Below are 115,343 nucleotides of genomic sequence, written 5' to 3'. Positions count from 1 at the left end.
GAGGCGCCATTATATTTACACATTTAAATTTGTAAATGTGTAATCAGTGCTTTTTGTTTTAGTCGGGTTTATCAGAGTGTCTCATCATACTAAACAGCCTCATCGTAGCAATCCTGCCGACGCGACGCTCAGGATGGCTTTATTGTCACGAAAGAGCCGCCAGCCGCAGGTTCATCACCTTTTAAGCTATGTATTTATCAGCGAACGCCTGCCACTGCTGGCGACAAACCTCCAGCTGTTTAAGTGCGTCATCGATTGAGGGTTGCGATTTGTTGCCCGGATTCGGTGTGGAACGAATCACATCAGCAAACGCACTGAAAATGGCGTTCATGTCACTGCCCGATTTTGTCGCTTCGAACATCCTGGCCCGTTCATTCTGTGGCCGCGCGGTGCCGCTCTTTACCTGGTTGAGATAATCACGCGCAGCCGCCACGATTTCGCGGGTGCCATATTGATGCGCAATATCCAGCCTCTGCTGTGCTCCCAGCAGCGTGCGCTCTTCGCGTAATGCCACTTTACCGTCGATCATCTCATCAACAATGCCCGTCGCCTGCTCCCACTTGTCCTCCGGAACATATTTCTCAATAAGTTTGTGCAATTTCACCTGCGTTAACGTTATTGCCATCGCTTCAGAGGTATCGCTGTTATCGTACTGATTTTGTCCCACCTGACCTTCAGCGAGCACCTGATGAAGTGCGCCCGCAAACTCATCCATACTGGCCTGGGTGTTATCTGTCGTCATGTCCACCAGGGGCCGGAATGTCCTTGCATCCCAGTTAGTATAGGGATCATTGAAAAGCGCATAGCCGAGGTTAAACGTGGGTCCCTGATTAGCGGATCGACTTGTCAGCAGACCTTTCAGATTTATATCCTGCTGTTCAGCTGAGACAGGATCAGCTACGACCTGCATCAGGCGGTCTCTTGCCGCCTGAGAGATGTTAACTACAGCGTCAGGAAGCGTTTTTCCGGTAATTGACTCGGTATTGACGCCTGAAGATGGTTTGATTGCGCCGGAAGTAGCATAGCTATTTGCCACGCCGTCTGTAAGTCCATTGATTAACACCATAATGCCCTCTACGGTTTGATTAATTGAGTAATTAATCGGCAGGATGTAACAAACCTTTACCGTGACAAATACAACCCGTAAGGCGGGTGACTTCTTTGAAAATCAGATCATCAGGTTCGCTTTGACATGACTTTAATTCATAATGCCTTCAGAAACCCTTATTTGCGCCTCCTGCAGGTCAACACATTCCATATAAGATTAAAAACTTGCGAAATGCATAGAAAAGCATCATGTCAGCAGGCCGTTATTCCTTTCAGACAAGGCAAATTCAAAGGACATATTATGAATAGTGCACTGGCTTTAGAGGCGCTGGGACCACGTATTTGTATTATGGGTCCTTCAAACAGCGGTAAATCCACCTTAGCAGAGGCTATTTTCCGCAAAACGAATTTACCTGTTGTTCATCTTGATCAACTTCACCATCTTCCAGGTAGTCAATGGATTCCCAGAGCGCCGGAAGCATTTCGCCATTTGCATGCGGATGCAGTGAGTCAGGAAAAATGGGTGATGGAGGGAAATTATACAAAATGCATTGAGGAACGATTTGCTCATGCCACGGGATTGATTCTTCTGGATGTAAAAGTGACCGTGGCACTGCTGCGTTATATTCGCAGGTGTTATTCATCCACACCGCGAATAGGGGGTCTCGGCATCAGCAGAGAGTCCGTAAGCCTGGAGATGCTTAAATATATTGTTCGTACTGCCCCGCAGAATCGTAAGTACCATCAGACGCTTTACGATCAGGTCAGATTGCCAAAAGTTCTGCTTAATTCTCCGCACGAGATTAAAGCCTGTTCAGAATACTGGGGCTTACAGTTAAAAAAATAAGTAAACCCACACCGCTTCGATAAATCACCCATCTATAAGCTCGTCAGCAAGTCAGCGCGATAACCTGTTGGTTTACGCCATGACATTATCAGGGTTGCATCGCCTGCTGCCGCTCCGGCTCATCATCTGATCGTTCCTCGTAAGGAGTCAAAACGGATGACGCTCCGTCATCATTAGCCGTAATTAGTTACGGCTGAAGACCAGTTTCAATCCTGCCAGCGCAAAGCAACAGGCTAGCAGCGCATCCAGCCCGCGACGAATTCGACGGTAAAAAGCGCTCATTACAGCCGTCGAAAATAGCAAAGCATAACCACCGAATACAACCATGCAGATCGCCGCACAGCCGCAGATAATCATTGGTAACGTCGAGGTGACCGCTTGGGGTTTAAGGGCAAATGACATAATCGCCACCCAGGTCAGAATCGCTTTGGGGTTGCCGATATGCATCAGGATACCCTGACGGAACAGGCTGCCATAAGCGACCCGGGTATCGCTGGTTTTAAACTCTCCGGCTTCCGTACGGCGTAACGCAGATTTACCGGCTTTAAACGCCAGCCAGAGCAGATATAATCCGCCGCCAATTTTCAACGCAATCAGCAGTTGAGCAAAGGTTGTCAGTATGGTCAGCACACCGCAGGCTGCCAGCAGCGCCCAGATCATCGACCCACTCACGACACCCGCAGCCAGCGCCAGCGCGGCACCTCTGCCCTTTTTCATCGCTGTCCCCATTATCGCCATAATGCTCGGTCCGGGACTGGCCGTGGCAACAAAATAGGTTGTAAAGATCAGGATTAACTCGTGTGAAAGCGCCATATTTTTCTCTGCGATGCGGGATTATCAATATGTTATATCCGCTGGCAAAGAAATTTACTATTCATTAACACATTGCCGGTTTTTACGGAGGAGGCTTAATAAAAAGGGCAGGCATCAGGTACGGCAGCGATAAGCTGTATTCACTGAATGACAGGGGCGCGTTAACGGCTATACAGACCTTGTTTTCCGAAAAAGCGGGAGGAACATCGATCTGCCTGACATCCCTCGCGATTTGTGACCTAATTTCATAATGGTCACTTTAAGTCAATCAGGGTCAGCGACGTTAAGGGAACAGGATCTGCCGATACCCATCTGCGGCTGAATCATAGATCCACCTGGCTTGCCGCCCCAAAAATGCAAGGTGAACAGGAACCGTTTTCCATTGCCCGCAGCCTCGGATATTCTCCTGCTCAGCTGCCACAACCTTTTGTTATGACTCCTTTACAGTGACATGCCTTAATTTGTTGATGATAAAAATCCAGCCATAAGTGACCATTGACTTAATTAGTCACAAGAATGAGAATGCGCAAACTATCCTGTTACCGCTTTAAGGGAACTTATGCTCAGGCTTAAATCCGCCACCCTTGCTGTTTACGTGTTGCCGCTGGCTTTGGTGGCCTGCGGTGAACCTTCCACCCGCGACGATCCCCGAACGCAGGCTCCTCTGGTGCGGACTGCAACCGTGGTAAGCGCGATAGATCGATCCCACGCCTTTACCGGCGTTGTGGTCGCCCGGATTCAAAGCGATCTCAGTTTCAGAGTACAAGGCAAAATCCTTGAACGTCTGGTGGATACCGGTCAGGCGGTCAAACGCGGTCAGCCGCTGATGCGTCTGGATCCGATTGACCTGACACTGCAGTCTCAGGCTCAGCAACAGGTTGTGGAGGCAGCGCGGGCACGGGCTAAGCAAGCCACACAGGATGAAGCGCGCTATCGAGGCCTTGTCACGACGGGTGCCGTATCGGCATCAGCCTACGACCAGATAAAGGCCGCTGCCGATACGGCCAGAGCCGATCTCAGAGCCGCACAGGCACAGGCCAGCGTCGCGCAGAATGCAACGGGTTATGCCGTGCTGCTGGCCGACGCCGATGGCGTTGTCGTAGATACGCTGGCAGAACCGGGTCAGGTGGTCAGTGCCGGACAGGCGGTTATCCGGCTCGCCAGAGCCGGACATCGTGAGGCCATCGTACAGTTACCTGAGACGCTCAGGCCTGCGCCGGACAGTGATGCTCAGGCGACGCTTTACGGCTCCGGAGATAAACGGGTGCCCGCCAGGCTGCGCCTGCTATCAGATGCCGCTGATCCGGTGACGCGAACCTTTGAAGCGAGATATGTACTGGAAGGCGCGCTGGCTAATGCACCGCTGGGCTCGACCGTCACGCTTAACATCGCGGAAAACGCCAGCAAAGCTGCGGTAATGAACGTGCCCTTAGCCGCGCTCTACGATCCGGGTAAAGGGCCGGGCGTCTGGAGCATTTCAGGTCAGCCCGCAACCGTCTCATGGCGCCCGGTGCAGGTGATTAACCTTGGGGATGACAACGCCGGCGTTGTCGGAAAACTCAAGCCGGGTGAGCAGGTCGTTGCGCTTGGCGCGCATCTGCTCCATGAGGGTGAAAAAGTGCGCACGGCTTCGCACGGCAACGCGCACAGTGCGGGGAGTCATCCATGAGCAAGGGACGTTTCAATCTCTCGGCGCTGGCTGTACGTGAGCGATCGATTACCCTCTTCCTGATCATTCTGATTACTGTTGCCGGTATTCTGTCGTTCTTCGAACTTGGGCGAGCGGAAGACCCGCCTTTTACTGTCAAGCAGATGACCATTATCACAGCCTGGCCGGGTGCTACTGCCCGGGAGATGCAGGATCAGGTTGCTGAGCCGCTGGAGAAGCGTCTGCAGGAGCTTAAGTGGTACGACCGCAGTGAGACCTATACCCGTCCGGGTCTGGCGTTTACCATGCTGTCACTGCAGGACAGCACGCCGCCTTCACAGGTGCAGGAAGAGTTCTATCAGGCGCGCAAGAAAGTCCGTGATGAAGCCAGCAGCCTGCCCGCGGGTGTCATCGGACCGATGGTTAATGACGAGTTCTCTGATGTGACTTTTGCCTTATTTGCGCTTAAGGCCAGGGGGGAGCCGCAGCGTCTGCTGGCAAGGGATGCTGAATCGCTGCGCCAGCAGCTTCTGCATGTAGCCGGCGTAAAAAAGGTCAACATTATTGGTGAGCAGAGTGAGCGAATTTTTATCTCGTTCTCTCATGACAGGCTGGCCACGCTCGGCATTTCCCCCCAGGATATCTTTTCTGCCCTGAACAGTCAGAACGTGCTGACCCCGGCCGGTTCGATAGATGCCAGCGGCCCCCAAATCTTTATTCGTCTTGATGGCGCCTTCGACACACTGGAAAAAATCCGCCAGACGCCTGTCGTTGCCGGGGGCAGAACACTGCGCCTTTCAGACGTCGCGACGGTTGAGCGAGGCTATGAAGATCCGGCGACTTTTATCGTACGTAATCAGGGCGAGCAGGCGCTGTTGTTAGGCGTCGTTATGCGCGACGGCTGGAATGGCCTCGATCTCGGTAAGGCACTGGATGAGGAAACGGCCAGAATTAATGACGGCATGCCGTTGGGTATGACGCTGACGAAGGTCACCGATCAGGCCATCAACATCAGTTCAGCCGTAGACGAATTCATGATCAAGTTCTTTGTCGCCCTGCTGGTGGTCATGGTGGTCTGCTTTGTCAGTATGGGCTGGCGGGTTGGTGTGGTGGTCGCCGCAGCCGTGCCACTGACACTGGCTATCGTGTTTGTTGTGATGGAGGCTTCCGGCAAGAATTTTGATCGCATCACCCTGGGTTCGCTGATCCTTGCCCTGGGTTTGCTGGTCGATGACGCCATCATCGCGATTGAAATGATGGTGGTCAAAATGGAAGAAGGTTATGACCGCATCAAAGCCTCTGCCTATGCCTGGAGTCATACGGCGGCACCAATGCTGGCGGGTACGCTGGTTACCGCTGTGGGCTTTATGCCGAATGGTTTTGCACAATCTACCGCCGGCGAGTACACCAGCAATATGTTCTGGATTGTCGGCATCGCCCTGATCGCCTCGTGGATAGTGGCGGTGGTCTTTACGCCTTATCTTGGCGTGAAAATGCTGCCGGAGATCAAAACGGTGGCGGGAGGACATACCGCGATTTATAACACCCGCCATTACAACCGATTCCGTCATATTCTGGGCCGTGTCATCGCAGGCAAATGGCTGGTGGCCGGTTCGGTGGTTGCTCTATTTACGCTTGCCGTGCTCGGCATGGGGATTGTGAACGCACAATTTTTCCCCACCTCTGACCGCCCGGAAGTGCTGGCAGAAGTCCAGATGCCTTATGGAACGTCAATCGAGGAGACCAGCCAGGCGACTGCAAAAATCGAAGCCTGGCTGCAGAAGCAGCCAGAGGCAAAAATCGTCACATCTTATATCGGACAAGGGTCACCGCGTTTTTATCTGGCCATGGCTCCCGAACTGCCCGACCCCTCGTTTGCGAAAATTGTTGTGCTGACGGACAGCCAGGAAGCGCGTGAAGCACTCAAGCACAGGTTACGCGAAGCGGCGGCTCATGGACTTGCAGCAGAGGCGCGCATCCGCGTGACACAACTGGTGTTTGGCCCCTACTCGCCCTATCCGGTGGCGTATCGCGTCATGGGGCCGGATCCCGACACGTTGCGCGCCATCGCAGCCGACGTAGAGGCAGTGCTACAGGCCAGTCCGCTAATGAGAACAGTTAATATGGATTGGGGGCCAAAGGTGCCGACGCTGCATTTCACGCTTAATCAGGATCGTCTGCAGGCCGTGGGACTGACATCGAATGCGGTGGCAGAGCAGCTTCAGTTCCTGCTTTCTGGCGTTCCGATTACCTCAGTACGTGAAGATATCCGCTCCGTACAGGTTATGGGACGTGCGGCGGGTAACATCCGGCTCGATCCGGCCAGAATAGCGGGCTTTACCTTAGTCGGTTCCTCAGGTCAGCGTATTCCACTCTCTCAGATAGGCGACGTTGATGTACGCATGGAAGATCCGATTCTGCGCCGCCGCGATCGCACCCCGACGCTGACGGTGCGCGGTGATATTGCTGAGCATCTGCAGCCGCCGGATGTCTCAAAGCAGATGCTCAAAGCGTTACAGCCCATCATCGATTCACTGCCAGCGGGCTACCGCATTGAACAGGCAGGCTCGATTGAAGAATCTGGCAAAGCGACCAAAGCAATGGCACCGCTGTTCCCGATTATGATCGCCATGACGCTGCTGATTATCATTCTGCAGGTGCGTTCGATGTCGGCGATGGTGATGGTCTTTCTGACGTCGCCTCTGGGACTGATTGGTGTGGTGCCGACGCTACTTCTGTTTAACCAGCCGTTTGGCATCAATGCACTGGTTGGACTGATAGCGCTGTCGGGCATCCTGATGCGCAACACGCTAATCCTGATAGGGCAGATTCACCATAATGAGCATCAAGGACTCTCGCCTTTTGATGCGGTGGTAGAGGCAACGATACAGCGTGCGCGTCCGGTGCTGCTGACGGCAATGGCTGCCATTCTGGCCTTCATTCCGCTGACGCACTCCGTATTCTGGGGAACGCTGGCATATACCCTGATTGGCGGTACGTTAGGCGGCACCCTGATTACGCTGGTATTCCTGCCGGCGATGTACGCGATATGGTTCAGAATTCGTCCGGGTCAACTCCGCTCCGCTGACGCCCCCCTGAGCTGAACGTAACCTGAAACGGGCGTGAACGCTGAACCCGACAGCCTGGCGGATTACGTTACAAAGGTTTCAGACCAGGGAATTTGATCGTGATGTAAGAGGAGTGGGATGAAGAGAATAATAAAGAGACGGATGGCGGGAAAGATAAAGCAACACTAAGGGCAGTTCAGTCCGGTTTTAAATCGCCTTTCAGGCCTCTGAAACCGGACTGCGTCTGCTCAGGAAAAGATTATTTTCCCAGAATTTCCCGGCGGACAATCTCGGCACCCGCACTCAACGCATGCAGTTTGCCATTGGCAACCTGGCGCGGCAGAGGAATCATGCCGCAGTTGGTTGAAGGATAGAGATTTTCAGCATCCACAAACTGCAGCGCTTTACGCAGCGTGCTTGCCACTGCTTCCGGCGTCTCAATTTCATGAGTCGCTACGTCGATAGCACCGACCATGACTTTTTTACCGCGAATCAGCTCAATCAGATCCATCGGAACGCGCGAGTTCTGGCACTCCAGTGAGACGATGTCGATAGCCGAACGCTGCAATTTTGGGAAGACCTCTTCATACTGGCGCCACTCTGTGCCCAGCGTTTTCTTCCAGTCGGTATTGGCTTTGATACCGTAGCCGTAGCAGATGTGAACGGCGGTTTCACACTTCAGACCGTCAATAGCACGCTCCAGTGCGGCAATACCCCAGTCATTCACTTCATCAAAGAAGACGTTAAAGGCTGGTTCGTCGAACTGAATAATATCAACGCCTGCGGCTTCTAACTCTTTCGCTTCCTGATTCAGGATTTTTGCGAATTCCCAGGCCAGCTTTTCACGACTTTTATAGTGATTGTCATAAAGGGTATCGATCATCGTCATCGGACCCGGCAACGCCCACTTAATAGGACGATCGGTCAGCTTGCGCAGGATTTTTGCATCTTCAACAAACACCGGCTTCTGACGTGAGACTTCACCCACTACAGTCGGCACGCTGGCGTCATAACGATTACGGATGCGGACCACTTCACGCTTCTCAAAATCCACGCCGCTGAGGTGTTCAATAAACGTCGTTACAAAGTGCTGACGGGTCTGCTCACCATCACTGACGATATCAATGCCGGCGCGAACCTGGTCGTCCAGACAGAGACGCAGTGCATCTCTTTTACCGTCAACTAACTCTTCATCCTGCAGTTTCCAGGGTGACCACAGGACCTCTGGCTGCGCAATCCAGGACGGTTTAGGCAGGCTGCCCGCAGTGGATGTCGGTAATAAAGTTTTCATAGCAGGTGACCTTTTGTTTTTAATTAATCAAAGAACGGATTCAGCAGACCATTGTGCGAGAAGTGTCTGATTAGGCTTGATGAAATGCGCCTCAGTAAACTTACCCTGCTCAACGGCCAGACGGCTGCGCTCTTCGCGATCGTAAACGATGCGGGTTAATGAATAATCCTGATGGTGCAGCGTTGGCTGATAGCACTGTCCGGCTGCAGAATTCGCGTTATAAATTTCCGGGCGATAGATCTTCTGAAAAGTTTCCATGGTGCTGATAGTGCTGATCAGCTCCAGATTGGTGTAATCGCTGAGCAGGTCACCGTGGAAGTAGAAGGCCAGCGGCGCAACACTGCCCTGCGGCATAAAGAAACGCACTTTCAGGCCCATTTTTCCAAAATAAAAATCAGTCAGCGAAGGCGCATCCTGCTGGTATTCGATGCCCAGCACCGGATGCACATTACCGGTACGCACATAGGTATTTTTGCTCGACACACTCAGACAGATGACCGGAGACTTATTGAAGTTTTCTTTATAGGCCGCTGAGTTGACGAAGCTTTTAAAAATGTTGCCGTGCAGCTGGCCAAAATCATCCGGCAGACTGAATTCAGTCTGCCCTTTATTATGCTCTGTCAGCACCACGCTGAAATCATAATCACGTACGTAGGATGAGAAGTTATTGCCGACAATCCCTTCGAAACGTTCACCGGTTTTGTGATCGACGATATGGGTCTTCAGAATCTCAATCGCCGGGAACGATTCGTCGTTGCTGCCAGGACGAAGATTCAGCTCAGCAGAAATAATCTCAAGTTCGACAGAGTAACGATCGCTTTTTGGGTTGTCCCAGTGCGCCAGCGCGTTAAACCGGTTGTCGATCATCGCCAGCGCGTTATGCAGGTTTTCCTGGCGTTTTTCACCACGCGCCAGATTAGCGAAGTTAGTCGTCGCCCGCGTATTTTTCGAAGGGTTATAGTTTTCGTCGAAACGAATGCGCTTAAGGGTAAAGGCTACGTTGTTCATCGCTATCGGATATCCTGGTCGCTGATATGATTTGTTGCTTCAGGGTTATGCAACTTCGCTATCCCTTAACAAGCGTTCATATGACTCAAAGTTATTAACAATTCTTACTTTATGCCTCAACATCCGGTTGAAAAAAAGTGATTAAATTTCAACGAACATGAAGGAAATTCATGTTGAGGCGGGAAAGCGGGGAATTTTTCATGCGGCCAGCGTGCCTGAAAACATCTGGAGTGAAATCAGGATGTTTTAAGACGCTACGGAAATAAATAATTTTAATTTAAATCAATAAATTATTATCACCCCACCACATCTGCGAGGCTTTTGACGGTTTCGTACTCAGACACGCCGGACATCTTTTTATTCACCTTAGCGGAAATCAATCGATTCCAGCCTGCAGAAAATTGCTGCTAAGGGCACGGCCCTGACAGGGGATCACCTGTGCCCTACACATTTGCTAAATCTTATAAAAATTATCGCATGTCACTTTATGCGCGCCTGATTTAACTGAGAGCCGGCTGGCCGCTTCTTTCATCAGTTTCCCCAGTCCGCTCTCACACTTCGCCTGCGTCAGACGTGACGATGGCCCGGTGAGTGCCAGCGCAGCGAGCAGCCTGTCATCTTCCCCAAACACCGGTACGGAAAATGCCGCAATGTGCGGATCGCGCATCCCGGAGGTAAACAGCGGAAGTTCAGGTACAGCATCAAACAGGGGTTCGTGCTTGCCCCAGTAGCGAAGCACCTGCCCGATGGCAGAGTTATCCAGCGGCAGAAAGGTGCCGGGCAGACGCGTTTCACGCAGTCCTTCAGAAGGCTCAGCTCTGAACAGACAGAGTCGCTGATCATTTTCAATCACATACCATGAGGCGCTTTCACCCGTCGCGGTCGCCAGAGCGTGAAGCTCAGGCTGAACAATGCTGGCCAGATGGAAAGATTGTTCATAGAGCTTGCCCAGATAGAGCAGCCTCGGCCCCAGGGTATAGACGCCATTGTCACGGCGAATCACATAATTCATGCGCTCAAGTGAGTTCATCAGGCGATAGACCGTCGTTTTGTGATAACCCGACAGCTGCGCCAGCGCGGTAAGCGTCAGCGACTCCTCGCCAGGTTTGAAACAATCCAGCAGCGCCAGCGCTTTTTCTACGGCAATTACGCCTTCATTCCCCATGGGTACGTCCTCCTGTATGCGACGGCAGGCAGTTTACCGCGCAATTTGTGATTCACATCGTATTTACATCACAAATGAGTGCTTAACACTGGTGCGATGCGAATTAACATCGATATAGTAGTTTTATATTGTACAACTAAGTTGTATCTGGTAAACCGAAAGAGGAATAATCTATGCCACATGCAGAGAATACCTTCATCAATCGCGACATTATCCGTGTCGCACCAGAGCTTGTTCAACAGGCGGCTCAGTTCCAGGCTGCGATACTGGCTGATGTCGCCGGTCGACGCGGGACGCTGCATGGTCGCGTCAAACCAGTCGCCTCCACGATGAAAGTCGCTGGTCCCGCTATCACCGTCGAGGTCCGGCCCGGCGATAATCTGGCGATCCATGCTGCACTGGCTATCGCCCAGCCGGGCGACGTAATTGTGGTTGATGGCAAAGGCGATATCAGCTGTGCATTAATCGGCGAGATTATGTCGGCCCAGGCTAAAGCCTCCGGCATTGCGGGGATTATCATTGATGGCGCGGTGCGTGACGCCGATGCACTGAGTACGAACGGCTTCCCGGTGTTTGCTGCAGGTCTGAATCCCTGTGGCCCGACCAAGTCTGTTGCGGGACGGGTCAACTATCCGGTTTCTGTCGCGGGCGCTGCCATTCAGCCCGGCGATCTGGTCATCGGAGATAGTGATGGCGTGGTGATTCTGCCGCGTGAAGAGATCCCTGCCCTGCTCGAGCTGGCGCAGAAAAAACTGGATTTCGAAACCGGGCGTATTGCCGCCATTCGTGATGGCGACCTTCGCGCGCCGTGGCTGGAGAAAGCCCTTCTTACCGCTGGCATGCTGGCGGATGGGGAGACGCTCTGATGACAACCCAACTTCCCGTCATTCTGGTCACGGCCAGCGATCTGGCTCCGCAGGCAGTCAGCCTGCTGAACGCGTTCAGCCTGGTTTATGCAGGCAAACAGCCGGACGAAGATACCCTGTTCAGACTCTGCCAGCAGCATAATCCGGTAGCGATAATTGTTCGTTACGGAAAAATTAATGCCCGCATCATGGATGCTGCGCCTGCCCTGCGCGTGATTTCCAAACACGGCAGCGGTATTGACGTTATCGATCAACAGGCAGCCGCGGCACGCGATATTCGTGTGCAGTCTGCGCCGGGTGCCAACGCAGCCGCTGTAGCCGAGCATACCTGGGCGATGATTTTGGCCTGCGCCAAATCCGTGATAACGCTGGATCAGCGCATGCGTCATGGGCACTGGGACAAATCCACGCATAAATCTGTGGAGCTGGAAGGCAGAACCCTGGGTCTGGTCGGGCTTGGTGCAATTGGCGGTCGCGTTGCCCGCATTGGGCGGGCGTTTGGTATGAAGGTGCTCGCCTATGATCCTTTTGCAAAAACCTTTCCTGATGAGTGTGAGTCCGCCTCACTTGACGACCTGCTGCAACAGGCAGACATCATTTCGCTGCACTGCCCGCTGACCGGACAGACACGCCAGATGATTAATGCAGAGAAACTGGCGTTGTTTAAAAAAGGCGCCATTCTGGTAAACACGGCACGCGGCGGTCTTATTGATGATGACGCGCTTTTAGCTGCACTGAACAATGGCACCGTCGCCTGGGCCGCACTGGATAGTTTCCCCACTGAACCTCTGACGGCACCGCATATCTGGCAGCATGTTGAGAATGTGATTCTGTCGCCCCACATTGGCGGCGTCAGTGACAACTCCTACGTGAAGATGGGTACGGTGGCGGCCAGTAATATTCTGAACGTTCTGGAATCTCTGAAAAATGAAAGCGCGGTGTCCTGAGCCATCTCTGTAGCCGACTAACAGGCTTTATCGCTATGTAGTCGGCATTTTTACAGATTTGAGTCTCTGCAATCACTAAAAGCGTTAAGAAGCTATCATTGATGCCAGGGGGTTATAAATAATGCGTTTCTGCTTTTAGCGAACAGCTGAAGTCAGACTGATAACAAATCAGAATTGACTCCACCACCCTGGTATACGATCGGGATTTCATTTACACATTTTTCAGACTCATAAATCCTGATATAACCCGTTGACGTCAACTTCGCGGACTTTTTCCGAATGAGGGATTAAGTCGTCGAGCTGCTTGTAGCGCTCACTCAAGCGTATGAAGTCAATCACGTCACAAATTCCTTTTTAATGAGGTCTGCAGGCTGAGAGTTTGAACCATTAAGCATCCCCTGACTTTATGGCACGTGACAGTTTTAACGAAAATGCCTGTTGAAGTTGATGCTTAGCTATTAGATTCGATCCTGCCGCGAGCCATTCGCTCAGGGCAGGATAACCTCAGTACGGGTCCCTGTCGGCAATAACGATGAGAGGATGCCACATCCAGATGAAAAACAAAAAACCGCCTCATGACAGATAACTTTCAGAGCCTGAATTTATTTTCCACGCGACGAGCCATGGCCTTTAAGCTTGATATTAAGTTACGCTTAATTTAGCTGGTGAGCCAAAGCAATATGAGTTTGATGGAAACGTCGAAGGCCGCATTAAGGATGAATACCTGAAAGAAAAGGGGTTCAAAGATATTCTTCATGTGCGGAAAAAAATGAATAACTGTCAGCAGACTAATAATGCCTGCATAGTCAGGTGATCTCAGAATCACCATAAGCGCTCTTAAAATATGGAAAATTATATAAATTGAAAATAAGAAGTTAAAAAAACGATATTATTAACTCATCACTACTTATGATAACGCTGGCAGGCTAACCACTGAAGTGCTTTCAGACAGACTCACTGCAGTAGCTATCAAATGAAGAGCAATGTTGCTAGCTTAATGCGTATTTTTACATCCATTACTTGACTGGAGTAACTGAACAGGAAATTTTGCCCCTTAAAACACTAAGGGGCAATAAATTAATGATGGTTATTTGACTTATTTCGTATTCTGGTATTTTTATTATTTGAATGCTTTTTGCACTCTGTACGCAAGACTTTAAAAATCACATAATCTTGCGTGGTTTTCCCTGGTGTTGCATTGGTCTTTGACCGCCTGACCGCTATGCATTGAAAGTGCTAAGCAGTCAGGCACATTTTTATTATAAGACCTGTACGATATAATAAAAGCTGTCCTTAAGGGCAGGGGTGATAGTTTCATCATGTGATTATTTAGGGGGAGTTAATGAGTTCTGCTATTGATTTTTTTTTGCGTGATTATGATGAATTGTCGGTTGAACAAGCGAATGAGTTATACCGGCTGAGAAGAAAAACATTTCGGGATCGGCTCGACTGGGAGGTCGAATGCATTGACGGTATGGAAAAGGACCTTTTCGATAACAAAAACACAACTTACTTACTGGGTATGCACGCCGGTAAATTGCTATGCGGCGCACGATTCATAGACTCGACGCAGCCGACGATGATGAGCGAAATTTTCCATAAATATTTCTCAGGTGTATGTAGTCTCCCTACAGATATTCCCTGCTGTGAAATTACTCGCCTGTTTTTAGACAAAGAAAGACGTGATGCTGCAAAACTGGATGGTTTACCCGCCAGTAAAGCATTATTTCTTGCAATGATTATTTTTTGCATGAAGAAGAAATATTCAGGGATGTACGCAGTGGTCAGTCGCGGCATGTATGCCATATTTCGCCACGCCAACTGGAAAACAGAGGTCATTCAAAAAGGGATTTCTGAAAAAGGAGAAGTTATCTACTATATTTTTATGCCTGCTAACAGTAGCGTCATTGAGGATATCATCATTAAGGACAAACACTCTGAATGGCTTCGTGAGAAGCTACAGCACTTACGCCATCTTTAAATAAGTATCTGGCTCAGTTTTCCAGTAAGCGGAGTTCTGCGCCAAGTTTTATAGCGTGTCTTGCGTTATTAACACCGAGTTTTTTCATTACATTACCCATGTGGAATTTTACCGTGCGCTCTGCAATGGATAAAATAATAGCAATCTCAGCATAAGTTTTCCCGTCACTGACCCACTTAAGAATCTGTCGCTCTCGCGGTGATAAAAAGGCATTTTTTTTCTGCTGATGTTGACTATACAGATTGAGCGTCTTTTGGTGCAGATGAATAAGGAAACTCATGAATTTTGACCGATGTTTATCAATGTCAAACTCGAAATCCTTCTTCCCAATAACAGATAATACAACCAGGTTATTCAGGTAGTCATGCAGAGGAAATGTCTGCCCCCGATATATGTTATATTGAAAACTTTCGTTGAAAATCCTGGTGAGATTGTAACCTTCTGACAAAATAACTTCATTCTCCCAAAAGTAGTCTTCAACGCAGCGCAAGCCGCGGATAATGACGGGATCGATAAACTGATATTTTCTTTCAAGGTAAACATCAAACCACGCCGGATTGTTATTGATAATCTGCATCTGCGAAGGGTCTTTTTTATTCATAATAGCGTATGCATAGATAATACCCGGGTAATCCTCGAAGAACGCATCCAGTTCCTCCTGGATCAACGAATTTATCCTTTGGTCGTTATAGTATGTATCCTTCACGTCAGCTGTTACCTTCAGGTTGAGTGGTTTAGAAGTATAATCTGGTTCATGAACTGCTGTGAATCGTATTTTCACTCAACTCACATATCCGAAGGACAACATCATACAGTAATATCCCACTCATTTCTGCCTTAAGAAAGCGAGGACAGGAGTGGCTCATGAGATTGTTGATGGGTATCGGAACGTTGACATAACACCATGATCAACAGGAATAGCCGAATAGTTTTTGACGGTTATAGGTAATGCATGCCTGTCTGAAGCGACAACAGCAACGTTTCCTTGCAAATCCTTAGTAAGGAAAGGCTGGAGGATCGTGCAGGGGTATGGATCTGTCTTCAACGGGCGGGGAATCGTGATCATGAATTTTCATCAGGTATTGACGCCTGACAGACTTCTTTTAAGCGAAGTGCTTCTTAGATTGCATCCTGTTTTTCTGATCCTAAACTCTTGCTAAATTTCTCTTAGCGAATACTTCCCTGCTTGCTTTATGTCACCCGCATTTTAAAAATTACCTCATGGAATATATGTACTTCCTGATGGTTGTAATATGAATGTTTCAGCCCACCGGGGGTTTTCTCTTCACTCCTGCTCTGATGCAGGCTTTGAGCCATCGCTTTTAGAGGGTGCGAGGCTTTAAACCCACTTGTATGATGAGGTAATAGAACTTACCGTTCAAAGCGAAAGTCTGTGACAGAAAGCCTGATCTCGTCTCTGCTCAATTAATCCACTGACGTCTTAAAATCAAAAGATGAATATTCAAAGGCTATTCAAAACAGTGCTCTTGTGTCAGTAACGCTGAAAGGACTCACCTGCAGACGCAATGTTCAGCATCTGCAGATGATATTACGTTATTTACTGACTGGCGAAGCGTGCGTGTCAACTTCGATGTTTAACTGTTTTCTGCGACCCATAACCAGCACCGCAATACCGCCGATGCCACAGAGGATTGCCAGTGGCATCATTGCCAGCGTATGGCTGCCGGTCGCCTGATTAATGATGCCGTAAACGTTGACCATTAATCCTCCGCCAATCAGGTTCGCCATCGCACCGATAGCGGCCAGACCCGCAGCAGTGGTAGTGGATGACATCCATCCCGATGCCAGCGCCCAGAAAGGTCCTTTCATTGAGTAGGCACCCATTAATACCAATGACAGGATGACAACACTGCCGGTCAGGCTGTTAGTGATAAAGGCGGAGAGCAGACCACCCGCAATCAGGAACAGCGTTAATGCGGTATGCCAGCGACGCTCGCCGCTTCGGTCAGAACTTCTGCCCCATACAACCATCAGAATGGATGCCAGACCGTAAGGAATCGCATTGACTAAACCGGTGGAGAAGTTATCCAGCCCGAACGATTTCAGCAGTTGCGGAGACCAGACGCTCAGCGTTGATCCCGCCGCAGAAGCACCCGCATAAATCAGCGCCATCACCCAGATATGCTTGTGACGCAGTAACTGCCATAGCGAGATATGACCAATCGCTTTTTTCTTCTCGTTTTCTGCCTGAATAGTTGTACTCAGCCACGCTTTTTGTTCCTGATTTAACCAGCTGGCGTCAGTCGGACGATTACTGAGTAAAAAGAAGGCTGCAATCCCCAGAACCACCGCCGGAATACCTTCCAGGATGAATAACCAGTGCCAGCCACGCATGCCCAACCAGCCGTCGAGCGACAAAATCAGGCCGGAGATAGGCGACCCTATAAAGTTCGCTGCCGGGATTGCCACCATGAAGGTTGCAATCACACGCGCACGGTACTTGCCCGGGATCCAGTAAGTCAGATAAAGAATCACGCCAGGGAAAAAGCCTGCCTCGGCTGCACCCAGTAAAAAGCGCAGTACGTAGAGCGTATTGGCACTTTCAACAAAAGCAGTACAGACCGAAATAATGCCCCACGATACCATGATGCGAGAGATCCAAATCTTTGCGCCAATTTTCTGCATGGCGAGGTTACTGGGAACTTCAAACAGGAAGTAACCCACGAAAAACAGGCTGCTTGCAAAACCAAATACCGCTTTCGACAACCCTAAATCTTCGTTCATCTGTAATGAAGCCATTCCGATGTTGCCGCGGTCGATGATGGCAATCAGATAACAGACAATCAGAAAGGGCAAAATGCGCCAGACCACCTTCTTAACGGTCTGCTGCTCAATATCGGCAGAGAATGTCGTGATGTGCTGTTTCTCAGACATGATAATCCTCACAATTTTGTCATCGATTTAGGGCAGTGGAGAAACCGTGTTGTTGTACTATGTACAACAGAAATGTACGGAGTAAACTATTATCACGATAAAATCTTACCTCTGCCTGCCGATGTAATCAGGTTGTGTTAGTTGTCACAAAAAGTATTCATCTGTTTTCGTTTATGTGATGGGCATGTCGTTAACGGGTCGGATTCAGCGATCTTTCTCCGAGGTACCAATCAGAGAACAGGTATGGAGGAGAAAAAATAGGGTGTTTTGAGGTTCAGTGGCTAATGATTGCAACACGTGCGACGACCAAAGTTTTTGTCACTGATTCCCCGGACCGAAAACGGCGAGTTTTGCCCCAGGATATTCGATAACGTAATGACTCGCGGTGTAGCGATGGAAACCACAGGGGTCATTATGAAATACAAAATCTCCGGCCTGAAAGCCGAGCCGCTTGCTCATCTTTTTGAACAAAACGAAAGCTATCTGAAAAATCATAATGCTATACGACAAACGGTAGAGTGCTATCCGGGTTATCCTGACCGTATCTCATTGTGTGATATCCCCGTCGGTGAAACCGCTCTGCTGATCAATCACATCTATCAGCCTGCAGACTCCCCCTTTTTTGGCACTCATGCGATTTATGTCTGGGAGGGATGCACCCGACAAGGCATTTACCTGAATGCCTTACCCGAAGTGATGCAAAGCAGAATTCTGTCACTGCGGGCCTTTAACAAGGAACATTTTTTAATAGTGGCAGACATAGCTGAAGGGAAACTTGCTGAAAACCTCATAGGCCTTTTGTTTAGCGATTCACAGGTGAGTTATATCCAGATACATAATGCGAAACAAGGATGCTATTTATGTTGTGCTGAGCGTTGTGAATGACGAGTCAACTCAGATGCATCTGATGTGTTGCAGAATCCTCTTCTGGCCCTGAGGTGCTGGCTTTTACAAAGTCTTTATCACCATGCCGACTGCGGCCAGCATCATAATGAATCCGGCTGCACGGAAAATGCGTCGTTGCGCTTTTTCACTGGTGAGAAGGTGGCGTATTCTGAGCGCAGCAAGTATAAAAACCGCGCCTACACCCAAAAGGACAATCACGGTTAGCGGTACCAGAATTCCTCCCCACATCTTCAATGATGCATTATCCAGAGAGATTACCAGAGGCAATATTGCCAGATAAAAAGCGATGGTTTTAGGATTTCCCAGCGTGATGGTCAGCCCTGAAAACCAGGCTGAAGCCAGTTCTCGTTTTGTCGCTTTCCGGGCAATGTTTATAGTCTGAGGCTGGTGACACCAGAATTTCCATGCCAGCATACATAGATAGAGTGATGCAGCCCAGTTAATCAGAGCGAAGAGAGAAGTATAGGTATGAGCGATCACCGCCAGCCCAAATACCGCTATAGATAAATAGATTAAGTCTCCGAGAATAAGGCCGGCCAGCATCGTAAAGCCCGTCACCGCCCCACCACTTACACTGCGAGCGACTAATGCAGTCATACCCGGACCCGGAATTACGGCAGCTAAACCGAGCGCAGCCGTATAAGCTATTATCTGAGCGGCATCTGACATGATGATTCCTTTTAGTATCTAATTTCAGGAAGATCGGTTTGATATAATGTCTTAAACATATCTGGCCTGAGTGAAAACGGAGTAACTCAGGCAGTAATAGCCTTAGTTGTTTTTAATCCTTTTTTGCCCGTGGTGCGCGTATCTGGCTCCATTATTAAGCTTGCCTGTTTTAATGATATTAACTGCCATGCACCGTCCGTTATTTTATCGATGTAACACTGCGGGATGCACATGACTCAATCTGCATGGGTGCCTGAGAAATATGGCGTATCCCATGCGCCATTTAAAATAAAAATTCCAAAACAGATTAAATGCAGATTCATACTCCCCCCAAAACTGTGTGTAATAACTGTTTAGATAGTGAATTTATTATGCAGAAATGATGCGGAAAATTGTTACCTATATCATTTACTAAATGCCGCTTTTAAGGTAAAAACAACCCTTTAATGCTTATGAAAAGAAAGGAATTTCCTCATATGGCCCTTAGCCTGACAGATATGAAAATCCTTAAAATTTTACAGGATGATGCTCGCGTCACTAACCAGGTACTGGCAGAGAAAATAAACCTGTCAGCTTCTCCCTGCTGGCGCAAGGTCCGCAAGCTCGAAGAAGATGAAGTTATTCAGGGCTACCGTGCGGTTCTTGATCGCAAAAAAATTGGTCTGGGTGTGATGGTTTTCATTCGGGTCGTCATTGACAGTCATAGTGAGGCGGAGGCCAGAAAATTTGAAGAAGAAGTGACCGCGCTGGAGGATGTGGTTGCCTGTTATAGCATCGGAGGGGATGCCGACTTTCTGCTACAGGTTGTAGCATCAGATCTGGACTCTTATGCTGATTTTGCCATGTCAGTGGTACGCAGATTGCCAGGCATCAAAGAAATGCAGAGCATGTTTGTGCTTAAAGAAATCAAACCACTCGTCACTTATCCGATTAAGAAAACCCCTGAATAAATATCATTTCAGGATTTTCGCAAAGCACACCGCCTCTTTGCGATTAATGTAGGGTCCATAATTATCAATCCGTTCATAACCCTTTCTCAGATAAAAATTTACAGCCTTATGGTTAACAGAACGCGTTTCAAGCCAGATTTGGCTATAACCCACACTAAGGGCAGCGTTTTCCAGGAAAGTGAGCAAAGCACCACCAATAGCCGGGGAACTACGATCTGAGAACATCCTTTTAAGTTCGGCAATATGTCCGGTTAACGGTCTGATTGCACCACACCCTACTGCTCTGCCCTTGTCGTTTCTGGCAATTACCCAAAGCGATCTCATATCATTCAAAGAGTCCATGGTGAAGTTACTGTTGCCGCCATCACCAGTAATCGCCGCAAGCTTAGCTGACAGTTTACTTACCAGAAGTTGTGACTCTGCTGAGCGAGGATCTGCTTTTTCGACCGTTATCATGCTGATACCCTTTTTGATGATTACAGTCAGGATAAAAGGAGATGAACCCAAATGCATCCCGGTCATTTTCCGCCAATGCCGATACCGACCACAACATCAACCAACCCCGCACTTCGCATCTATAATTCAGTGTCCCAGGCCCATGCGCGCGATCCGGCCACCAGCTTTCTCATCGTATGGGTGTCTGAAAATCGTGGTGTCAGCGATACCTCGATTTTCAATGCCATGATGAAGCCCGCCGGATTTAACAAGCTCATCATTTACAGAATTAAGGAAGCCACATGATCTTATCACTCGAAAATCAGGTTGCACTGGTTACTGGCGCTAGCTCAGGTCTCGGCTATGCCTGCGCAGAAGCACTTGCCAAAGCAGGTGCTGGTGTGGTGGTTAACTACCATAGCCAGGCGGAACCTGCCGAAGAGCTGGTTGAAAAAATCCGTGCAGACGGTGGACGCGCCATTGCAGTAAAGGGAGACGTATCAAAAGAGGCTGATGTAGAAAATCTCTTTGCCCAGACGATTGCTGAATTCGGCAGGCTGGATATCCTGGTGGCTAACTCAGGGCTGCAGAAAGATGCGCCTTCCATTGAGATGTCGCTTGCAGACTGGAATACCGTTCTGGACGTGAACCTGACCGGGCAGTTCCTTTGCGCACGGGCTGCGCTGCGTCAGTTTCGTGACCAGGAGCACCGCCCGGAGATCAGTCGGGCTGTAGGTAAGATCATTCATATGAGCTCGGTTCATCAGCTCATTCCCTGGGCCGGACATGTTAATTACGCCGCCTCAAAAGGCGGGGTTGATTTGCTGATGAAAAGCCTGGCACAGGAAGTAGGCGAAGATCGCATACGCGTAAACTCAGTCGCACCCGGCGCTATCGCGACTGCCATTAACGAAGAAGCGACCCAGGGCGAAGCGGGTAAAGCGTTGTTAAAACTCATCCCTTATGGGCGTATCGGTGCGGCGGAAGATGTGGCGAATGCAGTGGTCTGGCTGGCCAGTGATCTTTCCGACTATGTTCATGGCACTACACTGTTTATCGATGGTGGGATGAGTCTTTATCCCGGATTTCGCGATAATGGTTAAGTGATGTGTCTGGAATGATATTAACTACCTGGCGGTAAGAGTGCTGCTCTTCCCGCCAGGTGCATTCAGCGATTGCTCGCGCCGCAAATATCGAACCAGACACTCAATCTCGTGATCCAACGCCGTTATCCGCACTGTGCTAATGTTGACGGACAACAGGTTCCGCTCTGAGGATTGCATCATGTCTCCCTTTTATCAACTCTCTGCCACCAGCCTGAATGGTCAGCCAATCCCGATGGCCGACTATGCTGGCAAGGTGGTTCTGGTGGTGAATACCGCCAGTCATTGTGGATTCACGCCACAATATGCAGGGCTTGAAACACTCTACAAAAAGTATGCCGCTCAGGGCCTGGTGATACTCGGTTTTCCCTGTAACCAGTTCGGTAAACAGGAACCGGGTAGTGCCGATGACATCGCGCAGACATGCCACATCAACTATGGTGTGAGTTTTCCTATGTCAGGAAAAGTAGACGTTAACGGCACCGGAACGCACCCGATTTTCCGTTACCTGAAAGAAGAATTACCCGGCGTGCTGGGTGGCCGTATTAAATGGAACTTCACTAAGTTCCTGATTGGGCGTGATGGCAAACCCATCAAACGATTTGCCCCGACCACTACGCCGGAAAAAATGGAAGCTGCCATTCTGGCTGCACTTTAAGAGGGTGAGAGTGGGGATGGGCCATTAATGTAGAAGATGAAATTAACGATGTTCAGAGCCCGACATTTATTATTCTTTGTGCTCTTGTCAATTTGGAACTTATCTGCCGATATCAGCGAATACTTAGCCTTTACTCGCTTCGCAACCTGATACCTGCGAAAGCTTCAATGGGCAAAGTGATTTTGCTGATGGTCAGAATGGCGTCACAGGCACGATAACCCGTGACGCTCTCAAGGGTATTTTATGCAATCATCCCGCCATCAATCACCAGCTCGGTGCCACTGATATAGCTGCTTTCATCTGAAGCCAGGAACAGTGCCGCAGCCGCCACCTCCTCAGGATTTCCCAGCCGCTTTGCCGGGATCCGGGCGGTCAGCGTCTGCCTGACTTCATCGCTGGCCCGGTCAAACATCGGGGTATTGGTCGGACCAGGACTCAGCGTGTTGACCCTGATGCCGCGCGGTGCCAGCTCACTATTCCAGGTGCGGGCATAAGACCGTACCGCGGCCTTGCTGGCGGAATAGCTGCCATAACCGGGATTCGCTATCGCGCCCGCAACGGAACCCACCAGCACGACACTGCTGCCCTCGCCCATCAGCCGCACTGCGTGCTGCACCGTCAGCACCATGGCTCGCACATTCAGATTAAAAGCGCGATCGATGTGTTCTTCCGTGGTCTCTTCCAGGCTGGCCGGTTCTGACACACCTGAAGCGTTGACGAGGATATCAAGGCGACCCGCTCTGGTGCCCAGGGTTTCGAACAGACGCGCAAGGTCATTTGAGCGGGTGATATCGCCCTGGATGGCCTCGACCTGACCGCCGATCAGTGCGACTGCCTCAGCCAGCTGCGCTTCCCGTCGGCCGATGATAAAAACGCGTGCACCTTCCTCTGCAAAACGGCGAGCGACAGCAAGACCGATACCGCTATTACCCCCGGTGACAAGGGCGATTTTTCCACTCAGTTTCATCATTGCGACTCCGGATAGAGGTTAGACACCTGATGGTATATTTATTATATTTAGTGTCAATTACGCACCTGATGTACACCAGATATCCTAAAGGAAACCTCATGGCAACTGATATCACCCAGCTACTGGCCGAGATCAACAGCACGCGCCCTGTCCTGGAACAGGTAGCGAATAAGTGGTCGGTCTTAATCCTGACTGTATTATGCTCTCAGCCCTCACGTTTTAATGCCATCAAACGCAGGCTCGACCCCATCACCCATAAATCTCTGACAGAGGCCTTACGCCGGCTGGAACGCAACGGACTGGTAAGCCGCCGTGTGATTGCTTCATCGCCAGTGGCGGTCGAATATGCGATTACGCCGCTGGGCCGGACATTGCAGGATCCTTTCGTCGCGCTGGTGAACTGGGCAAAGCAACATGGAGGTGCCATGGAGCAGGCGCAGGTGGATTATGATGAAGGGCGGGATAGCGAAGAATCTGCATGAACTTAGCCTGAGCGACGTTCCTGCATGTTGATAGCGTAGGGTGATGCGCAGATAAGTGCAGGATAACCACTTAAGGAGTGGAAGCGGAGACGCGCCATCATATACAACGGCTACTCCGCTGCTGGCTCAAAAAACTGATAAGAACCATCACGTCGTGCTTTAGCCTGATACATCGCCTTATCTGCATTCTCGAATAACATTTTAGCTGTTGCTGTCCCGAAGCGGGCAAGGCTGATACCAATCGCTGCGCCGATGCGTACATCCATGCTATTGATGGCGAAAGGTGCATGCAGACTGTCAATAATCCGCAGGGCAATAGCTGACGCGGCCTCGTGATTGCTGCATTTAGCAGCCACAACAAACTCATCACCACCCAGTCGGGCAACGGAGTCGCCCGGACGCATACAGTGCTGCAACCGTTCACTGACCTGCTGCAGCAGGGCATCGCCTGTTGCATGACCCATCAGATCGTTCACCGCCTTGAAGCCATTCAAATCGATAAACATCACTGTGGTGTAGGCCTGATCGTCTGCCTGCGCCAGCATGAATCCCACCTTCTCGTTAATCCAGGCACGATTGTGCAGCCCGGTCAGCGTGTCCAGGGTTGCCAGCCTCTCAAGATTACGCATCCGTTCTTTGTCCCGCGTGATGTCGCGCGACACCAGCACGGCACCAATATTTTTTCCTGAACTGGGATTGATGACGCCACAGGCTTTGGTACCCAGTGAGATGTAATGGCCGTCGCGATGCAGTTTACGCACCTCAACGACATCCGGCAGTACCCCGCCGCTGAAGATGCATCCCAGCGCTTCGGTAGCTAACTCGCGGTCATCGGGGTGCAGGAAATCCACGACCAGTTGCCCCACAACCTCTTCGGTTGTCCAGCCTATGATTTCGCTGTAAGAGGGAGAAATTGATACGTATCTGCCCTCCGCGTCGCAATGGGCGATCAGATCGGTACTGTTTTCAATCAGAAGACGATATTCCGCCGCCGTGCGCAGTGCATCTTCCAGCGCTTTACGCTGCCCGGTCACATCCAGAATAAAGCCGTTGTATTGCAGATGGGAGGTGCCAGGCTGGCAATCCGGCAGGCCGGAAACAAGAACCCGACGCGTCCTGCCATCCAGACAATGAATCGGCACTTCAATATGGAAAGGCCTCAGCAATTCCAGGGCTGCAGTCAGTTGCAGTGCGATCTTTGCATCGTCGTCAGCCTGCGCCAGTCTCAGCCATGAACTCAGCGTCACGCCTTTAAGCTCAGGTATCAGACCCGCAGGACTTTCCTGACTGGCGATGCAGATCCCCTGAGCATCCGTAGACCAAACAGCGGTAAAAGAAGGTTTGATCATTGGATTCATGGTGGCCGACTCCGACGTTGCTGACGATGTTAAATAAGTTCAATACACGTCGCTACAGACCTGATTATAACCGTTAATGCCTGCCTGTAGCTGAGGGAGGCTATGGATAAGGGTTCAGTATTGCGGGCCGTGATAAATGCTGGTGGAAACTGAGGCCTTACCGGCAGCAGTTTCTGAGGTGCCTTCTCCTGTGGCATTACGTAAAGCTGTCAGGTTGCAGTGTCAGAAGTATGAGTCTGTGTATATCGGCTCATCGGGACATAATCTTTAATCACGGCTTGTTGTCTGATGGCTGTGAACCCTGGAACCGGCAGAACATTGTTCCGACAGTAAATCCCTGCGGGTTTTGGGGCGTCACTCAGTCATGTCATTCCGGCTGGCTGAATGGCGGAGGGACTGATAGCCAGACTGACAAAGACTAAGCTGCTGACAATTAATTGCGCTTCACAATTTGTTAATTTTTTTACTCGCAGATAATGTGCTGTCAGAAAGAGCCATCTGAGCCATTCTGAAAAGCCCTTCAGGGCAGTGAGGATTTAACACCCCGCAAGACGTATAAAAAATCTTTTAATACAGAATCATAATAGCACCTGGCCTTTAAAAACTGCTTATCGTGGCGCATTTCCATCCTCAAGGCAGCAGTAAAAAGCCGGTCGAAAATTTCTCTCACCTCTTGTGCAGCTTAATCTTTCCTTAAGATTAATCCTATAACATCTCCGCTGTATTAGCCCATGCAGGGCTTATCCGGAGAATCACCCTATGCAAAATAACAACACAGCTTCTCACGCTCTGAGTAAAGTTCCGGCCGTTACCGCGGCTTTCTGGTTGACTAAAATCGCTGCAACCACCCTGGGTGAAACCGGCGGCGATGCGGTGACGATGTCGATGAATCTCGGTTACCTGACCGGAACACTGATTTTCGCCATCATCTTTCTGGTCGCTGTCGTAGTGCAGATCAATCGCACCAGCTTCAACAAATGGATCTACTGGTTCACCGTCGTGGCGACGACCACTGTCGGTACAACGATGGCGGACTTTGCCGATCGCTCACTGAACATGGGTTATCTGGGCGGTACGCTGCTGCTGAGCACTCTGCTGATCCTCTCTCTTTTTCTCTGGAAAATGACCTGTGGAACGGTCGCAGTGAGTTCGGTAAACAACGCTGTTACTGAGAGTTTTTACTGGGTCACCATTATGTTTTCTCAGACACTGGGAACAGCATTGGGTGACTGGACGGCAGACAGCGAAGGGCTGGGTTACGATGGCGGGATCCTGCTGTTTGTTGGCGCGCTGGCGATCATCTGGGCGGCAAGTCGCTTTACTTCCCTTTCACGCACCGCGCTGTTCTGGGCAGCCTTTATCCTGACCCGGCCACTGGGTGCCGTTGTCGGTGACTTCCTGGACAAACCCCTTGCTTCAGGCGGACTGGCGCTGAGTCGCTATGGCGCCTCGCTGACGCTGGCACTGATCATCATCGCTTTTCTGGTGGTGCTGCCACAGCGCGCGGCAATGAAGACCGCCCCCGCGAATTAAAAAGCACGACCGGAAGAATTAAAGGTAACGCTTCTTTTTAAACCTGGTCAGGGCCGCCAGTGATGGCGGCTATTTTTTATCTGATCTGTCGTCGTCCGTGCAGGTTGTTAAATCAGGCTGGCCGCTCCAGCGAGACGATAAGCCCTTCATGCGCAGCAGAGAGGACGGGCAGACTTTCTACTGGCTCCTGCATTTTCACCCGAAATGCTGTATTGCTGGCATCAAGAAAAACGGTTCTCAGATGCCGGTTGCAGATAAACCAGATTTCGTCACGGTCATTTGAAAGAATGTAGTAAGCATCTGAGGTTTCAGAGGGGTTAAAGCAGCCCAGTGCGCGATAAGCGGTCTGCGGGGTAAAGCCACTGGAAAGCGGCAGCGGCCTGGGGCCATGCGCTAACTCTTCGATCCTGAGGTAAAGTCCCTGTTCAAGCCACAGCATAGTGTAACATCCTGGATGTAGAGGAATCGGGCTGAGCATGCCGGCTGGCTTACAGGTAGTAAGAATGCCCGTTTACCGACCAGCTCAGGCAATAGGTAATTTTTCTGACATTCAGAAACGTTATCCTGATCTGAGCATAGCAGCGAGGTGTTGTTATGCTTTTTTATCTTTGCCTGGCTCCCCGCTACTCAAGCCGGCTGGCAATCAGCCGCAGTTGTTCCGCAATCTGCTTTAAATCACGCTGCTGCTGTCCGGCGATACCGGTCGAGCTGCGCACCACCAGCTTTGCCGGCAGAATCGAGGAGGAACGCTGCTCGTCCTGCTCACTGGCCAGCAACAGACGGGCAACCGCCTCTTTGCCCTGCAAATCGAGATCCAGCGACACCGTGGTCAGCGACGGATGGAAAAAGGCACTTTCATAAGTGTCATCGTAGCCAATCACCGAAATCTGCCCAGGCACGGCCACACCACGCTGATGCAGCGCACTCAGCACACCCAGCGCCATCTGATCGTTGCCCACCAGCAGTGCACTGAACTCTGGCGCTTCACGCAGCAGTTGCAGCACGCCATTGTAACCACTCTGCGCATCCCAGTTACCGTGGCTGATGCTGACCGGCCTCAGACGGTAGCTTTCCAGCGTGTCGAGCCAGCTCTTTAACCGCAGATTGGCGGAGACCGACTGCTCAGGACCCGCCAGCAGGGCAAACTCGCGATGCCCCTGCTCATAGAGGTATTTGACGCTGGCGCGGGTGCCGTCAGCCGGGTTAAACGAAACGTTAAACACTGCGCTGTAGGGATCAACATCAAGGAACAGACAGAGAATATCGTCGTTCTCCTGCACGACCTGCTCAGCAGCGCTGCTCTCCAGCGGGACATTGATGATCACTTTATCCACCCGCTGAGATTTAAGTTCATTGATGCAATCCTGCAGACTTTGATTGACGTTCTCATCAATCATGGCGATCAGCACCTGGTAGTCCGCAGCATTCGCATAACGTTTAACCGCAGCGGCCACCTGTGAGGGCGCATGCAACGCCAGCGAAGTCGTTACCAGACCCAGAGTTGTACTCTGCTTGCCCACCAGCTGCTGAGCCAGGCGGTTGGGTACGTAGCGCAGGGTTTCAATTGCGTGTTCCACCTTGCGCCGCGTTGACTCCGAGACGTTTGCCGACTTATTCAGAACCCTTGATACCGTCTGATACGACACGCCAGCATGACGGGCGACATCCTCTAAGGTGGCATTTTTTGATTTCATAATTCGCATCCCTGATTACCGATGGCGGAATGTTATCACAGCCCTGATGTCAGCCAGACTACCGCAGTCACATTGCGCGAATAAAAAATAAAAGTAATACCTTCACATCGTAAAATTTGGTGATCTGATTCACTAATCGTTACAGATTCCGCCATTTTATTTGCAGTAAATCACACATTATCGCGATTTTATTTGTCACTCATCTGACAAAAAGCGTTTACTGCCGCTGTCATGTGAACGTATTACAAATAAAAACTGAGGATAACATGGAAACAAGGTTACGTACTGCTGCTGTGACGCTTGCTGCGGCCCTGACCTCCCCGACGCTCTATGCCGCCATCGACAACATCGATTTCCATGGCTATCTGCGTGGTGGCGTTGGCGTATCACAGGATGGCGGTATTGAAGAGTATCAAAAGAACAAGGTTGGCCGTCTCGGCAATGAAGCCGACACTTATGGCGAGGTTGAGCTGGGCAGCGAAGTCTACAAAAAGGATGACGTCAGTTTTTACGTCGACACCATGGTCAGTATGTTCTCCGACGGCTCAAACGATAACGAAACTACCTTCGGCGACGATGCGCAATTTGGCCTGCGTCAGCTCAACCTGCAGATCAAAGGACTGGTGCCGGGTGATAAAGATGCGGTGATCTGGGGCGGTAAACGCTACTACCAGCGTCACGATCTGCACATCATTGATACCAAGTACTGGAACATCTCGGGTTCAGGTGCCGGTATCGAAAACTACACGCTGGGTCCGGGCGCTATCTCCTTTGCCTGGATTCGTGGCGATGCGAATGACGTGGATTACCGCGTCGATGGCGACAACGACGTCAACATTAACTACCTCGATCTTCGCTATGCCGGCTGGAAACCCTGGAACGGCGCCTGGACCGAATTTGGTATTGATTACGCCATGCCAAACACCACCAACAAACAGAAAGAATATGGTGGACTGTATGACGCAGATAACGGCGTCATGCTCACCAGTGAAATCAGTCAGGACATGTGGGGCGGCTACCAGAAGCTGGTGTTCCAGTACGCCAACAAAGGTCTGGCGCAGAACATGATTTCGCAGGGCGGCGGCTGGTATGACATGTGGAATGATACTCAAAACGCCACCGGCTACCGCGTGATTAACACCGGTCTGCTCCCGATCACCGACAAGTTCTCACTGAATCAGGTCTTTACCTGGGGATCGGCGGACGATGTCACCGCACAGAGCCGCAAAAGTACCCTGCTGTCGCTGGTGGGGCGTGGTCAGTATCAGTTTACGCAGTATGTCCGCGGCATCGGTGAAGTCGGTAGCTTCTGGCAGAAAGATGAAAACAAAGTGGGCAGCGATTATAAAGCGGCAGGACAGAAATATACGCTGGCGCTGGGTCTGGCAGCCGGTCCCGAATTTATGTCTCGTCCGGAACTTCGACTGTTTGCCTCTTACCTGAATGACTCAGAGGATGGACACAGCTTCAAAGACAACACCAGTAATAACACCTGGAACTTCGGCGTACAGGTTGAAGCCTGGTGGTAACCGCGCAATCTCCTCATTGTGATCATTATTGAGCTCTTATGCAGGGGCTTATTTGGATAACCGGCGACGGTTATCCATTTTTTTATTCATATTTCTCGGGCGTCTGTTACTCCGGTTTAAAGAAACGTTCTTCCAGCAGCTGACGCAGCTGGTCGGACTGCTTACCAAAGATCGCATGCACCTCATGCCCCAGAATCACCACGCCAATCGCCCCCGCCTTCTGCAATCCCGCCGTATCCACCGCTTTCAGCGATGTCACCTTCACCCGCAGCCGGGTTAAACAGGCATCCACCTGCTGAATATTGTCACGTCCGCCAAAACAGTTGACCAGACGCTCCAGTAGCGCGCTGTCTACCTCAAGCTCTTCCACCGTCAGCGGCTGCCGACTGAAATATTGCTTAAACGATTTGAGACTCAACATGTGGTTCTCCTTCAGATAATAAAAAGGCGGGCAACTGCCCGCCACTCACGAGTGATAAACGAAAACGCGGGGCAGAATGCCTGGGGCTGCTCACAGAATATACACGCTTCCTGCGCCTATCCTGCAATCAGCCTCTTAAAACCTGCTCTATATCAACAGTTATATGCAGACCTTCCAACAGACAGCTCCCAATCCATAAGCGATGGGGGCATATGCCTGTAGCAAAGCATCACACCGCCCGGATAAAAACGCCGGAAGCGTTTTTGAACAACGCGATGCGTTGGCCCGCTAACGGGCGCACCTCAGGGATGAGATGCGTAATTGCCCCTGCTGAGCGGACATGGATGCCGTCTTTTGCGTCTTTACGGAAGGCATATGCCCCCTGAGCCAGTGCTCAGACTGCCAGCAATCGCCAATGAATTAACTCCTGAGCCTGTACTCCCCCCCTACTCCATTGGCCCACTCAGAACCCGACATCCCCATGGCCCAAGCGTCAGCAATTCCCCCACACCCGAGCCATCAATCAAATCACTCACCCCGACAGGCAACGAGACCTGCTGCGTCTGAACGGTAAAGTTCTGCACAAACAGAAATGCTTGTTCACCATCAGTTCGCCGCTGAACGACAACGCCTGGCGGCAGCTCAGTCGCCAGCGCACGCGGTAACCCAAGCTGCTTAATCAGCGCACCATAAAAATCCCGATGGAACGGCAGATCATTACGTGACGCAATATACCAGGCTTTACCCTGACCAATCCGATTCACCGTCACCGCCGGGGTTCCGGCATAAAAATCACTCTCGTAACTGGCCAGCGCCGTGGCCCCTTCGAGATGAATATGCTCGCAAAGCTCCCGCGCCTGATATGGCCCGCTCAGACCCAGCTCATTGCCACGCACCCCGCGCACGCCGTTAAACTCCTCATCGGTCAGACTATCGATCTCTTCTGACCAGATGCCGAGCAGCGGCCGCAACGGCCCAGGGAATCCTCCCGGATAACAGAGATCGCTCTCATTCACGATGCCGCTCCAGTAACTGGCCACGAAATGCCCGCCCCGCTCAACATGCTGCTCAACCCGCGCCGCAAAACCGTCGCGTACCATATACAGCATTGGCGCTATCACCAGATCGTAACCGCTGAGATCGCTGTCGCCGTTAATCACATCTACCGCAACACCCTGCTCCCAGAACGCGCGGTAGTGCTCGTTTACCGTACGCTCATAGTGCAGACCAAGATTGCGTGGGCCCTGCGCGTTATCCATTGCCCAGCGACTCTCCCAGTCGAAAATAATCGCGACGCGCGCCTCAACCCGACTGCCCATTACCGGCGTCATGGCCGCCAGCATCCGGCCCAGCTCACTCACTTCACGCCCTGTTCGCGTATCAATATGGCCGACATGATCAACCACCGCGCCGTGAAACTTCTCGACCGATCCCCGACTCTTGCGCCACTGAAAATATTGCACCGCGTCCGCACCATGCGCCACTGCCTGCAGCGAAGAGAGAATATGCATCCCCGGCTTCTTCAGTTTACTGGTCGGCTGCCAGTTCGTTGAGCCAGGCGTCGACTCCATCAATACAAACGGCTTGCCCTGCTTCAGGGTGCGCATCAAATCATGGTACATCGCGGTATAACAGGCGAGCGTGGTCTCATCCTTCTCGTTATGCCACATCGGGTAGCTATCCCAGGAGATAAAATCGAGCGCCGGTGCAAGCTTCCAGTAATCGTAGTCGTAGAAATATTCCATGAAATTAGTGGTCGCGGGCAGATCGGGATTGGCCTGCTTCAGCGGTTTAATCTCCTCCCGACAGAAGTCAGTCACCTGATCGGTCATAAATCGCCGCCAGTCCAGATTCAGACCATGAATCGACATCTCGCCCTGCGGCGCAGGCGACACAATCTGTGACCAGTCTGTGTAGGTATGACTCCAGAAGTCACTCCACCAGGCGAGATTCAGCTTCTCCAGCGTCTCATAACGACGCTGCAGCCAGCCGCGAAAGGCCTGCTGACAGCGATCGCAATGACACTCGCCCCCATACTCATTAGAGATATGCCAGCCGACCACCGCCGGATGATGCGCGTAACGCGCGGCCAGGCGGCTATTCATCGCCTGCACTTTCTGGCGATAAACCGGCGAGGTCATACAGTGGTTATGACGGCCACCGTGCAGGGCAGGTACACGATCGCGCCCCACGCGCAACACCTCAGGATACGCCTGCGACATCCAGGCCGGCCTGGCCCCGCTCGGTGTGGCGAGAAACACGGAAATCCCCTGCAGCCAGAGCGTATCGATCACCTCATCCAGCCAGCCAAACTCATAGCGCCCCTCTTCCGGCTCCAGCTTCGCCCAGCTGAAAATACCCACCGACATCACGTTGCAGTTCGCCTGCTTCATCATCGCGACGTCGTCATCAATAATGCCCGGCTGGTGCGCCCACTGTTCCGGATTGTAGTCAGCACCATGCAGCAGCCGGTTAACCCGGGCGCTCAGCGGGGGAAATTTATTCATACCTGGTCCTCAGAGGAAGAGATCAGCGTTAGTGCTGATAGTTAATGAAAAACCTGTAGCGAAGGCAGCGCCTTGCCGTGACAGTCAAACAGCGCCTGGTTCTCGCGGGCGTTACCCTGTTTCCATTCGTCGTGGATATATTTCATGCCGGCGGGCGTAGCCCAGGTATTGCCGGGCGCGGGGATCCACGCCGGTTCCCAGTAGACCACACCCTTGCCGCGATGGTCCGGCACTGCCAGCACCGCTTTAATCAGGTCATGCAGATAGGCCGCCTGCCCCGCGACCGTGCCGGGATAGCCGCCTGCCTGCTCCTCTTTTGCCTGGAAACTGTTCTCAGCGTTGTCGCAGTTTTCCAGCGTGTAGCCATAGGCGGCTTCCACCACCATCACGTCTTTGTCATAGCGCCGGGAGATATCATCCATGTTGGCTTTCAGAGCGCTAATCGGGCCGTTCCAGTAGGTGTACATCGACAGACCGATCACATCGAACGGCACATCACGCTTAACGATTTCATCGAACCACCAGCGGAAGGTATCGTTTTTAGTACCCTCGGCCAGATGCAGCATGATCTTCACCTGATGCGGATCGCTGAGGTTCTCGCGCACCCCGCTGATCCCGGCTTTCAGCAGGCCGGCCAGCCGACCAAACTCGCCGCCGTTCTGGCCCCAGCTCTTGCCTTCCGGCCAGAGCATGCCGCCGTTAAGCTCGTTGCCAATCTGCACGATATCCGGCATGACGCCATCTGCTCTAAAGCGGGCGATGGTGTCGCGGGTGTAGTCATGCACCTGCGTTTCCAGCTGCGAAAAGGTCAGTGACTGCCAGGCTTTGGGCTTGAACTGCTTGCCCGGATCGGTCCAGAAGTCGCTGTAGTGAATATCCAGCAGCAGCTTCAGGCCCGCTGCTTTAACCCGCTTCGCCAGTGCCAGCGTAGTCGCCAGATCGTTGCCGCCACCACCGTAGGTGTGACCGCTGCCGTCAGTGGGATCGACCCACAACCGCAGCCGGATAGTGTTGATGCCGCTGGCTTTCAGAATGGCGATAGCATCCTGCTGCTGGTTGTCCGCGTTGTAGAATTTCGCGCCCTGCTTCTCCAGCTCTGCCAGTGAAGAGATGTCCGCACCTTTGATAAAATCGGCGGGCCACGGCCCGGCAGAGCCGATGGCAGGCTTATCGGCGGCGAGCAGCGGCGTCGCCCAGGCCAGCGCCAGGGCGAGAATCAATGTTTTGGGCGTCATGATTTATCCTTTAGTACTGCCTGAAGCCAGGCCAGAGACGAAGTATTTTTGCAGAGCCAGATAGAACACGGCTACCGGCACAGCGATCAGCACGGCTCCGGCCGCATAGGTGGTGTAACTGGCACCCATTTTTTGCGACACCAGATTGTAGAGTCCAATCGGCAGCGTGAACTGTTCCGGCGTGCGCAGAATGGTGCTGGAGAGAATGAAATCGCCCAGCGGCCCCGTGAACGAGAACAGCGCAACGACCGCCAGAATCGGCTTCGACAGCGGCATGATGATCTCAACAAAGATGCGGAAGTTGCCCGCGCCATCCATGCGCGCTGACTCATCGAGATCTTTGGGTATCGAATCGAGATAGCCCTTCATCAGATACGTGTTCATCGGGATCATCCCGCCAACGTAGATCAGCACCAGCGCCAGGTGGCTGTTGATTAATCCCAGCAGCTGCGACAGGACGAAGATCGCGATCAGCGCTGAAAACTGCGGGATCATCTGCAGCAGCAGAAACAGCATCAGTCCATTCTGCCGTCCCTTAAACCGAAAACGGGAAAAGGCGTAAGCGGTACAGCTGACGCTGATTAATGTCAGCACCATGGTCAGGAAACTGATTTTCATCGAATTCCAGTACCAGGTCAGGTAAGGCACCGTGCCGTTAAACAGGTCGCGATAATGCTGAAGCGATGCATTCTCCGGAATGATCGAACTGCTGAGCAGGCTGTTACCTGCATTCAGTGATGCTCCTACCGTCCAGACCAGCGGATAGATAATGATGGCCGAGACGGCCAGCACCACCAGCCAGGTCAGCGACAGGCGTATCCACCTTTCGCGTTTAATACTGCCGGACTTCGCCATAACTGCTCCCTTACGCCATCTCATCTTGTTTAAACGACCGGGTCGCGCGGAACTGCCACAGCGCCAGACCTACCACGAAAATCGACAGCAGAATGGTAATCGTGGCGGCGATAGCATATTGCGACGACGACATGGTGAGCTTGTAGATCCACGACACCAGAATATCGGTGCCTCCGGCATTCGACCCCGCCACCGCCGGACCGCCGTTGTTAAACAGATAGATGATGTTGAAATTATTAAAGTTGAAGGTGTATTGCGTGATGATGATCGGCGCAATGGCGTAGAGCACCAGCGGCAGCGTGATGGTTTTCAGCCGCGTCCAGGCGCTGGCACCGTCCATGATCGCCGCCTCATAGAGATCGTCCGGGATCGCCTGCAGCACCCCGGTGGTCATCGCAAACACAAACGGGAAGCCGAGCCAGGTCTGCATCATAATCAGCGCGGTTTTGGTCCAGAACGGATCGGTCATCCAGGCTTTCGGTGCAATGCCAAAGAAGTCGAGAATCGCGTTGTTGATCACTCCAAAACTGTCGTTGAACATCCCGGCGAAGACCAGAATGGTGACAAAACCCGGCACTGCCCACGGCAGGATAAAGATGGTGCGGATCAGCGGCTTAAAGCGCAGGTCCTTCTGATTGACCAGAATCGCCAGCATCACGCCGACGGTACACTGCAGTGTGGTCGCCAGCAGCGTCCAGACCACCGTCCACTGCAGCACATCGAAGAAGGTGGAACGCCAGATCGACAGCGTAAAAATGTTGATGAAGTTTTTGAATCCTACCCAGTCCACCAGCTTCGCCGGCGGCGTGTGATAGAGGTTGTAGTTTGTGAAGGCGATGGCAAAACCAAAAAGAATCGGAAACACCACCACGAAAACCAGCAGAATAAACCCCGGCGAAATCATCAGGTAGGGGAAGCCGTCGCGCAGCAGCAGCTGATACTGCTGACGCACGCTGTTAAGGGGTTGCCCCCTGTCGCGCTTAACGCCATTGACCCAGGCATCGCGCACCGACAATCCCCAGACCGCCACGCCAAAGGCGGCGATCAGCACGCTGATAATTCCCTCCGCCAGCAGGAAAATGGAGTTATCGCGCGGCACCGATTCACCCAGCGTGTATAGCCCCCAGAATCCTTCTCGCAGAAAATCGTGGAAGACGCCGGTAAAACTGCTGAGCAGAATCAGAAAGCACAGGCCTTTCGCCCACTGGCGGTGATAAAACTGGCCGAAGCCAGGCAGCAGTGCCAGCAACGCACCGGTCGTCGCATGACGACGCGGACGCTTAGCGGTCACCAGATGTTCATCGGAAGATATAGCCACACTCTGATCCTTATCCTGTACGGTTATCCCGTGAACCAGCATTACTGGTTGCTGGCCTGCATCGCTTCAATCTGCATGGTGATCTGTTTCACCGCGTTATCCAGCGCCGCTTTTGGCTCCTGCTTGCCGGAAACGCTCAGCTCCAGCGCCGCATTGGCCGGGCCCCACACTTCCTGCATCTCCGGCACGCCCGGCATGGCTGAGGCTCGCGCCGCCTGCACCGCAACCGCGTTGGCTTTCTCATCATCTTTGATAATCGGATCGTTCATCAGCGCAGTAACCGGTGGGATCTCCTGAGTTTTCTGATAGCGCTCTTTCACATACTGCGGCTGGTTGATAAAGGTCAGGAACTTCTGCGCCAGCGCCTGATCTTTACTCCATGTCGACACCACATAGCCTTTCACGCCCAGGAAAGAGCTCATCGGTTTGCCGTTAGGCAGCAATGGCAGGGGTGCCACGCCGTAGTTGATCCCGGCAGCCTGATAAGGCTGGAACGCCCATGGCCCGTTGATTACCGCCGCCGCTTTCTTCTCGGTAAACAGCGAGTCGATGGCATTCAGGCCGTTGTCGCCCATGATGCCGCCAGGCAACAATCCTTCGCTGAAGAAGCGCCTGAGATAGGTCACCGCTTCCACGCTACCAGGGGTGTTCAGCCCGATATCGTTGGTGTTAATCACGCCTTTTGCGTCTTTACCAAAAATGTAAGACCCCGTTGGTGCCATCACGCCCCAGCTGTAGTAAATCTGGTCAAACTTCGCCAGCAGGCCATACTGTTTTGCCTCGCGCTGCTTCTGCGAGAACGCGCGATACTCATCCAGCGTTTTCAGCGGCGCGGGCAGCAGATCTTTGTTGTAGATCAGCACCAGGGTTTCAACCGCCTTAGGCACGCCGTAGACCACGTTATTCTGTGTGAACGCGGCCATTGCCGAAGGCGTATAAGCGCTCTGCTCTGCCGCATCGATTTTCAGCGGAGCCAGCAAGCCCTGCACTACCGCGCTGCCGAGCTGGTCGTTAGGGATCACCAGCACATCCGGGCCAATTCCGGCCGGGCCATCCAGACGCAGCTTTTCAATCTGCTGCGCAAACGGCATCTCCTGCACTTTTACGTCAATGCCGAACTGTTTCTGAAAATCGGCGATCGCCGTTTTGATGCCGTCCGATTTCTTAATGTCTTCCCAGACGGTGAGTTGCTGAGCGGCCCAGACGGATTGATTAAGCATCAATGCTGAGAGGAGTAGCGTAACGCTGATTTTGATTTTCATTACCGGCCTCGTGTGAAGGTATGACATTTTTAGCTGCCATTTGCTGATGTTCTTTTTATAAACACATGCTGATTGTGCATATGAAGTATGAGTAACGTATCGCATTTGAGTCATACGCTACGCGGAACAGGTGCTGCGCTCCAGCCCGTTTGCACCAATGTGTGATCGGTATTACAGAAATCAAAAACAGCGATAGGGCGTGCCCGGACGGAACGTTATAGTCAATGCAGGCACCATCAGGCCTGACGTGGAATCTGACCCACTGTTATACGTCGTACATTTTAGCCACCAGACTCTTTGCCATGAGGTTCAGCATGTCCAGCATCAGATTGAGAAATGTCACCAAACGCTTTGGTAAAACAGAAACGCTAAAAAATATCGCACTCGATATTGAAGCTGGTGAGTTTGCAGTATTCGTCGGTCCATCAGGCTGCGGAAAATCCACGCTGCTGAGGCTGATTGCCGGACTGGAAGAGATCAGTGACGGTGAGATTCTGATTGGCGATGAGGTGATGAATGATGTCGCACCTTCGCATCGTGGGGTCGCGATGGTGTTTCAGTCTTACGCGCTCTATCCCCATATGACGGTAGCGGAGAATATCGGTTACGGCCTGAAGGTCAACGGGCTGCCAAAAGCGCAGATTCAGCATCAGGTTGAAATGGTGGCGAAGACGCTGCAGCTGGGGCAACTACTGGATCGTAAACCTAAGCAGCTTTCCGGCGGACAGCGTCAGCGTGTCGCCATTGGTCGCGCGATTGTGCGTAATCCCCGGGTGTTTATGTTTGATGAGCCACTGTCGAACCTGGATGCAGAGCTGCGTGTCGATATGCGGCTGCACATCGCTAAGCTTCATCAGGAGCTGAAAACCACCATGGTTTATGTGACGCACGATCAGACGGAGGCGATGACGCTGGCCGATAAGATTGTGGTGATGAACTACGGCAAGGTGGAACAGGTCGGTTCGCCGATGGAACTCTACTACAACCCGATCAACCGCTTCGTTGCGGGTTTTATCGGCTCGCCGAAGATGAACTTCCTGCCCGCGCGTGTAGAGCAGTGTGGCCCTGGCGGGCTGGTCGCCCTGATCAATGACGGCGAACACCGGCTGCAACTCCCCTCACCCATCCGCCAGCTGCAGTCAGGAGATGAGATCACCCTGGGTATCCGGCCGGAACAGTTGCAGATCAACGGCGATGCGCCTCTGAATATCGACTTCCACTGCGAGGTTGTGGAACGGCTCGGCAATAATACCTATCTGTTTGGTCAGAGCCACGGCCACGACGGCTTTAAGATGCTGCTGCCGGGCGATGTGCATTTCCGCCCTTATCAGACGCTGCGTCCCAGCTTCCATCCGCACCACTGCATGGTGTTTGATGCCGACGGCGCACGTATCAGCGCAGATATTGCGATGCCGCAGGTGCGTGCGGCCTGAGGTTTTATAAATCTGGCAGGCTGGATATGACATCGACAGCCTGCCCCTGGCAAACATAGGTCTGGTCTGCCGTTTCCTGCAAGATTATCCCGTTCACGCCAGCCTGCGGGTAGCTGGCTGGTATTACTGATGGCCAAAGCAAACACTGACATCCGGCTTTACCGGTTAACGGAGCAGACCTTTATTAAACGGAACCCTCTTTTTCAATGACCAACACGCGGGCGACACCTTGCGGACGCGCAATATGTTCTGTCCCTTCGCTGGCATAAAAAATATCACCTGTGTTGAGTATCCTGCTTTTGATATCACCGTTTTCTTTGTATTGCATCTCAACACACCCATCCATGACAGCAAAAACCTCCTGTCCGTCATTGATGTGCCATTTATAGGGCTGATCGGTCCAGTGAAGTTTCACGCTGATATTATCGAAGCTGGCAATGTGTTGAGCATCCCAGGCTTTAGAGCCGGTAAATGCTTTACTGCGATAAAAGTTCATCTTTTCTCCCTCAGTAGACGTGATTTAACGTCATGAATAGCTGAGAGCGTTGATGGGTTCCATACGCTGCCCGTATGTTGTCCTGATTTGTCCCTACGTTGTCCGTTTGAGGGTAAAGCCGGGATGCAGGATCAGAGAACGAGGCCGGGAAATCGAATGCGCTTAGAATCAGGGTGTTTCAAAGTCAGAACCCTGTTCTTTATCAGATGACTGCCCGATGGTCTCTGTGCGTGGCTAACGCTCTCTTACGGCATATCTCAGGCCCGGGAAGGAGCCGATGTCCGCTCAGTGCCAAAGGCGGACGTTTTTCCGGTCTGTTACAGCTGATTCAGACATCATGACACAACCTGCGGTAATTATCGGGTTCAATCCCGTAACGCTTCATTTTGTTATACAGCGCACCGCGTGAAAGATTCAGCGCGATGGCAACCTGACGCATATTGCCCTTTTTTTCCATCAGACAGAGTTCTATTAGCGTCTTCTCGCCATCCTTCAGACTAAAACTTTTCACGCTCTCGCCTGGTATATCGGAAATGGCACAGGCGGACAGACGAAGCTCCTCAGGTAGATCTTTATCACTGATATCGTCCGTTTCGGTCAGGTTGATGGTTCGTTCAACAATATTTTCCAGTTCACGCACATTTCCGGGCCAGTCATAGTTTTCCATCATCTGCAGCGCCGAACCGGAAAGTAATGCGCGTTCACGATTGAGTGCGCGGCATATTTTTTCGCAGAACCAGTCAGCCAGCTCTTTAATATCTTCTTTTCTGACCCGCAAAGGTGGAATGGGCAGACTGATCACGTTCAGGCGAAAATAGAGATCACGACGGAATGAGCCATTATCAATATCTCTTTTCAGATCGCGATTGGTTGCAGCAACAATACGCACATTGACTTTTAGTGGTTGCTTCCCGCCGATGCGCGTCACTTCACCTTCCTGCAGTACTCTCAACAAACTGGCTTGCGCATCGAGCGGCATATCACCGATTTCATCAAGGAACAGCGTTCCTCCATCTGCCAGTTCAAATTTACCCGCTGAGCCACCACGTCTTGAACCAGTGAACGCGCCATCCTCATAGCCAAACAGTTCGCTCAGCACAAGATCACGAGGAATTGCGCCACAGTTAACAGCAAGGAACGGACCGGTATTGCGATTACTGCCATTATGGATGGACTGAGCAAATAGCTCCTTGCCGGTACCGCTTTCGCCTGTAAGCAGTACAGTACTATCACTGCGTCCAGCGTTACGTGCTTTATTACGCGTATCCTGCATTATGCGTGACTGGCCGAGAATCATGTCAAAGGTATAGCTGGCACTACTGCCAATAACACGACGCGTCATATCACGTATACGGCGGTTATCACGCATAGAAATGACGCGGCCACCTTCAGGTGTGATAACAACGGAAATCACACATGTGATACGCGAAACAGGGCCAGGAGAAAGAGTAATGTTGCGATCTTTACAGGCTGGCAGCGCTCTGAATGAACAATCATCCGGCATGAATACTTCATCAGCATCACGGAAGCGGACATCTTCCTGTATACCTAATATCTGGCGGGCATAGCGGTTTAACTGCCGAATTGTGCCTCTCTCACTGACAACCAGAACGCCTTCATTCAGCGATTCCATTACTGATTCCTGCTCATTTACTAAATGACGCAAAATCAGCTGCTGTGAAATTGCCTCTGCAGCAGCCTGAACGGTTCCCAGAGTATGGTAGTGAAAATAGCCAGGATTGGCAGTTAATGTCAGCACGCCCAGCATAACGCCATTTTCATCCCGGATGGGAGCCGCAGCGCAGTGTTTGCCACGAATACGCAGCGCTTCTTTATAATTTTCTGCGCTCAGCATATAGACCAGTTTGTTCTCTTTAATGCAGCGACCGGTGCAGTTGGTACCGGATATTGCCTCGCTGAGAATACTGCCTACTGGCGTTAAATCCTGGCCACAATAGTGCATCGTTACACCATTAGCGTCAGTCAGATTGATGTGACCATCAGGATTATAGGCGAGCAGATTACGCATGATATCGCGCGCTATGGCGATTAATGCCGAGTTCCGTGTCATGACTCTGCGAAGTTCGTGCTCTGCGCATAACTGGTATTCGAAGCGATAGGCATCAATACCTTCTTCATGGCTACGTATCCATGATGCGTGAACAGCCGGGCGTAAGCCTTTCGGTACATTTCCCTGCTCGAAAGCTTTCCAGGCTATCCCCAGTTCTTCTATGTATTCGTCAAATTTCTGCGCATGGTTCAGCCTGGCGATCAGCTCCCATTCCTCGTCCCACGTTTTTTCGTTTTTATGGTTCATACGTTTCATTATCTAATATTTTGAATATGTCCATTCTATAGACATGTTATGGAGACATGTCCTTTTTATAAACACTTTGTGATCGTCATCTTTTTTTATTCCCATATAAAACAGCGATGTGTGAGTTGGCACATTCATTGCTAACCAGAAAGGTCTTACCTACAAATACAAATCATAAAAACCACCGTGGAGAAATATTGAAATGTCTACACGAAAGCATAATGTGCCTTACCTCATTTTCATCTGTGCCATCGCATCAGTCAGCGGGATCATTCTTGGCTATGACGCCTCTGTTATTTCAGGCGTTATCGAACCACTGACTGAACATTTATCGCTCACGCCTGCTGAAAGTGGATGGGCGGTTTCTAACGTTATTTTGGGATGTGTTATTGGTGCCTGGGGTGTCGGGCGCCTTACTGACCATATTGGCCGTAAAGCGACATTAATCATTACTGCAGTTCTGTTTGCCATTTCAGCAGTCGGCGCGGCTCTCGCCAATGACCTTACCTGGTTCGTTATCTATCGCATGATTGGCGGTCTGGCCGTGGGAATGGCCTCTGCCGTTACTCCACTCTACATCGCCGAGGTGTCTCCGAAAGATCTGCGTGGGCGCATGCTGGGTATGCAGCAGATGCTGATGGTGAGCGGCCAACTGGTGGTTTACGTGGTGAACTATCTGATTGCCAAAGGGGCGGCTCACGAATGGATTGTATCGATGGGCTGGCGCTGGATGCTGGCGTCAGCACTGGTTCCCTGCGTCCTGTTCCTGGTGATGGCCTTCTTTATGCCAGAATCGCCACGCTGGTATGCGATGCATAACAGAAAAGAGAAATCACTCAAGGTGCTGACCTCTCTTTCCAACGCAGCACATGCTGAACGCTTATACGCCGAGATCCGTAGTTCTATTGATGTTGATTCCGCCTCAACCAGTGCGCCATCGCAGCGCGGCATCCTTAAGGACAAAAAGGCATCTTATATTCTGTGGATCGGTTGTGCCGTTGCCGTGCTTCAGCAGGTTTCCGGCATCAATATCCTGATGTATTTCGCACCATCACTACTGCAGAACGTGACGGGTAATACACAGGACTCTCTGTTTCAAAGCATTTTTCTGGGTCTGGCTTTGTTAGCGGGTGTCAGTATTGCGTTGGTTGCGTTTGACCGCGTGGGCCGTATTCCGTTACTTCGCTGGGGTGCTTTAGGTTGCGCTGCCTTCCTGTTCTTCACTTCCTGGGCCTTCATGAACGAAGCCAAAGGTTACCTGCCGGTGGTTGGCTTAGTGGGATTTATCTTTGTATTCGGCTTGTCATGGAGCCTCGGTGCCTGGCTGCTGATATCAGAAATCTTCCCGAACCGTATGCGTGCTGTAGCGATGGGCTATGCCTTCTGTTCCCTGTGGATTTCAAACTTCATCGTTACTCAGAGCTTTCCAATGATGAACCGCAGTCCGGCACTGATGGAGCATTTCCACGGCGCCTTCCCGCTGCTGCTATGCGGCGGGTTCAGCGTCATCGCTTTCTGGTTCGTTGGCCGCTTCCTGCCTGAGACAAAAGGTGTATCGCTGGAGCACATCGAACCGCTGATGCTTTCTAAATCCCGTCGTTTTGGACATGAGCAGCAACCGCTCGTTACACCAGAATCGGTATCCCAAAAGTAAGCCTTAAATACCCTACATATTGAGGAGAGTCACATGTCTTTAAAAAATATTGTGCGCGTTGGTCTGATTGGCGCAGGTCGTATGGGCAGTTTTCATGGTGAAACGGTTGCTCAACGTATTCCAGGTGCCACTTTAGTAGCAGTTGCAGATCCTGTTCCAGGCGCCGCAGAGAAACTGGCCGCTAAACTGGGCGCACAAAAATCCTATACCGACCCGCAGGCAATGCTGAATGACCCTGACATCGACGCAGTCGTTATAGCATCGCCAGCGCGTACTCACGCTGAGCTGATTGTAGCAGCAGCAAAGGCGAGTAAAGGCGTTTTCTGTGAGAAGCCAATGGCTGTGACTCTGGAAGAGGCAGATAAGGCAATCAACGCCGCTGAAGAAGCCGGTGTTACGCTGCAGGTTGGCTTCAACCGTCGCTTCGTGAGCGGTTTTGCTGCTGCTTACGAAGAAATCAAAGCAGGTAAAATTGGTGTGCCGCAGCTGCTGCGTTCAACCACACGCGATCCAGGCCTGGGCGATCCTGCTCCAATCCCACACTGGACCATTTTCCTGGAAACCCTTATCCACGACTTCGACATCCTGCTTCACCTGAACCCGGGGGCGAAACCTACCCAGGTTTATGCCGTTGCCGATGCTTTAGTTCGTCCTGATTTTAAAGACCGTGGATTGCTGGACACCGCCGTAGTGAACATTCGTTTTGATAACGGCGCAATAGCTACTGCTGAAGCTAATTTCCAGGCAGTATATGGCTACGACGTGCGTGGTGAAGTGTTCGGCAGCAAAGGGATGCTGCAGGCTGGCAATATGAACGTGAACAACTGCGTGCGGTACACCGCTGAGGGTATCTCAATCGATACTGCACGCCGCGATACCGATCTGCTGCGTGATGCCTATGTAGCAGAGCTGACCGACTTCGTGCGTTGTGTTGCGACCGGTGAAACCCCGAAGGCAACGGGCGAAGATGCTCGCAACGCGTTGGAAATTGCGCTGGCATGTATTGCCTCTGTTCAGCAGTCTCAGCCGATCACTCTGTAAGGATTACTCATGTCTGACTATTCATTATCCGTATGCGCTGAAATGGTGTTCCTCGAACTGCCATTCATTGAGCGCGTGGAACGCATTCACGCCATGGGCTTCGGCGTGGAAATCTGGGACTGGACCCAGAAAGACATCGAAGCGCTGGTGAAAACCGGTGCCCGCATTACTTCAATGACCGGCTATATCTCAGGAAACCTGACCGACGACGAAGAGATTGCACAGCTGCTTTCCAGTGCCAGCGAGTCAATTGAGGTTGCCTGTCGTCTTGGCTGTCCGTCACTGAACCTGCACGGAACCGGTTTGAACAATATCGGCCTGCCTGTGAAACCAGTTGAAGTAGTAACCGGTGACATGTGGCTGAAGGCGAAGAAAACGCTGGATGCGCTTGCAAAACTGGGCGAGCAAGCCGGCAAGGTGTTCACTCTGGAGAACCTGAATACGGCCGTTGACCATCCGGGTACGCCTTTCGCCAAAGCAGACGATACGCTTGCGCTGGTTGCCGCAGTGAACAGCCCATACCTGAAGATGAACCTTGATATTTATCACGCGCAGATTGGTGAAGGAAACCTGATTGAGCTGATTCAGAAAAGCGAGAAGTACATTGGTGAAATCCAGGTCGCTGACGTGCCGGGCCGTAAGGAGCCGGGAACGGGCGAGATCAACTACAAAGCCGTTGCCCGGGCGCTGCAGGGCATCAACTACCACGGCGTGGTAGCACTGGAAGGTTGGGCATCAGGTGATTCTGTGGCGGCGCTGGACGCTTTCCGCGAAGCGTTCACCCTGTAATCCCTGCCCCCCCGAGCCTCGCAGGACCTGGTTAGCATCGCTTCGCAGCTCATCGGGAGCGGTGCTTTTTATTTTGAAGGATAGAAATATGAGCGTATCAACGCGTATTCTTGTTGGAGTGAGTCCACTGTCCTGGACCAATGATGTACTGGCAGATCTCGGCGGCGATATCCCGCTAGAAACCTGCCTGGAAGAAGCCGCAGCAGCTGGTTATGAAGGGATTGAGTTGGGGCGTAAATTCCCGGGAACAATTAATACACTCCAGCCGATTCTCTCCAACGCAAAGCTCAAGCTGGCATCCGGCTGGTTTAACGGATTTCTTGCTGAGCATAGCGTCGAGGAAGAGCTTGAAGCTGTTCACAATCACGCATTACTTCTCAAGTCTCTTGGGGCGAAAGTAATGGTTTATGGTGAGTGCGGTGTTATGCCAGGCAATTCTCCTCTGGATGAGCCATTATCGCTGTCTCCAGCTTTAGGGAGCATCAATCTTGAGCAGTATGCGCAGAAGGTAAATAGTCTGGCTGCGTCACTGTTGAAAACTTACGGCTTGCGTCTCGCTTACCATCATCATTTGATGATGATTGTAGAAACTAACGATGAGTTAAAAGCATTCCTGGAAGCGACTGATGATGTAGTGGGTATCGTGCTGGATTGTGGCCATGCGACAACTGCTGGCATAGACATTAGCTGGGTGCTGGAAAACTACGGCAACCGGGTGGCACATATCCATATGAAGGATGTGCGTGGAAATGTATTAAATAATGTGATCAACAATGATTGGAGCTTTAATAATGCTGTCAGAAACGGTCTGTTCACCATTCCTGGAGATGGCATCGTCGATTACACGCCAGTAATTAATTTTCTGAAACAATCAAATTATAGTGGTTGGATAATTATTGAGGCAGAACAAGACCCGGTAAAAGCACCGCCATTAGAGACGGTCAAAAAAGCGCGAGCATGGGTTAAAAATGAGATTGGAATCTGAGTCGCCGTTAAAAATTAGCCATCAGGTTACTATATAGGGTCATCTGGCGCTGATTAAGCGCCTTTTTTAATATGAAATAAACTGGCCATTATGCCTGGTGCTTACTCTAATAAACTAACCCTGGATGATTAGCATCGATCGTTGGATGAAAAAAGGATGGTGCCTGGCGACTGTTAATTACCCAAGCATTTATTAATACAATGCGTTATTTTAAAGCCACCAGAAGGCAGTGAGCATAATTTTTAGCTACCGTTTTCACTTAAAACGCATTTAAGACCCTATCGGACTGCTTTATGCTGAAAGTTAAACCGGAAATACAGGCTGGTGTATTCATCTTTCGTCAGCTTTATTCAGGCTTTCGGTGCAAAAGTTCGTAACCAGATACTCGGCGTACCGCTCCGGTGGACGACCGGTAATGGTTTCCACAGTGTTGCTGACCAGCGGCGATAAAGGGGCGCAGTGGTAACTTCCGATTTCATCTTTGTCATCGGTGTCTGTCTGAGCAGCTATTCAACATAGCTGTCAGGCGTAAGGTCTGGCACATCAGCCGCACAACCCCAGACCGAAGCAAAGTGAACAGCAATCTGATCGAGGGTCAGCCTCTCCGGGTACGGTTAGCGGGAATATACGCCCTCCGAACGCTTGAGCGAGCAGCAGTGCGGCTATATCCTCAGGTGTAATCGTCGCGATCGATATTCCCCGGAGGCAGACCATAATGTCTGCATCTCGCTCATATGGGACATCCATAATCAAATCTCCTGACACTATGAAGATTGAACATGACAATGTCCTCATGGAACAAAAGCCGTATCATGGGCCAGAAGCGGACATGGGTTATTTAATTACTGCACTGCTCATAAAATAATTCCCGCAACAGAATATATTCAATCCTTATGGACATCCTGACTGCAAAGGCGATTACGGCACACATCCAGAATTTCATCAGCCAGTGCTGAGTTATCAGGGCAGGCACGAGATAGAACCAGGGCACCAACAAGATGTGCAATATTATCAATCAGGTCAGCGCGCGTTACATTTTCATTCCCCAACACTGCGAGCTGACGTTCAATCCCGGCCGCAAATGCCGCCTTCATTGACTCAGACTGACGCGCAGTATCGGTGCCTAGTGCCGACATCACACACCCGTTCCCCATATCATCGCGGTGTTGTCGGGAGAGGTAGTATTCAATAAATTTTTCCCGGCTCACACCAACCGTACTTTCTGCCGATCGCGTAAAACCACATCTCATGGCCTCCGACATCAGGTCAGCCTTGGAACTAAAGTGTTTGTAGAACCCGCCGTGTGTTAATCCCGCCGCAGCCATCAGTTCCGCGACGCCCACGCCATCGTAACCGCGCTCACGAAAAAGTTCTGAGGCCGTTTCAACAATGCGTGTCCGGTTTTCCCGAACCTGCTCTTTCGACACTTTCATGGTTTCCTGCCCCTCTTAAAAATTGAGTTTAAGTATACATTGATGATGACCATAATCAAACGGGTTGACTTTATTGATTATGATCATCATCATTATATTGACACTACAACCCACCATTAACGGGCGAATAAGCATGACGAATCAGACATTATTTCAACCCTATGAACTTGGCTCACTAACACTGGCCAACCACATCGTGATGGCACCGCTGACACGTAATCGGGCCGGAGCGGGGCTGGTACCGGGCGAACTGGCGGCGACCTACTACGCCCAGCGTGCCACAGCAGGATTGCTGATCACTGAAGCGACACAGATCTCCGCACAGGCGCAGGGCTATCAGGATACGCCGGGGATCTACACACAGGCTCAGATCGATGGCTGGCGTAAGTGACTGACGCGGTGCATGCCAAAGGTGGGCGCATATTTGTACAGTTATGGCACGTAGGACGAATTTCGCATGTCGATTTACAGCCGGGTGGGGCTGCACCGGTCGCGCCGTCTGCGATGCCCGCCGGGACGAAAACCTTTGTGAATAACGGATTTGCTGACGTTTCCGAGCCACGTGCGCTGGAGTTGCAGGAAATACAGGGGATTATTGACGATTTCAGAAAGGCATCGGCCAATGCCATTGCCGCCGGATTTGACGGTGTAGAGATTCACGGCGCGAATGGTTATCTACTGGAACAGTTCCTTAAAGACGGCGCCAATCAGCGAACCGATGAGTACGGTGGCTCTATCGAGAACCGTGCGCGCCTGCTGCTGGAAGTTACAGCGGCTGTTAAAGATGAGATCGGTGCTGACCGCACCGGCGTGCGCATTTCACCAGTTTCCCATGCTAATGCCATTTCATGCAGTGATCCGCAGCCATTGTATGACTACGTCGCTGATGAACTTAATGCATCAGGCATCGTGTACCTCCATGTAGTTGAAGGTGAGACGGGCGGCCCGCGTGATGTTTCACTGTTTGATTACGACTCCCTGCGCCGGCGTTTTAAAAACACCTATATCGGCAACAATGGCTATGACCTGGAACTGGCGTCCACTCAGCTTGCGCAAGGCAAAGCCGATCTGTTCGCGTTCGGTCGCTTGTTCATCTCCAACCCGGATCTGGTCGAAAGGCTGAAGACGGGCGCGCCTCTGGCCTCACTCAATCCTGAAACCCTTTATGGCGGTGGCGCAGCGGGATATACCGATTACCCGTCGCTGACTGAGGCCAGCAAGTAAAGCCCTACATACATCGCACATTGCAGATTCTTTTTACACATTAATAAAGAAGATCAACTTATGACTAAAGCTTCAGTTCTCATCACAGGCGCATCCACGGGTATTGGTGCTGTTTACGCAGAACGGTTTGCCAGCCGGGGCCACGACCTGGTGCTGGTCGCGCGCGACAAAACGAAGTTAGAAACACTGGCCGCGCGTCTGCGACAGGAAAATGGCATTTCTGTCGACGTTCTGCCTGCCGACCTCACGCAAAGGCGTGATTTAGCCGCGGTCGAATCCCGTCTGCGTGAAGACACACGGATTGGCACCCTTATCAATAACGCGGGTATCGCGCAGTCTGGCAGTTTTACAGAGCAGACGCCTGATTCGATAGAAAGCCTTATCGCGCTTAACGTCACCGCCCTGACCAGACTGGCCAGTGCCGTGGTGCCACGCTTTGTGCAAACGGGCGAAGGATCGATCGTCAATATCAGTTCCATCGTCGGACTCGCCCCGGAATTTGCCATGACGGTTTACGGAGCAACCAAAGCCTTTGTGCTTTTCCTGTCTCAGGGAATGAATGTCGAGCTGTCATCTAAAGGCATTTATATCCAGGCGGTGCTTCCTGCCGGCACTTATACGGAAATCTGGGACCGCGCAGGTATCGACATCAGTAACTCGGCAAATTTCATGGAAGTGGGCGAGTTAGTGGATGCCGCATTGGTGGGCTTTGACCGCCGTGAACTCGTCACCATCCCGCCTTTACGTAATGCTGCCCACTGGGACACCCTTGATGCTTCGCGTCAGGCGCTGCTTACAGACATCAAACAGGATGAAGCCGCTGAACGTTATAAAACACGGTAATCAATGAGGTGCACTGTGCAGAACGGTCTTCCGGCTGTTCTGCGCAGCGGTAAATCCGACATAAATCTCTTACAGCCTGTCGTCTCATCCGCGATGAGAAACCTCAAACACATCATTAAGGTCTTATTCAGCATGATAAAAAAACGTGTTGCACTGGTTACCGGTGCGTCCTCGGGTATCGGCGAAGCGACTGCCCGTAAACTTTTAGCCGCTGGATTTACTGTATATGGCACAAGCCGGCGTGGTTCACAGGCGGGAAAACAATCGTTTCCGTTACTTACGCTGGATGTGACCGACGACGCCTCTGTCGGGGCCGCCATTGAGGAGTTACTGGGTCTGGAAGGGCGTATCGATGTTCTGGTGAACAATGCGGGCTTTGGGGTCGCTCCGGCGGCGGCGGAAGAAAGTTCTGTTGATCAGGCCAGGCACATTTTCGACACCAACTTTCTGGGCATCGTCAGGTTGAGCCGGGCAGTAATCCCTCATATGCGCCGTCAGGGCAGCGGGCGCATTATCAATATTGGTTCGATACTCGGCATCGTTCCGTTGCCGTATGTGGCACTTTATGCGGCCAGTAAGCATGCGGTCGAAGGGTATTCGGGTGCACTGGATCATGAACTGCGCACGCAGGGCATCAGAGTTTCTGTCATCGAACCGGCTTACATGAAAACACAGTTTGAAGCCAATAATATCGAGCCGGACGCCAGGCTTCAGGAGTATGACCAGATTCGGGCTAAGCTGACGAAAGTAGTGAACAAGGCAATGGCTGAGGCGGAAAGTCCAGAGGTGGTGGCTGACGTGGTGGTTAAAGCCGCACAGACTTCACGTCCAAAGATTCGCTATACGGCAGGAAAGCTGGCTGGTCAGTTGAATTTTATTCTCAGGTTCGCCCCTGCGTCATTCCTGGATAAGGTGGTGCGCAAAAGTCTTCAGCTTGATGCAAAACAATAAATGAAGAATAAGACGATGAAAGCATTTACGTTTAAACGCTACGGTAAATCCCCTGAGCTGGGATTTGAAAACATCGATTATCCAGCCCCTGCTGCTGATGAAATCCTGGTTAAAGTTTACGCCGTGGGTCTGAACCCGATTGATAACTTGATCCCAACCGGAATATTCAAGCCGGTTTTGCATTTCAAGCTCCCCGCCACATTGGGTAGCGACTTAGCTGGGGTTGTGATCGCAGCGGGGAGTCGCGTGACGCGTTTCAAGCCAGGCGACGAAATTTTCGCCAGCATTTTCGACACGGGAACGGGTTCTCTTGCTGAATTTGCTTTAGTGACTGAAAGCGCTGCGGCCATGAAACCCGTAAACCTGGATTTCGTCCAGGCGGCTTCGCTCCCGATGGTGAGCCTCACATCCTGGCAGGCGCTGACAGATCGAGCCGGGTTGCAGCCAGGCCAGAAGGTTTTCATCCCGGCAGGTTCCGGGGGGATTGGCAGTTTTGCTATCCAGCTGGCCAGACAATTTGGTGCAAAGGTGGGAACGACTACCAGTACAGACAATGTCGAATGGGTAAGTCATCTTGGCGCAGATGAAGTCGTTGATTATAAAAAACAAGATTTTGAAAAACAGTTGAGTGGCTACGATGTGGTTCTCGGCACTATCAGAGGCGACTCAATTGAAAAGTCTGCCCAAATTCTCAGGCCGGGCGGAAAGATTGTTTCTCTTGTCGGCCCGTTAGATACTGCGTTCGCCCGGACTCGGGGACTAAACTTTCTCCTGCGTTTTGTGTTCGGGCTGATGAGCCGCAGGATTTTGCGTCTTACCAGAAAGCGAGGCCTGACCTATTCATTTCTTTTTGTCCGGCCTGATGGCGATCAGCTTACTCAAATCTGTAAACTCGTAGAAACTGAACAAATCAAGCCTGTGATCGACAAGGTATTTACTTTCGCGGAAACAAAAGAAGCTCTTGCCTACCTTGGGCAGGGACATGCGAAAGGCAAAGTCGTCGTTAAGATACCGAGTGACAGCAACTGAGGTCTGCATCTGCTTAAGGAAAATCGCCAGAGTCTCTTGCTTCGGACAAGAAGCGCAGCATGTGCGCATTTCTCTCACAGCGTACCTTGCCACGCGCGCACATAGGTTCTGTGTCAGGGGCATCAAAAACGTGGCGCAGGGGCTGCTTTTGCTGGATGCGAATAGTGCGACGCGCAAGTCCATTCTGTGCCAGAAGCGGACATTGGTCAGTCGGCATTGAAGTAAATACCCCACATTGCCCAGCCCTCTGTCCGGGCTGGCAGTCGTGAATCATCGAGCACTTTAAAAACAGCGTCATCAAAGTCCATGGATCGCTGAAGGTCATTTGTACCAATCGTGATATACGTCAGCATTTGATTACAACCTCTCGCCGTTTGTCTGAACAGATATTATACCGTTCACAGCAGCAATGAAGATTTACCTGATGCGCTAATTTCCGTTTCAAATCATCGCACCGGCTATCAAAAGCACCATATCAATGGCTGCCGCTGGCATGCCTCTGTTAATCAATAAGCAACTTCGCTGACGGTTACGCTCTCCGCAGTGGAACAACGACCAAAGCCCGCTTCTAGATCAAAACAAACGTAACCGCTGGCACATTCTCCAGGCAGAAAAGCCCGCTGTGTGAACACAGCTATTCAGCCACATTTTTCCCTTTCCCAAACCTGAAAATATCCGCACCGAGGCGTCTTTTTAACATTCTGATACGTCTGTTCGATGGGAAAAATCACAGGAAATTTAAAAAACCGCCGGACTCTGCCGATAACCTCAGATATCGAAACTCTGTCCGCAGGAAAAACATTCATGTCACCATCCGACACCCATAGTAAGCAGCAGGAAATTAGCGAAATCACGGCGCGTGCTGGCTCCATCCTGCGGCAGCTTCGCGACAGTCTGCAACAGCTAGGGCTTGATAAAACCATTGCAGATGTGGCGGGAAGTATCCCCAATGCCCGTGAAAGACTGGGTTATGTGGTCACTATGACCCGTGAAGCCGCAGAGGGCGTCATCAACAGCGTGGAGATCACGCAGCCTCTGCAAACCGAACTGGGCGAAAAAGCGGAGAAGCTCACTCAACGCTGGGATGCCACTTCCGGGAATCCGTCGGACAAAGAACAGGATCAGGCATTAGCTGCTGATACTGTTGCCTTACTGGATGAGGTCCCCCGCATCACGGGTCTGACACAACAGCAGTTGCACGCGATTATGATGTCACAGGGCTTCCAGGATCTTACCGGACAGATAGTCCAGGCGATGATGGCCGTGCTGAATCAGGCTGAGCAGCAGCTGATACAGGTCATCCGTGATAACACTGGTTCACATGGCACGACCGAGCGCGCAGCGCCGTCTAAACCCGCTTCCTCATCAGAAACCCCTGCCAGCCAGGATGATGTAGACGACCTGCTGGCCAGTCTGGGAATGTAAGCAGATATAAAAAAGCAAGGCTGAGAACGCATGATTGAGAAGAGGAAGGTCGGCGGCAAGTCAATCTGACTGAAAGCCAAAAATCCTCTTCATGCTCAACACCCGCTTATCTGCCATAAAACCGGCAACAGTTTTCACCCGGAATGACCTTATGCCTGAGCGGCTTTATAACGTTTTTCCAGCTTGTTCAGAAATTTAAAGAGTACCTGATTCATTTCGCTGTAATCATGCGCCCGAAGTTTTTCCGGCGTGTCAACGAAGCGGTATTCTGCAGCACGGCTCAGATCTTTGTCAGGATGCGCGATCAGCAGCTCAACAACATCCGGCGTCAGTTCCATATGGCACTGGAACCCAAACACATGGTCGTAATATGAAACGATCTGGCGCGGGCAGCCTTCGCTGAAAGCAATCATTTTTGCTTCCGGAGTAAGACCCGGCATGCCGTTATGCCAGTGGCGACATCAAGCGATTTCGTAAAATGAGAGAACAACGCATCCCTTCTGCCCTCTTCAGTCAGGGTAATCGGAAATTTGCTAATCTCTTTTTCCGGGCTATGGGCGAACGGCGCATCGAGCGCTTCACCGGTCAACTGTGATCCCAGGCAGATACCAATCACAGCCTTACCGGTTTTAACAGCGGAGGCAATCAGCGCCTGCTCACCTTTTGAATCGAAGTGCGGGCACGCTTCAGATGTTGTGGCTGGATCTTGTGGACCGCCCATAATGATTAGAAAATCGATGCCCTGAGCGTTGGCTGACAACGCATCACCTGCGTATCAGTGTGAGTAAGTCACATCATGACCCTGATTTCTCGCCCATGTTTCTTATGCCCTGGTGCTTCGAAACGTTCATGTAAGTAAAGTGTACCCGCATTAAGACAGGCTCCTGTTATACCTGGGATAATCTGGCGATAAACATTCTCTATCCCGTGAACTCGCACGCCGGATGATTCCGATTTAAGTATCATAGTGGCAGGGTCTGAATCTGAAATGCCAGGTAGTATAGATAAAGCGCCGGGACATGAAGACTTTACTGGCTGGTCTGGCACGGCTATAAGCTATCAACGTGGATAAATCGATCCTCCCCAACATCATCTTGAGTGGCAATAACGCTATGCCGTCAGGAGGTCATGCTGGTTGAAACGGAAAACAACCGATGGGTTATCCCCCTTCAGCGTGCATTGTGGCTGCCTCCTCTGCAGATCCATAGTTACAATTTGCTGTCTCATACCGATCTGAGGGCTGTCTGTTTTAGTTGCAGCCTTTTCGCAGAATGCACCAATTTTACGAAGAGTGAACCGGTACACGTCATTACGGCGCTGCCCCTGGTGAAAGAACTGATAACAGGTCTGTTCAGTGAGAACGACAACAGACCGAGTCAGCGCAATATGGCCCTGTTGCTTCTGGAAATACTCAGCGAAACTCAACCATTAACTGCAGTACTTCCAATGCCAAATGATGAGCGATTATTCTCTGCTGTCAGGGAACTACTGGTTAACCAACGCTGAGAAGCATCGATGAGTTTTCTCGCTTTTATAGCGGCGATGTCAGAGCGTACCTTTTCGCGATTGTTTATTAAAGGTACGGGCTGTAGTTTCAACACCTGAAAGCAAAGAGCAATGATTTACGTTTCGCTGGATCAACTCGCGAATGGCATTCCAATCAAAAAGGCCGCTTATGAGCCTGGCATTTCATGTCCGGCGTCCTATAGCGCTGCTTTCCGTTCCATTCTGAGTTCAACACCGCGTGATTTTTTTCCTTAATCTGTGAATCAATTTCCGCCTTTCAATTAAAACAGACGCAGGTAAAAGACAATCTGTTTACGCTGAAAATGCACTTCGGTTAAAACAGGGGCGTTCCTGAACGGCTCTCGCTTCACTGACGCTGAAGAGACGCACGCTGGCGCTTTATTTGAATATCCTGATACGTCTGACAGAAGGAAATTACGCCGGGCTTCGCGACAGTCTGCAACACACGGGGCTTGATAAAACCCTTACTGATGTAGCCGGATGTACGTGAACGCCCGTGTAAGGCTGGGTAATATGATCGCTATAACCCGTGAAGCAGCAGCGTCATCAACAGCGTGGAGATCATGCAGCCCCCGCCACCGGGAATCTGCGCTGGGGGAACGGGTTGTTCTGTCTGTGAGCAAACCTATTATTCAAGGTCTGCTTTGTGCCAGTAGGAGGTGTAAACAAACAGGATTGTTTTGAGCGGTCATAGAAGGTCACCGTATTACATTTTTATGTGGTGACGGAATGACCCGCCTGAGTCCGATGGAATCATTGCTGCCTCACAGGGATTCTGCTTTTTTAACAGTTATTTTATTCATTCAGGCCAGCGAGTATCTGCAGGTAAAGTGCGTGCTGTTCCGCAGGAACCGGAGTGATGAACTCTCTCAGCCATGTTCTGGCTACAAAAATTTTATTGAGGCGCTCGTCGTGGCAGTTATCTGTTGCCATGTGTCCCAGTTCAATCAAAAGGGAATTAATATTTATCTCTTTTTCAGCGAGGGCCAGACGTAGTGCGGCCTCGCTAATAATTGTCTGCCCTTTATCTTCATCTCGTAGTGGCATAGTCTCATCCTCAGGTTAAATTCATTAATACATTTCTAATCCACATGCCACACAAAATATCATTTTACTAAACATTCAGAGATTGATTGAAGTTGAGGATTCCACCATATTACCTGTCCTGTATTTGCAGCTAATCTGTTTAGCTAATTTATTTCTTCAGGACTATTGCTGCAGGCCTGCCTGTGACAGTTTATCGGCATAATCGCACCATGCTTTAAGATAAAACCGGCGTTTTTTAATTTTTACAATAAAATATTTATACGTTCTTAAAAAGCAAAATTATCACGGTAAAAGTGTGATTGAAGCCTTCACAGGTTTAATCTCATTCTGCTATAGATAACGGGTAGCCCAATACAAGGTTTATGATATTTATCTATATTTATCATAAGCTTGTGAGGTTTACTTTGGATGCATACTGTGGATAAGCATGATGAATGCAAACGTGCGCATTTCTCTACACGCACTTATTTACATTTCCTTTCATGCACAGGTAAAGATGCTTATTAATTGTCTTTCCGCTAAAACAAGGTTGATACCAAACCATAACCGCAATGACAATCAATCCAGGTAGTGTCAAGCACTAACCGAAGCGGGATGACTCATTAAATCCTTCCTGAAAACATCTTTTTAAATGCATTCAAAAAAGGTGTAAACAAAGCATCTTTTTTACCGATACCGTATTGAAGCCTGAGGTTATTTCAGGAGCAGGGTATTATTTAACACTGGGATTATTAAAATGAATATTATAAAAAAAGTTACGGATTTAAAAATAGGGGGCAAACTGGCGCTGGGATTCACACTGGTCATCCTGGCCTCTGTTATCATAGCGGCGCTCGCGTTTCGCTGTTTTTTAAGTATTCAGGAAAACTCAGCCAAGCGGGATGTTACCGTTCAGATGCTGGACACGCTGGCAAAAGCCAGGCTTAACCGCACGCTTTTTCAGTACACCCGGGATAAAAAGTTTATCGAGATTAACGGCGAGGCGATGAATCAGCTGTTTGCTTTACGAACCAGTCTCGATAAGTACTCGTGGTCAGCCGAAGGAAGTGAGAGGCTTTCTCTCCTGGGCGTGGTTCTGACGCAGTATCAGGAAAAACGTCGGGCCTTTCTTGAGAGCAGTGACAGGGCTGCACTCGCGTTTAGTCAGATAAACACGATGGATCTGGCCTCACTGGCTGAAAAACTGGCTTCCAGTCAGGCTTCTGTCCCCGCCGGGATTGCTGCGCCCCTGCTTTCTCTCAGTTTCAAAACAGAGCAGGCAGCGTTTTATATCCAGGCCTTTATCAGAAAGCCAGAGTCTGTCGCGCTGGATAAATTCACTGGGATCAGGGACACGATTGCTCCGCTTGTTAACCAGCTCAAAGGCGATTCTGACAATGCGCTCGCTGAAATACTGGCGGAAGTGGACCAGAAAACTTTATCGGGTTCCGCCCTGTTAAATAATTATCTCCTTTCGGTGCGGGCAGAAAGCCTGGCTTCAGAGGAAATGACCGCAGCGGCAGGCAAACTGAATAGCGCCATCACAGGACTCGCGTTCTTTCAGTCAGAGATGGCTCAGAAGTATATCCACACCGCAATCTGGCAGATTGGTTTGGCTACCCTCGCCTGTATTATTCTCAGCCTGATTATTGCCTGGCGAATGACGCGGAGCATCACCATCCCGCTGAGAGAAACGCTGTCGTCTGCAAAACGTATTGCTGAAGGTGATCTGACGTCAGAAATAACCAGCTCCCGCACTGATGAGCTTGGCGAGCTGATGACTGCCGTGGGCACCATGAACCAGAGCCTGTGTAACATCATCTCGCGGGTCAGGGACGGCGTGAATAACGTTGCCCGCGCCTCCTCTGAAATTGCGGCCGGTAACACCGATTTGTCGTCACGTACCGAACAGCAGTCGGCTGCAGTGGTCGAGACGGCTGCCAGCATGGAAGAACTGACATCCACGGTTAAGCAAAATGCGGAGAACGCGCATCACGCCAGCCAGCTGGCTACCGACGCGTCACACAATGCCAGCCGCGGCGGGAATATCATCAGCGACGTGATTAGCACCATGGGGGGAATAAGTCAGAGTTCAGGCAAGATTGGGGAAATCATCTCCGTTATTAACGGCATCGCTTTCCAGACGAACATTCTTGCGCTAAACGCCGCAGTCGAGGCGGCCCGGGCTGGCGAGCAGGGGCGCGGATTCGCTGTGGTTGCCGGTGAAGTCCGCAACCTTGCGCAGCGCAGTTCGCTTGCTGCAAAAGAAATTGAGACGCTGATAAGTGAGTCTCTAAGCCGGGTAAGTAACGGTACCGAGCTGGTTAACCGTGCTGGCAATACGATGGAGGATATCGTCAGGTCTGTATCGCAGGTCAGGGACATCATGGGTGAAATTGCCGCTGCGTCGGACGAACAGAACCGCGGGATCACGCAGATTGCGCAGGCCATGACGGAAATGGATACAACTACTCAGCAGAACGCTGCGCTGGTTGAAGAGTCATCCGCAGCGGCCAGCAGCCTCGAAGAGCAGGCGCTCGAGCTTGAGAGAACCGTTGCCGTGTTCCGTGTGCCTTCTTCCGGATTGCTGACGCCGAAGGTTCAGGCGGTCACGCCTGTGTTAAAACCTCAGTCGTCCTTCAGGACATCAGAAACCAACTGGGAAACTTTCTGATATCCATCCGGCAGCCAGAGGTGGGTTTAACCTCATCTGGCTGTTTCCTTCCGTAAATTATATCGGTAAGGTGACAAGCCTTTTTATGACGCTGAGTCAGTCTGGGCTGCGCCCTGCTGACTAATACGCACTGATATCAGCCGACACATCTGCTTGTTACCTATGATTTCTTCCGAATGTTCGCTTCTGGCACGAAGCGGACGTTGTGCAGGCCAATGTCCGCTTTGAGCGATCAACAGACCTTGCTAAATGCATTCTGTGTGGAACAACGGGCAGCAAGTCAGTATTAATGATTGATACAATGTCATGCATTAGGATCTGCTCAAACTTAGTCAGATGAATGTGCCTTCATGATGGTAATAAAAATGAGCTCAGTCATAGTTATATCTGGTTTTTCAGCGCCGTCACTCAGGAGGCTCCGCAATAGCCATGCATCTGTATATGCAACTACAGCATCAGCCTGCTCTGCATTCAGACCGAAGTGATCCTGCAAAATTAAACTATGCGTCCGGACCCAATGCATAGCACTCTCTCTTAATCGCGGGCGGCTGACAGCTGCTACAAACAGTTCATATTCTCTTAAAAGTCGCGTGTGCTGTTGCAATGTCCAGAAAAGAAACTCTGTCAACTGGACTTCGGGCGCTTCAGATGTACTTTCGATGAACCATTTCAAAGTTTGTGCTTTAAAACTATCAATAGCATTTCTTACAACAGCATCATGCAGATCATCAAGCATTCTGAAATGCCACGTAACAGTACCGGGCGAAATATCCAGTTCAGCGGCTACTGCTCTTTGTGTACAAGCGTGAAGCCCTTCATTCCTGATTATTTCTGATGCAGCTTCGAGAATCAGTTCTCTGGTGTGCTCGCCTCTCGCACGCGAAACACGTTCACGTTTATCTTTACCTACGATCACAATACAAGCTCTCCACTCACACAATCAGTAAAATGGTGACCGCAACGGGCCTTGTACCTGAATTCAAAAGACTTTACGTGCTTAAATCAACATACAAAGTCTTGCGACATATTGCTGAAAATACATTTCCAAAATTGGTTAATTCTTTACAATTGCAAACCTGAACCAGGCCAACATCGTAAAAGATGTCGCGGATTGATGACTACTGACCTGAGTTATTAAGTATTATTGCGGCAGTTCGGCACTGCGTGCAGTTTTTTACCCCTCGCAGATGTGACCCAGCATTCAGATGCATCATAAGCATCGATTTTTTTAGGAAGAGCTGTTACCAGGTTATCAGCCTTATCCTTATCTGTAACGGATACATGTCTGTACACACACTCATTCTTCACTGGATTGACCTTCACAGCAGCAGAGAGCGAAGACACTGTAAAAAAAGGTTGAAAGATTGAATGTGAGCATTTTTATACTACATTTAATCTTATCAATCGCTGACCAGATATTTTATTTTAGCAGGTAAACCGAGCGGTAAAATCACCTTAAGATTAGGCTAAAGTTCGATTTTAATGATAAGCGAAGAGTAAGTTAATCCTCGTGCAGTGCACGGTTAATAGAGCATAACACTTATTTTAAAAAAATACTGTTCCCCCCCCAAAACAAACAGCCAGAAACCAATCAAAAAGGCATTAACTTCATATAAGAATCCTTCTTATCAAGAAAAAAATACAAATAAAAAATAAATTTTAAACTTTAGATAAAACACATAAGAAAATAATGTTCTCAGATGTAAAAATAAAAAAATATTTTTTTTAGTATAATGTTTCTCACATTTCTATCCGATATACGGGATGTTAAAAAAAACCATTTTATAGATTCCTTGTGAGGATGAATTGATGACGATCACAAAGCGGTTAGCACTGGCATTTTCTACACTCTCGCTTACATTAATAGCACTCTCTATAACGGCCGTAATGGTGTTAACTGGATTTCAGACAAGATTTCAGTACGTACAGGAAAACACTATTCCTTCGGTCGCGATACTTGATGACATGATTATAGACAGCAACTCTCTTTTAGTTACGCTCTACAGGCATCAGAGCTCCAAAAGCATTGAGCAGCAGGCCGAATTAGAAAAAGAGATTGAGGCAAAAATTAACGACATAAAAATCAGGAACCAAAAATATCTCGATAATTATCTTTCAGGTAGTCAGGATGAAAAATTAAGCAGGCATGCCTTTGTCATCTTAAAAGAAATACAGGCAAGGCTGCATGTTTTTTTAGAAGGTTCAAGGGCTCAGAATGATAATATTACACTTCCTTCACTTCAGAACTCAGAGGGTATTGGTGAGTCCATTCGCAGTCTTATTGAAGGGTATAAAGAACAGCGCAAGATAAACATTGATGTCAGCAACCAGTTCAAGCTGGATAACCTCAATATTTATCAGAAAACACTATGGACTCTTATTTGTTTTTCTTCAGCAGCCGTCCTGATATTAGGTTCCTATGCATTAAGAACTATATTAAGCATCCGTCGTCAGCTTAAAAATATTAGCACGCTGTTTAATCATGCTAATGAACGACTCGATCTGACTCTGCATGCAGACGATACGAGCAAAGATGAAATAGGAGACATGGCCAAAGCATACAATCAGCTGGTTCATAAAGTCGGAGTATCACTTACGACAGTTAGATCTTCAGCTCAATCTGTCAGTACGGCTTCAGCGCAAATTTCAGCTGGCAACGAAGATTTATCGTCGCGGACAGAAGAGCAGGCTGCTTCACTGGAGCAAACTGCAGCCAGCATGTCTGAACTCAGCGAGACGGTAAGACAAACAGCAGAAAATACCCAGCTTGCCAGCAAATTTTCTAAAAATGCATGTGATATATCTGAGGATAGCTCGCTCAGAGTTAAAGACATGCTGGGCACTATGGCAAACATAAAGAGTAGCTCTGCCAAAATTACTGACATTATTTCTCTCATTGAGGGTATTGCGTTCCAGACAAATATTTTAGCATTGAACGCAGCAGTAGAAGCAGCACGTGCGGGAGAACAGGGGCGTGGGTTTGCAGTTGTTGCAGGTGAGGTGCGTAATTTAGCACAGCGTTCTTCTGCTTCAGCAAAAGAAATTAAAGATCTGATTGAGTCGTCGATGGAGTACGTTGAAATTGGTGTTAATCAAGCCGATGGTGTCGGAAAAAATATAAGCCGGATGAACGATGCGGTGCATCAAGTAACCAGTCTCGTTGATGAGATCGCAGTAGCTGCGCAGGAACAGTCTCAGGGAATAAGCCAAATACATCAGGCAGTAAACCAGATGGATGATGTAACTCAGCAGAACTCAGCCCTTGTCCAGGAGTCATCAGCAGCCTCACGGTCTCTGATGGAACAGGCAGCTTCACTAAATCACCTTGTAAGCGTATTTACTGTCACGGAATCAGATGTCGCCGCGAAAACAGAAAAAACTGTTTTATCTATTCATTCAAACGACGTTGATAAGGTGATGCACGTTAAAGAGGGGGGGAACTGGAAGCGTTTCTAAGCGCGAATCAATAAGAAAAATCAGAGACTACTTACAAGTAGTCTCTGTAAATAAAAAGTCATGATAATTCCTGACCCGTTATTAAGTAAAATATATTGACCATTTCCACATCAGTGCATTACAGGTAAATTTTTTATTTAATTCTTGAAGCTGTGATTTTCTATTAATCAAGAGCATTATAAATAAATAAATAAAGATTGTTCTAAACCGACAAAACATAAAAATCATTTATTTTCATTTTTTAATTAGAGATGCATTGATGTTTAGCTTTTAACCTAAATTAATTATCTTTTCAAGTTTTAAATTTTTTAAGATAGGAAATTTCAGTATGAGATTAATTCCAAATCCTGTTCTTTATATTTAAAAGTAACTTGCCATACTATATGTGAGACAACAGAATGCATGCTAAATACAAGCTTTTTGAGGAAGTTAAAGAACGGTCTGATTTTATGGTGGAACAGCTCAGTGAAGGTGATTACAGATCTCCGGAAGTGTATGTAAATAACCTATTGCATCTCATTAACACTTACTCTGAGTTTACTGAATTCATGAGCGATGCAGAATTTATTAAATGGACGCAAATCAATCACCCTATAGCATTGATTGAAGTTGCTATGACAGAAAGGATTATAATGGCCGTACAAAATTTCCTCTTAATTCCTAAGAAAGGATGCATTTAAAATTTCACCACAATAGAGATTGTCGCTTTTCTGTCAGCTTACAAACGACTGGCATGCCAGTCATAAAATCAGAGAGATCTTTCTTACCCGGTTTTACTTCCCGGTAAGGCACATGGGTGTCATGTATTAAGTCGGTCAGGCACAGATCCGTAAACACGCCCAGGTCTGGCTGAAATGTCCTGACCGTATCTTTACGCAGCGCCATGAAGGTGTTTTGAGTATCAACTTAATGATCTCCTGATGCTGCTACATTATTTCTGTAGAAAAGCATGTCAGGTCGGGAAGATTCCCATTCATTGAGATTATAAATTAATTTTTATAAAGATTTTAAAGAGTGGGTATGATGAACACTGACTGACTAATAAAATTCAGGCGTTACCAAAAATTTGCAACTTTTTACGCGCATCTTATTTATAAACCAGGAGAATATGAAGTATATGCCAGGACACAGGCTTATGATGATCGAAAGGCTGAGTTCGCAGTTGGAAAACTTTTGAACGCGTGTCTCCGCATGTGTGTATATTTGTTGAATAAATGCGCGCTTTTTTAGCATGTTAACGTTTCACTTGATAATAATATTATCAGTCGGTACCAGAATTTTTTATCCACTGGATAGTGAAAATAAAAGGGTCATTAAACGATAAGCGTTGAATCAATAAGAAGTATCAACTGGAGCTCAACCTTGCTGATTTCGCAAGATACTGTGGTTTCCAAATAAAGCATACCGAGAGGCAATTGAAGGACAGATATGATGCTTCTCGTACGCGAATTGCCCGGACGAACATAAGCTTCGTGGAGAGCATACCCGATATTTTTTTGATCGACGCTGATAATAATGACTTCGTTTTTAAGTGAAGCGATGCGTCACAGTGCATCGCTCAGATATTTTCCTGCTGAGCAGGAGAACGTTCTAATAAACCTTTGTTTGACCTCATCAGAACCGATTTATTTAACAGAGAAAGAATATGAAAAACATAAGAATTGGAATCAGACTTGGTATCGCTTTTGGCTTCATGGCGCTACTGGTCGTGCTTATGGTGCTGATTGGCATCGATAAAATCAACTCGCTTGGCAATGCTAACGATGAGATATCAGGCAGCACTTACAGTAAAGCTGCCGCTTCCCAATCGCTTCGCTTCTACACGTCAGACATAGGCCGTCTTGCAAGAAATGCCATTCTCCTCAAGGACGGGTCGCTGAGAAACAAAGCCATCCAGGATTACCGCAGCGAAAGGGATGCGGTTGACAGTCTGATGGCACTCCTCACTAAACAGGTCAGTTCACCACAGGGCATAGAAATATTCTCCCTTGTTAAAGCCCGGGCTAAAGTTTTTCTGCCATTTATTGATGAAGTAGTTGCGCTCGCGCAGCAGGGGAAGAGTGATGAAGCCACACAACTGCTCTTTGGGCCGCGTTATAAGTCACAGAGTGACTTCATGGCTTCAATCAAAGAGCTGCAGAGCCACCAGGAAATGCGCATGAGTAGTTCTGCTGCACAGGCGCACAATGACCGGTCGGAAGCTTTGACAATTCTTATTGCCGCCGGTGTTGTTGCTGTTCTGCTGGCGGCCATTTCTGCCCTGATTATCTCCCGGAGTATCACACGTCCTCTTCAGGAAGCAGTAGAAGCCGCAGGGCGTGTGTCACGCGGTGACCTCAGCGGTACCATTCTCACTGGCCATAAAGATGAAACAGGCATTCTGCTGTCAGCCATCCGTGACATGCAGGACTCGCTGATTAACACCGTCAGCCAGGTGCGAAACAATGCAGAAAACGTCGCCTCAGCCAGTTCCCAGATTGCGCATGGGAATGCTGACCTTTCACAGAGGACCGAAGAGCAGGCCAGCGCGCTGGAGCAGACTGCTGCAACAATGACGCAGCTTGGCATGACCGTGAAAAACAATGCGAACAACGCCCGCCAGGCGGTTCAGCTGGCGGTCAGCGTGCGTGATGTGGCCAGTAAGGGCAGCAGCGCGACGGGTGCCATTACCGGCACAATGAAATCCATCAGCGAAAGTTCTGATCGCATTTCCGAAATCACGGCCGTAATTGATGGGATAGCCTTCCAGACTAACATTCTTGCACTGAATGCGGCCGTCGAAGCTGCCCGCGCGGGTGAACACGGTCGCGGATTTGCCGTCGTGGCAAGTGAAGTCAGGTCACTGGCACAGCGCAGTGCCACAGCTGCCGGCGAGATACGCCAGCTTATTGAGGCAAACGCGCACAGCGTTGAACAGGGTAATCAACTCGTCGTTCACGCTTCTGAAACCATGTCGGATATCCAGTCTGCGGTCGGGAAGCTCACGGATACGGTAGAGGAAATCACGTCAGCCAGCGCGGAGCAGGCCCGCGGCATTGAACAGGTGGGAATTGCGGTAACAGAAATGGATAGCGCCACGCAGCAGAATGCTTCTCTGGTTGAGGAGTCCGCCTCTGCAGCTGCAAGTCTCAGGGAGCAAGCTGAACTGCTACTCCAGGCTGTTTCCGTGTTCAGTCTTAGCAACCAGGCAGCACCTGTTTCTGTTAAAGTAACTGCAACTGCTGCCAGACCGGCATTCCAGACTGATTTAGCCAAAAACCGCCAGGCAAGTGGCGCTGAAGGCTAGACGCATTTCTGACTGAGATACCGCGCATTTGTCATGCGCGGTTATCAAAAATGGCTGCTAAGAGCGAAAAGCGGACTTTTTGACATTAACTCAACACTTATTCTATAAAGACTGCTCATAAAAAAGGAGTTTTGAGTTGAAAATCTATACCTACCCAAAAAGCAGATCCCTTAGGGTGCTTTGGGCGCTTGAAGAAATTGGGGCAACTTACGATACCATCAGAGTAGAGCTTTTTAATCCAACATCTGATGTGAAATCCCCCCATCCTTTTGGAAAAGTACCTTTTTTGGTTGACGGAAAAATATCAATCAGTGAAACCTTAGCTATATGTATTTACCTGTGTGAAAAACATCAAAATGGTACTCTTTACCCCGCAAATCCTGAAGAAAAAGCCTCCGTTAATGCGTGGTTGAGCTTTAGTCTCACCGACTTAGAAGCGCCGGTCTGGAGTTTACTGAAACAAAATGTATTCATTCCAGAAAACCAACGATCCACTGACTTAATGAATTCCCTTAGAGACGAAGCAACCAAGGTCATCTCCCGGATCCGCTTCAATCCGTCCCATACCTGGATCGCCGGGGACAATTTTACTCTGGCCGACATTTTCCTCTCTCATTCGTTGCTATGGGCAAAACTATGCGGATTAGAAATTGACAAAGAAACGGACAGTTACATAGCCAGAGCCATGAGCCGACCAGCATTCGTGAAAGCTCAGGAAATGAATAATCTCTAACGAGTTTGTAATATCATTGAGATGCATTCACGGCAGTAAAAAGCGCAACGTCCGCTTCTGGCACAGAGCAGACCTTGTTTATGCTTATACTTTTTGAATTAGAACCCCTGCTACATAACCTACATAATTGATATGCTATCGAAACTGGCAAATCAGGAAAAAATTCATGGACAAGAGCACACTGGTTATACTCTTGAAATTCAAGCGCTGGATTGACGCTGAAACGCTAAAAGCAGTTAAAGGTATCAGCGAATCTGCTTATGCAGAAAAGCGTCATCTGATGCTAAGACTGATGAACCATATTCATGTGGTAGACATGATTTTTAGAGCAAATATTTCGGGTCAGCAGCATGGTTACACTGCCCTGAACACCCCTGAAACACCCTCAGTAGATGAGCTTGAGATCGAAATGGACGACTGTACAAACTGGTATATCCGGCGCGTAAGCTCAATGTCTCCTGCTGATTTAAGAGAAACTATTAAGTTCAGCTTTGTCGATGGTGGTGAGGGAGAAATGACTGCTACAGATATGCTAAATCACATGCTTTTTCATGGAACTTATCACCGTGGGGCTGTAGGCTGGTTAATTTCTGAGTGCGAAGGTGTTCCGCCGAAAGATGTGCTGACAGTTTTTCTGAGGGATCATAATCACTGACAGATAAGTTCCTCAGCCCATCACCTATCCAGCGGCTTTGAGGGCCGCTTTGGCGAGAAGCCTACCTTAACGACCTGCGATGGCGATAAGTTTGGGCTAAAAATTTTCAGAGACAATGCTTAGAGCTCTCTCAAAAGTCTGGCTGGATTGCCAGCATACACCCCTTTAATTAGCACAGGCTTTGTAACCACGCTACCTGCACCAATCACCGCACCACTGCAAATGTCAGTTGTTAAGATAGTTGCTCCGCTCCCCACGGTTATCGCGTTACCTAATACGATATGTATCCAGCTTTCTGCAGAAGCATCAGGACCGCCATTCTTGAACAGGTCGTTAGCAAAGGTTACGCCATGGCCTATAAAACAGTCCTTACCCAAGGTAACATTCTCACAGATAAAAGTGTGAGACTGTACTCGGGTTCTGTCGCCTATAACGCATCCTTTTTGTATCTCTACAAATGGCCCTACAAAAACATCATCGCCCAGTTGACACTCATAGATGTTTACCGGCGTGATTACTTTCACATTTTCACCTTGTTTTACGTCACGAATGCCACTTTCAATAACCTTCATATGAGCTGTATCCTTCCTCGAGATGATTCGGCTAAAAGCTTGAATAGGTTTTTAGCTTCACCAGGTGCCCAAATTAACCTGCTTTCACTCATTCACGCACCATGATGATCGCAATGTCCGCTTCTGGCACAAAGCGGACATTAACATGCGCATCTGTCCGCTTTGTGCCAAAAACGAACGTTAACGCTTTACTCCTTTGAATCTTATTTTAGCGATTCCGCCAGCGTAACAACCCACAACTCACTGTCCGACTCCGGTTTCTTCAGTGGCTTCAGGCTAATGGTCGTGGCAACCGGCTTGTCATCAACCTTAAGCGTCCCCTGCTCCGTCACCCGATAATCCTTACGCTTCTTACCTTCAACCGGATCCTGCATCACCGCTTTCACGCCAAAGTCATTATCATTAGTGATCGCCAGCGTTTTATCGTCGATCAGCGCCAGCCCTTCGGCTTTCTCCTGCTGCCAGCCGAGCTGACGTAAATCAACCACCCGCTTTTTAGCGGCAAACTTAATGCCGCGTTTCAGCAGCGTTTTCTCGTCGTCAAACTCCGGGTATTCACCGGGCTTATCAAATGCTGAAAGCTCGGTAGCCGGGCTAAGATCCACCTTATAGACAAGGTTGCGCATCGCATCGTTTTTATCGGTGCCCTGTTCTATCAGCAGGATATGCTGATTGTCGATCGCCACGATATCGCCAATTTTTGCGTCACTGTTTTTACTGTAAGCCTCGCTGTCGATAGGGTAACCATACATCGCGGTTTTCCCGGTCGCCGGATCGAAACTCACCAGGCGGGTAAAGCGCGCCTGCTTTTTGCTTTTACCGTCGATATTAAGCGTGCTCTGCACCGCGGCAATGATACGCCCATCGGGCATGCGGGTGATCCCCTCAAAGCCACGGTTTGGCTGACGCCATTTGAGTATGTTCGGCAGACCGCCTGCGATGGATTTCTCCCCTTCGGCTGCCTGCGGCCCGTGAATGGCCAGGATTTTACCGCGCTCATCTACATTAATCAGGAACGGACCATACTCATCGCATAGCCAGTATCCGCCCTTGCCATCCGGCGTAATGCCTTCTGTATCCAGACCACGGTTGTCACCCTGCAGCGCTTTCAGCGTATCGCTTAGCGCGACTTCATTAGTTGATCCAATGACGCCATCCTGCAACGGCAAGCCGTTTATATTGCCCTTATCGTCATGCAATGGTCGGGCATCCGTGGCCTCGGCTTTGCCCTTCTGCACCCGAATATTCATCAGCAGTGGAGCGAAGTCCGGCGTGACGAATATTTTTGATTCTTTCTTACCGACATCAGGTGAGTCGGCATTGGGTCCGCGATCGGTGACGGTAACAAAGGTCAGCGCCTCCCCCTGCTTACCGGTAAACAGCAAACCGGAACCAATACCCACCGGCAGACCCTGAGGAAATGCGCTGGCGAATGCCCCGTTGTAGCTCACGCGCGTTCCTTCAGGGAAACTGACGACGTCGCTTTCAACTTTCGGCTGTGCCGCTAATGTTGATAAAGAGAGTGCGCAACCGATAAGCAGAGAAATCGCTTTTATTTTCATATTTTTATATCCGTTAAGGAAAGCCACGAGCCTAAAGAATAAAAGTGACAGAAAAATGAAATCACCGGGAAACATTGGCGGTTAACAGAGTGATTATTTTCCCGTGAGCTCAGTGGGATGGACCTGTCTGTTCAGACAAAACGATCAGGATTATGACATCAGTAAACGCAGGTGCTCTGGTCAGCGATGCTCATATTCAAAAGAGTGTGGCGGATCGCGCAGCGTTCCCCCCTCGTATTAGATTGACACTGTTATATCCCGCAAAAGATGTTTACATTTGTTCAGCAAAATTATCGGCCGCTCAGCAAAGCGTGAGCGCAGGGAAGAATCGTGGTTATCGTCATCAAACTCACACCGCAAACAGAGGCAGAGAATGTATGAGGGAGATTGCACCTGATGGAATAACCGGGATGCCATCACGAACGGCAGCCTATCTTTGCCGTCAGATTGCTGGTCTGGTCAACGTCGGAAGACTGAGCCCGGAAACCTGCCAGCGCATCTTCGTTTTCTGTGGTATCAGGCCGTCACATGCGCAATGGCGTCAGTTTCTTATCCCGGTGCTTAGCTTTCTGGGGTTGCTGTCACTGGTTGCCGGGTCGGTATTTTTTATTGCCTGGAACTGGGCCTGGCTGCCGAAGATGGCGAAATTCGCCCTGACCGAACTGCTGATCGTCGCGCTGGCGGTAGTGGTCTGGTGGCGCTGGTACAGCACGCTGGCACGCAGCGCATTGCTGGCAGCAGGATTAAGTTTCGGTGCTCTCTTTGCGCTTTACGGACAGATTTATCAGACGGGTGCGGATAGCTGGGAGCTATTCCGGGCCTGGTTATGCATTCTTCTGCCGCTGGCGCTGATTGCCCGGCAAAACAGCCTGTGGTTTTGCAGCTGGCTGGTCGCTAACCTGGCGTTCCAGCTCTATTACACCGCCACGTTGCCGACGTCACTGCTGGAGCTCGCCGTGTCTGACAGCTTCTTCTGGCTCCCGACGACAGTGCTGCACGTCTATCTGGCGCTGCTGGCAGCCTGCCTGATTATCAGGGAAGTTCTGGCCTGTCGGGCAATAACGCATCATCCTGAGAGCTGGCTGGCAAGCCGCTGGTTCTCACGCGTCATGGCCGGATTTTTACTGCTGCTGCTGACCGCCATCGTGGCCGGAAATATCTCTGACGGGCACGGTGCTAACCACTTTACGTTAGTCACGGGCGGCTGGGTGGCCACCCTGCTGGCAGGCTATTACCTGTACCGTTATCGCCATGTTGATCTCTGTATGCTGACGCTGGGCATCGCCAGTCTGACGATTGTGGGCTGCGCACTGATCATGCAGTTATTCCTTGTGGCCTATGTTACGGCTGACCTGTATCTGACCGGCGTCCTGATGATTTTCTGGGTGGCGGCAAATGGTTCGATCCTGCTGAAGTGGCAGCGCAAACTGGCTGAAAAGGGACCGCTCGATCAGGCTCCGGCCAGGCTGACCTTCCTGGAAGATGCCCTGCGTCATCAGGGCCTGCTGAGCGACGCACAGATTAGGGAGATTCAGCAACGCGGTCACGCATCCAATCTGCCCTGGTATCTGAGGCTGGCGCTGAGCGTCGGAGGCTGGGTCGCCGCGCTCATCACTCTGTTACTGATGGCGCTGGTGCTCTATAGCACTGACCTGCTCGACGACCCGAATGCTGTGACCCTTATCGTGCCTTCACTGGTCCTCGCCGTGATTGCCCGCGGCCTGTTACGCAGCGATCGTGACGGTAAGTATCACCTTGGGCTGGCATGGGCCATTGCGGCGACGTGTGGGCTGGTTATCGGCGTTGTGTTACAAATCCAGAGCGATGACGTCAGCTTTATGATGCTGAGCTCACTGTGCGCATTACCGATTCTCGCGGCGATGGCGGTGGCGATGCCTGACAGCACTTACCGATTTATGGCCATCACTGCCCTGACTTTTTTTCTGGTGCTGGCGGGCTATTTACTTTCCCTGCTCTACCTGTCGCCAACGGCAGGCCGCGTTGCTGTTTCCCTGCTGGTGGCAGCGGTGATGTTTTTGTGGCTGTGGATTGTCAGTCATCAACTGAGATTACTGGCAGGACCCTATGCTGACGCCGTGCATCCCCTGCTGTATGGCATCCCGGCGGGTCTGATGGTGCTGAGTTCACTCGGCATAAACGCGGCGGTTCTCATGAATTTACTCTGGTCTTCTGCGCAGTTTTCTATGCTTCAGCCTGCGACAGGCACCGGTATTGCGGCAGGCTTAGTGCTGAGTGCGCTCAGTCAGAAAAAGAGCAGTCAGCCGCTGTTTTCGATCATCACGCTGCCCGCCGCCGTTATCTGCGGGGCTGCCGCCCTTTATGCGCCGGGTATCGGGCTGGGATTGTGGTTAATTCTGATGGCACGTTATCAGGGAAGTCCGGGATTGCTGGTGGTCAGTGGCGGGTTCATGGTGCTGTATGTCATTGGCTGGTATTACTTCCTGGAAGTGCTGCTGCTGCATAAAGCGCTGTTGCTGCTGGCTGGTGGTCTGATTTTGCTGGGGCTGGCGTGGGTCGTCACAAAAGTGTTACCCGCACAGATCGGAGGTACGAGTGAGAACGCGTAAAAAGAGCCGATGGCTGACAGGCGCGGTGATAGCGCTGGCGCTGGTGACCGTTAATGTCAGCATCTGGCAAAAAGAGCAGTTGCTGAAACAGGGCGCGGTCATGATATTACCCCTTGCGCCGGTTGACCCGCGCTCCCTGATGCAGGGTGATTACATGGCGCTGAATTATGCCCTCACCCGACCGCTGGAGCAGAACCTGTATCAACAGGCGGTGGCCTGCGGCGCAACCCGGTCAGCGCCATGCCTGCCCACCAGCGGAACTCTGATTGTGGACCTCGATGCGCAGCGTCATGCAACTCAGGCCCGGTTTGATCAGGGTGAGCCGCTACAGACGAATCAGCTACGGGTAAAATACCATCAACACTCCGGCTCGCTGACCGTCGGCACCAACGCTTATTTCTTTCAGGAAGGTCATGGCGAGCGTTTCACGCAGGCACGATACGGGGCATTTCGCGTGGGGAGCGACGGCACAGCACTTCTGACGGATCTGCTTGATGAACAGGGAAAGGTGATTCAGCCTTAGCTATGCAAGACGCTCGCTGAACAGCACAAAACAGGCTGGCAGACGGCCTTGATAGCTTTTACTAAAAGGGTTTCTGTAACAGCGCATCACGATGCCTTCGCAAGCCTTCGACCATCGTTCTGGCCTGGTTAGCTTAACCCGTCATAGCCTCAGCTGAAAAACGGGCAATACGCTTTCAAAGCGCCATGCTGCTAACAATGGGAGAATTGAATGCCCGCTATGTGCCAGAAGCGGACGCTGAAGCCGTAATACCATCTTTGCATGATGTAACAGATGACGGTATGTGCATATTTTTCGTAAGGTAAACAGAATCTGATCAGGAATTTATTAACCAGTAAGGATAACTGCCTATGCTAACCCCCACACTTACAACAGATCGGTTGCTTTTAAAACCATTAGTCGCCGAAGATGCTAAGCAGATCCAGACGCTTTATCCCCGCTGGGAAATAGTCTGCTATATGGTGGCATCGGTCCCCTGGCCTTATCCAGAGAATGGTGCAGAAAATTACGTCAATAACGTTGCTCTGCCTGACATGGCGAAAGGAATTGCATGGTTCTGGACTATCAGAAATCGTGAGATACCAGATAAAGTTATGGGCTTGATCTGTCTTTACGATGAAGAAGATAACAATCGTGGATTCTGGCTCGCACCGGAATATCAGGGTCAGGGCTATATGCGTGAGGCTAGTATTGCGGCTACAGATTACTGGTTCAATGTGTTGAATAAACCGGTGTTACGCGCACCTAAAGCAGCCCTTAACCGCCGCTCTCAGCGTATTTCGGTCACTAGCGGAATGCGGCTTATCAAAACTGTCAAGAAGGAGTATGTCAGCGGCCTTCTGGATTCTGAGCTTTGGGAAATCACCCGCGATGAGTGGAATGCTCTAAGAGTTCAATGATACCGGTAATACAAAGTCCGCTTTCCGCTCATTACGCACGGTAAGCAGGCTGCTGAGGCTAACCCTGCCTTTCGCCATCAGACCCTGGCCGTCAGGCCCGGAACGCTTAGCGGTTCGGCAGAGCTTAGCGGCACTGCCGGTTAGCGCAGTGGAGCTCGACGACCCGGCAACGCCGGGGAGCTGAAGGGGGCCATGTTCCGGCAGTTGGTTGTTTGAGAAGCTACCGCGAACTATTAACCGGCCGCACACTGAACGCTCTCACAGCATTACTGTTTTGCAGCCGAACGATATTGAGCAGTTTCCTTAGCTGTTAAGGTCTCGTCTGTAGCTGTTCTGGCAGTACCTCCTGAAATATCTGTATTTCAAAGGTTCGCTAAAGTTAGTTCAGAATCGTTAAATAATATCCATCAGAACATCCCTCTTAATAGTCAGCATAATTATACAGAAATGACATTTTCGCCTTTTTTCTTAAATTTATATACGCCACTTTTTTTTGTTGATAGAAAACCACTTTAATAAGAGTGTAATGTGTGTATGTTCATGAAAAGAGCAAACCATTAGCAGATTAATTATTAGCCTTAAATTTTATATACACTCAATGACCTGACAAAGAATTAACACCTCCGATGTCTCCGCTCAAATTCAAATGAAAACATCCTAAGACACCGATATACGTTTCATTACACTCCTGTGATTTTAATTTTTAATGAATTTACCTTTAATCAAAGGGCTCATTACTGACGGGATGGGCCGCGATTATCTCATGTATTTCTTACCTTTAAGGATGGATTATGAGACACAAAAAACTAACTCTTGCTTTAGGTCTTTTTGTTCTCTCTGCGGCGCGAATTTCTGTCGCCGCACCGTTAATTAACGAACCGCTTACTGACCTCCTCTCCCATACCTTCGTACTTATTAGCGATGCGAATGGTGGTGACGGCGGTGACGGCGGCTCTGGAGCCAATTCTCCAGGTGGCCCGGGCGGAGATGGCGGTAATAACAGCGGCAGCGGTAACGGGAACGACAACGGTAATGGTAACGGCACTGGCAACGGCTCAGCTAACGGCAATGGTTCCGGCGGTGGTGACGGCGGTGATGGTGGTGGTGACGGCGGCGGTGCGTAATCAGGCTGTTAAATCTTACTAAAAATGGTCGCCTCCGGAAGGCGGCTATTAATTAAAGGATGGAACTTTTATGTCAAAGCTGCTCAACACTCTGATTCTCATACCGCTTTCGGCAGGACTTCTTTTTTCCCTTCCAGTCTTCAGTCAGACACTGCCGCAGGGCGCTATCCAGCTGTCTGACTGTGAAAGTCAGAATGGACAGAATGGGAACGCCACTTCACCCAACGGAGAAAATGGTAAAAATGGCGTACCAGGCACCGGTTGTCTGAACGGAGGTAATGGCGGTAACGGTTCTGCTGCAGGTGGTAACGGCGGAAATGGGGGGAACGGCGCAGGCGCCGGGACTGAAACCCGTCACAAGCACCATAAACATCATAAAAGTACACCCGGTAGCGCCAATGGTGGAAACGGTGGTGATGGCGGATCAACAGATAACGCCCCCGGCGGGGCTGGCGGTGATGGAGGTAACAATGACCCGTCACAACATCTGTAAACGATGCCGAACCTTACTACGGTGCTCCACTCTGCTGCTGGCGGTTTTAACACATTACGGTTATGCATCTTCGGCATACCCGAGCCCATTTTCTGCTTCTTTATCATTGATTTCGGATGGTGGAAACGGCGGTGACGGTGGTGATGGTGGCGACGATGGCGGTGATGGAAACGGGGGAGACGGAGGGAATGCCGGTTCTGGCAGCAACGGAGATGGCGGCGACGGCGGTAATGGGGGGGAAAACGGCGGAAATGGTGGAAACGGAGGTAATGGTGACGGATCAGGTAATGGCGGAAACGGCGGCGATGCCGCTCCAGGCGGCGTCGGCGGTCAGGGTGGCAGCGGCGGGAGTCAGGGAGGACATGATGGTTCTCCCGGGATGAGCGGAACCAGGGCATCTAAGTAATTATCCGTATGCTGTTAACGCGGTCTGCCGGAGATTGATTACTCCGGCGGCCTCATGCCTGCAGACTAAACAGACAGTACAACAATGCTGATACGTCGTGCTGCAGGACCTGAACTGCAAAAGCTGATGGAGTTGCCAGCTCAGGCAAATGCCAAACCTCCCTAAAAAACACCGGATTGTGCCAGCCTGAGCAATGGCAGCTTATCCGGCACCATCCAGCGTTCCAGTTCGTGCATCATCCCTGTCGATTCCTTTGACTGAAAACCGGCCTCTGCCCCGAGTCGCCATAATGGCTGTCCAGCCATTTCCCATGTACACCTGGCTACCAGGGAAATTCTGGAATTTTGGCGTGTTAAAAGCTGATACTGCATTATGTTTCGAATGCCTTTTTGCGTCAGATTACCTACCAGTCTGCAAAAATTACCACTGTCCGCTACAAGGCCGAGGCGCACGTTTAGCACCTTGTTAAACGTGCGCGATGAGCCACAGAGACACCTCGGATGAGATCCGCACTGAATTAACCTTTCACATTTTTTTTTAATGTCCAAATGATCACTTAAAGATTAATCAGGTAGCCTGAAACGTTAGTCAGAAATATCCTTAGCGACAAACAGATTTAAATGGCAAAAGGGCTGATATGAAATCGATGAATCTGCACAACATCTACCGTTCTGCAAATGAGAATACCGTTGCGATATGGGGAGAAAATGCAGGCATTGGCGATATCAGGCAAGGGAACTACTACGATCCGGTAAAATTCGCTCTCGCAGCAGGCATACAGCCGTCTCTATCCTCTGATGTCACACGTCTGCTGTGTGAACTGCAGCAACTCACCAGAGATGATCCACTAGCCGATGTTCTGCCAGCAGACGGTTTTCATTTTACCTTTTTACCTCTGACCCTGCCGCTCTATCACGAAAACGCGTCGTTGCCCGAAAAGGTGGATCAGCTGACGGCTATCTGGACCGGACTTGATGCGAAGAAAATCGTTATCAGGAATCTCCGGCTCGTTGCGTTGCCCGGTCAGTTGTTGCTCGCAGGGATCCCTGAAAGTCCTGCCGTAGCCATGCGCCAGTCATTCTGCGAAAAAGTGCTCGATTCTGACTGGAAACATGAGCTGCTGATGCGTCATTCCGGCAGCCCTTTACCGGCCCCCTTCTGGCACAGCACCCTGCTGCGCTACAACGCGGCTTTTTTACCCGTGACCTTACGTCGCTATTTTCTGGAACGTCAGACCGTTGATTTTGGGGATGTCGCCGGAGAACTGACGCTGGCAAAGATCAACTACAACTGGACAAAATGTTACCCGTTACGGATTAACTGATGCGATGCGATTCCCTGTCAGAAACGATTTTTGTCCTGCGTTTACATGAGCGTCGCATGCGTTCAGGTCCGTTTCTCTCTCAAACCCTCCGTCAGCAGACTAAATCAGGAACTTTCTGTTTTCCAGGCTGTTCCCGTAAACTACAGGACGCAGGTTTTACTCCATGCATCCGAAAATAGGATGATAAGGCCTGCCAGGCAGAGCCGTTTATCGTATCCATTATTGTCTGTGAATACTCCTCCATTTTGTTCTCGCAAAGATGGCCCACGGTTTAAGACACTATCCGCTTCTCACACCAGGAAATAACATGCTTTTGGCAAATGTACGTTTTACTGAAATCCTGACTCTATCGTCACTCCAGTCATGAATCGTCAACTGTTTGTTTCTCTGGATGGGCCGAAGGGCGCTGGCAAGACCACATTGCTGGAAGCCATCACGCAAGTGCTGAGGGCAGACAACATGAAAGTGATCCGACTCAGCGAGAGAAAGAGCGATCCTTTCAGGGCAGAATCCATGGCGCTGGTTAACCGGCTTGCCAGAGATCCCTCAGCAGATCTGGAAGGGGAAATCTGTCAGCGTTTTGCTGTCAGCCGTGCCTGGATTTCACAGAACGTACTGGCTAAACAGCCGCAAAACAGCGTTATCCTGATGGATCGCTGGTATCCATCAGATGCCGCGTTTCGACGGATGATTCCTTTTACAGAGGTTCTGCAGCTAAACCGTGAGCACAACGTCCGCACGCCAGATCTGCATGTCGGGGTGGTCACTGCGCCGGAAATTTCCTGGGAAAGAGCCGCAGCACGATCGCGTGGCCTGGGAAGTACGGTAATTCACCGCCTGGAAGAACATATCGCCTGCACCCGCGCGTTTGAGCAGGAAGTTGCCAGCAACGGCTGGTTTTTATGTCACAATGAAGGGAGCATTCAAGAGGCAACGTTACAGGTGGTGGCTGAAATTCACAGCGTGATTTTTCGGTCCTGAAGAGCAAATCTGTGGGCGCGTTATCCTCTCCTCTCGGCAAATCCGTGCACACCGGGTTGTGCAGAAAAAAACACTTTATTTTACTTGTCTGAAATCAAGATTAGTCAGATTACCGCTGGCACAGACATCCCGCTTTCCCCTATAAAATTGCTTTATTTTTCATATAAGGCATAGGGAATTGCGCTACGCATCGATACCATTCAATCATAATCAACCGGGCTGGCCTGCGGGTGAGCACAGTTTTCCGCCACAGCCTGCGTTGCAGGGCGATATCACTGCAGACTGGGTCATCGTCGGGGCAGGATTTGCAGGCGTCGCCTTTGCGCGCCGCCTTGCAGACATTAATCCGAACCTGAAAATCATTATCGTCGAAGCTCATAGCACACAGCAAAGCGCATCGGCACGTAATTCCGGCTTCGTTATCGGCCTGCCGCATAATATTGGCAGCTCAACTGCCGAATTAAAGAAGGCAAACGCATACCGGAATTTGCTTCAGGAAGGCATTCGTCAGCTGGAGCAGGTTATTTCCCAGCATCATCTTCAGTGCGACTGGGAACAGGTCGGTAAATATCACTGTCAGGCTGAACGTGGTAACGACGCTATTTTAAAGGAATATGCCAGCCATCTCGATCTGATGAACGAGCCGTGGCAGATGTCAGACAGTGAGGAGCTGTACGATAAACTCGGTACGCGCTTTTACAGCAAAGGGATTTATACACCGGGCTGCGTGCTGGTTAATCCAGCACAGCTGATTGCTGGCCTGAAAGCGTGTTTACCTGAGAATGTTCAGCGCTTCGATAACACACCCGTGCTGGGGATCTGTTACGGCAGCACGGCTGAAGTGCTGACACCTTTTGGGGTGATTAAATCGCCAAAAGTGATGCTGGCCACCAATGCACTATCACCAGAGCTGCGTCCGGGACTTTCGCGTCAGGCTGCCATGGCTACCTTCGCCAGCATCACCGATCCATTGACGGACGAACAACTGGCTACCCTGCCCCCCATGCAGAGCTGGGGACTCACGCCGGTTAACGCCATTGCCGGAGCGACCTTTCGTTTTACCTCAGATCGCCGTTTCCTGATTCGCCAGCATGTCATACCCGCGCTCAGGGGGCAGGTAAATGCGGCCCGGACTTATGAGGCGACCCAGCTGCATGAGCACTTATTTAAGAAAGTCTATCCAACGCTGGGCAGTGTGAAGATAACCCATACCTGGTCTGGCACCATCAGCGTCACGCGTAACGGCGCGCCGGAATGGGGTATGCTGAACAAATTTATTTGCACGGCGTGCGGCTGTAACGGCGCAGGCATTTCAAAGCAGACCGTGGCAGGCACGCTGCTGGCGGATTTCATGATGAAACAGGATAACCCGCATATTGCAGATATGCTGTCGCTGGGCAAAGCCAATATCATGCCACCCTCGCCAGCGCTGGATATCGGCATTAAATTGTCGCTGATGAAAGAGCGGTATCTGGGCCGTAAAGAGGTTTGATTGTCAGAAAGAGTAACCATAAAAGACGTTCCGGCATTTATTACTGAAGTGGTGATTGATGACATGCATGATGGCGCGACTTTATTAATCGCTTTCTGCAAAAGAAGCGCAATAAAGAACATATGATCAATTTTCCTGCTCACGCCAGTGTGTGCAGGATGTTTATTCCTGCACTGGTAGTTTATAAACTTGCACGTTTACATATTGCGCCAGGAAGTATCATAAGTCCCAGTTCCAGGCCAAAACCCCCGAATATGGGTTAACGCGCGACGTATCCAGCTTTTTACCGTGCCTTCGGGCTGTCTCATGGAAAGTGCGATCTCACTCTGTGACAGGCCACGATAATAGGCGAGCAAAAGGCTTTGTCGCTGTTCTGACGGTAACTGCGCCATACAGTGCTGAAGGCGGCGCGCTTCAGCAGGACTTTCGTCAGATAGATGTGAACGCTGAAAACCCGCTTCAGCTTCGCTAATTTCCTCAATCGAACAGCATCTGTTCTCGTGTTTGCGCAGAAAATCGATCGCTCTGTTTCTTGCTATGTGACTGAGCCAGATCAGCGGTTGACTGCGCTTGTGGTCGTAGTCGTTTGCCGACTGCCAGATTTGAATAAAGGTGTCGTGAAGGATCTCTTCTGCCCAGTCGCGCCGTCTGACCATACGCAGAATAATGCCGTAAAGCCGGGGAGAGAGGACATGATAGAGCTGCGCCAGCGCAGATTTATCGCCGCAGGCAATCTGGTTCATTAAGTCAGCCTGAATTTGAGGCACAGTTTTTGTCATCGGCTTCCCTGTTAAAGATGTAGCCACAGTATCAGTGGCTACACAGTATAAGTAACGCTTTACGGCATCAGCACGGTATCGATAACGTCGATGACGCCGTTACTCTGATTCACATCATAAGTGGTAATGTTAGCGACATTGCCCTGAGCATCTTTAAGCTGAATGTTGTGCGGGCCGTTTGCCATCACCCGCAGGGATGCGCCATTTACCGTTTTCAGCTCCGCTTTGCCTCCACCCGCTTTGATTTTTTTCTCCAGTGCTTTCATGTCCCGTTTTCCTGCGACCACGTGATAGGTCAGAACGCTGGTGAGCTTCTGTTTGCTCTCTGGCTTAAGCAGAGAGTCGACGGTGCCCTGCGGCAATTTTGCAAAGGCGGCATTGGTCGGCGCGAAAACGGTAAATGGCCCCTTCCCTTCAAGTGTAGGACCCAGACCGGCGGCCTTAACCGCCGCGACCAGCGTGGTGTGATCTTTCGAGTTAACAGCATTCTCAACAATATTTTTTGACGGGTACATGGCAGCGCCACCAACCATGACCGTATCGCTGTCCATGGATGCGGAATAGGTTGCACCGCTGAAAACTAATGCAGAAAAAAGCAGAGTTGGCAGGAATGGTTTCATTTTCACTTCCCTCATTGAGTTTGCAGACAGGGCCGATGTGCCCTCATCTGTTAATACGAATGAGTGAAGAAAACGGATGCAAAAAATTTTAATTATTTTCTTGCGGCATCACCGGATTATTTTTGTTGTGCCGGAATGCGGGCAATCACCTTGATTTCAAAATCAAATCCCGCCAGCCAGGTGACCCCCACCGCGGTCCAGTTAGGGTAAGGCGGTTGCGGAAAAATGGACTGCTTCACCTGCATGATGGTTTCAAACTGGTTCTCCGGATCAGTGTGGAACGTGGTGACATCGACCAGGTCGTCAAAAGTGCAGCCTGCTGCAGCGAGTGTTGCCGCCAGATTTTCAAACGCCCGTTCAACCTGAGCAGGAAAATCGGGTTCGGGCGTGCCGTCAGCACGGCTGCCCACCTGACCGGAGACAAACAGCAGATCGCCTGATCGGATGGCAGCAGAATAACCATGCTGCTGATAAAGGGCATGGCGGTCAGCGGGAAAAACAGTTTCGCGCGTAATCATAGTGGTTCCTTTCATAACGCCAGTCGGCAAAGCAGGATGCGGCGTACACAGGAATGATTTAATATACGCGGCGTATGTCATATTAATCACACATACGCTGCGTATGTCAAATGATATACGAGCCGTATGTGAAAGGAGATCTCATGGCCGCTAAACGTCGCGCTGAAACAATGGAAGAGAACCGTGCAAAGCTGATTGCAGCGGCGCGCACCGCATTTGCTGAAAAAGGGTTTGCGGCAGCATCAATGGATGAACTGACGTCCAGCGTTGGCCTGACCCGTGGTGCGCTTTACCATAATTTCGGCGATAAAAAAGGGCTGCTGGCAGCGGTCGTGGCACAGGTTGATGGTGAGATGGCGCAGCGGGCTAAAGCAGCCGCATCTGGCGTGGCAGATGAGTGGGAGAAGCTGGTGGCAGAAGGCATTGCCTATATTCAGTTAGCCATGGAGGCCGAAGTGCAGCGTATTGTGCTGCGCGATGGCCCGGCGTTTCTGGGCGATCCCGCGCATTGGCCCAGCCAGAACAGCTGTCTGGCAGCCACGCGCGAAACGATTGTGAAGCTGATCGAAAGCGGAACGATCAAGCCGGTAGACGCCGATGCCGCCGCGCATCTGCTGAACAGCGCAGCGCTGAATGCCGCACTCTGGGTCGGCTCCAGCCGTGACCCGGAAAAGGCACTGCCGAAGATGATCGAGGTGTTTATCCAGCTGACGGGCGGCCTGCGCCAGAGTGATTAATCCTGAACATGGCTTCAAACAATAGCCATCAGTGCTGAAGCCAGATTGCATCATCCCGGTTGCTTTAGCCTGCATTGCGCTCAAAGTGGCTGTTCACAAAGGAACGACAGCGCGGCGAGATCGGATCGAGGAACACCTGTTCCGGTGAGCCCGACTCCTCAATCATCCCCTGATGCAGAAACACCGCTTTGTTCGATACGTCACGCGCAAAGCCCATTTCATGAGTCACGATAATCATGGTGCGCCCTTCTTCTGCCAGACTGCGGATCACCCGCAGTACTTCACCCACCAGCTCCGGATCCAGCGCAGAGGTCGGCTCATCAAACAGGATCGCTTTCGGCTGCTGCGCCAGCGCCCGGGCAATCGCCACGCGCTGCTGCTGTCCGCCGGAAAGCTGCGACGGCCAGGCGTCGCGTTTTGCATAGAGTCCCACTTTATGGAGCAGCGCTTCTGCTTCTTCAATTGCCTCTTTATGGCTGCGCTTCTGCACATGAACCGGTGCTTCAATGATGTTCTGCATCACCGTTTTATGCGGCCACAGGTTGAAGCTCTGAAATACAAAGCCGAGCTGCATTCGCATCAGCTTGATGCGACGGCGCTGCTCGCGGCTCAGTTTTTCGTCGGCGTTATCCAGCGTGACGTTCACCTCGCCGACCGCAATTTCGCCTGCCTGTGGCACTTCAAGAAACGGAATGCAGCGTAGCAGCGTACTTTTGCCTGAGCCGCTGGCACCGATCAGCGAAATCACATCGCCATCCTGCGCAGTCAGGCTGATGTCGTGCAGCACTTCGTGTCCCGCATAACTCTTTCTGAGATGACTCAGCATGATGGTGGGTGCGGTCATGAGCGTGCTCCAAAATAGTAAGGTGATAAGCGTCGTTCCAGCATCGATACGCCTTTGCTGACCAGCATGGTGAGTATCAGATAGATCACCGCTGCGCTCAGGAACACCTCCAGCGCCCGGAAAGTGGAAGAGACTATCGAGTCGGCAATGCCAGTCATCTCCATCAGGCTGATAGTGCTGACCAGCGACGTCGCTTTGATCATCGAGATGATCTCATTGCTGTAAGCCGGCAATGCCTGCCGAATCGCAATCGGTAAAGTGATGCGAGTAAAGATTTTATACGACGACATGCCCGAGACTTTAGCGGCCTCCAGCGACTGCTGACTGACGGCACGCAGCCCGCCGCGCAGGATCTCCGAGGTGTAGGCGGCATCATTCAGAATCAGCGCCAGCAAGCCGCACCAGTAGGGATCGCGCAGCAGCGGCCAGAACAGGCTTTCCCGCACCGCCGGTAAACTGCCAAGACCGTAATAGACCATAAAGATCTGTATCAGCAGCGGCGTACCACGAAACAGCCAGACGTAGAAGCGACAGAAAACGCTGCCGACACGCGTCATGCGCAGCAGGTTAAGCAGCAGCGCCAGCACGCCGCCGCCAGACAGTGAGAGCAGCGCCAGGTTGATGGTCAGCGGCAATCCTTTCAGCAGCGCCAGCAGCGTCTGCTGTAAAAACATGATATCCACGTGGACTCCTTATCCCTTCACGCGCTGTTGACCGCGCATCGCAAACTTTTCCACGTAGCGGAAAACCATATCGGAACAGGTGGTGATAATCAGGTAGATCACCGCACCCACGCTGTAGAAGAAAAAGGACATCTGGGTGGAGTTGGCTGCGGTGGAGACCTGGTTCATCGTTTCCACCAGTCCGGTGACCGAGACCAGCGCCGACTCTTTGATCACCGATTGCCACTGGTTGCCCATGCCGGGCAGCGCAGTGCGTAACGCCTGCGGCACGATAATGCGGCGAAACATCATCAGCCGCCCCATGCCGGTCACGGTCGCCGCTTCCAGCGTTCCGCCGGGAATGGCGTAGAAGGCGCCACGGAATACCCCGCTCTGATAGGCACCAGAGATCAGCCCGATGGCAATCGCGCCCGCCACAAAGCCGTTCACATCGAACGGTCCCTGGAAGCCCAGCGCGGTGCCCACGGTGGAGACCACCTGTCGTCCACCGAAGTAGAAGAGGTAGATCACCAGCAGTTCCGGCACGCCGCGAAACAGTGTGATATAGCCTGCCGCCAGTCGCTGCTGCCAGCGCGAACCGGCAATCTGTATCCAGCAGAGCACGCTGCCCAGCAACGCACCCAGCAGCCAGGCGCATATCGATACGCTGACGGTAACGGCGGCGGCATTAAGCAGCACGCCACCCCAGCCCTCATCCCCGAAGCCCAGTATCTGCCAGTCAATATTCATCAGCATCAGCGGTTACGCTTTCGGCGCGACATCTTCGCCAAACCATTTGATCGACAGTTTGCTCAGCGTCCCATCTTTGATCATGGCGTCCAGCGCCTGATTCAGCACCTGCTGCAGCTCACTGTTGCCTTTACGCAGACCAATCGCCGAGCCTGCGCCCAGCACGCCACCGGAGAAGCCATAGCCGCTGCTGCTGATCGACTCAGCATGTTTTTTCACAAAGGCGTTGAGGTTGGTACGAGACGCCATGACGGCATCCACCCGGCCATTCATCAGGTCGGCGAAGGTTTCAGGACCCGCCTGATAGGTGCGGATAGTGGCAACATCGCCCAGGTATTTTTGAAGGAAATCCGCCTGAATGGTGGCGACCTGCACCGCAATGGTTTTGCCTTTGAACGTGGTTTTCAGATCGTCGATTGCTTTTTTCATGCCGGCGTCATCATTCGCCGTCACAATCGTGCCGCTGCCTGGCAGCGTGGCCAGCGGGCTTTTTTTCGCAGTCACAAAGCTGGAGACGCTGACGGTGTACTGATGGGTAAAATCGATCGCTTCAGCACGTTTTGGCGTTACGGTCACCGCATCGATCACCGCATCATATTTACCGTCGATAAGACCTGGGATCATGCCCGACCATTTCTGGGCGATGATTTCATATTTAAAGCCAGCACGTTTAGCCAGTTCCGCCACCATATCCGGCTCATAGCCGACGATTTTGCCGCTCGGTGTGGTCTGGTTGAACGGAGGATAAGCCGCTTCAGTCGCAAACTTCAGGGTGCCGAAATCTTTCGCCTGGCTGAACGCGGAAGTGGCGAGCAGCGCGACGGTCAGAGAAGCCGTGAACAGGCGGTTACGCATCATCATATAAACCTCATTTATTTATTATTAAGAGAGTAAATCAATTGCAAGGCGGGTCAGCGCCTGCGTCCCGGCGGTAATGCTGCGTTCGTCCGGCTGATAGTCGGAGTTATGCAGGTGATCGTCACGGCCCGGCGTGGCCGATCCAATATGAATCTGGCAGCCCGGTACCCGTTCCGTGAACAGTGAAAAATCTTCGGCACCAAAGCTGGCGCTGGGCTGCGCAATGATGGGCTTATCAAACTGATGCGACAGAATCTGTTCCAGTGAATCGATCAAACGATCGTCATTCATCAGAGGCGGCACGCCGCGCTGGAAGTTAACCTCCACCCGTACGTTTTGCGCCAGCGCCACCCCTTCGCACATCCGTTTAAACGAGGCTTCCATAGCAGCGCGTACTTCCGGCGACTTAGTCCGGATGGTGCCCTGAAACAGGCAGCTATCGGGAATGATATTGTGGGTGGTACCACCCTGAATGTGCCCGATGGTTAGTACGGCGGAGTAAGCGGGATCGCGTTCACGTGAGATGAGGGTCTGTAGCTGGCTGATGAGATGCACGGTCGCGATAATCGGATCGGTGCCCATGTGAGGACGTGCCGCGTGGGTCGATACGCCATGTACCGTAACGTCGAATTCATCACTGGAGGCGGTGCTGGCCCCGCGCGTCAGGGCGACGTCCCCCGCAGCCAGTTCAGGCTTGTTATGCAGGGTCACGGCCCAGTCGATGCCATCTGCCGCGCCGTCCGCAATCATCGCCTCAGCGCCACTTTCTGGCGTCTCCTCCGCGGGCTGGAATATCAGCCGGACCCGGCCTTTGAGCTGCTGACGATAGTGCGGCAGGATCGTTGCCACACCCAGCATCGTTGCGGTGTGAATATCATGCCCACAGGCATGCATTTTTCCGGGATAGCGGCTGGCAAACGGTAAACCGGTCTGCTCATGGATTGGCAACGCGTCCATGTCGGCGCGCAACAGCAGCGTCTTACCCGGCTCTGCGCCGTCGATATCCACCACAACACCGCTGCGACCAACGCCGGTGCGGGGATTGAGTCCCAGCGCCTGCAGATACTCTGTGACCAGGCTGGCGGTACGCAGCGTATCAAAGCCTAATTCCGGATGCGCATGGATATCACGTCGAATCGCCACTAACTGCGATTCAAGTTCATTAACTCTGGCTTTTATTTCCCCGGCCAGTCGTGCTTTTTCCTGATTCATAGCAGCCCCGGCAATATGCGATCGGCACTTTGCTGCCGACCGCTATTTTAATCTTATCCTGATGGCGGACGTTGATGACCGTTTATTTATTCACAGCACGCGACAGAAAGCAACGCGCAACAGCCTGCTCTACATGCTTAAAAATCAATAAGATAGTGTTATTTATTGGAAACCTGTATGAGATAACAGCGGATCAGCAATAATATTAATAATCCGCCACACGACATTACTTTCCCTACTGTCACTGAGGTGATATTGCGCTTTTATCCGGAGAGGGAACAAAGAAGTCTGCCAGTATTTCCGCTAATTTCTCGGGTTGTTCGTCGGGAATAAAATGGCCGCAGTTGAGAACAGTTTCACTGCTTACCTGATGCGCTACGGTGCGCAGCGGGGTGGCCATATCGGGTATCGATCCCTGGTCGGCACTGACAGCCAGCAGCGGTAAAGCCAGTTTGCCTGTTAACGCGCGCTGTCGATTCTGCTCTGCCGACTGTGCAAAAGCGCGGTAAAAAGCCAGTCCGGCCCGCAAGGCTCCGGGCTGCTGAAAAACGCGCAGATATTCACGACGGGCTGCCGCATCGATGCGATGTGGATTAGCTGACTTACGGTTAAAAAACCAGTCCAGGTAGATCGCCTCTCTGCCAGTGATCAGCGCTTCCGGTAAATCATCCACACAGTGAAATCCAAAATGCCAGGTTTTCCAGGCGCTATCACCCACCATTGGCAGTAAGTCAGGCAGTGTGATGCCGGGAATGCCGCCATCCAGCAGCGCGAGACGCCTGACCTTTTCGGGATGGCCTGCCGCCAGTGACCAGGCGACCCACGCCCCGATATCATGCCCGGCCAGATGAAAGCGTTCGATACCCAGCTGGTCCAGCAGCGCCAGTATGCGCTCTGCCACGCTGTCAGTGTCGTAACCACTGGCTGGAAAGTCAGAATCACCCTGCCCTGGCAGGTCGGGTGCGATCACGTGAAAGCGGCTGGCAAGCAAGGGAATAACCTCCCGCCAGGCATAACTGCTTTGCGGGAAACCCGCGAGCAAAACCACAGCCTCAGCGTGTTCACTGCCTGCGCTGAGGTAGTGCAGCCGCTGCGCGTCAATATTAATGAAGTGGTGCTGGTAGAGTGGATATACGTGCATAAAACCTCCGGAAAATAAGGAAACGATCACTTCCTTAATGAATAAAAAATTTAGTCGAGTAATTTCAGCGCCAGGGGGATGATGCTTGCATCGGGCCGGGTCGCAGCAACTTTACCGGCTACCCGCATCCCCAGCACGATGCAAAGCATTAACGAAGCGGTGGCCTCTCTGTCCAGTGCGGGATTGATCGAACCATCCTGCTGACCCAGGCTGATTATCTGCTGCAGATTCTGCTGGTTGCGTATTAGCGCCGCGCTGACGGCTCCGGCAAGTTCCTCATCCAGAGTTTGCAGCTCCACGGCGCTGACAGCGACCAGACAGCCGCGCTCACCTTCGACATCGCGCACTGAATCCACATAAAAATTGAGTAGCGCCGCCAGTTTCTCACGGCCATTTTCACATTGCGCCAGCCGCGCGGCTAAACTGCTGTTACGCTTTGAGAGATAGCGAGCAAAGACGCTTGCAAACAGCGTGCGCTTGTCGGTAAAAGCTTTATAGATGCTGCCGGTAGTGAGTTGCATTGCCTGGCCCAAATCGCCTATCGAGGTGGCGTGATAGCCCTTTTGCCGGAATACCAGCATTGCGCTGTCCAGTGCCGCATCGGTATCAAACGCCCGCGGTCGTCCCCGCTCTTTAAAACGGTTATCGTTCATCGCAAACACCATTAGAGAATGATCATTTCCTTTAAGATAGACTGATTTGTCCCGCAATGAAAATCTTTTTCCCAGCAGCTAAACAATGCATTATGACGCTGATACGCATTTCATAACCTTTCTCCAGCCCCTCCCCCCTCTGACCTGACGCAAGGCACTGAAGCTTAAGCCTCATCTATACTGCAGCTTATCTTTGCTGAAGGAGCCCAATCATGGGAATGAGCTGGTTCACCCTCTGGCCGCCACTGGCACGCGTGCTGTTTATCCTCGCCTGTCTGACCATTATTCTCACCGGCCTTTATCTGGCAGCACCGCTGATCAATCAGGTTCTGCTGGCGATGTTACTGGCCATCATGCTTGATCCCCTGATTACCCGGCTGGAAAACAAACGCATACCGCGCATCGTCTCGTCACTACTGATGATTATGCTGATGCTGTTGATCATGGTGGTCACTATCCTCAAGTTAACCGTGCTGACCCCCGATTTGATGCAGCTCAGCCGCCAGGCGCCCGTGCTGCTGGCGGCCCGGCTTGAACAGCTGACGCTGGCCTTTGCCCGGCTCGATATCGGTATGACGCCCGACCAGTTGCTGACCTTTGTGGATGCGGGGGCAATAGTGCGCATCGTCACTGCATTTCTGACGCAAATTCCCGGCGTCATCTCCTGGTGGATCATGGTGTTCCTGATGCTGCTGTTCATGCTCTATGAGATGCCGCTGCTGAAAGCGGCGCTTCAGCAGCGGGTCAGCGGAAAAAATCAGGCCTTTTATCTGGCGCTGCAGGAGGGAATTGAGAGCGTTATTGTTTATGCCAGGGTGAAAACATTGACCAGTATTCTTGGCGGGATCATCGTGGGTTTAGGTGCACACCTGATCGGACTGAAGTTTGCCTTTTTCTGGGGCGTGTTAATGTTTATTTTTAACTACGTGCCGGTGCTGGGTTCTTTCCTGGCCGCAATTCCGCCAGTGATCCAGAGCTACATCATGTTTGATTTACAGGTTGCGCTGGCGGTCTCAGGCTTCTTTATGGTGCTGAACCTCTGCCTGAGTTCGGTGATTGAACCTCTGCTGATTGGTAAACGACTCAATCTGGCGCTCACCACACAGCTGCTGGCGTTTCTCTTCTGGCAGGCATTACTGGGGATTACGGGCGGGATACTGGCTATTCCTCTGACCTATCTGATTAAGAAGGTCCTGCTGGCGAGCAATCCGCAGCAGGACCCGGAGTCAGAGTTAACTCAGTGACGCCGTCTTCACCCGCCATGCGCGGGTGAGGCGTTTCTCAATCTCAACCACAATGAAGATCGCGATGCTGACAATTAGCGAAATCAGCCAGTAGTTAATTGGCAGTGGGCGCGTACCAAACAGCGTATTCATTAATGGCACATAGATAATGATCGCCTGAAGAACAATCAGTACCAGCGTCACCAGCCAGATTCCGCGGTTTTTCAGCAGACCGCGATCCAGTGAGAAGCCATCAGAATTACGGCAGTTAAGCATGTAAGCCCACTGCGCGGTGACCAGCATCTGCAGGAGGACGGTGCGGATAAACTCAGCGCTGTAGCCGCGCGGTTGCAGCCAGGCCTCCAGCACAAAGGCACTGATGGAGATTAGCAGGCCGACAAACACCACGCGCCAGATAGCATAAGCATTCATTACATGCGCTTTCACATTACGCGGTGGCCGGCGCATCGCATTGGCTTCAGCAGGTTCAAACGCCAGACCAAACGACAGCGTGGCCGACGTCGCCATGTTCATCCACAGGATCTGTACCGGAGTCAACGGCAGCAGATTGCCCATCAGAATCGCGATAATAATCAGCAGGCCCTGCGCCAGGTTTGTTGGCATGATAAACAGAATGGTTTTCCTGAGGTTGTCGTAAACGCGACGTCCTTCTTTCACCGCCGCAGCGATAGTGGCGAAGTTATCGTCGGCCAGAATCATATCGGCCGCCTCTTTTGTCACCTCGGTGCCTTTGATGCCCATCGCAATGCCGACGTTGGCCTGTTTCAGCGCCGGTGCGTCATTCACACCGTCGCCGGTCATGCCGACGATCTCACCGCTCGCTTCCAGCGCTTTCACCAGACGCAGTTTATGTTCCGGGCTGGTTCGGGCGAAGATGTCATAGGTTTTTGCGGCGTCGGCCAGTTCGGCATCGCTCATGTGTTCAAGCTGGTAGCCGGTGATGGCGGCCTGACTGTTGCCAATACCCAGCATCTGACCAATCGCCATCGCGGTTTCCTGATGGTCGCCGGTGATCATTTTGACGCGAATACCCGCTTTCTGACACTCGTCGATGGCGGCAATCGCTTCCGGGCGTGGGGGATCCATCATGCAGGCAAGACCCAGCAGCACCATGTCACTTTTCAGATCGGCATGGTCCAGCGCGGTAACGGGTGCAGATGTTCGCTTCCAGGCGGCGGCTACGGTGCGCAGCCCTTCGCTGGCGTAAGTGGTGATGGCGGCATCCCAGTAAGCGCGATCAATCGGCTCGGCGCCCTCCGGTGTTTGCTGCTGCTGACACAGCGTCAGCAGTACATCTGGCGCACCGGTCAGCAGCACATAAGATTCGCCGCTGGCAACACAACTGACCGCCATATATTTATAGAGGGAATCGAACGGCAGCTTGCTCACCACCTCAACCGGCTGAGGTGTCGTCTGGCCCTTCGCCGCCAGCACCTTCAGCGCGCCTTCAGTCGGGCCGCCAACAATCGTCCAGTGACCCTGACTTTCCTGACGCAGCTGGCTTTCATTACAGGTGTCTACCGCATGCAGGAACTGCTGAAACAGCGGATCCTGGGCCGCAGAGAGTCCACTTGCGTCGCCCTGCTCAGCAACAATCTCCCCTTTGGGTTCATAGCTGTTTCCGCTGACGCGCCAGCGGCTCTTCGCCAGCACTACGGCTTTCACCGTCATCTCATTCATGGTGAGCGTGCCGGTTTTATCGGAACAGATCACGGACATCGCGCCCAGTGTTTCGACAGTCGGCAGCTTACGGATAATCGCTTTAGTGCGCGCCATCGACTGCACGCCCAGCGACAGGATGATGGAGATGATAGCGGGAAGACCTTCCGGCACGGCCGCAACCGCCAGGCTGATCACGGAAAGAGACAGCTCACCCAATGGAATGTCACGCAGCAGGTAACCGAAGATAAACAGAGCGACCATCATCAGCAGGATGATGAAAAAGATCGCTTTACCCAGTTTGTCAATCTGCACCAGCAGCGGGGTTTTAGCCTCTTTTATGCCGCTGATCATTTCGTTGATATGGCCCAGTTCCGTGTCACCCCCACTGGCGATGACCACACCTGAGGCGGTGCCGGAACTGACTGTGGTGCCCGAAAACGCCAGATTCAGACGGTCCCCCAGCGATTTTTCACCGCTCAGCGTGTCGATTTTCTTCGACACCACCGTTGATTCGCCGGTAAGTATCGCCTCTTCAACCCGCAGGTTATTAACTTCAAACAGTCTCAGGTCAGCCGGGATTTTGTCGCCGGGTCGTAACATCACCACGTCACCGACCACAATATCGCGTGTTGCGACGGTGACCTGTTTGCCGTCCCGCACCAGCATCGCTTCACTGGCGAGCATGTTCTGAATGCTTTTCAGCGATTTCTCGGCATTGCTCTCCTGAATAAAGCCGATTAGGGCATTGATAACGGCCACGCCGATAATGACAAAGGTATCAACCCAGTGGCCCATAAGCGCGGTGATCACCGCTGCGGCCAGCAGAATATAAATCAGCACATCTTTAAAATGGGCGATAAATTTGAGCAGCGCTGATTTATCCGCTTTTTGCGGCAGCGCGTTTGGCCCCTGTTTATGCAGACGTTCCTGTGCGTCAGCAGTCGATAATCCTGCTGGAGAGCTTTGCAGGTCAGAAAATATCTCGACTACACTACGCTGATACCAGGGGCGCTCAGATAAAGCTAACGCTTTATCCTGCTTATCATTATTTAGCATATATAAACCTCGTGCCATTTAGCGATGAATTAAAGGCGCAATTAAAAGACATGCATTTTGCGGGGAGCCGCTCCCGCCGGTAATGACCGATATCATATTTAGGTAAGAAACGTCTGATGAATAACATAAAATGGCTAAATTAAATCTAACCTATATTATGAGAATAACAACGTTGTTTTTGTTTAGGTAAGGTTTAAGTATGCTGATGCAGTGTGCTTCGGCTTGTACTCTGGCTCGCAAAAGGAAACTCTGATGAAAAAACAGAGCATTATCATGCTTTGCGGTTTCGTTATTCTCGCGGTCACCGCAACCACATTAGTCGGCTTACTGACCTGGCTGGTGGTCTCTCATATGGCAGCGTAACCCGATCCAGGCGAAGCGGCCCTGCCGTCTCGTTAAAATAAGATTACGAATATTAAAAAATATTTTTATCCCGGTGGCGATAAGCACCAGGCTAATGACGCCTTAACGCTTATTAAACCGCAGTGAAATAGCTGATGTTAAGGCGAATAAAATGATTAAACGCAAGGTTATTCCTGTTTTTCTCTGTTGCTTATTTATGACAGCGTGCGATGAAAAAAAAGAACCGGACGCGCCACCACCCCGCGTAATAAAAGTTTTTACCCTTGAGCCGGACATTGCGCAGAATATTCGGGTATTTCCTGCCCGTATTCAGGCTGGAGATAATACCGACCTGGCTTTCAAAAGGGCGGGCCAGCTGGTACAGCTCGACATCCGTGACGGAATGCCCGTGAAAGCGGGTCAAATTATTGCCACCCTGAACGACACGGATGCGACACTACGGGTGCGCGATCGTCAGACCGCGCTACAGCTGGCGGAGCGGCAATTTCAGCGCTTTAACACGCTGGCCCAGCGCAGCGCCGTTTCAAAATCGGAAATGGATGTGCAGCGTGCTAACCGTGATGCCGCCGCTACCGCACTGAAAATCGCGCAGGAAGAGTTACAGTTCCTGACCCTGCGCGCGCCGTTTGATGGGGTGATTGCCAGAGTACAGGCGCGTAATCATCAGGTCGTAGCCGCCGGACAGCCGATTGCGCTGCTGACCCGGGCCGATCTGCTCGATGTTATCTTCACGCTGCCTGAAACCCTCTTTACCAGCCTGGACATCCAGAATATTCACTATCAGCCGGAGGTGCAGTTTAACGCCCTGCCAGGCCGCTTTTTCAACGCGCAATATAAAGAGCACACCAGCCAGACCGACGCTGCCACGCTGACGTACCAGGTGGTGCTGACCATGCTGCGTCCCGATGATCTGCCTGGCGTTGCCGGCCTTAGCGGCTCAGTGCGCGTTAAGCTGCATAACCTGCCGAATGCCCCAGCGCAGCCGCGGCTGGTGGTACCGGCGGCTGCGGTGTTCAATCCCGATCGCAGCCCCACTAATCAGCCGCACGTCTGGCTGGTTGAGCAGGATGGCGAGGCTCTGCGCATTAAAGATCGCCCCGTCGAAGTAGGTCGTCTTACCGCGCAGGGCATTGAAATTATCAGCGGGCTGCAGCCGGGCGACCGCATTGTTGCTGCCGGTGTGGGTGAGCTGCGTGACGGTGAAGCGGTGCGCATCTGGCAGCGTGAGCGGGGGTTATAATGCGTATTCAGGAGCACTTTCTTGATAAACCCATTCGCATCTGGATGGTTATTCTGCTGCTGGGCGTGGGCGGCATTTATGCCCTGCTGAACATTGGCCGCCTTGAGGATCCGCTGTTTACCATCAAGTCGGCGGTGATTGTCACCCACTATCCTGGCGCGTCAGCCCAGCAGGTCGAAGAAGAGGTGACCCTGCCGCTGGAGAATGCGCTGCAGCGCCTGCCATCACTGGACAATGTCACGTCTATTTCAGGCAACGGCTTGTCGCAGATTACCGTCAATATCCACACCCGCTATCTTGCCGATCAGCTGCCGCAAATCTGGGATGAGCTACGTCGCCGCGTCGGCGATGCGGCCCGGCAGTTTCCTCCAGGCGTGCAGGCTCCACTGGTGAACGACGACTTCGGCGATGTGTATGGCTATTTCTTCGTTATCCACGGCAAAGACTTTACGAACAGCGAACTGCGTAACTATGCCGATCAGCTGCGGCGCGATCTCGTACTGGTGCCGGGCGTGGCGAAAGTCGCGGTAGCGGGCGTTGAGCAGGAGGAGGTCCGCATTGCCCTTTCCGCCAGCAAAATGACCGCCTATGGTATGACGCCGCAGCGCATCGCCGATCTGCTGAACCGGAATAACAGTGTTGCCAGTGCCGGCACGCTGCGGGTCGATAGCGAATCCATCCGTTTTCACCCTACCGGCGAGCTAAAGACACTCGACGACCTGGCGAATCTGCCCATTCTGCCTGCGGGCAGCGCGCAGAACGTGCATCTGCGCGATATCGCCACCCTGACACGTGGCGTGACCGATAACCCGGCCAATATCTACTTTGCCGATGGTGAAGCGGCACTGGCAATCGGCATTTCGTTTGCGCCTGGCGTCAACGTGATTGATGTTGGCGACGCGCTCTCCGCCCGGATAGCGCACTATCAGCAGGATACCCCCGCCGGGATCAGCCTGAAGGTGTTCTACAATCAGGCGCACGAGGTGAAACAGTCTGTTGATGGCTTTATCCTCAACTTTCTGATGGCGTTGGCAATTGTAGTGGGAACGCTGCTGCTGTTTATGGGCCTGCGCAGCGGCATGGTGATTGCCGCATCACTGGCACTTAACGTGCTCGGCACACTACTGATCATGTACCTGTTTAAACTGGAACTGCAGCGGGTATCGCTGGGCGCGCTGATTATTTCGCTCAGCATGCTGGTGGATAATGCCATCGTCGTCGTCGAAGGGGTGAAGATCGATCATCAGCGCGGACATCCTTTACAGCAGGCGATTTCCCGCATGGTACGCCGTACAGCCCTGCCCCTGCTGGGTGCCACGATTATCGCGATACTTGCCTTCGCACCGATTGGCCTGTCGCAGGACTCAACCGGCGAATATTGTAAATCGCTGTTCCAGGTGCTGCTGATTTCGCTGATGCTGAGCTGGGTAACCGCGCTGACACTGACCCCGGTATTTATTAACTGGAGCGAGAAACGTCGTGGCGCAGCGAAGCCCGCCAAAACTGACCTCTCCGATCCTTACCAGGGCATCGTTTTTCGGCTCTACCGCCAGGCGCTGGGCGGCCTTTTGCGTTTTCGCTTGATCACGCTGGCGACGATGATCGCGCTGCTGGCACTGTCGCTGTATGGCTTTACTCTGGTGAAGCAGAACTTTTTCCCCTCATCCAGCACGCCGGTCTTTTTTACCGATCTCTGGCTGCCCTATGGCACCGATATTCACTACACCGCAGATACTGCGGGGGAAATAGCCCGGTTTATTAATCAGGATCCGGCTGTTACGGCAACGGTGACTACAGTGGGTCAGGGTGCACTGCGTTTTACCCTGACCTATGACGCGGCGCGCCAGTACAGCAACTTCGCACAGATTATGGTGCGGGTTAAGGATGCCCGGCAGCTGGATGCACTGGCGCTGAAGACCGAGCATTATATTCAGCAGAACTTCCCGCAGGTGAATCAGCGCATCAAGCGCATTCAGTTTGGCAGCGCCAGTGACAGCGCGATTGCCCTGAGAGTAACCGGCCCGGATCCGGAAGTGCTGCGTCACATCGGCAGCCAGCTGGATGCGATTTTTCTGGCGGATGGATCGACGTTCCCGGTACGTAATGACTGGCAGGAGCGCAGCAAAGTGATCCGCCCGGTCTATTCGGCACTGCGTGGTCAGGAGCTGGGCATTGATAAGCGCGATATCGATCAGGCGCTGAGAATGAATTTCAGCGGCGATGCCGTGGGCATTTTCCGGGACGGATCGCGGCTGATGCCGGTGATGCTCTATCCGGCTGATGAAGAGCGGCAGAGTGTTGATCACATCGAAAACATTCAGCTCTGGAGCGCTGCCCTGCAGCACTTTGTGCCGCTGAGCAATGTGATTTCTGACTTCCGGCTGGAGTGGGAGAACCCGCTGATTATGCGTCGTGACCGTACGCGCGTGATGACGGTGCAGACGGATCCCGATCCCGCCTCAGGCTTAACGTCCGCGCAGGTAGTAGCACGGGTTCAGCCGCAGATCGATCAGCTTAAACTCCCGGCGGGCTATCGACTGGATTGGGGTGGCGAACTTGAGAGCTCACGAGAAGCACAAAGTGGTCTGCTGAGTTCGCTGCCGGTAGGATTTCTGGCCATGTTCATCATTACCGTGCTGATGTTCAACTCGCTGCGTGACGCCGTCGCAATCTGGATCACCGTGCCGCTGGCGATGATTGGTGTGACCTGTGGCTTTTTGATCACCGGTATTCCCTTTGGCTTTATGGCGCTGATCGGGCTGCTCAGCCTGTCAGGGATGTTGCTCCGCAACGGGATCGTGCTGATTGAGGAGATCCGGCTGTTCCGGCAGGAGAAGCCGTTGCAGCTCGCGATTATTGATGCGGCGACGTCGCGCCTCCGCCCTATCCTGCTGACGGCCTTTACTACCGTACTGGGCCTGCTGCCGCTGTTGCGCGACGTTTTCTTCCAGAGCATGGCGGTGGTGATTATTTTTGGTCTGGGATTTGCAACGGTGCTGACCCTGCTGGTGCTGCCGGTGATCTATCGCTGCTTCCACGGACGGGAGGCGCACGGTGAATAAGACCGGGCTGGCAATGCTGAAGACGCTGGCCTGCATCACCGCCGTGTCGTTTTTCACGCTGTATCAGAGTTACGACAGCTACCATTACGACGTTAATCTGACGCTGAATGTGCTGAGTTTTATCTCGACCATTGCTACGCCGCTCTATTTTCTGCTGAGCGGCTATCTCGACGCGGGCGAGCTGCACACACCCGCATGGCAGCTTGGCAAAATTCGCCGCATTATGCTGATTTTTATCTTCTGGTTCAGCTTTTTCTGGTTTGCCGGGATGCACCACAAAGGCTACCTGATCCAGCCGTGGTTTGTGATTGCACTGATTGTCATTTACATCTCGCATCCGCTAATCGACTGGCTGATTCAGCGGCCTGGCGCAATGGCAGCAGGGATTTTATTGTTGCTGGTGCTGGCCTTTGCTTATGACCTGCTCGCCAGCCTCTATCCGGACCAGCGGGCCTTTTCGCTGCTGCCACAGTACCGAATCTGGACCTGAGTACTTTATTACCTTACGGGCCGACTGATGGCTGCGCCACGGGTGATGCAGTTACTGACATCACCCAGAGTCATAAAGGTGAGCCTTCTACTGCTGCCCGCGGTGTATCTCTTTACCTGGCTGTATGAGCGCTATTACTTTATCGCGCGCTTTCTGGCGACCCACAATGATGTGGTGCTGACCGGCTCACAGGTTTATCTGCTGGTGGTGCTGATCGTGATCAGCATTAACGCTATCCGGCTGCCGGATAAAGCCCAATGGCTGACCTCATTTCTGACCACACTCGGCAAGACCATGACCGGTGTTTATATCCTGCATTACCTGATTTTTGGTGTGCTGGCAGCCGCTATCCGCATTCAAACTCTGGGCGATAAACTGCTGGTCATCGCCCTGACGCTGATCATCTCGATGGCGCTGTCACTTCTGCTGTTGCGCATCCCCGGCGTCCGTAAGCTGATCAGCCTGTAGTCGCCGCGCGGCCCGCTCAGTTGCTGCACGGCGCGTAGCAATGAACTCAGCCATTTTCGCCCGTGCCTGCGCCACCTCCGCGGGCGGCGCGGTCTGCGGCGAGCCGGAGGAAAACGGTGGTTCGGGGTCATATTCCATCTGCAGCTGAACGGCTCTGGCGACGGCGTCTCCTGCGATTTCCGCCACCAGCGTCAGGGCAAAATCGATGCCGGAGGTGACGCCTGCGCCGCTGATACGGTTGCGGTCACGCACCACCCGCTGATTCACTGGCTCCGCGCCCAGCAAAGCTAGTTGATCGATGGAACTCCAGTGTGAGGTCGCTCGGTATCCTTTCAGCAATCCGGCAGCGCCCAGCACCAGCGAACCGGTACAGACCGAAGTGACCCATTGCGCCTGGTCAGCCTGCCGTCGCAGAAAATTCAGCGTTTCATCATCCGACATCAGGGCAATCTGTCCTGGCCCGCCCGGTACGCAGATCACATCCAGTAATGGACAATCGTCAAAGGTGGTAGTCGGTAATATCGACAGGCCGCGATCGGAGCGTACCGGCTGACGATTTTTCCAGATCAGATGGCACTCCACGCCGGGCGTGCGTGCAAATACCTCCCACGGGCCGGTTAAATCGAGCTGGGTAACATCAGGGAAAAGTAACAGACCAATCTGTAGCGGACGATTCATGCGTAAACTCCGGCGGGTGATGAGTGACCATCATGCCGTGATGCCCGGTCAGATAGCAATCCTGGGCGCTGGAGGCGCTTTACAGTGATGTCCGGGGAAGTCGTGTAAAGCAGCATCAGGCCACGCCGAGAAAACGCAACAGCGCGGTCATCGCTGCCGCCCCCAGAATAATGACAATCAGTGGAGCCCGACGCCAGGCCAGCAACAGGGCAAACCCCACGCCCGCCACCCGTGCCACACCGGCAAAATGCTGGCCTTCAAACAGCGTGGTGGTCGCCGCGACGGCCAGCAGTAACACAGTGGCAGCGTCGGAGAGCATCTGCTGAGTGCGCTCGCTGATAGGCAGACGATTTCCCAGCCTGACACCGGCAAAGCGCATCAGATACGTTCCGGCGGCCAGCATGGCGATGCCGGCAATGATCATTCCCTGATGCGTCATTTGCGCGATCTCCATGTCAGCAGGCCCAGCAGCGAGAACAGTACTGGCATGCCCGCCGGAACCAGCGGCGTCGCCAGTAAGTAGAGCAGCGCGCCGACGGTGGCGGGGATTCTGGTTCGCCGCTGGCGCAGCGCCGGGAAGATCAGAGCAATCAGGATCGCCGGAAACACCGCATCCAGCCCAATCATTGAGACATCAGGAATAAACTGACCAATCGCCGCCCCGGTCATAACACTCACCGGCCAGATTAAGCCGATACCGATGCCGCACAGCCAGTACGCGCTGCGACGCTGGGCAAGCTGTGGTTGTGAGATACCAAACACCACGCTTTCATCATTCATAATGTGACAGCCAAACCAGCCCAGGGAACCCTTTCCCACCAGATCTTTGACCGCAATGCCAAAAGGGAGATGACGTGCATTCACCAGCAGGCCCGCAGCGGCCGCGGTAAAGGGACTGCCGCCGCCAGCCACAATGCCGATAAACAGAAACTCAGACGCACCTGCCAGCACCAGCGTTGACAGTGCCAGCGGTACCCAGAGCGGAAACCCGTCGGCGGAGGCCAGCGAGCCATAGGATAAACCGACAATTCCATCAGCCAGGCAGACCAGAAAAATCGCTTTGATCACCCCTTTGTCCAGCAACTGCATTTGCGGAAAAAGCATTTCTCTGTCTCATAATGAACGTATAATCCGATATAATGAACACTGCAGCGGCGTTTTACAAGCCGAACAATTCGTTCGTTATAAAAAACTTTTCGTTTATCAGGAGTGCGTTTGAATACCCCTATCAGCATCATTGCCAATGCCTTAGTGCGTGAACGTCAGCGAGCCGGCCTGTCACTGGCCGAAGTCGCGCGCCGCGCCGGTATCGCCAAATCAACGCTCTCACAGCTGGAGGCGGGTAATGGCAATCCGGGCATTGAGACGCTGTGGTCACTGTGCGTAACGCTGAATATTCCGTTTTCACGGCTGCTGGAGCCGGATGCGCGTCGTCTGCAGGTGATCCGCCGTGGAGAGGGCCTGACAGTAACCGCCGATCTGGCTGACTATCAGGCGGTTCTGCTGGCATCCTGCCCGCCTGGCGTCCGGCGTGATATCTATCTGCTGGAGGTTCAGCCTGGCAGTGAGCGCATATCGCAGCCCCATATTCCCAATACTATAGAGCATATTATTATTGCTAAAGGTCGGGCGCTGGTGGGGCCGGTGGACAGCGCGGTAGAGCTGGATGTGGGTGATTACATTACCTATCCGGGCGACGAGCTGCATATCTTTCGGGCGCTGGAAGCCGATACGATGGCGCTGCTGGTGATTGAGCACAGCTGATCACTATTCAGGGAGCTTCTGCAGGGTTTCTGCGGGCGTGAGGTGAGTGATTAGCTGCACCTCACTGCTCAGCCTGATCTCCGGATAGTGCTCGCGCATCCCTTCCAGCAGCACCTCATCAGGCCATTCCTCCTGTTTTCCCAGCATTGCGGCGACTTCGCTTAAGCGCAGCGTGTCGACCTGCGTCACCGACACGATTACCGCGTCATTTTCATCCTGCTGATTCACCAGTCTCAGCGGGCCAATGGTGATATCGCCCTCCAGCCAGCGAATTGTCGAGGTTTTCTCTCCGCACCTGACGGCTGGCATCAGACGCGGGACAAGCGTGAGTTGTTGCATTTCCGCTCCTTTTAAACGCTCTTTGATACCCGAAACAAAAGCACAAACCCGGGTTGAAAACAAATCCATTAATGTTATGTTATAACATATCTTTAATTGCGTTCTTACAGGTAACACCATGACACTCTCTGCTCTGACATCAGACGATCCCCGTCTGCCGGTTGCCGTTCTCTCTGGCTTTCTCGGTGCCGGTAAAACTACCCTGCTTAATCATATACTGAACAACCGCGAAGGACGTCGCATAGCGGTGATCGTCAATGATATGTCTGAAATTAATATTGATGCTGCGCTGGTGCGCGATGGCGGTGCGCAGCTCTCCCGCACCGACGAAAAGCTGGTCGAAATGAGTAACGGCTGTATCTGCTGCACGTTGCGAGAAGATCTGCTGCTGGAGGTAAAACGTCTGGCTCAGGCCGGGCGTTTCGATCACCTGGTGATTGAGTCTACCGGTATTTCTGAACCGCTGCCGGTCGCCGAAACCTTTACGTTTGAAGATGAAGCGGGTGAAAGTCTTTCAGCCTATGCCCGGCTGGATAGCATGATTACCGTGGTGGATGGCTTTAACTTCCTGCGCGATTACCGTTCAGTCGATGATCTTCAGTCGCGCGGTGAGTCGCTGGGCGAGCAGGATGAGCGATCCGTGGTTGATCTGCTGGTGGATCAGATTGAGTTTTGTGATTTGCTGGTGCTGAACAAAACGGACCTGCTCAGCCCGGCGCAGCTGCACCAGTTGAAGGGCATGCTGCAGGCGCTTAATCCGCATGCGCTTATTGTGAACAGTGAGTTTGGGCAGGTTCCGCTGGACTGCCTGCTGAATACCGGCCGGTTTGATTTTGACCGGGCAGCGCAGGCACCCGGCTGGCTGCAGACCCTGCGCGGTGAGCATCAGCCGGAATCGGAGGAGTATGGCATTCGTAACTTTGTCTATCGCGCCCGTCGTCCGTTCCATCCGCAGCGTTTCTGGCATGCAGTAAACCACCAGCTTGATGGCGTTATCCGCTCTAAAGGCTACTTCTGGCTGGCCAGTCGGCCGGAATATGCCGCGATGTGGTCGCAGGCGGGCGCAGTGGCACGTCAGGGTTATGCCGGGCGCTGGTGGGTCAGCGTGCCGCGAACTGAATGGCCACAGGATGCGGATTCGCTCAACTTTATCGCTGAACAGTGGCAGGAAGGTACCGGCGACGCGCGCCAGGAGCTGGTCTTTATCGGCATTGAGATGGACGAGAAGAGCGTCCGTGCCGCGCTGGATCATGCGTTGCTGACACCACAGGAGATGGCTGCGGGGCCTGAACAGTGGATCACTCTGGCCGATCCGGTGCCCGCGTGGTTCGATGAAACCACCGCCTGACGTAGCGGTTGACGTACTTCTTTGACTTCGCAATAGTAAGCGAACCGGCGGGTAGCAGTTTTTCACTAATCCCTGTTCAGGAGAGACCAGATATGCCACAACGTATTGCTGTAATCGGTGCAGGCGTGCTGGGTTTAGCCGTCGCGCAGTCATTGTCGCGACGGGGCGCACAGGTCACCGTCTTCGATAAAAACTATCCTGGCAACGGAACCAGTCAGATCAGCTACGCCTGGGTCAATGCCAACGGCAAAGAACCCACCAGCTACCATGATCTTAATGCCCATGCGATAGACGAGCATAAGCGCTGGCAGGCCAGTCATCCTGCATCGCCCCGATGGCTGCTGGAAACCGGCACGCTGGAGTGGGCAGCCGATGAATTATCCCTGCGTCAGCTGGCGCAGCGCGCAGCAAAGCTTACGACGCTCGATTATCCCGTAGAGAAACGTAGCCGCGCCGCACTCCTGGGAGCAATGCCTGAGTTGCGGCTCGATCCCCGCGTTCAGCACGCCTGGTCTTTCCCTTCGGAGTGCCTGCTCTATCCCAGCCTGTTTATCGCCTCTCTGCTGGCTGATCTGCGTACCAGTGGCGGGCAGCTGGTCTGCAATAATGAAGTGACGACGCTGACTGAATCGGCGCAGGATGTCCATCTTACGCTGGCCAGTGGGGATGAATGGCGCGGCGATCAGTTGGTGCTGGCAACCGGCCGTTGGGCGCCGGAACTGATAAGTCAGTGCGGGCTTGAACTGGCGATGACCGATGCGAACCGCGCCGATCCTGTTGCCTGCAGTTTTCTGGCGCAGACGCAGCCTTTGCCGATCCCACTTAGATGCAATCTGATTACCCCGGAACTGAATGTGCGGCCGGATGGCGGTGGTCGCCTGATGCTGCAGGCGCTGGATCTGGATCAGCACGCCGATCCGGCGCGGCCGGTCTCGCCGGATGGACTGATTGGCAAAGAGATGTTGCGTCGGTTGCGGCGGCTGTTTAAAAACACCGAAGGCGCGAGAATTGAGCGGATTGAAACAGGACAGCGATCGCGCCCGGCAGATGGATTGCCCGCACTGGGCTACATCAGTGAGTCAGCACGCGTTTATCTGATGGTCAGTCATAGTGGCATGACCCTTGCCCCCTTACTGGGCAGACTGGTGGCTGAGGAGATGCTGAGCGGTACACCTTCACCGATGCTGAGTGGGTTTGCCCCGCATCGGTTGCTGCGTCCGCTCAGTGAGGTCGCTAAAACTGCGCCTGCCTATCTTCCGGCAGCGCAGTAAAAACTAGCGGCGGTTTTTCCACACGGTCTGCACGTTACAGAATTCGTGCACACCAAAGTGTGACAGCTCACGACCATAGCCACTTTTCTTGACGCCACCAATGGTAACGCGCGGATCGGACGCGCCGTTGCCATTAATAAACACGGCACCGACTTCCAGCTGCAGTGCCAGCCGATCGGCAGTTTCTTCGTTACCGCTCCAGACGGTAGCACTGAGGCCAAATTCGCTGTCATTGGCAATCTCCAGCGCATGCTTAGGATCCCGTGCTATGGCAATGGCCGCGACCGGACCAAACAGCTCCTGCCTGAACGCGGTCATGGTGCTGGTAACATCAGCGAGAATGGTTGGCGCATAGTAGTTACCCTGCCCTGCCACCTTCTCGCCACCCAGCACCAGACGCGCACCTTCACGTAGTGTTGCTTTCACCTGTCCATCCAGTTCATCGCGCAGATCGGCGCGTGCCATCGGACCCAGAAAAGTGCTTTCATCCAGCGGATCGCCCATGGTGAGTGCCTGGACCGCGGCAGTGAAGCGTTTTTCAAATTCTTCAGCGATTGGAGCTTCAACAATAAAGCGTTTGGCAGCCATACACACCTGCCCGGTATTCTGGAAACGTCCAATAACGGCAGATTTAACCGCTTCATCAAGATCGGCATCCGCCAGCACGATAAAGGGATCGGATCCACCCAGTTCCAGTACCGTTTTCTTGAGCGCTGCACCTGCCTGAGCCGCGATGGCTGCACCTGCCCGTACGCTGCCGGTAACCGCGACGGCAGCAATGCGGTCATCTTTAATCGCGACGGAGACACCGTCGTTGTCGACGTTTATCAGGTTAAAGCCGCCAGCAGGCAGATCGGTTGCCCTGAACAGTTCAGCCATCAGTGTGGCGCTTCCCATGACGTTAGGCGCGTGTTTAAGCAGATAGGTGTTGCCTGCCAGCAACATACTGACTGCGCCCCGCAGAACCTGCCACAGGGGGAAATTCCATGGCATGACAGCCAGGATCACCCCAATGGGACGGAATCGCTGCCACGCATCGGTAATCTGAGTGGGCTGATCGGCCAGCATTGCCGGGCCATATTCTGCATACCAGTCGCACAAATTTGCACATTTCAGTACTTCAGCGCGAGCCTGTGCAATGGGTTTACCCATTTCCAGCGTAATCATGCGAGAAAGATCCTGTTCTCTCAGACGGATCTGTTCGCCGAGCTGACGTAATACGCGCACCCGGTCACTCATACTGCTGTGCTGCCATGCTGCAAAAGCGGAAGTGCTTTCTGTCAGTGTCTGTTCCAGTTCGGTGCTGTTCTGCAGAGGATAGCGTGCCAGAATTTCACCTGTTGCCGGGTTACGTGATAGAGCATGTTCAGTCATGGTGCTGTATTCCTCATTCGTTCAGTAATTGAGAAACGATACACGCTGTAGTTAATGATGAAAAATGAATAATAGTGAGGAAGTTGTTTATCGATGGAGAATGTCAGAATTGCACAGGCGATGTTCAGGAAGTGTGAAGGGGTTGCGAAGATGGGGCTATTACGCAACCTGTCTGTGAGTCTGAAAATCATACCTGCCAGTCAGTTATCCACTTATACACTGACCCGATCCTAAAAAACGATCCTTAATAGATCATAGAGAGATCCTAAGAGATCCCCGATCGTCGCAGGCCGCACCCCGCAAGGGCTCAAAGGGTGATCGCGTTCACTATAATCAGTAAAGTGTTCACTGTAATCAGTACTTTATTCACTGTACCAGGTAGAATGTTCACTGTAAACAGTGCTAATGTTCACTGTAGTCAGAAAACGATCCCTTTCATCCACAGAATGAAGATCCTAAGCCATGGCAGATAAAGACAACGAAAACAAAGCGTTACTTGAACCTTTTCTGTCAGTGACCAAAAACAGTGGCGAAGTTATTCAGCTTCATCCCAACAAGAATAATACCGTTCAGCCGGTGGCATTGATGCGTCTTGGACTGTTCGTGCCGACGCTGAAATCAACCGCACGTGGTAAATCCGGCGCTATGGCATCAACGGATGCGACGAAAGAGCTGAAGAATCTGACGCTGGTGAAAGCGGAAGGCTACGAAAAGATTACCATTACCGGCGCACGGCTGGATATGGATAACGATTTCAAAACCTGGGCAGGCATTATTCAGTCCTTTTCGCGCTATCCGACCAAAGGCGATACCGTCACACTGCCGTTTATCGACTTTGTGAAGATGTGCGGCATTCCCTCTGCCAACTCGTCTGCCGCGCTGCGTAAGCGCCTGGATGCCTCTCTGCGCCGCATTGCGACCAATACGCTCTCATTTGAAGGCAACGGCAAGGCGTATCATACCCACCTTGTTCAGTCTGCTTATTATGACCGTGAAAAAGATATTGTGCGGATTCAGGCCGACCCTAAGTTGTTCGAACTCTACAACTTCGACCACAAGGTGCTGCTTCAGCTCCGGGCAATCTCCCGCCTCAAGCGTAAAGAGTCTGCACAGGCGCTCTACACCTTCCTTGAGAGCCTGCCGACCAATCCGGCACCGATATCGTTGGCACGCTTGCGTATGCGTCTTAATCTCGGCTCAAAGACCACCACGCAGAATCATGTGGTGCGGCGTGCGATGGAGCAACTGAAAGAGATTGGTTATCTGGATTATTCAGAAGTGAAGCGTGGCCGCTCAGTCTTTTTCATTATTCATAGCCGCACACCTAAACTTGATGGCATCGGTAATCTGGAGAGCATCGATTCACTGGATGAGATTGAGTTTGAGGATTAATTCCTGACGTTCACTGTAATCAGCATTTCTGCGTGGCAGTGTCACTTTTATCGTGGCCGGTGACATTGCATCCTTCCTCTCACATTCACTGTAATCAGTACTCCACTTGTGTTCACTGCAATCAGTAACGTTCACTGTAATCAGTAAAACGGGCACGTTTTAAATCATGTCCTCCTCCCCTCTTTTCCTGTCGTGCTTTGCCATAAGGTTTAAGAAGTAAGTGTGTGCTTACATACTAATAGATTAGTTCCTTCCAGAATCGGCTTTGCTGATTACAGTGAACGTTCTGATTCAGGCAGGACAGCGCCACTTTTTGCTGATTCCCGTTGAGCAGCTTACTGATTACAGTGAATGTCAGTACTCATGTTCATCACGGCTGACGTGCGTCCTGTATGGAGGGCTTTAACTTATCATTACTGCAAGCGTGACACTGTTACTGATTACAGTGAATGTTTGCCGACTGGCATCGTCGTAGCACCGACGTGCTGCGTATTCCCCTGTCGGTTACTCATTACAGTGAATGTTGTAGCGCGGAGCTGTCTTCTCCACGATTAAACTCAGGAATGCTGCTTTACTGATTACAGTGAATACTTTGCTGAATATAGTGAATGTTAGCTCAGATTTGACGCAACGCTTTGCTGTTTCTACTGTTTATAGTGAATATTTGTGGGAAAGCAGTGATGACATAATCATGTGCAGGTGTTGATGTCTGCTGGCCTGAGCGTTACCAGAAGCAATGTCCACGGAGGTATCCATTTCCGAATCGCAGCCTTACTATCCTCAATTCCGGTCGAACTGAACTGACGCTTCTGCTGATTACAGTGAATGTACGGTGGCAAGGTTCCTTTTCTACTGATTATAGTGAATGTTCGCTATCCCCTGGGTTACTGATTACAGTGAACGTTATCGTACAGACTTTTACATCCCCGCTGATCCATTGGGGCTCCCGGACTGCAGTTGTCTGTTATCTCATCAGCTTCCGATGCTTTAATGAACCAGACAGAATTTACCCGCTCCCCACCCCTGACTACAGTGAACGTTTATTCGGTTCAGCTTCCTGTCCTGCTATTTCATGCGCAACTTTACTGATTACAGTGAACGTGACTGCTGCATGGGTATTTGAAATGACCCTACTGATTACAGTGAACGTTTGGCTCGTTCAGCGCCAGGCATCAGCCCGGCTTTACCGCATGAGCTTTTGAATGCGGTTTGTCTTTTGCACCACTACCATAAGTCCTCCGGTAAGCCACCTGATACAGAACTGACTTTACTGATTACAGTGAACATTCAGACGCATCAATGCGCTTTGTACAATCCATTTTCCCTGCTCACTCTGCGGATCGATTTCTACTGATTACAGTGAATGTTCTGCTGATTATAGTGAACGCTGTTCGCATTTGAATTGCGTAAATTGGCAGGCCAGAAGTAATAGTGTGATGAACCGCAACAAAAACCGTGGTGTTACATAAAAACGAAGATTATGTGGAAAAGATAATTTATTGCCTCACGTGCAGGAATTCTGTATAAAGTCATAAATCCTACATGTTTGGAGCAACGATGGCTAACGATGACAAGCAGGTGATGAAAGTTGCACAGCGTTCTGAACGCATGCTACTAAGCCTTACCGACCAGATTCAGGCGCAAAAGCAGGAATTGCATGAAAATACGTACTATCAGGTTTACGCCAAAGCGGCGTTAGCAAAGTTGCCCAAACTGACACGAGCCAGCGTTGATTATGCTGTAAATGAGATGGAAGAAAGTGGTTATCAGTTTGATAAACGTGCGGCCGGATCTTCTGTTAAATATGCGATGTCGATTCAGAACATTATTGATATCTATCATCATCGAGGCGTGCCGAAATATCGCGATCGCCACAGTGATGCTTACACCATTTTTGTTGGTAATCTGAAGGGCGGCGTGTCTAAAACGGTTTCTACCGTTTCGCTGGCTCATGCACTTCGTGCCCATCCTCATCTGCTGTTTGAAGATTTACGTATTTTAGTGATTGACCTTGATCCACAGTCCTCAGCAACCATGTTTTTAAACCATGAACGTTCAGTAGGGCTGGTGGAAGCGACAGCGGCACAGGCAATGCTGCAGAATGTCACCCGTGATGAGCTTGTGAACGAATTTATCGTTCCGTCGATTATTCCGGGTGTCGATGTGCTGCCTGCCTCAATTGATGACGCCTTTATCGCCTCAAGCTGGGACCAGCTTTGCGCTGAACATTTACCGCAGCAAAATGTTCATGCCGTGCTGTATGACAACGTCATTGCCAAACTGAAGAAAGATTATGACTTTATCTTTATCGACAGCGGCCCGCATCTTGATGCTTTCCTGAAGAACGCCATTGCGGCCTCTGATCTGCTGATGACGCCGGTACCACCGGCTCAGGTCGACTTTCATTCCACGCTTAAATACCTGACGCGTCTGCCGGAACTGATTGCGATCATTGAGGATTCCGGCGCCACCTGTCGCCTGCAGGGCAACATTGGCTTCATGTCTAAGCTATCGAATAAAGCAGACCATAAGCTCTGTCATAGCCTGGCAAAAGAGATTTTTGGTGGTGACATGCTTGATGCAGCCCTTCCCCGCCTTGATGGCTTCGAACGTTGCGGCGAATCCTTTGATACGGTCATCTCCGCAAATCCTTCGACTTATGTCGGCAGCAGTGAAGCGTTGAAAAATGCAAGATCTGCTGCAGAGGACTTTGCAAAAGCCGTCTTTGACCGTATCGAATTTATTCGCCTGAACTGAGGTTTGTATGAGCGCAAAAAGAATCACGATTGGCAGAACCTTCAGCCAGACTCCGCTGGAAAATGAGACGCCAGATAGTCAGCATAATCAGACATTCGTTCTGGCTACGGGCAAGCGCGCCCTGTTTCGTTTTGAACGCATTCCCGCCAGTGATGTTGAAAACAAGACATTCGTCACAATGGAAACCAATGGTCGCGATCAGGCCGGGCTGACACCCGATTCACTGCGGGATATTATCCGCACCATTAAGCTTCAGCAGTTCTTCCCGGCCATTGGCGTAATGCGCGATGACCGCATTGAGATTCTTGACGGTTCACGTCGGCGTGCGGCTGCGCTTTACTGCAAAACCGGGCTGGACGTACTGGTCACTGATGCCGCTATTACTGCCGATGAAGCCCGCAGACTGGCGCAGGATATTCAGACGGCACGCGAACACAATCTGCGGGAAGTAGGAATGCGCCTGCTGGCGTTAAAAGATGGTGGTCTGTCGCAAAAAGAGATCGCTGAAAATCAGGGATTATCGCAGGCGAAGGTCACACGTGCTCTTCAGGCAGCCAGCGTTCCGTCCGATTTGATTTCACTTTTCCCTAATCATGCTGAGCTGAATTATCCTGATTACAAAGCGCTGTTACAGGCGGCTGACAAATTGAGTGAATCTGGGCAAAGCGTTGAAGCTCTGATTAATTCTATCTCGCGGGAGATAGATGTGGTTTGCGCCCGCGAAGGGCTTGCCGAGGATGAGCTGAAAAATCACATTCTGCGTCTGATTCGACAGGGTAGCCAGACGTTGATGAAAGAGCCTGAGAAAGATAAAACACAGGCGACTGCGCTCTGGTCTTTTGCTGATAAAGATCGTTTTGCACGTAAGAAGGTACGCGGTCGGATGTTCAGCTATGAATTTAACCGGCAGTCGAAAGAGTTGCAGGAAGAGCTGGATAAAGTCATTGCTGAGACCCTGAAGAAATATCTCAATCGTTGATTTACATGCATCCAAAAAAGCCAGCGTCTGACGCTGGCTTTTTTATTGCCCGATTAACTCAATATGCTGGAAGATGCATAAAACCCGAATTTCAGGCTGAAATCGCCAGGTTTTCAATAGTAATTTTAAATGTAAATAACTGAATTTATTGAAATTATATAAGCTGGTATTTAATCTGATTCCTGTGAAATCGCCATTACCCTGAAACATGTCGCCAGCGTTACTGGCAGCCTTTGAATCCATGAATTGCCTGTAATGGCAAAAGCGGATTCAAATTCTGTTGTCACCCCTAAAGGGTTCTGATGCTGCCTGTGCGTATTCAGCCATCACGAATTGCAAGCAAAGATTTTCAGGTGCTGGTTCATTAGTGACCAGTTACTTCTCACCAGACCTTAGTTCCTGCACAACTGCTTCATATCGGCTGATGCTTTCTCTGCAAGCCCTTTTACAACTATGCTATCCGCCAGCGAAATTTAACCATTAACTCACTGTTTATAATGGGAAATAACTATAAATTTCAGCCTGAAATCGCCACGCAACCTGCTAAAAATCATCCTGGTTACCGCTTATAACTGCTTTATTGAGATCTTAATTGCAGTGCAGCCTGCTAACAGCAAAGGCATCTTCTCAGAGTGAAAAAAGATACTCAGAAAATATCCCTCACTTATCCACAGAAAAAGTGGATAACTTTCTCATCCGGCTAAAATTATTTTTCTGTTGATGCGAACGACATGAGCAGGATTGGACGTGATCGCGCCAGCTATCTGAAATCGGCTACTTCAGACAGATTCACTGTATTGAGTAAACCCGATGAAAGCATGTGCTCAACGGTAGAAATAGATAACCGTGCCACTCAGGAAAGGGACATGACCTACCGGAAAGCTGTTTACAGTGAATGGGGAGTCAAAGAGGATGATCGGCATAGATAAATGGCTGGCGAATCCATGAGAACCTGTTGATGCGCAGCCAGCGTTGATCACGGCAATCGTCACATTGCCTGCGGAATGCGTACGATGAGGGCGATAAAAGGATAGGTATCTGGTGCGGCAAAAACGATACAAAACCGGGCCAGGCCCGGTTTTGCTATGAATCAGGCTTCAAGCCAGGCTGTTATTTGCCTGACCATCGCATCGGCAGAGATGCCATAACGGTCATGCAACGTCGGTAAAGCGCCTGCAGCCAGGAATGCGTCCGGCAGGGCAATCTGCTTAAAGCGTGGCGTCACATGATTCCGCATTAGCAGACCCGCAATTGCCTCGCCTAACCCGCCCGTGATTGAATGATTCTCTGCTGTAATAACCAGCTGGTTGTGATGCAGCGCTTCCCCTGCTTCTCGCAGGATGGTCTCTTCATCCAGAGGCTTAATCACAGGAGAGTGAACTACACCAACCTCAATGCCCTGCTTTTCCAGCACCTCAGCGGCTTCAAGTGCCCGCATGGTCATTAATCCGCTGCTGATAATAACTGCATCTTTGCCCGCTCGCAGACGCTGAGCCTTACCGTGCTTATAGCGATAATCATATTTATCCAGTACCAGCGGAACCTTACCGCGCAACAGGCGCAGGTAAACCGGCCCCTGATGTTCGGCAATCGCCGGGATGACCTGGCTAATCTCCAGCGCATCGCAGGGATCGATGATTGTCAGGTTTGGCATACCCCGAAAAATAGCCAGATCGTCAGTCGCCTGATGGCTTGGCCCATAGCCGGTGGTCAGGCCCGGTAGCGCACAGGCGATTTTTACGTTCAGATTCTCTTCGGCGATGGCCATGCAGATAAAATCATAGGCGCGGCGGGAAGCAAATACAGCATAGGTGGTGACAAAAGGCATAAAGCCCTCGCGTGCCATGCCCGCTGCGGCACTCATCAGTAACTGTTCCGCCATTCCCATCTGGTAAAAGCGCTGCGGAAAAGCTTCTGCAAACAGGTGCAGATCGGTGTATTTACTTAAATCTGCTGTCAGGCCCACCACATCTGAGCGCTGCTCTGCCAGAGCGACAAGAGCATGCCCGAAGGGAGCAGAAACCGTGGGCTGACCCTCAGCAGCAATCGAGGCGATCATGGCGGAAGTGGTCAGCCGTTTTTTTTGCGGTTGTGAACTCATATCAGACTCCTTGCTCAAGTGCGGTCAGGGCTTTGTCCCACTCATCGGCATCAACACGGATGAAGTGGGTTTTCTCCCGGCTCTCAAGAAACGGCACGCCTTTACCCATTCGGGTATCGCAGATGATGACGCGCGGCTGCGGTTCAGGCCAACTGCGTGCTGCGTCAAAGGCATTCTGCAAAGCAGCAATATCGTTGCCATCAACGCGCTGGGTATACCAGCCAAAAGCCTGCCAGCGGTCCACTATCGGTTCGAACGCGAGAATCTCGCTGCTGTGACCGTCGGCCTGCTGATTGTTGACGTCGATAATGGCGATCAGGTTATCAAGCTGCCAGTGTGAGGCTGACATGGCCGCTTCCCATGTTGAACCTTCATTCAGCTCGCCATCAGAAAGCAGGTTATAGATTCGCGCCTGTGAGCCTTTTTGCTTTAGCCCCAGACAGGCACCCACGGCAATACCTAGTCCCTGACCTAATGAACCACCGGTGATCTCCATGCCTGGGGTATAGGCGGCCATGCCGGACATCGGCAGGCGGCTCTCATCGGTGCCATAGGTTTCCCGTTCCTTCTCCGGTATGACGCCCGCTTCCAGCAGCGCGGCATAAAGCGCAATGGCGTAGTGACCAATCGACAGGTAGAAGCGATCGCGCTCTTCCCACTCAGGCTCATCGGCGCGGTAATTCATAGCGTGAAAATAGCTGACAGCGAGTAAATCGGCTGCACCCAGTGCCTGACCGATATAGCCCTGTCCCTGAATCTGCCCCATTAATAAGGCATGACGGCGAATATTCATGGCACGCTGCGGTAATGAGAGCGTGTGTGAACTGTGACGAGAGTCAGTCATATAACCTCCAGATTAACGATTAACATCCGCAGCCCGAATGCGCAGTACGCATAGCGCACCACCCAGCAGAACGGCAGCAATAAAATACATTCCCGACGCGGGGGAACCGGTTGCAGTGGTGATTGAGCCAATCAGCCACGGCGAGAAAAAACCGGCCAGATTGGCAATGCAGTTCACCGCAGCGATGCCTGCGGCAGCAGAGACGCCACCCAGCAGGTTGGTCGGCAGCATCCAGAACAGTGATGAGGCGGAAAGAATGCCCGCAGCGGCAATACAGAGGGAGAGTAATGACAGGGAGACGTTATGGCTGAGCAGCGTTGCCAGCGTGAGTCCGGAGAGGCCGACCAGCATCGGAACAATCAGGTGCCAGCGACGTTCACGATGACGATCGCCACTGCGTCCGGCCAGTAGCATAAAGATAATGGCGCACAGGTAAGGCAGACTGGTCAGTAATCCGATATGCAGAGGCTCGCTGACGCCTGAATTTTTTACCAGCGTCGGTAGCCAGAACGTTAATGCATACTGGCCCATCACCACACAGAAATAGATCAGCGCCAGCAGCCACAGACGACGGTCAGCAATAAAGGCTCTCACCGTGCCATGACAGGCTTTCTGCTGATTATCTTCGTCGAGATCGGCACGCACCCGGCGTTTTTCATCGTCATCCAGCCACTCTGCCTGTTCCACCCGATCCTTCAGAACCAGCAGCACGACAAATCCCATAACAAGGGTAGGGATAGCTTCCAGCATAAACATCCATTGCCAGCCCGCCCATCCGTGAAAGCCTGAGAAGGTCGCCATGATCCAGCCAGAGAGTGGGCCGCCAATCATCCCGGAAAGTGGGATCGCGACAAACCACAAAACCGTCATGCGAGCGCGACGGTGAGAGGGAAACCAGTAGGTCAGGTAGAGCAGTAAACCGGGTGCAAGTCCGGCCTCTGCCACACCAAGAAGAAAGCGCAGCAGGTAGAACTGCCATGCGGTTTCAACAAAGGCGAAAAGAGCTGAGATAACACCCCAGGTAATCATAATGCGGGCAATCCAGCGACGTGCACCGACCCGATGCAGAATCAGATTACTGGGCACTTCAAAAAAGAAGTAACCGATGAAAAAGATCCCGGCACCCAGTCCGTAGACCGTTTCGCTGAGTGACAAATCATCCATCATCTGTAATTTTGCGAAGCCAACGTTTACACGATCAAGATAAGCGCAGAGATAACAGAGCATCAGCCAGGGCATCAGTCGCCAGGCAATTTTGCGATAGGTGATATCGCGCGCAGCAGAGGCTGCGCTCAGATTAAGCGTGGTCATGGTGTTCACTCCCGAAGTTAGCCCGCAAGGCGTGCGGGCGGGGCAGGGCGCTGATTAATGGATCAGCATGCCGCCATTCACATCCAGCGTGATGCCGGTGAGATAACCGGAGAGATCGCTGGCGAGGAAGAGCGCCGCATTCGCGACGTCGCTGGCGGTTCCGAGGCGGCCAAGAGGTATGCCGTCGAGAATGGCATGGCGGCGTTCATCCTGTAACAGGCCTCCGGTGATATCGGTCTGGATAAGACCGGGCGTGAGGGCATTGATACGAATCTGGTCCGGGCCGAATTCGCGCGCCATCGCTTTTGTCAGGCCAAGCACGCCTGCTTTCGCTGCGCTGTAGTGCGGGCCGCCGAAAATGCCGCCGCCACGCTGAGCTGATACAGATGACAGACAGACAATACTGCCGCTTTTTTGCTGCTGCATCGTTGGGATAACCGCCTGAGACATCAGAAGCGTACCGCGCAGATTGACATCCAGAATGCGGTTGTAATCTTCGATGCCGATTTCCAGTGTTTTAACCGGCTGAGTGATCCCGGCATTGTTGACCAGCACATCAATACGGCCGTAGTGCTCAAGTACCTGATCGATAGCACGATGAACAGAAAGCGGATCGGTCACATCGGTGGCCAGGCCGAGATGCCCGTCGCCACACGAAAGCGCGCTGGCCTGGGCCGCCTGTAAATCTAAATCGAGTATCACCACGCGCGCGCCATGCTGAGCAAAACAGGCGGCTGTGGCTCGTCCAATGCCGCGCTGAGAAGCGGCACCCGTGATAATCGCAACTTTGTTTTCAAGTAACATTATCCACTCCAGAAGAATAATTATTAGTGGTTCGGTATCGCTACCGGCAGGGTCACAATCAGAATTGATAAAGCGATTAATATTGGCAATGCAGAAAAATTCATTTGATGCTGAATGAATTTGTTGGTTTGATGCAGTTAACAAATCTGCGATTTAAAAATGGGCACACATCACATAATTTCTGTGTGGAGAGGCGGATGGAAAAGCAGCCGGAGCACTTACCTTCAATTAAATCACTGCGGGTTTTTGAGCAGGTGGCCCATTTTGGTAATGTCGCGCGGGCGGCTGAAGAATTAAATATTACCCCCTCGGCAGCCAGTCATCAGCTGGCTAAACTGGAGCGGGAACTGGGCTGTATTCTGTTTAATCGTTCGGCAAAAGGCGTAGCGCTCACGCTGTCGGGAGAACATTACCTCAGGGAGATCGGCCCGATATTGCTGGGCCTGGCGCAGGCCACGGCGCGCATCAGTAATGAGAAAGCGCGCAGTAACCTCAGGATCCACTGCGCACCCAGCTTCGGTCTGCTCTGGCTGTTGCCACGCATCCATAAATTCCGCAACAGCTATCCAGAGTTTCAGCTTACCCTCTCCTGCTCATATGAAAATCTCTCTTTCAGCCGGGACAATATTGATATTGCGATACGTCACGGCTTCCCGGACTGGAACGCGTTTGAGATTAAAACTCTCCGCCATGAAAAAATGTCGGTGCTGGCCTCACCGGCATATCTGAAACAGCATCCTGTCAGTCAGGCCGCGGATTTGATGCATCACGCGCTGATATTATCGGAGTCACCGCTTATTCAATGGCCGCAGTGGTTTGCGTCGCAGCAACTTCCTCAGCCGGATAAGGAGTGGTTATTTCGCTTTGACCGCTCTTATATGAGTCTTGAGGCAGCAATGTTAGGCCACGGTCTGATTTTTGAGAGTGAGTTGCTGGCAGAGGATTATCTGCGCAGCGGGAAACTGGTCAGAGTGCTGACTGAGCAGCATAGCCTGCCCGTCAGCGCCCACCATCTGGTCTATCCGCGTGGATTTGCGCAGTTTCCTCGTGTTGCACATTTCCTGAGCTGGATACAGGAAGAACTCAGAACGTTAAGCTGATGTTAAAATAAATTCCGCCCCGTCACTATGACGCGGGTTTATTTCTGCTGGTAATTATTCATACCTTAAAAGTCGCATTGCCAAAGCTAACTTTTAAATACCGTCTACACTTCTTTACCCAATCGGTAAATATGTTCCATTTCTATTCCGTATGAAATTTAATCAAACGGATGTTTAACTTCTTAATGGCAGGAATATTATGAGTACAAATACACCAGACGCTGGGGAAGCGGGCGATCACGCGCCTGCGGATACGGTACGCCAGCGCATTTTTTTAGTGGTGCTGGTTGCCACCATGGGCGCGCTGGCTTTTGGCTATGACACCGGAATTATCTCGGGTGCATTACCTTACATGACTTCACCACCTGACCAGGGGGGGCTTGGACTGAACTCATTCACGGAAGGGCTTGTTGCCTCTTCGCTGGTGTTCGGTGCCGCTATCGGCTCTTTCCTCAGTGGTTTCTTCTCGGACCGTTTTGGCCGTCGTATTACCCTTCGCACCCTGGCGGTCATTTTTGTA

General features: G+C 51.5%; 97 protein-coding genes and 4 pseudogenes (1 of these 101 cut by a window edge). 53 read left to right on the top strand and 48 right to left on the bottom strand.

From position 1 onward, the window contains the following. Nucleotides 1-181: 181 nt before the first annotated feature. Entirely contained in the window at nucleotides 182-910 is a 729-nt protein-coding gene (locus tag K6R05_RS19505) for a hypothetical protein (RefSeq protein WP_262390924.1), read from the bottom strand. A 438-nt stretch (nucleotides 911-1,348) separates the two neighbouring features. Here K6R05_RS19505 and K6R05_RS22205 point away from each other — a divergent pair, with 438 nt between their 5' ends. Then, nucleotides 1,349-1,894: a P-loop NTPase family protein gene (locus tag K6R05_RS22205; protein ID WP_262390923.1), complete on the top strand. Its 546-nt coding sequence runs from the start codon at nucleotides 1,349-1,351 to the stop codon at nucleotides 1,892-1,894. A 183-nt stretch (nucleotides 1,895-2,077) separates the two neighbouring features. Here K6R05_RS22205 and K6R05_RS19495 read toward each other — a convergent pair whose 3' ends face one another. After that, nucleotides 2,078-2,707, bottom strand: coding sequence for a LysE family translocator (locus K6R05_RS19495; RefSeq protein WP_222925563.1), 630 nt, complete (start codon nucleotides 2,705-2,707; stop codon nucleotides 2,078-2,080). A 559-nt stretch (nucleotides 2,708-3,266) separates the two neighbouring features. On the opposite strand from K6R05_RS19495, the gene K6R05_RS19490 reads away from it, so the two are divergent. Continuing rightward, nucleotides 3,267-4,376 (top strand): efflux RND transporter periplasmic adaptor subunit, encoded by a 1,110-nt coding sequence (locus K6R05_RS19490; RefSeq protein ID WP_222925562.1) that lies wholly within the window; start codon nucleotides 3,267-3,269, stop codon nucleotides 4,374-4,376. Next, on the top strand, nucleotides 4,373-7,459 hold the full coding sequence (locus K6R05_RS19485) for an efflux RND transporter permease subunit (RefSeq protein WP_222925561.1): 3,087 nt from the start codon (nucleotides 4,373-4,375) through the stop codon (nucleotides 7,457-7,459). The genes K6R05_RS19490 and K6R05_RS19485 overlap by 4 nt, the downstream gene beginning before the upstream one ends. Nucleotides 7,460-7,682: 223 nt before the next feature. Here the strand turns inward: K6R05_RS19485 and K6R05_RS19480 are convergent, their stop codons facing one another. From K6R05_RS19480 to K6R05_RS19470, 3 genes are all read right to left on the bottom strand, one after another. Continuing rightward, a complete protein-coding gene (locus K6R05_RS19480; RefSeq protein ID WP_161736138.1) occupies nucleotides 7,683-8,714 on the bottom strand; it encodes a methionine synthase in 1,032 nt (343 codons plus the stop codon). A 27-nt stretch (nucleotides 8,715-8,741) separates the two neighbouring features. Further along, the gene (locus K6R05_RS19475) at nucleotides 8,742-9,722 is read right to left on the bottom strand and encodes a DUF1852 domain-containing protein (protein WP_222925560.1); all 981 of its coding nucleotides are present in this window, start codon (nucleotides 9,720-9,722) and stop codon (nucleotides 8,742-8,744) included. 454 nt (nucleotides 9,723-10,176) lie between these two features. Next, nucleotides 10,177-10,887 carry an IclR family transcriptional regulator gene (locus K6R05_RS19470; RefSeq protein ID WP_161736136.1) on the bottom strand — a complete coding sequence of 237 codons (711 nt, stop codon included), beginning with the start codon at nucleotides 10,885-10,887 and terminating at the stop codon, nucleotides 10,177-10,179. A 173-nt stretch (nucleotides 10,888-11,060) separates the two neighbouring features. Here K6R05_RS19470 and K6R05_RS19465 point away from each other — a divergent pair, with 173 nt between their 5' ends. The 3 genes from K6R05_RS19465 to K6R05_RS19455 all read left to right on the top strand — a co-directional run bounded on the left by K6R05_RS19465 (nucleotide 11,061) and on the right by K6R05_RS19455 (nucleotide 14,681). Continuing rightward, nucleotides 11,061-11,753: an RraA family protein gene (locus K6R05_RS19465; RefSeq protein WP_222925559.1), complete on the top strand. Its 693-nt coding sequence runs from the start codon at nucleotides 11,061-11,063 to the stop codon at nucleotides 11,751-11,753. Beyond that, complete coding sequence (locus K6R05_RS19460) at nucleotides 11,753-12,700, top strand: hydroxyacid dehydrogenase (protein WP_161736134.1); 948 nt, start codon at nucleotides 11,753-11,755, stop codon at nucleotides 12,698-12,700. The genes K6R05_RS19465 and K6R05_RS19460 overlap by 1 nt, the downstream gene beginning before the upstream one ends. 1,342 nt (nucleotides 12,701-14,042) lie before the next feature. Continuing rightward, complete coding sequence (locus K6R05_RS19455; RefSeq protein WP_161736133.1) at nucleotides 14,043-14,681, top strand: acyl-homoserine-lactone synthase; 639 nt, start codon at nucleotides 14,043-14,045, stop codon at nucleotides 14,679-14,681. A gap of 13 nt (nucleotides 14,682-14,694) precedes the next feature. On the opposite strand, the gene K6R05_RS19450 is transcribed toward K6R05_RS19455, so the two are convergent. Both K6R05_RS19450 and K6R05_RS19445 read right to left on the bottom strand, forming a co-directional pair. After that, nucleotides 14,695-15,348, bottom strand: coding sequence for a helix-turn-helix transcriptional regulator (locus K6R05_RS19450; RefSeq protein ID WP_237566739.1), 654 nt, complete (start codon nucleotides 15,346-15,348; stop codon nucleotides 14,695-14,697). A gap of 887 nt (nucleotides 15,349-16,235) precedes the next feature. Beyond that, on the bottom strand, nucleotides 16,236-17,576 hold the full coding sequence (locus K6R05_RS19445) for an MFS transporter (protein WP_222925558.1): 1,341 nt from the start codon (nucleotides 17,574-17,576) through the stop codon (nucleotides 16,236-16,238). Nucleotides 17,577-17,990: 414 nt separating this feature from the next. On the opposite strand from K6R05_RS19445, the gene K6R05_RS19440 reads away from it, so the two are divergent. Then, nucleotides 17,991-18,461 (top strand): DUF1203 domain-containing protein, encoded by a 471-nt coding sequence (locus K6R05_RS19440; RefSeq protein WP_222925557.1) that lies wholly within the window; start codon nucleotides 17,991-17,993, stop codon nucleotides 18,459-18,461. 63 nt (nucleotides 18,462-18,524) lie between these two features. Here the strand turns inward: K6R05_RS19440 and K6R05_RS19435 are convergent, their stop codons facing one another. Next, the gene (locus K6R05_RS19435; RefSeq protein ID WP_161736130.1) at nucleotides 18,525-19,151 is read right to left on the bottom strand and encodes a LysE family translocator; all 627 of its coding nucleotides are present in this window, start codon (nucleotides 19,149-19,151) and stop codon (nucleotides 18,525-18,527) included. Nucleotides 19,152-19,627: 476 nt separating this feature from the next. On the opposite strand from K6R05_RS19435, the gene K6R05_RS19430 reads away from it, so the two are divergent. Then, nucleotides 19,628-20,101, top strand: coding sequence for an Lrp/AsnC family transcriptional regulator (locus K6R05_RS19430; protein ID WP_222925556.1), 474 nt, complete (start codon nucleotides 19,628-19,630; stop codon nucleotides 20,099-20,101). A 3-nt stretch (nucleotides 20,102-20,104) separates the two neighbouring features. Here the strand turns inward: K6R05_RS19430 and K6R05_RS19425 are convergent, their stop codons facing one another. Further along, a complete protein-coding gene (locus K6R05_RS19425) occupies nucleotides 20,105-20,557 on the bottom strand; it encodes a GNAT family N-acetyltransferase (RefSeq protein ID WP_161736152.1) in 453 nt (150 codons plus the stop codon). A 51-nt stretch (nucleotides 20,558-20,608) separates the two neighbouring features. Here K6R05_RS19425 and K6R05_RS19420 point away from each other — a divergent pair, with 51 nt between their 5' ends. From K6R05_RS19420 to K6R05_RS19410, 3 genes are all read left to right on the top strand, one after another. Then, entirely contained in the window at nucleotides 20,609-20,842 is a 234-nt protein-coding gene (locus K6R05_RS19420) for an FAD-binding domain-containing protein (RefSeq protein WP_222925555.1), read from the top strand. After that, nucleotides 20,839-21,639: an SDR family oxidoreductase gene (locus tag K6R05_RS19415; RefSeq protein ID WP_161736127.1), complete on the top strand. Its 801-nt coding sequence runs from the start codon at nucleotides 20,839-20,841 to the stop codon at nucleotides 21,637-21,639. Before K6R05_RS19420 ends, K6R05_RS19415 begins: the two co-directional genes overlap by 4 nt. Nucleotides 21,640-21,820: 181 nt before the next feature. Beyond that, nucleotides 21,821-22,297, top strand: a complete 477-nt coding sequence (locus K6R05_RS19410) for a glutathione peroxidase (protein WP_161736126.1) — start codon at nucleotides 21,821-21,823, stop codon at nucleotides 22,295-22,297. Between the two features lie 241 nt (nucleotides 22,298-22,538). Here the strand turns inward: K6R05_RS19410 and K6R05_RS19405 are convergent, their stop codons facing one another. Next, nucleotides 22,539-23,267: an SDR family NAD(P)-dependent oxidoreductase gene (locus K6R05_RS19405; RefSeq protein WP_222925554.1), complete on the bottom strand. Its 729-nt coding sequence runs from the start codon at nucleotides 23,265-23,267 to the stop codon at nucleotides 22,539-22,541. A gap of 98 nt (nucleotides 23,268-23,365) precedes the next feature. Here K6R05_RS19405 and K6R05_RS19400 point away from each other — a divergent pair, with 98 nt between their 5' ends. Continuing rightward, on the top strand, nucleotides 23,366-23,749 hold the full coding sequence (locus K6R05_RS19400; RefSeq protein WP_222925553.1) for a winged helix-turn-helix transcriptional regulator: 384 nt from the start codon (nucleotides 23,366-23,368) through the stop codon (nucleotides 23,747-23,749). A gap of 110 nt (nucleotides 23,750-23,859) precedes the next feature. Here the strand turns inward: K6R05_RS19400 and K6R05_RS19395 are convergent, their stop codons facing one another. Continuing rightward, nucleotides 23,860-25,107 carry a sensor domain-containing diguanylate cyclase gene (locus K6R05_RS19395; RefSeq protein WP_161736917.1) on the bottom strand — a complete coding sequence of 416 codons (1,248 nt, stop codon included), beginning with the start codon at nucleotides 25,105-25,107 and terminating at the stop codon, nucleotides 23,860-23,862. A gap of 759 nt (nucleotides 25,108-25,866) precedes the next feature. Here K6R05_RS19395 and K6R05_RS19390 point away from each other — a divergent pair. After that, the gene (locus K6R05_RS19390) at nucleotides 25,867-26,640 is read left to right on the top strand and encodes a COG4705 family protein (RefSeq protein ID WP_161736918.1); all 774 of its coding nucleotides are present in this window, start codon (nucleotides 25,867-25,869) and stop codon (nucleotides 26,638-26,640) included. 112 nt (nucleotides 26,641-26,752) lie between these two features. On the opposite strand, the gene K6R05_RS19385 is transcribed toward K6R05_RS19390, so the two are convergent. Both K6R05_RS19385 and K6R05_RS19380 read right to left on the bottom strand, forming a co-directional pair. After that, nucleotides 26,753-27,079 carry a hypothetical protein gene (locus tag K6R05_RS19385; protein ID WP_222925552.1) on the bottom strand — a complete coding sequence of 109 codons (327 nt, stop codon included), beginning with the start codon at nucleotides 27,077-27,079 and terminating at the stop codon, nucleotides 26,753-26,755. 184 nt (nucleotides 27,080-27,263) lie between these two features. Beyond that, nucleotides 27,264-28,334, bottom strand: a complete 1,071-nt coding sequence (locus tag K6R05_RS19380) for a LacI family DNA-binding transcriptional regulator (protein ID WP_161736920.1) — start codon at nucleotides 28,332-28,334, stop codon at nucleotides 27,264-27,266. A gap of 266 nt (nucleotides 28,335-28,600) precedes the next feature. On the opposite strand from K6R05_RS19380, the gene K6R05_RS19375 reads away from it, so the two are divergent. Further along, nucleotides 28,601-29,863 carry a maltoporin gene (locus K6R05_RS19375; RefSeq protein ID WP_222925551.1) on the top strand — a complete coding sequence of 421 codons (1,263 nt, stop codon included), beginning with the start codon at nucleotides 28,601-28,603 and terminating at the stop codon, nucleotides 29,861-29,863. Between the two features lie 106 nt (nucleotides 29,864-29,969). On the opposite strand, the gene K6R05_RS19370 is transcribed toward K6R05_RS19375, so the two are convergent. From K6R05_RS19370 to K6R05_RS19345, 6 genes are all read right to left on the bottom strand, one after another. Beyond that, nucleotides 29,970-30,284 carry a PTS sugar transporter subunit IIB gene (locus tag K6R05_RS19370; RefSeq protein ID WP_150015418.1) on the bottom strand — a complete coding sequence of 105 codons (315 nt, stop codon included), beginning with the start codon at nucleotides 30,282-30,284 and terminating at the stop codon, nucleotides 29,970-29,972. 446 nt (nucleotides 30,285-30,730) lie between these two features. Next, nucleotides 30,731-32,791: a beta-galactosidase gene (locus K6R05_RS19365; protein WP_222925550.1), complete on the bottom strand. Its 2,061-nt coding sequence runs from the start codon at nucleotides 32,789-32,791 to the stop codon at nucleotides 30,731-30,733. A 41-nt stretch (nucleotides 32,792-32,832) separates the two neighbouring features. After that, entirely contained in the window at nucleotides 32,833-34,026 is a 1,194-nt protein-coding gene (locus tag K6R05_RS19360; protein ID WP_222925549.1) for a glycoside hydrolase family 53 protein, read from the bottom strand. A gap of 3 nt (nucleotides 34,027-34,029) precedes the next feature. After that, on the bottom strand, nucleotides 34,030-34,881 hold the full coding sequence (locus K6R05_RS19355; protein WP_033786803.1) for a sugar ABC transporter permease: 852 nt from the start codon (nucleotides 34,879-34,881) through the stop codon (nucleotides 34,030-34,032). 10 nt (nucleotides 34,882-34,891) lie between these two features. Beyond that, nucleotides 34,892-36,241, bottom strand: a complete 1,350-nt coding sequence (locus tag K6R05_RS19350) for a carbohydrate ABC transporter permease (RefSeq protein ID WP_202605113.1) — start codon at nucleotides 36,239-36,241, stop codon at nucleotides 34,892-34,894. Next, on the bottom strand, nucleotides 36,241-37,461 hold the full coding sequence (locus tag K6R05_RS19345) for an extracellular solute-binding protein (protein ID WP_222925548.1): 1,221 nt from the start codon (nucleotides 37,459-37,461) through the stop codon (nucleotides 36,241-36,243). Before K6R05_RS19345 ends, K6R05_RS19350 begins: the two co-directional genes overlap by 1 nt. A 224-nt stretch (nucleotides 37,462-37,685) precedes the next feature. On the opposite strand from K6R05_RS19345, the gene K6R05_RS19340 reads away from it, so the two are divergent. Continuing rightward, nucleotides 37,686-38,894 (top strand): ABC transporter ATP-binding protein, encoded by a 1,209-nt coding sequence (locus K6R05_RS19340; RefSeq protein ID WP_374206940.1) that lies wholly within the window; start codon nucleotides 37,686-37,688, stop codon nucleotides 38,892-38,894. A gap of 184 nt (nucleotides 38,895-39,078) precedes the next feature. Here the strand turns inward: K6R05_RS19340 and K6R05_RS19335 are convergent, their stop codons facing one another. Together K6R05_RS19335 and K6R05_RS19330 are read right to left on the bottom strand one after the other, a co-directional pair. Further along, nucleotides 39,079-39,390 (bottom strand): cupin domain-containing protein, encoded by a 312-nt coding sequence (locus K6R05_RS19335; protein WP_161736835.1) that lies wholly within the window; start codon nucleotides 39,388-39,390, stop codon nucleotides 39,079-39,081. A gap of 328 nt (nucleotides 39,391-39,718) precedes the next feature. Beyond that, entirely contained in the window at nucleotides 39,719-41,707 is a 1,989-nt protein-coding gene (locus tag K6R05_RS19330) for a sigma-54-dependent Fis family transcriptional regulator (RefSeq protein WP_222925547.1), read from the bottom strand. Between the two features lie 202 nt (nucleotides 41,708-41,909). Between K6R05_RS19330 and K6R05_RS19325 the strand changes: the two genes are divergently transcribed. The 4 genes from K6R05_RS19325 to iolE all read left to right on the top strand — a co-directional run bounded on the left by K6R05_RS19325 (nucleotide 41,910) and on the right by iolE (nucleotide 46,176). Then, nucleotides 41,910-43,361: a sugar porter family MFS transporter gene (locus K6R05_RS19325; RefSeq protein WP_161736713.1), complete on the top strand. Its 1,452-nt coding sequence runs from the start codon at nucleotides 41,910-41,912 to the stop codon at nucleotides 43,359-43,361. A gap of 33 nt (nucleotides 43,362-43,394) precedes the next feature. Further along, on the top strand, nucleotides 43,395-44,402 hold the full coding sequence (locus tag K6R05_RS19320) for a Gfo/Idh/MocA family oxidoreductase (RefSeq protein ID WP_161736714.1): 1,008 nt from the start codon (nucleotides 43,395-43,397) through the stop codon (nucleotides 44,400-44,402). A gap of 9 nt (nucleotides 44,403-44,411) precedes the next feature. Then, nucleotides 44,412-45,191, top strand: a complete 780-nt coding sequence (locus K6R05_RS19315; protein ID WP_222925546.1) for a TIM barrel protein — start codon at nucleotides 44,412-44,414, stop codon at nucleotides 45,189-45,191. An 88-nt stretch (nucleotides 45,192-45,279) separates the two neighbouring features. Next, on the top strand, nucleotides 45,280-46,176 hold the full coding sequence (gene iolE / locus K6R05_RS19310) for a myo-inosose-2 dehydratase (protein WP_222925545.1): 897 nt from the start codon (nucleotides 45,280-45,282) through the stop codon (nucleotides 46,174-46,176). An 884-nt stretch (nucleotides 46,177-47,060) separates the two neighbouring features. Here the strand turns inward: iolE and K6R05_RS19305 are convergent. Continuing rightward, nucleotides 47,061-47,609, bottom strand: coding sequence for a TetR/AcrR family transcriptional regulator (locus K6R05_RS19305; RefSeq protein WP_222925544.1), 549 nt, complete (start codon nucleotides 47,607-47,609; stop codon nucleotides 47,061-47,063). Nucleotides 47,610-47,742: 133 nt separating this feature from the next. On the opposite strand from K6R05_RS19305, the pseudogene K6R05_RS19300 reads away from it, so the two are divergent. The 5 genes and pseudogenes from K6R05_RS19300 (at nucleotide 47,743) to K6R05_RS19280 (ending at nucleotide 53,081) form a co-directional block, all read left to right on the top strand. After that, nucleotides 47,743-48,833, top strand: a pseudogene (locus tag K6R05_RS19300) (alkene reductase). A gap of 60 nt (nucleotides 48,834-48,893) precedes the next feature. Next, nucleotides 48,894-49,676, top strand: a complete 783-nt coding sequence (locus K6R05_RS19295) for an SDR family NAD(P)-dependent oxidoreductase (RefSeq protein WP_222925543.1) — start codon at nucleotides 48,894-48,896, stop codon at nucleotides 49,674-49,676. Nucleotides 49,677-49,808: 132 nt separating this feature from the next. Beyond that, the gene (locus K6R05_RS19290; protein WP_222925646.1) at nucleotides 49,809-50,627 is read left to right on the top strand and encodes an oxidoreductase; all 819 of its coding nucleotides are present in this window, start codon (nucleotides 49,809-49,811) and stop codon (nucleotides 50,625-50,627) included. Continuing rightward, entirely contained in the window at nucleotides 50,628-51,656 is a 1,029-nt protein-coding gene (locus K6R05_RS19285) for an NADP-dependent oxidoreductase (protein ID WP_222925542.1), read from the top strand. It abuts the gene before it with no gap. Between the two features lie 804 nt (nucleotides 51,657-52,460). Continuing rightward, nucleotides 52,461-53,081, top strand: coding sequence for a protein phosphatase CheZ (locus tag K6R05_RS19280; RefSeq protein ID WP_161736721.1), 621 nt, complete (start codon nucleotides 52,461-52,463; stop codon nucleotides 53,079-53,081). A 149-nt stretch (nucleotides 53,082-53,230) separates the two neighbouring features. On the opposite strand, the pseudogene K6R05_RS19275 reads toward K6R05_RS19280, so the two are convergent. After that, nucleotides 53,231-53,953 (bottom strand): annotated as a pseudogene (locus K6R05_RS19275) (glutamine amidotransferase-related protein). A gap of 116 nt (nucleotides 53,954-54,069) precedes the next feature. Between K6R05_RS19275 and K6R05_RS22200 the strand changes: the two are divergent. Further along, a pseudogene (locus K6R05_RS22200) lies at nucleotides 54,070-54,842 on the top strand (AraC family transcriptional regulator). A gap of 561 nt (nucleotides 54,843-55,403) precedes the next feature. On the opposite strand, the gene K6R05_RS19265 reads toward K6R05_RS22200, so the two are convergent. Then, the gene (locus K6R05_RS19265; RefSeq protein WP_222925541.1) at nucleotides 55,404-55,655 is read right to left on the bottom strand and encodes a hypothetical protein; all 252 of its coding nucleotides are present in this window, start codon (nucleotides 55,653-55,655) and stop codon (nucleotides 55,404-55,406) included. 736 nt (nucleotides 55,656-56,391) lie between these two features. Here K6R05_RS19265 and K6R05_RS19260 point away from each other — a divergent pair. Then, nucleotides 56,392-58,308, top strand: coding sequence for a methyl-accepting chemotaxis protein (locus tag K6R05_RS19260; RefSeq protein ID WP_222925540.1), 1,917 nt, complete (start codon nucleotides 56,392-56,394; stop codon nucleotides 58,306-58,308). 328 nt (nucleotides 58,309-58,636) lie between these two features. On the opposite strand, the gene K6R05_RS19255 is transcribed toward K6R05_RS19260, so the two are convergent. After that, the gene (locus tag K6R05_RS19255) at nucleotides 58,637-59,224 is read right to left on the bottom strand and encodes a TetR/AcrR family transcriptional regulator (protein ID WP_262390922.1); all 588 of its coding nucleotides are present in this window, start codon (nucleotides 59,222-59,224) and stop codon (nucleotides 58,637-58,639) included. Nucleotides 59,225-60,117: 893 nt separating this feature from the next. On the opposite strand from K6R05_RS19255, the gene K6R05_RS19250 reads away from it, so the two are divergent. From K6R05_RS19250 to K6R05_RS19230, 5 genes are all read left to right on the top strand, one after another. Next, nucleotides 60,118-61,764, top strand: coding sequence for a methyl-accepting chemotaxis protein (locus K6R05_RS19250; protein ID WP_222925539.1), 1,647 nt, complete (start codon nucleotides 60,118-60,120; stop codon nucleotides 61,762-61,764). A gap of 398 nt (nucleotides 61,765-62,162) precedes the next feature. Next, on the top strand, nucleotides 62,163-62,444 hold the full coding sequence (locus K6R05_RS19245) for a hypothetical protein (RefSeq protein WP_222925538.1): 282 nt from the start codon (nucleotides 62,163-62,165) through the stop codon (nucleotides 62,442-62,444). 965 nt (nucleotides 62,445-63,409) lie between these two features. After that, the gene (locus tag K6R05_RS19240) at nucleotides 63,410-65,050 is read left to right on the top strand and encodes a methyl-accepting chemotaxis protein (RefSeq protein ID WP_222925537.1); all 1,641 of its coding nucleotides are present in this window, start codon (nucleotides 63,410-63,412) and stop codon (nucleotides 65,048-65,050) included. Between the two features lie 136 nt (nucleotides 65,051-65,186). After that, the gene (locus K6R05_RS19235) at nucleotides 65,187-65,783 is read left to right on the top strand and encodes a glutathione S-transferase family protein (RefSeq protein WP_222925536.1); all 597 of its coding nucleotides are present in this window, start codon (nucleotides 65,187-65,189) and stop codon (nucleotides 65,781-65,783) included. A 166-nt stretch (nucleotides 65,784-65,949) separates the two neighbouring features. Further along, entirely contained in the window at nucleotides 65,950-66,438 is a 489-nt protein-coding gene (locus tag K6R05_RS19230) for a DinB family protein (protein WP_222925535.1), read from the top strand. Nucleotides 66,439-66,557: 119 nt separating this feature from the next. Here K6R05_RS19230 and K6R05_RS19225 read toward each other — a convergent pair whose 3' ends face one another. Beyond that, on the bottom strand, nucleotides 66,558-67,010 hold the full coding sequence (locus tag K6R05_RS19225; protein ID WP_222925534.1) for an acyltransferase: 453 nt from the start codon (nucleotides 67,008-67,010) through the stop codon (nucleotides 66,558-66,560). Between the two features lie 203 nt (nucleotides 67,011-67,213). Next, the gene (locus K6R05_RS19220) at nucleotides 67,214-68,572 is read right to left on the bottom strand and encodes an esterase-like activity of phytase family protein (RefSeq protein WP_222925533.1); all 1,359 of its coding nucleotides are present in this window, start codon (nucleotides 68,570-68,572) and stop codon (nucleotides 67,214-67,216) included. A 377-nt stretch (nucleotides 68,573-68,949) separates the two neighbouring features. On the opposite strand from K6R05_RS19220, the gene K6R05_RS19215 reads away from it, so the two are divergent. The 6 genes from K6R05_RS19215 (at nucleotide 68,950) to K6R05_RS19190 (ending at nucleotide 74,582) form a co-directional block, all read left to right on the top strand. After that, on the top strand, nucleotides 68,950-71,160 hold the full coding sequence (locus K6R05_RS19215; protein WP_222925532.1) for a DUF4401 domain-containing protein: 2,211 nt from the start codon (nucleotides 68,950-68,952) through the stop codon (nucleotides 71,158-71,160). Then, a complete protein-coding gene (locus K6R05_RS19210) occupies nucleotides 71,147-71,683 on the top strand; it encodes a GDYXXLXY domain-containing protein (protein ID WP_222925531.1) in 537 nt (178 codons plus the stop codon). Before K6R05_RS19215 ends, K6R05_RS19210 begins: the two co-directional genes overlap by 14 nt. A 350-nt stretch (nucleotides 71,684-72,033) precedes the next feature. After that, nucleotides 72,034-72,582: a GNAT family N-acetyltransferase gene (locus K6R05_RS19205; RefSeq protein ID WP_161736109.1), complete on the top strand. Its 549-nt coding sequence runs from the start codon at nucleotides 72,034-72,036 to the stop codon at nucleotides 72,580-72,582. A 791-nt stretch (nucleotides 72,583-73,373) separates the two neighbouring features. After that, on the top strand, nucleotides 73,374-73,706 hold the full coding sequence (locus K6R05_RS19200) for a hypothetical protein (protein ID WP_222925530.1): 333 nt from the start codon (nucleotides 73,374-73,376) through the stop codon (nucleotides 73,704-73,706). A gap of 70 nt (nucleotides 73,707-73,776) precedes the next feature. Then, complete coding sequence (locus K6R05_RS19195) at nucleotides 73,777-74,199, top strand: hypothetical protein (RefSeq protein WP_202605045.1); 423 nt, start codon at nucleotides 73,777-73,779, stop codon at nucleotides 74,197-74,199. Nucleotides 74,200-74,315: 116 nt separating this feature from the next. Continuing rightward, entirely contained in the window at nucleotides 74,316-74,582 is a 267-nt protein-coding gene (locus K6R05_RS19190) for a hypothetical protein (RefSeq protein WP_262390921.1), read from the top strand. Between the two features lie 184 nt (nucleotides 74,583-74,766). On the opposite strand, the gene K6R05_RS19185 is transcribed toward K6R05_RS19190, so the two are convergent. Then, the gene (locus K6R05_RS19185) at nucleotides 74,767-74,910 is read right to left on the bottom strand and encodes a hypothetical protein (protein ID WP_222925529.1); all 144 of its coding nucleotides are present in this window, start codon (nucleotides 74,908-74,910) and stop codon (nucleotides 74,767-74,769) included. A 332-nt stretch (nucleotides 74,911-75,242) separates the two neighbouring features. Between K6R05_RS19185 and K6R05_RS19180 the strand changes: the two genes are divergently transcribed. From K6R05_RS19180 to K6R05_RS19170, 3 genes are all read left to right on the top strand, one after another. After that, nucleotides 75,243-75,929: a hypothetical protein gene (locus K6R05_RS19180; protein ID WP_222925528.1), complete on the top strand. Its 687-nt coding sequence runs from the start codon at nucleotides 75,243-75,245 to the stop codon at nucleotides 75,927-75,929. Nucleotides 75,930-76,292: 363 nt separating this feature from the next. Further along, nucleotides 76,293-76,910 (top strand): dTMP kinase, encoded by a 618-nt coding sequence (locus K6R05_RS19175; RefSeq protein ID WP_222925527.1) that lies wholly within the window; start codon nucleotides 76,293-76,295, stop codon nucleotides 76,908-76,910. Between the two features lie 178 nt (nucleotides 76,911-77,088). Further along, on the top strand, nucleotides 77,089-78,402 hold the full coding sequence (locus K6R05_RS19170) for an NAD(P)/FAD-dependent oxidoreductase (RefSeq protein WP_222925526.1): 1,314 nt from the start codon (nucleotides 77,089-77,091) through the stop codon (nucleotides 78,400-78,402). Between the two features lie 197 nt (nucleotides 78,403-78,599). Here K6R05_RS19170 and K6R05_RS19165 read toward each other — a convergent pair whose 3' ends face one another. The 3 genes from K6R05_RS19165 to K6R05_RS19155 form a co-directional block, all read right to left on the bottom strand. After that, nucleotides 78,600-79,181, bottom strand: coding sequence for an RNA polymerase sigma factor (locus K6R05_RS19165; RefSeq protein WP_222925525.1), 582 nt, complete (start codon nucleotides 79,179-79,181; stop codon nucleotides 78,600-78,602). A 59-nt stretch (nucleotides 79,182-79,240) separates the two neighbouring features. Continuing rightward, nucleotides 79,241-79,801 (bottom strand): fasciclin domain-containing protein, encoded by a 561-nt coding sequence (locus tag K6R05_RS19160; protein WP_222925524.1) that lies wholly within the window; start codon nucleotides 79,799-79,801, stop codon nucleotides 79,241-79,243. Between the two features lie 116 nt (nucleotides 79,802-79,917). Continuing rightward, nucleotides 79,918-80,319: a RidA family protein gene (locus K6R05_RS19155; RefSeq protein WP_161736101.1), complete on the bottom strand. Its 402-nt coding sequence runs from the start codon at nucleotides 80,317-80,319 to the stop codon at nucleotides 79,918-79,920. A gap of 143 nt (nucleotides 80,320-80,462) precedes the next feature. On the opposite strand from K6R05_RS19155, the gene K6R05_RS19150 reads away from it, so the two are divergent. Then, nucleotides 80,463-81,056: a TetR/AcrR family transcriptional regulator gene (locus K6R05_RS19150; RefSeq protein WP_161736100.1), complete on the top strand. Its 594-nt coding sequence runs from the start codon at nucleotides 80,463-80,465 to the stop codon at nucleotides 81,054-81,056. Between the two features lie 64 nt (nucleotides 81,057-81,120). Here K6R05_RS19150 and K6R05_RS19145 read toward each other — a convergent pair whose 3' ends face one another. From K6R05_RS19145 to K6R05_RS19115, 7 genes are all read right to left on the bottom strand, one after another. Then, on the bottom strand, nucleotides 81,121-81,900 hold the full coding sequence (locus K6R05_RS19145; protein WP_222925523.1) for an ABC transporter ATP-binding protein: 780 nt from the start codon (nucleotides 81,898-81,900) through the stop codon (nucleotides 81,121-81,123). Continuing rightward, nucleotides 81,897-82,583, bottom strand: a complete 687-nt coding sequence (locus tag K6R05_RS19140) for an ABC transporter permease (protein ID WP_161736099.1) — start codon at nucleotides 82,581-82,583, stop codon at nucleotides 81,897-81,899. Before K6R05_RS19140 ends, K6R05_RS19145 begins: the two co-directional genes overlap by 4 nt. Nucleotides 82,584-82,592: 9 nt before the next feature. Further along, nucleotides 82,593-83,318, bottom strand: coding sequence for an ABC transporter permease (locus tag K6R05_RS19135; RefSeq protein WP_202605044.1), 726 nt, complete (start codon nucleotides 83,316-83,318; stop codon nucleotides 82,593-82,595). 6 nt (nucleotides 83,319-83,324) lie between these two features. Then, nucleotides 83,325-84,173 (bottom strand): ABC transporter substrate-binding protein, encoded by an 849-nt coding sequence (locus K6R05_RS19130; protein ID WP_222925522.1) that lies wholly within the window; start codon nucleotides 84,171-84,173, stop codon nucleotides 83,325-83,327. Between the two features lie 21 nt (nucleotides 84,174-84,194). Then, complete coding sequence (locus tag K6R05_RS19125) at nucleotides 84,195-85,382, bottom strand: M20 metallopeptidase family protein (protein WP_222925521.1); 1,188 nt, start codon at nucleotides 85,380-85,382, stop codon at nucleotides 84,195-84,197. Between the two features lie 241 nt (nucleotides 85,383-85,623). After that, complete coding sequence (locus tag K6R05_RS19120; RefSeq protein ID WP_222925520.1) at nucleotides 85,624-86,523, bottom strand: alpha/beta fold hydrolase; 900 nt, start codon at nucleotides 86,521-86,523, stop codon at nucleotides 85,624-85,626. A 50-nt stretch (nucleotides 86,524-86,573) separates the two neighbouring features. Beyond that, complete coding sequence (locus K6R05_RS19115; protein ID WP_222925519.1) at nucleotides 86,574-87,188, bottom strand: TetR/AcrR family transcriptional regulator; 615 nt, start codon at nucleotides 87,186-87,188, stop codon at nucleotides 86,574-86,576. A gap of 200 nt (nucleotides 87,189-87,388) precedes the next feature. Here K6R05_RS19115 and K6R05_RS19110 point away from each other — a divergent pair, with 200 nt between their 5' ends. Further along, entirely contained in the window at nucleotides 87,389-88,420 is a 1,032-nt protein-coding gene (locus K6R05_RS19110; protein WP_222925518.1) for an AI-2E family transporter, read from the top strand. Here the strand turns inward: K6R05_RS19110 and K6R05_RS19105 are convergent. Then, nucleotides 88,409-91,138 (bottom strand): cation-transporting P-type ATPase, encoded by a 2,730-nt coding sequence (locus K6R05_RS19105; RefSeq protein ID WP_222925517.1) that lies wholly within the window; start codon nucleotides 91,136-91,138, stop codon nucleotides 88,409-88,411. The genes K6R05_RS19110 and K6R05_RS19105 overlap by 12 nt on opposite strands. Before the next feature lie 514 nt (nucleotides 91,139-91,652). On the opposite strand from K6R05_RS19105, the gene K6R05_RS19100 reads away from it, so the two are divergent. The 3 genes and pseudogenes from K6R05_RS19100 to K6R05_RS19090 all read left to right on the top strand — a co-directional run bounded on the left by K6R05_RS19100 (nucleotide 91,653) and on the right by K6R05_RS19090 (nucleotide 96,761). Beyond that, on the top strand, nucleotides 91,653-92,741 hold the full coding sequence (locus K6R05_RS19100) for an efflux RND transporter periplasmic adaptor subunit (protein WP_222925516.1): 1,089 nt from the start codon (nucleotides 91,653-91,655) through the stop codon (nucleotides 92,739-92,741). Beyond that, complete coding sequence (locus tag K6R05_RS19095) at nucleotides 92,741-95,803, top strand: efflux RND transporter permease subunit (RefSeq protein ID WP_222925515.1); 3,063 nt, start codon at nucleotides 92,741-92,743, stop codon at nucleotides 95,801-95,803. The genes K6R05_RS19100 and K6R05_RS19095 overlap by 1 nt, the downstream gene beginning before the upstream one ends. After that, nucleotides 95,796-96,761, top strand: a pseudogene (locus K6R05_RS19090) (acyltransferase family protein). Before K6R05_RS19095 ends, K6R05_RS19090 begins: the two are co-directional and overlap by 8 nt. Here K6R05_RS19090 and K6R05_RS19085 read toward each other — a convergent pair. From K6R05_RS19085 to K6R05_RS19075, 3 genes are all read right to left on the bottom strand, one after another. Further along, complete coding sequence (locus K6R05_RS19085) at nucleotides 96,711-97,439, bottom strand: DJ-1/PfpI family protein (protein WP_222925514.1); 729 nt, start codon at nucleotides 97,437-97,439, stop codon at nucleotides 96,711-96,713. The pseudogene K6R05_RS19090 and the gene K6R05_RS19085 sit on opposite strands and share 51 nt — an antisense overlap. A 115-nt stretch (nucleotides 97,440-97,554) precedes the next feature. Then, the gene (locus tag K6R05_RS19080; protein ID WP_033784885.1) at nucleotides 97,555-97,878 is read right to left on the bottom strand and encodes an AzlD domain-containing protein; all 324 of its coding nucleotides are present in this window, start codon (nucleotides 97,876-97,878) and stop codon (nucleotides 97,555-97,557) included. Then, entirely contained in the window at nucleotides 97,875-98,543 is a 669-nt protein-coding gene (locus tag K6R05_RS19075; RefSeq protein WP_222925513.1) for an AzlC family ABC transporter permease, read from the bottom strand. Before K6R05_RS19075 ends, K6R05_RS19080 begins: the two co-directional genes overlap by 4 nt. A gap of 111 nt (nucleotides 98,544-98,654) precedes the next feature. Here K6R05_RS19075 and K6R05_RS19070 point away from each other — a divergent pair, with 111 nt between their 5' ends. After that, nucleotides 98,655-99,203, top strand: coding sequence for a helix-turn-helix domain-containing protein (locus K6R05_RS19070; RefSeq protein ID WP_010246810.1), 549 nt, complete (start codon nucleotides 98,655-98,657; stop codon nucleotides 99,201-99,203). Nucleotides 99,204-99,206: 3 nt separating this feature from the next. Here the strand turns inward: K6R05_RS19070 and K6R05_RS19065 are convergent, their stop codons facing one another. Beyond that, nucleotides 99,207-99,542: an ASCH domain-containing protein gene (locus K6R05_RS19065; RefSeq protein ID WP_161736384.1), complete on the bottom strand. Its 336-nt coding sequence runs from the start codon at nucleotides 99,540-99,542 to the stop codon at nucleotides 99,207-99,209. Between the two features lie 118 nt (nucleotides 99,543-99,660). On the opposite strand from K6R05_RS19065, the gene zigA reads away from it, so the two are divergent. Further along, nucleotides 99,661-100,890 carry a zinc metallochaperone GTPase ZigA gene (zigA, locus tag K6R05_RS19060; protein WP_161736383.1) on the top strand — a complete coding sequence of 410 codons (1,230 nt, stop codon included), beginning with the start codon at nucleotides 99,661-99,663 and terminating at the stop codon, nucleotides 100,888-100,890. A gap of 92 nt (nucleotides 100,891-100,982) precedes the next feature. After that, nucleotides 100,983-102,161, top strand: coding sequence for an NAD(P)/FAD-dependent oxidoreductase (locus K6R05_RS19055; RefSeq protein WP_161736382.1), 1,179 nt, complete (start codon nucleotides 100,983-100,985; stop codon nucleotides 102,159-102,161). Nucleotides 102,162-102,164: 3 nt separating this feature from the next. On the opposite strand, the gene K6R05_RS19050 is transcribed toward K6R05_RS19055, so the two are convergent. Next, entirely contained in the window at nucleotides 102,165-103,535 is a 1,371-nt protein-coding gene (locus K6R05_RS19050) for an aldehyde dehydrogenase family protein (protein WP_222925512.1), read from the bottom strand. Between the two features lie 462 nt (nucleotides 103,536-103,997). Here K6R05_RS19050 and K6R05_RS19045 point away from each other — a divergent pair, with 462 nt between their 5' ends. The 3 genes from K6R05_RS19045 to K6R05_RS19035 all read left to right on the top strand — a co-directional run bounded on the left by K6R05_RS19045 (nucleotide 103,998) and on the right by K6R05_RS19035 (nucleotide 108,663). Further along, nucleotides 103,998-104,927: a RepB family plasmid replication initiator protein gene (locus K6R05_RS19045; protein WP_003855845.1), complete on the top strand. Its 930-nt coding sequence runs from the start codon at nucleotides 103,998-104,000 to the stop codon at nucleotides 104,925-104,927. 1,557 nt (nucleotides 104,928-106,484) lie between these two features. Next, nucleotides 106,485-107,684, top strand: a complete 1,200-nt coding sequence (locus K6R05_RS19040) for an AAA family ATPase (RefSeq protein WP_033735792.1) — start codon at nucleotides 106,485-106,487, stop codon at nucleotides 107,682-107,684. Nucleotides 107,685-107,691: 7 nt separating this feature from the next. Continuing rightward, nucleotides 107,692-108,663 (top strand): ParB family protein, encoded by a 972-nt coding sequence (locus K6R05_RS19035; RefSeq protein WP_222925511.1) that lies wholly within the window; start codon nucleotides 107,692-107,694, stop codon nucleotides 108,661-108,663. A 1,090-nt stretch (nucleotides 108,664-109,753) separates the two neighbouring features. Here the strand turns inward: K6R05_RS19035 and K6R05_RS19030 are convergent. From K6R05_RS19030 to K6R05_RS19015, 4 genes are read right to left on the bottom strand one after another with little or no spacing between them, the layout of a single operon-like run. Further along, complete coding sequence (locus K6R05_RS19030) at nucleotides 109,754-110,764, bottom strand: transketolase family protein (protein WP_222925635.1); 1,011 nt, start codon at nucleotides 110,762-110,764, stop codon at nucleotides 109,754-109,756. A gap of 1 nt (nucleotide 110,765) precedes the next feature. Continuing rightward, nucleotides 110,766-111,608, bottom strand: coding sequence for a transketolase (locus K6R05_RS19025; protein ID WP_222925634.1), 843 nt, complete (start codon nucleotides 111,606-111,608; stop codon nucleotides 110,766-110,768). Between the two features lie 12 nt (nucleotides 111,609-111,620). Further along, the gene (locus K6R05_RS19020; RefSeq protein ID WP_161736870.1) at nucleotides 111,621-112,919 is read right to left on the bottom strand and encodes an MFS transporter; all 1,299 of its coding nucleotides are present in this window, start codon (nucleotides 112,917-112,919) and stop codon (nucleotides 111,621-111,623) included. Between the two features lie 54 nt (nucleotides 112,920-112,973). Next, nucleotides 112,974-113,723 carry an SDR family NAD(P)-dependent oxidoreductase gene (locus K6R05_RS19015; RefSeq protein WP_161736871.1) on the bottom strand — a complete coding sequence of 250 codons (750 nt, stop codon included), beginning with the start codon at nucleotides 113,721-113,723 and terminating at the stop codon, nucleotides 112,974-112,976. Between the two features lie 197 nt (nucleotides 113,724-113,920). Between K6R05_RS19015 and K6R05_RS19010 the strand changes: the two genes are divergently transcribed. After that, nucleotides 113,921-114,823, top strand: a complete 903-nt coding sequence (locus tag K6R05_RS19010) for a LysR substrate-binding domain-containing protein (RefSeq protein ID WP_161736872.1) — start codon at nucleotides 113,921-113,923, stop codon at nucleotides 114,821-114,823. A 199-nt stretch (nucleotides 114,824-115,022) separates the two neighbouring features. After that, on the top strand, nucleotides 115,023-115,343 hold the beginning of the coding sequence (locus tag K6R05_RS19005) for a sugar porter family MFS transporter (protein WP_161736873.1). 1,131 nt of this gene lie beyond the right edge of the window; 321 of the gene's 1,452 nt are visible here — the first part of the coding sequence; it begins with the start codon at nucleotides 115,023-115,025; its stop codon lies beyond the right edge, outside the window.

Source organism: Pantoea alfalfae, from assembly GCF_019880205.1.
Taxonomy (GTDB): domain Bacteria; phylum Pseudomonadota; class Gammaproteobacteria; order Enterobacterales; family Enterobacteriaceae; genus Pantoea; species Pantoea alfalfae.
The sequence above is the reverse complement of the archived record's forward strand: the minus strand, read 5'-3'. Positions and strand labels throughout refer to the sequence as shown.

What these genes read in the sequence shown, in the direction of transcription:
- K6R05_RS19505 (WP_262390924.1), bottom strand. Translation starts at nt 910, where the DNA reads ATGCAGGTCGTAGCTGATCCTGTCTCAGCTGAACAGCAGGATATAAAT.
- K6R05_RS22205 (WP_262390923.1), top strand. Translation starts at nt 1,349, where the DNA reads ATGAATAGTGCACTGGCTTTAGAGGCGCTGGGACCACGTATTTGTATT.
- K6R05_RS19495 (WP_222925563.1), bottom strand. Translation starts at nt 2,707, where the DNA reads ATGGCGCTTTCACACGAGTTAATCCTGATCTTTACAACCTATTTTGTT.
- K6R05_RS19490 (WP_222925562.1), top strand. Translation starts at nt 3,267, where the DNA reads ATGCTCAGGCTTAAATCCGCCACCCTTGCTGTTTACGTGTTGCCGCTG.
- K6R05_RS19485 (WP_222925561.1), top strand. Translation starts at nt 4,373, where the DNA reads ATGAGCAAGGGACGTTTCAATCTCTCGGCGCTGGCTGTACGTGAGCGA.
- K6R05_RS19480 (WP_161736138.1), bottom strand. Translation starts at nt 8,714, where the DNA reads ATGAAAACTTTATTACCGACATCCACTGCGGGCAGCCTGCCTAAACCG.
- K6R05_RS19475 (WP_222925560.1), bottom strand. Translation starts at nt 9,722, where the DNA reads ATGAACAACGTAGCCTTTACCCTTAAGCGCATTCGTTTCGACGAAAAC.
- K6R05_RS19470 (WP_161736136.1), bottom strand. Translation starts at nt 10,887, where the DNA reads ATGGGGAATGAAGGCGTAATTGCCGTAGAAAAAGCGCTGGCGCTGCTG.
- K6R05_RS19465 (WP_222925559.1), top strand. Translation starts at nt 11,061, where the DNA reads ATGCCACATGCAGAGAATACCTTCATCAATCGCGACATTATCCGTGTC.
- K6R05_RS19460 (WP_161736134.1), top strand. Translation starts at nt 11,753, where the DNA reads ATGACAACCCAACTTCCCGTCATTCTGGTCACGGCCAGCGATCTGGCT.
- K6R05_RS19455 (WP_161736133.1), top strand. Translation starts at nt 14,043, where the DNA reads ATGAGTTCTGCTATTGATTTTTTTTTGCGTGATTATGATGAATTGTCG.
- K6R05_RS19445 (WP_222925558.1), bottom strand. Translation starts at nt 17,576, where the DNA reads ATGTCTGAGAAACAGCACATCACGACATTCTCTGCCGATATTGAGCAG.
- K6R05_RS19440 (WP_222925557.1), top strand. Translation starts at nt 17,991, where the DNA reads ATGAAATACAAAATCTCCGGCCTGAAAGCCGAGCCGCTTGCTCATCTT.
- K6R05_RS19435 (WP_161736130.1), bottom strand. Translation starts at nt 19,151, where the DNA reads ATGTCAGATGCCGCTCAGATAATAGCTTATACGGCTGCGCTCGGTTTA.
- K6R05_RS19430 (WP_222925556.1), top strand. Translation starts at nt 19,628, where the DNA reads ATGGCCCTTAGCCTGACAGATATGAAAATCCTTAAAATTTTACAGGAT.
- K6R05_RS19425 (WP_161736152.1), bottom strand. Translation starts at nt 20,557, where the DNA reads ATGATAACGGTCGAAAAAGCAGATCCTCGCTCAGCAGAGTCACAACTT.
- K6R05_RS19420 (WP_222925555.1), top strand. Translation starts at nt 20,609, where the DNA reads ATGCATCCCGGTCATTTTCCGCCAATGCCGATACCGACCACAACATCA.
- K6R05_RS19415 (WP_161736127.1), top strand. Translation starts at nt 20,839, where the DNA reads ATGATCTTATCACTCGAAAATCAGGTTGCACTGGTTACTGGCGCTAGC.
- K6R05_RS19410 (WP_161736126.1), top strand. Translation starts at nt 21,821, where the DNA reads ATGTCTCCCTTTTATCAACTCTCTGCCACCAGCCTGAATGGTCAGCCA.
- K6R05_RS19405 (WP_222925554.1), bottom strand. Translation starts at nt 23,267, where the DNA reads ATGATGAAACTGAGTGGAAAAATCGCCCTTGTCACCGGGGGTAATAGC.
- K6R05_RS19400 (WP_222925553.1), top strand. Translation starts at nt 23,366, where the DNA reads ATGGCAACTGATATCACCCAGCTACTGGCCGAGATCAACAGCACGCGC.
- K6R05_RS19395 (WP_161736917.1), bottom strand. Translation starts at nt 25,107, where the DNA reads ATGAATCCAATGATCAAACCTTCTTTTACCGCTGTTTGGTCTACGGAT.
- K6R05_RS19390 (WP_161736918.1), top strand. Translation starts at nt 25,867, where the DNA reads ATGCAAAATAACAACACAGCTTCTCACGCTCTGAGTAAAGTTCCGGCC.
- K6R05_RS19385 (WP_222925552.1), bottom strand. Translation starts at nt 27,079, where the DNA reads ATGCTGTGGCTTGAACAGGGACTTTACCTCAGGATCGAAGAGTTAGCG.
- K6R05_RS19380 (WP_161736920.1), bottom strand. Translation starts at nt 28,334, where the DNA reads ATGAAATCAAAAAATGCCACCTTAGAGGATGTCGCCCGTCATGCTGGC.
- K6R05_RS19375 (WP_222925551.1), top strand. Translation starts at nt 28,601, where the DNA reads ATGGAAACAAGGTTACGTACTGCTGCTGTGACGCTTGCTGCGGCCCTG.
- K6R05_RS19370 (WP_150015418.1), bottom strand. Translation starts at nt 30,284, where the DNA reads ATGTTGAGTCTCAAATCGTTTAAGCAATATTTCAGTCGGCAGCCGCTG.
- K6R05_RS19365 (WP_222925550.1), bottom strand. Translation starts at nt 32,791, where the DNA reads ATGAATAAATTTCCCCCGCTGAGCGCCCGGGTTAACCGGCTGCTGCAT.
- K6R05_RS19360 (WP_222925549.1), bottom strand. Translation starts at nt 34,026, where the DNA reads ATGACGCCCAAAACATTGATTCTCGCCCTGGCGCTGGCCTGGGCGACG.
- K6R05_RS19355 (WP_033786803.1), bottom strand. Translation starts at nt 34,881, where the DNA reads ATGGCGAAGTCCGGCAGTATTAAACGCGAAAGGTGGATACGCCTGTCG.
- K6R05_RS19350 (WP_202605113.1), bottom strand. Translation starts at nt 36,241, where the DNA reads ATGCTGGTTCACGGGATAACCGTACAGGATAAGGATCAGAGTGTGGCT.
- K6R05_RS19345 (WP_222925548.1), bottom strand. Translation starts at nt 37,461, where the DNA reads ATGAAAATCAAAATCAGCGTTACGCTACTCCTCTCAGCATTGATGCTT.
- K6R05_RS19340 (WP_374206940.1), top strand. Translation starts at nt 37,686, where the DNA reads ATGCAGGCACCATCAGGCCTGACGTGGAATCTGACCCACTGTTATACG.
- K6R05_RS19335 (WP_161736835.1), bottom strand. Translation starts at nt 39,390, where the DNA reads ATGAACTTTTATCGCAGTAAAGCATTTACCGGCTCTAAAGCCTGGGAT.
- K6R05_RS19330 (WP_222925547.1), bottom strand. Translation starts at nt 41,707, where the DNA reads ATGAACCATAAAAACGAAAAAACGTGGGACGAGGAATGGGAGCTGATC.
- K6R05_RS19325 (WP_161736713.1), top strand. Translation starts at nt 41,910, where the DNA reads ATGTCTACACGAAAGCATAATGTGCCTTACCTCATTTTCATCTGTGCC.
- K6R05_RS19320 (WP_161736714.1), top strand. Translation starts at nt 43,395, where the DNA reads ATGTCTTTAAAAAATATTGTGCGCGTTGGTCTGATTGGCGCAGGTCGT.
- K6R05_RS19315 (WP_222925546.1), top strand. Translation starts at nt 44,412, where the DNA reads ATGTCTGACTATTCATTATCCGTATGCGCTGAAATGGTGTTCCTCGAA.
- iolE (WP_222925545.1), top strand. Translation starts at nt 45,280, where the DNA reads ATGAGCGTATCAACGCGTATTCTTGTTGGAGTGAGTCCACTGTCCTGG.
- K6R05_RS19305 (WP_222925544.1), bottom strand. Translation starts at nt 47,609, where the DNA reads ATGAAAGTGTCGAAAGAGCAGGTTCGGGAAAACCGGACACGCATTGTT.
- K6R05_RS19295 (WP_222925543.1), top strand. Translation starts at nt 48,894, where the DNA reads ATGACTAAAGCTTCAGTTCTCATCACAGGCGCATCCACGGGTATTGGT.
- K6R05_RS19290 (WP_222925646.1), top strand. Translation starts at nt 49,809, where the DNA reads ATGATAAAAAAACGTGTTGCACTGGTTACCGGTGCGTCCTCGGGTATC.
- K6R05_RS19285 (WP_222925542.1), top strand. Translation starts at nt 50,628, where the DNA reads ATGAAGAATAAGACGATGAAAGCATTTACGTTTAAACGCTACGGTAAA.
- K6R05_RS19280 (WP_161736721.1), top strand. Translation starts at nt 52,461, where the DNA reads ATGTCACCATCCGACACCCATAGTAAGCAGCAGGAAATTAGCGAAATC.
- K6R05_RS19265 (WP_222925541.1), bottom strand. Translation starts at nt 55,655, where the DNA reads ATGCCACTACGAGATGAAGATAAAGGGCAGACAATTATTAGCGAGGCC.
- K6R05_RS19260 (WP_222925540.1), top strand. Translation starts at nt 56,392, where the DNA reads ATGAATATTATAAAAAAAGTTACGGATTTAAAAATAGGGGGCAAACTG.
- K6R05_RS19250 (WP_222925539.1), top strand. Translation starts at nt 60,118, where the DNA reads ATGACGATCACAAAGCGGTTAGCACTGGCATTTTCTACACTCTCGCTT.
- K6R05_RS19245 (WP_222925538.1), top strand. Translation starts at nt 62,163, where the DNA reads ATGCATGCTAAATACAAGCTTTTTGAGGAAGTTAAAGAACGGTCTGAT.
- K6R05_RS19240 (WP_222925537.1), top strand. Translation starts at nt 63,410, where the DNA reads ATGAAAAACATAAGAATTGGAATCAGACTTGGTATCGCTTTTGGCTTC.
- K6R05_RS19230 (WP_222925535.1), top strand. Translation starts at nt 65,950, where the DNA reads ATGGACAAGAGCACACTGGTTATACTCTTGAAATTCAAGCGCTGGATT.
- K6R05_RS19225 (WP_222925534.1), bottom strand. Translation starts at nt 67,010, where the DNA reads ATGAAGGTTATTGAAAGTGGCATTCGTGACGTAAAACAAGGTGAAAAT.
- K6R05_RS19220 (WP_222925533.1), bottom strand. Translation starts at nt 68,572, where the DNA reads ATGAAAATAAAAGCGATTTCTCTGCTTATCGGTTGCGCACTCTCTTTA.
- K6R05_RS19215 (WP_222925532.1), top strand. Translation starts at nt 68,950, where the DNA reads ATGAGGGAGATTGCACCTGATGGAATAACCGGGATGCCATCACGAACG.
- K6R05_RS19205 (WP_161736109.1), top strand. Translation starts at nt 72,034, where the DNA reads ATGCTAACCCCCACACTTACAACAGATCGGTTGCTTTTAAAACCATTA.
- K6R05_RS19200 (WP_222925530.1), top strand. Translation starts at nt 73,374, where the DNA reads ATGAGACACAAAAAACTAACTCTTGCTTTAGGTCTTTTTGTTCTCTCT.
- K6R05_RS19195 (WP_202605045.1), top strand. Translation starts at nt 73,777, where the DNA reads ATGTCAAAGCTGCTCAACACTCTGATTCTCATACCGCTTTCGGCAGGA.
- K6R05_RS19190 (WP_262390921.1), top strand. Translation starts at nt 74,316, where the DNA reads ATGGTGGAAACGGCGGTGACGGTGGTGATGGTGGCGACGATGGCGGTG.
- K6R05_RS19185 (WP_222925529.1), bottom strand. Translation starts at nt 74,910, where the DNA reads ATGGCTGGACAGCCATTATGGCGACTCGGGGCAGAGGCCGGTTTTCAG.
- K6R05_RS19180 (WP_222925528.1), top strand. Translation starts at nt 75,243, where the DNA reads ATGAAATCGATGAATCTGCACAACATCTACCGTTCTGCAAATGAGAAT.
- K6R05_RS19175 (WP_222925527.1), top strand. Translation starts at nt 76,293, where the DNA reads ATGAATCGTCAACTGTTTGTTTCTCTGGATGGGCCGAAGGGCGCTGGC.
- K6R05_RS19165 (WP_222925525.1), bottom strand. Translation starts at nt 79,181, where the DNA reads ATGACAAAAACTGTGCCTCAAATTCAGGCTGACTTAATGAACCAGATT.
- K6R05_RS19160 (WP_222925524.1), bottom strand. Translation starts at nt 79,801, where the DNA reads ATGAAACCATTCCTGCCAACTCTGCTTTTTTCTGCATTAGTTTTCAGC.
- K6R05_RS19155 (WP_161736101.1), bottom strand. Translation starts at nt 80,319, where the DNA reads ATGATTACGCGCGAAACTGTTTTTCCCGCTGACCGCCATGCCCTTTAT.
- K6R05_RS19150 (WP_161736100.1), top strand. Translation starts at nt 80,463, where the DNA reads ATGGCCGCTAAACGTCGCGCTGAAACAATGGAAGAGAACCGTGCAAAG.
- K6R05_RS19145 (WP_222925523.1), bottom strand. Translation starts at nt 81,900, where the DNA reads ATGACCGCACCCACCATCATGCTGAGTCATCTCAGAAAGAGTTATGCG.
- K6R05_RS19135 (WP_202605044.1), bottom strand. Translation starts at nt 83,318, where the DNA reads ATGCTGATGAATATTGACTGGCAGATACTGGGCTTCGGGGATGAGGGC.
- K6R05_RS19130 (WP_222925522.1), bottom strand. Translation starts at nt 84,173, where the DNA reads ATGATGATGCGTAACCGCCTGTTCACGGCTTCTCTGACCGTCGCGCTG.
- K6R05_RS19125 (WP_222925521.1), bottom strand. Translation starts at nt 85,382, where the DNA reads ATGAATCAGGAAAAAGCACGACTGGCCGGGGAAATAAAAGCCAGAGTT.
- K6R05_RS19120 (WP_222925520.1), bottom strand. Translation starts at nt 86,523, where the DNA reads ATGCACGTATATCCACTCTACCAGCACCACTTCATTAATATTGACGCG.
- K6R05_RS19115 (WP_222925519.1), bottom strand. Translation starts at nt 87,188, where the DNA reads ATGGTGTTTGCGATGAACGATAACCGTTTTAAAGAGCGGGGACGACCG.
- K6R05_RS19110 (WP_222925518.1), top strand. Translation starts at nt 87,389, where the DNA reads ATGGGAATGAGCTGGTTCACCCTCTGGCCGCCACTGGCACGCGTGCTG.
- K6R05_RS19105 (WP_222925517.1), bottom strand. Translation starts at nt 91,138, where the DNA reads ATGCTAAATAATGATAAGCAGGATAAAGCGTTAGCTTTATCTGAGCGC.
- K6R05_RS19100 (WP_222925516.1), top strand. Translation starts at nt 91,653, where the DNA reads ATGATTAAACGCAAGGTTATTCCTGTTTTTCTCTGTTGCTTATTTATG.
- K6R05_RS19095 (WP_222925515.1), top strand. Translation starts at nt 92,741, where the DNA reads ATGCGTATTCAGGAGCACTTTCTTGATAAACCCATTCGCATCTGGATG.
- K6R05_RS19085 (WP_222925514.1), bottom strand. Translation starts at nt 97,439, where the DNA reads ATGAATCGTCCGCTACAGATTGGTCTGTTACTTTTCCCTGATGTTACC.
- K6R05_RS19080 (WP_033784885.1), bottom strand. Translation starts at nt 97,878, where the DNA reads ATGACGCATCAGGGAATGATCATTGCCGGCATCGCCATGCTGGCCGCC.
- K6R05_RS19075 (WP_222925513.1), bottom strand. Translation starts at nt 98,543, where the DNA reads ATGCTTTTTCCGCAAATGCAGTTGCTGGACAAAGGGGTGATCAAAGCG.
- K6R05_RS19065 (WP_161736384.1), bottom strand. Translation starts at nt 99,542, where the DNA reads ATGCAACAACTCACGCTTGTCCCGCGTCTGATGCCAGCCGTCAGGTGC.
- zigA (WP_161736383.1), top strand. Translation starts at nt 99,661, where the DNA reads ATGACACTCTCTGCTCTGACATCAGACGATCCCCGTCTGCCGGTTGCC.
- K6R05_RS19055 (WP_161736382.1), top strand. Translation starts at nt 100,983, where the DNA reads ATGCCACAACGTATTGCTGTAATCGGTGCAGGCGTGCTGGGTTTAGCC.
- K6R05_RS19050 (WP_222925512.1), bottom strand. Translation starts at nt 103,535, where the DNA reads ATGACTGAACATGCTCTATCACGTAACCCGGCAACAGGTGAAATTCTG.
- K6R05_RS19045 (WP_003855845.1), top strand. Translation starts at nt 103,998, where the DNA reads ATGGCAGATAAAGACAACGAAAACAAAGCGTTACTTGAACCTTTTCTG.
- K6R05_RS19040 (WP_033735792.1), top strand. Translation starts at nt 106,485, where the DNA reads ATGGCTAACGATGACAAGCAGGTGATGAAAGTTGCACAGCGTTCTGAA.
- K6R05_RS19035 (WP_222925511.1), top strand. Translation starts at nt 107,692, where the DNA reads ATGAGCGCAAAAAGAATCACGATTGGCAGAACCTTCAGCCAGACTCCG.
- K6R05_RS19030 (WP_222925635.1), bottom strand. Translation starts at nt 110,764, where the DNA reads ATGAGTTCACAACCGCAAAAAAAACGGCTGACCACTTCCGCCATGATC.
- K6R05_RS19025 (WP_222925634.1), bottom strand. Translation starts at nt 111,608, where the DNA reads ATGACTGACTCTCGTCACAGTTCACACACGCTCTCATTACCGCAGCGT.
- K6R05_RS19020 (WP_161736870.1), bottom strand. Translation starts at nt 112,919, where the DNA reads ATGACCACGCTTAATCTGAGCGCAGCCTCTGCTGCGCGCGATATCACC.
- K6R05_RS19015 (WP_161736871.1), bottom strand. Translation starts at nt 113,723, where the DNA reads ATGTTACTTGAAAACAAAGTTGCGATTATCACGGGTGCCGCTTCTCAG.
- K6R05_RS19010 (WP_161736872.1), top strand. Translation starts at nt 113,921, where the DNA reads ATGGAAAAGCAGCCGGAGCACTTACCTTCAATTAAATCACTGCGGGTT.